The sequence below is a fragment of the Corynebacterium sp. LK10 genome (assembly GCF_008042455.1).
Lineage (GTDB): Bacteria > Actinomycetota > Actinomycetes > Mycobacteriales > Mycobacteriaceae > Corynebacterium > Corynebacterium jeikeium_D.
Genome location: NZ_NOVT01000021.1, coordinates 1 through 115,343, shown reverse-complemented (window position 1 = coordinate 115,343; position 115,343 = coordinate 1). Strand labels below are relative to the sequence as shown.

At 58.8% G+C, this 115,343-nt stretch carries 105 protein-coding genes (1 of these 105 running past the window's edge); 20 read left to right on the top strand and 85 right to left on the bottom strand.

Translation table 11 applies throughout. From position 1 onward, the window contains the following. The 4 genes in view from CHU70_RS09120 to dapB are tightly spaced (at most 58 nt apart) and all read right to left on the bottom strand, a layout consistent with a single transcriptional unit that may run on beyond the window. Positions 1-1,030: the 5' portion of a ribonuclease J gene (locus tag CHU70_RS09120; RefSeq protein WP_070595171.1), read on the bottom strand. Its footprint begins 1,052 nt before the window's first position; 1,030 of the gene's 2,082 nt are visible here — the first part of the coding sequence; its start codon is at positions 1,028-1,030; the stop codon falls past the left edge of the window. Continuing rightward, entirely contained in the window at positions 1,030-1,935 is a 906-nt protein-coding gene (gene dapA, locus CHU70_RS09115; protein ID WP_049170841.1) for a 4-hydroxy-tetrahydrodipicolinate synthase, read from the bottom strand. The genes CHU70_RS09120 and dapA overlap by 1 nt, the downstream gene beginning before the upstream one ends. A 58-nt stretch (positions 1,936-1,993) precedes the next feature. Further along, the gene (thyX, locus tag CHU70_RS09110; protein ID WP_049170838.1) at positions 1,994-2,746 is read right to left on the bottom strand and encodes an FAD-dependent thymidylate synthase; all 753 of its coding nucleotides are present in this window, start codon (positions 2,744-2,746) and stop codon (positions 1,994-1,996) included. Positions 2,747-2,766: 20 nt separating this feature from the next. Then, complete coding sequence (gene dapB / locus CHU70_RS09105) at positions 2,767-3,519, bottom strand: 4-hydroxy-tetrahydrodipicolinate reductase (RefSeq protein WP_049170836.1); 753 nt, start codon at positions 3,517-3,519, stop codon at positions 2,767-2,769. A 264-nt stretch (positions 3,520-3,783) separates the two neighbouring features. Between dapB and CHU70_RS09100 the strand changes: the two genes are divergently transcribed. Then, on the top strand, positions 3,784-5,172 hold the full coding sequence (locus tag CHU70_RS09100; RefSeq protein WP_224784239.1) for an MDR family MFS transporter: 1,389 nt from the start codon (positions 3,784-3,786) through the stop codon (positions 5,170-5,172). 30 nt (positions 5,173-5,202) lie between these two features. On the opposite strand, the gene galK is transcribed toward CHU70_RS09100, so the two are convergent. The 7 genes from galK to CHU70_RS09065 form a co-directional block, all read right to left on the bottom strand. Continuing rightward, positions 5,203-7,614 carry a galactokinase gene (gene galK, locus CHU70_RS11515; protein ID WP_147719063.1) on the bottom strand — a complete coding sequence of 804 codons (2,412 nt, stop codon included), beginning with the start codon at positions 7,612-7,614 and terminating at the stop codon, positions 5,203-5,205. Positions 7,615-7,623: 9 nt separating this feature from the next. Further along, positions 7,624-7,905, bottom strand: coding sequence for a hypothetical protein (locus CHU70_RS09090; protein ID WP_049170832.1), 282 nt, complete (start codon positions 7,903-7,905; stop codon positions 7,624-7,626). Between the two features lie 16 nt (positions 7,906-7,921). Further along, positions 7,922-9,583 carry a sodium:solute symporter family protein gene (locus CHU70_RS09085; RefSeq protein ID WP_172954607.1) on the bottom strand — a complete coding sequence of 554 codons (1,662 nt, stop codon included), beginning with the start codon at positions 9,581-9,583 and terminating at the stop codon, positions 7,922-7,924. 278 nt (positions 9,584-9,861) lie between these two features. Then, the gene (locus tag CHU70_RS09080) at positions 9,862-10,818 is read right to left on the bottom strand and encodes an aldose 1-epimerase family protein (protein ID WP_049170826.1); all 957 of its coding nucleotides are present in this window, start codon (positions 10,816-10,818) and stop codon (positions 9,862-9,864) included. A gap of 157 nt (positions 10,819-10,975) precedes the next feature. Then, on the bottom strand, positions 10,976-13,243 hold the full coding sequence (locus tag CHU70_RS09075; RefSeq protein ID WP_048733516.1) for a polyribonucleotide nucleotidyltransferase: 2,268 nt from the start codon (positions 13,241-13,243) through the stop codon (positions 10,976-10,978). A 510-nt stretch (positions 13,244-13,753) separates the two neighbouring features. Continuing rightward, on the bottom strand, positions 13,754-14,023 hold the full coding sequence (rpsO, locus tag CHU70_RS09070; protein WP_016422594.1) for a 30S ribosomal protein S15: 270 nt from the start codon (positions 14,021-14,023) through the stop codon (positions 13,754-13,756). A gap of 141 nt (positions 14,024-14,164) precedes the next feature. Continuing rightward, positions 14,165-15,160 carry a bifunctional riboflavin kinase/FAD synthetase gene (locus tag CHU70_RS09065; RefSeq protein ID WP_042388641.1) on the bottom strand — a complete coding sequence of 332 codons (996 nt, stop codon included), beginning with the start codon at positions 15,158-15,160 and terminating at the stop codon, positions 14,165-14,167. Positions 15,161-15,224: 64 nt separating this feature from the next. Between CHU70_RS09065 and truB the strand changes: the two genes are divergently transcribed. Further along, a complete protein-coding gene (gene truB, locus CHU70_RS09060; RefSeq protein ID WP_016422592.1) occupies positions 15,225-16,211 on the top strand; it encodes a tRNA pseudouridine(55) synthase TruB in 987 nt (328 codons plus the stop codon). A 16-nt stretch (positions 16,212-16,227) separates the two neighbouring features. Here the strand turns inward: truB and CHU70_RS09055 are convergent, their stop codons facing one another. From CHU70_RS09055 to rimP, 9 genes are all read right to left on the bottom strand, one after another. Beyond that, positions 16,228-16,941: a 4'-phosphopantetheinyl transferase gene (locus CHU70_RS09055; protein WP_049170823.1), complete on the bottom strand. Its 714-nt coding sequence runs from the start codon at positions 16,939-16,941 to the stop codon at positions 16,228-16,230. After that, entirely contained in the window at positions 16,920-18,296 is a 1,377-nt protein-coding gene (locus CHU70_RS09050) for an MATE family efflux transporter (RefSeq protein WP_147719064.1), read from the bottom strand. Before CHU70_RS09050 ends, CHU70_RS09055 begins: the two co-directional genes overlap by 22 nt. A gap of 4 nt (positions 18,297-18,300) precedes the next feature. Continuing rightward, on the bottom strand, positions 18,301-19,362 hold the full coding sequence (locus tag CHU70_RS09045) for a bifunctional oligoribonuclease/PAP phosphatase NrnA (protein WP_070549559.1): 1,062 nt from the start codon (positions 19,360-19,362) through the stop codon (positions 18,301-18,303). A gap of 42 nt (positions 19,363-19,404) precedes the next feature. Continuing rightward, positions 19,405-19,836: a 30S ribosome-binding factor RbfA gene (gene rbfA / locus CHU70_RS09040; RefSeq protein ID WP_016422588.1), complete on the bottom strand. Its 432-nt coding sequence runs from the start codon at positions 19,834-19,836 to the stop codon at positions 19,405-19,407. A 361-nt stretch (positions 19,837-20,197) separates the two neighbouring features. Next, positions 20,198-20,926, bottom strand: a complete 729-nt coding sequence (locus tag CHU70_RS09035) for a hypothetical protein (protein ID WP_048733528.1) — start codon at positions 20,924-20,926, stop codon at positions 20,198-20,200. Positions 20,927-20,946: 20 nt separating this feature from the next. Then, positions 20,947-23,847: a translation initiation factor IF-2 gene (gene infB, locus CHU70_RS09030; RefSeq protein WP_147739797.1), complete on the bottom strand. Its 2,901-nt coding sequence runs from the start codon at positions 23,845-23,847 to the stop codon at positions 20,947-20,949. Between the two features lie 129 nt (positions 23,848-23,976). Further along, a complete protein-coding gene (locus tag CHU70_RS09025) occupies positions 23,977-24,369 on the bottom strand; it encodes a YlxR family protein (RefSeq protein WP_016422585.1) in 393 nt (130 codons plus the stop codon). 171 nt (positions 24,370-24,540) lie between these two features. Then, entirely contained in the window at positions 24,541-25,527 is a 987-nt protein-coding gene (gene nusA / locus CHU70_RS09020; protein ID WP_147719066.1) for a transcription termination factor NusA, read from the bottom strand. Beyond that, positions 25,524-26,096, bottom strand: a complete 573-nt coding sequence (gene rimP / locus CHU70_RS09015) for a ribosome maturation factor RimP (protein WP_016422583.1) — start codon at positions 26,094-26,096, stop codon at positions 25,524-25,526. The genes nusA and rimP overlap by 4 nt, the downstream gene beginning before the upstream one ends. Positions 26,097-26,197: 101 nt before the next feature. Between rimP and CHU70_RS09010 the strand changes: the two genes are divergently transcribed. Further along, positions 26,198-27,163, top strand: coding sequence for a DUF4439 domain-containing protein (locus tag CHU70_RS09010; protein WP_049189652.1), 966 nt, complete (start codon positions 26,198-26,200; stop codon positions 27,161-27,163). Here the strand turns inward: CHU70_RS09010 and CHU70_RS09005 are convergent. Further along, complete coding sequence (locus tag CHU70_RS09005) at positions 27,160-28,932, bottom strand: proline--tRNA ligase (RefSeq protein WP_016422581.1); 1,773 nt, start codon at positions 28,930-28,932, stop codon at positions 27,160-27,162. The two genes, CHU70_RS09010 and CHU70_RS09005, sit on opposite strands and share 4 nt — an antisense overlap. 60 nt (positions 28,933-28,992) lie before the next feature. Here CHU70_RS09005 and CHU70_RS09000 point away from each other — a divergent pair, with 60 nt between their 5' ends. Then, positions 28,993-29,730: a YaaA family protein gene (locus CHU70_RS09000; protein WP_042389272.1), complete on the top strand. Its 738-nt coding sequence runs from the start codon at positions 28,993-28,995 to the stop codon at positions 29,728-29,730. Here the strand turns inward: CHU70_RS09000 and CHU70_RS08995 are convergent. The 7 genes from CHU70_RS08995 to mqo form a co-directional block, all read right to left on the bottom strand. Continuing rightward, on the bottom strand, positions 29,727-30,008 hold the full coding sequence (locus tag CHU70_RS08995; RefSeq protein WP_016422579.1) for a hypothetical protein: 282 nt from the start codon (positions 30,006-30,008) through the stop codon (positions 29,727-29,729). The two genes, CHU70_RS09000 and CHU70_RS08995, sit on opposite strands and share 4 nt — an antisense overlap. Then, positions 30,001-31,092, bottom strand: a complete 1,092-nt coding sequence (gene cobA, locus CHU70_RS08990; RefSeq protein ID WP_049170808.1) for a uroporphyrinogen-III C-methyltransferase — start codon at positions 31,090-31,092, stop codon at positions 30,001-30,003. Before cobA ends, CHU70_RS08995 begins: the two co-directional genes overlap by 8 nt. Before the next feature lie 10 nt (positions 31,093-31,102). Next, positions 31,103-32,479 (bottom strand): cobyrinate a,c-diamide synthase, encoded by a 1,377-nt coding sequence (locus tag CHU70_RS08985; protein ID WP_049189650.1) that lies wholly within the window; start codon positions 32,477-32,479, stop codon positions 31,103-31,105. Next, on the bottom strand, positions 32,473-33,093 hold the full coding sequence (gene cobO / locus CHU70_RS08980; RefSeq protein ID WP_042389270.1) for a cob(I)yrinic acid a,c-diamide adenosyltransferase: 621 nt from the start codon (positions 33,091-33,093) through the stop codon (positions 32,473-32,475). Before cobO ends, CHU70_RS08985 begins: the two co-directional genes overlap by 7 nt. Continuing rightward, entirely contained in the window at positions 33,074-33,751 is a 678-nt protein-coding gene (locus tag CHU70_RS08975; protein ID WP_224784241.1) for a VWA domain-containing protein, read from the bottom strand. The genes cobO and CHU70_RS08975 overlap by 20 nt, the downstream gene beginning before the upstream one ends. A 106-nt stretch (positions 33,752-33,857) precedes the next feature. Continuing rightward, complete coding sequence (locus CHU70_RS08970) at positions 33,858-35,009, bottom strand: ATP-binding protein (protein WP_048735587.1); 1,152 nt, start codon at positions 35,007-35,009, stop codon at positions 33,858-33,860. 93 nt (positions 35,010-35,102) lie between these two features. Then, complete coding sequence (gene mqo / locus CHU70_RS08965) at positions 35,103-36,599, bottom strand: malate dehydrogenase (quinone) (protein WP_049170803.1); 1,497 nt, start codon at positions 36,597-36,599, stop codon at positions 35,103-35,105. A gap of 163 nt (positions 36,600-36,762) precedes the next feature. Here mqo and CHU70_RS08960 point away from each other — a divergent pair, with 163 nt between their 5' ends. Further along, complete coding sequence (locus tag CHU70_RS08960) at positions 36,763-37,803, top strand: alpha/beta hydrolase (RefSeq protein WP_049170801.1); 1,041 nt, start codon at positions 36,763-36,765, stop codon at positions 37,801-37,803. An 82-nt stretch (positions 37,804-37,885) separates the two neighbouring features. After that, entirely contained in the window at positions 37,886-39,310 is a 1,425-nt protein-coding gene (gene mtr, locus CHU70_RS08955) for a mycothione reductase (protein ID WP_147719067.1), read from the top strand. Here mtr and CHU70_RS08950 read toward each other — a convergent pair. The 4 genes from CHU70_RS08950 to CHU70_RS08935 all read right to left on the bottom strand — a co-directional run bounded on the left by CHU70_RS08950 (position 39,307) and on the right by CHU70_RS08935 (position 44,893). Then, positions 39,307-40,770 carry a cobyric acid synthase gene (locus CHU70_RS08950; protein WP_070652944.1) on the bottom strand — a complete coding sequence of 488 codons (1,464 nt, stop codon included), beginning with the start codon at positions 40,768-40,770 and terminating at the stop codon, positions 39,307-39,309. The two genes, mtr and CHU70_RS08950, sit on opposite strands and share 4 nt — an antisense overlap. Before the next feature lie 3 nt (positions 40,771-40,773). Further along, positions 40,774-41,685: a type I methionyl aminopeptidase gene (map, locus tag CHU70_RS08945; RefSeq protein WP_049189666.1), complete on the bottom strand. Its 912-nt coding sequence runs from the start codon at positions 41,683-41,685 to the stop codon at positions 40,774-40,776. 68 nt (positions 41,686-41,753) lie between these two features. Then, complete coding sequence (locus tag CHU70_RS08940) at positions 41,754-43,601, bottom strand: penicillin-binding transpeptidase domain-containing protein (protein ID WP_147719068.1); 1,848 nt, start codon at positions 43,599-43,601, stop codon at positions 41,754-41,756. Between the two features lie 59 nt (positions 43,602-43,660). After that, positions 43,661-44,893 carry an RIP metalloprotease gene (locus CHU70_RS08935; RefSeq protein WP_070595125.1) on the bottom strand — a complete coding sequence of 411 codons (1,233 nt, stop codon included), beginning with the start codon at positions 44,891-44,893 and terminating at the stop codon, positions 43,661-43,663. Positions 44,894-45,108: 215 nt separating this feature from the next. Between CHU70_RS08935 and CHU70_RS08930 the strand changes: the two genes are divergently transcribed. Further along, complete coding sequence (locus tag CHU70_RS08930; protein WP_016422566.1) at positions 45,109-45,510, top strand: DUF2631 domain-containing protein; 402 nt, start codon at positions 45,109-45,111, stop codon at positions 45,508-45,510. A gap of 117 nt (positions 45,511-45,627) precedes the next feature. On the opposite strand, the gene rlmN is transcribed toward CHU70_RS08930, so the two are convergent. Next, entirely contained in the window at positions 45,628-46,725 is a 1,098-nt protein-coding gene (gene rlmN / locus CHU70_RS08925) for a 23S rRNA (adenine(2503)-C(2))-methyltransferase RlmN (RefSeq protein WP_049189669.1), read from the bottom strand. Between the two features lie 117 nt (positions 46,726-46,842). On the opposite strand from rlmN, the gene CHU70_RS08920 reads away from it, so the two are divergent. Then, positions 46,843-47,271, top strand: a complete 429-nt coding sequence (locus CHU70_RS08920; RefSeq protein WP_065421645.1) for a lipopolysaccharide assembly protein LapA domain-containing protein — start codon at positions 46,843-46,845, stop codon at positions 47,269-47,271. Positions 47,272-47,292: 21 nt separating this feature from the next. Here CHU70_RS08920 and CHU70_RS08915 read toward each other — a convergent pair whose 3' ends face one another. The 5 genes from CHU70_RS08915 to rpsB all read right to left on the bottom strand — a co-directional run bounded on the left by CHU70_RS08915 (position 47,293) and on the right by rpsB (position 51,491). Continuing rightward, entirely contained in the window at positions 47,293-48,198 is a 906-nt protein-coding gene (locus CHU70_RS08915) for a phosphatidate cytidylyltransferase (protein ID WP_049170784.1), read from the bottom strand. Positions 48,199-48,237: 39 nt separating this feature from the next. After that, positions 48,238-48,795, bottom strand: coding sequence for a ribosome recycling factor (gene frr / locus CHU70_RS08910; protein WP_038628675.1), 558 nt, complete (start codon positions 48,793-48,795; stop codon positions 48,238-48,240). An 83-nt stretch (positions 48,796-48,878) separates the two neighbouring features. Next, positions 48,879-49,604, bottom strand: a complete 726-nt coding sequence (pyrH, locus tag CHU70_RS08905; RefSeq protein WP_005509726.1) for a UMP kinase — start codon at positions 49,602-49,604, stop codon at positions 48,879-48,881. 182 nt (positions 49,605-49,786) lie between these two features. Continuing rightward, a complete protein-coding gene (tsf, locus tag CHU70_RS08900) occupies positions 49,787-50,614 on the bottom strand; it encodes a translation elongation factor Ts (RefSeq protein WP_048735543.1) in 828 nt (275 codons plus the stop codon). 55 nt (positions 50,615-50,669) lie between these two features. After that, positions 50,670-51,491 (bottom strand): 30S ribosomal protein S2, encoded by an 822-nt coding sequence (rpsB, locus tag CHU70_RS08895; protein ID WP_147719069.1) that lies wholly within the window; start codon positions 51,489-51,491, stop codon positions 50,670-50,672. 378 nt (positions 51,492-51,869) lie between these two features. On the opposite strand from rpsB, the gene CHU70_RS08890 reads away from it, so the two are divergent. Next, complete coding sequence (locus CHU70_RS08890; protein WP_070429359.1) at positions 51,870-52,391, top strand: murein hydrolase activator EnvC; 522 nt, start codon at positions 51,870-51,872, stop codon at positions 52,389-52,391. A gap of 14 nt (positions 52,392-52,405) precedes the next feature. Here CHU70_RS08890 and CHU70_RS08885 read toward each other — a convergent pair whose 3' ends face one another. The 9 genes from CHU70_RS08885 to CHU70_RS08845 form a co-directional block, all read right to left on the bottom strand. Then, positions 52,406-53,260, bottom strand: coding sequence for a tyrosine recombinase XerC (locus tag CHU70_RS08885; RefSeq protein ID WP_049170927.1), 855 nt, complete (start codon positions 53,258-53,260; stop codon positions 52,406-52,408). 291 nt (positions 53,261-53,551) lie between these two features. After that, on the bottom strand, positions 53,552-54,688 hold the full coding sequence (gene dprA, locus CHU70_RS08880; RefSeq protein ID WP_049189671.1) for a DNA-processing protein DprA: 1,137 nt from the start codon (positions 54,686-54,688) through the stop codon (positions 53,552-53,554). A gap of 29 nt (positions 54,689-54,717) precedes the next feature. After that, positions 54,718-56,250, bottom strand: a complete 1,533-nt coding sequence (locus CHU70_RS08875) for a YifB family Mg chelatase-like AAA ATPase (RefSeq protein WP_070595130.1) — start codon at positions 56,248-56,250, stop codon at positions 54,718-54,720. Beyond that, on the bottom strand, positions 56,251-56,673 hold the full coding sequence (locus CHU70_RS08870; RefSeq protein WP_049194021.1) for a YraN family protein: 423 nt from the start codon (positions 56,671-56,673) through the stop codon (positions 56,251-56,253). Positions 56,674-56,884: 211 nt separating this feature from the next. Next, the gene (locus CHU70_RS08865; protein WP_005509529.1) at positions 56,885-57,187 is read right to left on the bottom strand and encodes a DUF2469 domain-containing protein; all 303 of its coding nucleotides are present in this window, start codon (positions 57,185-57,187) and stop codon (positions 56,885-56,887) included. 54 nt (positions 57,188-57,241) lie between these two features. After that, positions 57,242-57,946 (bottom strand): ribonuclease HII, encoded by a 705-nt coding sequence (locus CHU70_RS08860; protein WP_224783775.1) that lies wholly within the window; start codon positions 57,944-57,946, stop codon positions 57,242-57,244. Then, positions 57,921-58,718, bottom strand: coding sequence for a signal peptidase I (gene lepB, locus CHU70_RS08855; protein WP_048735525.1), 798 nt, complete (start codon positions 58,716-58,718; stop codon positions 57,921-57,923). Before lepB ends, CHU70_RS08860 begins: the two co-directional genes overlap by 26 nt. 74 nt (positions 58,719-58,792) lie before the next feature. Next, positions 58,793-59,134, bottom strand: coding sequence for a 50S ribosomal protein L19 (gene rplS / locus CHU70_RS08850; protein WP_048761860.1), 342 nt, complete (start codon positions 59,132-59,134; stop codon positions 58,793-58,795). 139 nt (positions 59,135-59,273) lie between these two features. Next, positions 59,274-60,683 (bottom strand): HNH endonuclease signature motif containing protein, encoded by a 1,410-nt coding sequence (locus CHU70_RS08845; RefSeq protein ID WP_049170763.1) that lies wholly within the window; start codon positions 60,681-60,683, stop codon positions 59,274-59,276. A 340-nt stretch (positions 60,684-61,023) separates the two neighbouring features. Here CHU70_RS08845 and CHU70_RS08840 point away from each other — a divergent pair, with 340 nt between their 5' ends. Beyond that, complete coding sequence (locus tag CHU70_RS08840) at positions 61,024-62,007, top strand: DUF1648 domain-containing protein (protein WP_049171516.1); 984 nt, start codon at positions 61,024-61,026, stop codon at positions 62,005-62,007. 38 nt (positions 62,008-62,045) lie between these two features. Here the strand turns inward: CHU70_RS08840 and CHU70_RS08835 are convergent, their stop codons facing one another. Next, positions 62,046-64,361, bottom strand: a complete 2,316-nt coding sequence (locus CHU70_RS08835; RefSeq protein ID WP_187269953.1) for a Tex family protein — start codon at positions 64,359-64,361, stop codon at positions 62,046-62,048. Between the two features lie 82 nt (positions 64,362-64,443). On the opposite strand from CHU70_RS08835, the gene CHU70_RS08830 reads away from it, so the two are divergent. Next, positions 64,444-64,938 (top strand): DUF1877 family protein, encoded by a 495-nt coding sequence (locus CHU70_RS08830; protein WP_049171521.1) that lies wholly within the window; start codon positions 64,444-64,446, stop codon positions 64,936-64,938. Here CHU70_RS08830 and CHU70_RS08825 read toward each other — a convergent pair. From CHU70_RS08825 to rpsP, 4 genes are all read right to left on the bottom strand, one after another. Next, a complete protein-coding gene (locus CHU70_RS08825; protein WP_070439622.1) occupies positions 64,898-65,545 on the bottom strand; it encodes a phosphatase PAP2 family protein in 648 nt (215 codons plus the stop codon). The genes CHU70_RS08830 and CHU70_RS08825 overlap by 41 nt on opposite strands. Further along, positions 65,545-66,432, bottom strand: a complete 888-nt coding sequence (gene trmD, locus CHU70_RS08820; protein WP_049171525.1) for a tRNA (guanosine(37)-N1)-methyltransferase TrmD — start codon at positions 66,430-66,432, stop codon at positions 65,545-65,547. The genes CHU70_RS08825 and trmD overlap by 1 nt, the downstream gene beginning before the upstream one ends. Next, positions 66,429-66,923 (bottom strand): ribosome maturation factor RimM, encoded by a 495-nt coding sequence (gene rimM / locus CHU70_RS08815; protein ID WP_049171609.1) that lies wholly within the window; start codon positions 66,921-66,923, stop codon positions 66,429-66,431. Before rimM ends, trmD begins: the two co-directional genes overlap by 4 nt. A gap of 144 nt (positions 66,924-67,067) precedes the next feature. Beyond that, positions 67,068-67,550, bottom strand: a complete 483-nt coding sequence (gene rpsP / locus CHU70_RS08810; RefSeq protein WP_038628648.1) for a 30S ribosomal protein S16 — start codon at positions 67,548-67,550, stop codon at positions 67,068-67,070. Positions 67,551-67,848: 298 nt separating this feature from the next. Here rpsP and CHU70_RS08805 point away from each other — a divergent pair, with 298 nt between their 5' ends. Beyond that, complete coding sequence (locus CHU70_RS08805; protein WP_070595137.1) at positions 67,849-69,999, top strand: acyltransferase family protein; 2,151 nt, start codon at positions 67,849-67,851, stop codon at positions 69,997-69,999. Between the two features lie 16 nt (positions 70,000-70,015). On the opposite strand, the gene ffh is transcribed toward CHU70_RS08805, so the two are convergent. After that, positions 70,016-71,629, bottom strand: a complete 1,614-nt coding sequence (gene ffh, locus CHU70_RS08800) for a signal recognition particle protein (RefSeq protein WP_049189530.1) — start codon at positions 71,627-71,629, stop codon at positions 70,016-70,018. Between the two features lie 605 nt (positions 71,630-72,234). Between ffh and CHU70_RS11250 the strand changes: the two genes are divergently transcribed. Continuing rightward, complete coding sequence (locus tag CHU70_RS11250) at positions 72,235-73,185, top strand: hypothetical protein (RefSeq protein WP_049194017.1); 951 nt, start codon at positions 72,235-72,237, stop codon at positions 73,183-73,185. Between the two features lie 478 nt (positions 73,186-73,663). Beyond that, positions 73,664-74,413: a hypothetical protein gene (locus tag CHU70_RS08790; protein WP_048735495.1), complete on the top strand. Its 750-nt coding sequence runs from the start codon at positions 73,664-73,666 to the stop codon at positions 74,411-74,413. A gap of 167 nt (positions 74,414-74,580) precedes the next feature. On the opposite strand, the gene ftsY is transcribed toward CHU70_RS08790, so the two are convergent. From ftsY to CHU70_RS08710, 16 genes are all read right to left on the bottom strand, one after another. Then, complete coding sequence (ftsY, locus tag CHU70_RS08785; RefSeq protein ID WP_049171536.1) at positions 74,581-76,140, bottom strand: signal recognition particle-docking protein FtsY; 1,560 nt, start codon at positions 76,138-76,140, stop codon at positions 74,581-74,583. 47 nt (positions 76,141-76,187) lie between these two features. Then, the gene (smc, locus tag CHU70_RS08780; RefSeq protein ID WP_147739796.1) at positions 76,188-79,682 is read right to left on the bottom strand and encodes a chromosome segregation protein SMC; all 3,495 of its coding nucleotides are present in this window, start codon (positions 79,680-79,682) and stop codon (positions 76,188-76,190) included. An 88-nt stretch (positions 79,683-79,770) separates the two neighbouring features. Continuing rightward, on the bottom strand, positions 79,771-81,090 hold the full coding sequence (locus tag CHU70_RS08775) for an ammonium transporter (RefSeq protein ID WP_070439639.1): 1,320 nt from the start codon (positions 81,088-81,090) through the stop codon (positions 79,771-79,773). A 255-nt stretch (positions 81,091-81,345) separates the two neighbouring features. After that, a complete protein-coding gene (locus tag CHU70_RS08770; RefSeq protein WP_049171546.1) occupies positions 81,346-81,627 on the bottom strand; it encodes an acylphosphatase in 282 nt (93 codons plus the stop codon). After that, positions 81,617-83,077 carry a sodium:alanine symporter family protein gene (locus tag CHU70_RS08765; RefSeq protein ID WP_070595161.1) on the bottom strand — a complete coding sequence of 487 codons (1,461 nt, stop codon included), beginning with the start codon at positions 83,075-83,077 and terminating at the stop codon, positions 81,617-81,619. The genes CHU70_RS08770 and CHU70_RS08765 overlap by 11 nt, the downstream gene beginning before the upstream one ends. 18 nt (positions 83,078-83,095) lie before the next feature. Then, complete coding sequence (mutM, locus tag CHU70_RS08760) at positions 83,096-83,959, bottom strand: bifunctional DNA-formamidopyrimidine glycosylase/DNA-(apurinic or apyrimidinic site) lyase (RefSeq protein WP_070595145.1); 864 nt, start codon at positions 83,957-83,959, stop codon at positions 83,096-83,098. Then, complete coding sequence (gene rnc, locus CHU70_RS08755) at positions 83,959-84,687, bottom strand: ribonuclease III (protein WP_038628630.1); 729 nt, start codon at positions 84,685-84,687, stop codon at positions 83,959-83,961. The genes mutM and rnc overlap by 1 nt, the downstream gene beginning before the upstream one ends. A 42-nt stretch (positions 84,688-84,729) precedes the next feature. Beyond that, positions 84,730-85,290 (bottom strand): DUF177 domain-containing protein, encoded by a 561-nt coding sequence (locus CHU70_RS08750; protein WP_070595147.1) that lies wholly within the window; start codon positions 85,288-85,290, stop codon positions 84,730-84,732. A gap of 29 nt (positions 85,291-85,319) precedes the next feature. After that, positions 85,320-86,081 carry a DivIVA domain-containing protein gene (locus CHU70_RS08745; RefSeq protein ID WP_049171555.1) on the bottom strand — a complete coding sequence of 254 codons (762 nt, stop codon included), beginning with the start codon at positions 86,079-86,081 and terminating at the stop codon, positions 85,320-85,322. A gap of 10 nt (positions 86,082-86,091) precedes the next feature. Next, positions 86,092-86,565: a pantetheine-phosphate adenylyltransferase gene (gene coaD / locus CHU70_RS08740; RefSeq protein ID WP_049189535.1), complete on the bottom strand. Its 474-nt coding sequence runs from the start codon at positions 86,563-86,565 to the stop codon at positions 86,092-86,094. 45 nt (positions 86,566-86,610) lie between these two features. Beyond that, positions 86,611-87,177 carry a 16S rRNA (guanine(966)-N(2))-methyltransferase RsmD gene (gene rsmD, locus CHU70_RS08735; RefSeq protein WP_049189536.1) on the bottom strand — a complete coding sequence of 189 codons (567 nt, stop codon included), beginning with the start codon at positions 87,175-87,177 and terminating at the stop codon, positions 86,611-86,613. Beyond that, positions 87,178-87,450 (bottom strand): acetyl-CoA carboxylase biotin carboxyl carrier protein subunit, encoded by a 273-nt coding sequence (locus CHU70_RS08730; protein WP_049171558.1) that lies wholly within the window; start codon positions 87,448-87,450, stop codon positions 87,178-87,180. It lies immediately after the preceding gene. Positions 87,451-87,474: 24 nt separating this feature from the next. Beyond that, on the bottom strand, positions 87,475-89,625 hold the full coding sequence (locus tag CHU70_RS08725) for an ATP-dependent DNA helicase RecG (protein ID WP_049171560.1): 2,151 nt from the start codon (positions 89,623-89,625) through the stop codon (positions 87,475-87,477). A 4-nt stretch (positions 89,626-89,629) separates the two neighbouring features. Next, positions 89,630-91,156 carry a DAK2 domain-containing protein gene (locus tag CHU70_RS08720; RefSeq protein WP_147719071.1) on the bottom strand — a complete coding sequence of 509 codons (1,527 nt, stop codon included), beginning with the start codon at positions 91,154-91,156 and terminating at the stop codon, positions 89,630-89,632. A 6-nt stretch (positions 91,157-91,162) separates the two neighbouring features. Beyond that, positions 91,163-91,828, bottom strand: a complete 666-nt coding sequence (locus tag CHU70_RS08715; RefSeq protein WP_147719072.1) for a uracil-DNA glycosylase — start codon at positions 91,826-91,828, stop codon at positions 91,163-91,165. Positions 91,829-91,865: 37 nt separating this feature from the next. Then, positions 91,866-92,822 carry a thiamine-phosphate kinase gene (locus tag CHU70_RS08710; protein ID WP_049171566.1) on the bottom strand — a complete coding sequence of 319 codons (957 nt, stop codon included), beginning with the start codon at positions 92,820-92,822 and terminating at the stop codon, positions 91,866-91,868. A 111-nt stretch (positions 92,823-92,933) separates the two neighbouring features. Between CHU70_RS08710 and CHU70_RS08705 the strand changes: the two genes are divergently transcribed. After that, positions 92,934-93,914 (top strand): DUF3515 domain-containing protein, encoded by a 981-nt coding sequence (locus CHU70_RS08705; RefSeq protein WP_147719073.1) that lies wholly within the window; start codon positions 92,934-92,936, stop codon positions 93,912-93,914. Between the two features lie 10 nt (positions 93,915-93,924). Here CHU70_RS08705 and CHU70_RS08700 read toward each other — a convergent pair whose 3' ends face one another. Then, positions 93,925-95,028 carry a D-alanine--D-alanine ligase family protein gene (locus CHU70_RS08700; RefSeq protein WP_088611501.1) on the bottom strand — a complete coding sequence of 368 codons (1,104 nt, stop codon included), beginning with the start codon at positions 95,026-95,028 and terminating at the stop codon, positions 93,925-93,927. 35 nt (positions 95,029-95,063) lie between these two features. Then, a complete protein-coding gene (locus tag CHU70_RS08695; protein ID WP_147719074.1) occupies positions 95,064-96,062 on the bottom strand; it encodes an NAD(P)H-dependent glycerol-3-phosphate dehydrogenase in 999 nt (332 codons plus the stop codon). 112 nt (positions 96,063-96,174) lie between these two features. Between CHU70_RS08695 and CHU70_RS08690 the strand changes: the two genes are divergently transcribed. Next, positions 96,175-97,155 carry an NUDIX hydrolase gene (locus tag CHU70_RS08690; RefSeq protein WP_187269737.1) on the top strand — a complete coding sequence of 327 codons (981 nt, stop codon included), beginning with the start codon at positions 96,175-96,177 and terminating at the stop codon, positions 97,153-97,155. Positions 97,156-97,158: 3 nt separating this feature from the next. Here CHU70_RS08690 and CHU70_RS08685 read toward each other — a convergent pair whose 3' ends face one another. From CHU70_RS08685 to leuC, 4 genes are all read right to left on the bottom strand, one after another. After that, positions 97,159-99,627 (bottom strand): polynucleotide kinase-phosphatase, encoded by a 2,469-nt coding sequence (locus CHU70_RS08685; protein WP_147719075.1) that lies wholly within the window; start codon positions 99,625-99,627, stop codon positions 97,159-97,161. 2 nt (positions 99,628-99,629) lie between these two features. Next, positions 99,630-101,030, bottom strand: a complete 1,401-nt coding sequence (locus CHU70_RS08680; RefSeq protein ID WP_048735444.1) for a 3' terminal RNA ribose 2'-O-methyltransferase Hen1 — start codon at positions 101,028-101,030, stop codon at positions 99,630-99,632. Between the two features lie 48 nt (positions 101,031-101,078). Further along, positions 101,079-101,669 carry a 3-isopropylmalate dehydratase small subunit gene (gene leuD, locus CHU70_RS08675; RefSeq protein ID WP_049189541.1) on the bottom strand — a complete coding sequence of 197 codons (591 nt, stop codon included), beginning with the start codon at positions 101,667-101,669 and terminating at the stop codon, positions 101,079-101,081. A 62-nt stretch (positions 101,670-101,731) separates the two neighbouring features. Beyond that, complete coding sequence (leuC, locus tag CHU70_RS08670; RefSeq protein WP_147719076.1) at positions 101,732-103,159, bottom strand: 3-isopropylmalate dehydratase large subunit; 1,428 nt, start codon at positions 103,157-103,159, stop codon at positions 101,732-101,734. Positions 103,160-103,224: 65 nt separating this feature from the next. On the opposite strand from leuC, the gene CHU70_RS08665 reads away from it, so the two are divergent. After that, the gene (locus tag CHU70_RS08665) at positions 103,225-103,950 is read left to right on the top strand and encodes an IclR family transcriptional regulator (RefSeq protein ID WP_016422526.1); all 726 of its coding nucleotides are present in this window, start codon (positions 103,225-103,227) and stop codon (positions 103,948-103,950) included. Continuing rightward, complete coding sequence (locus tag CHU70_RS08660; protein ID WP_147719077.1) at positions 103,950-105,134, top strand: MFS transporter; 1,185 nt, start codon at positions 103,950-103,952, stop codon at positions 105,132-105,134. Before CHU70_RS08665 ends, CHU70_RS08660 begins: the two co-directional genes overlap by 1 nt. Here CHU70_RS08660 and CHU70_RS11410 read toward each other — a convergent pair. The 8 genes from CHU70_RS11410 to CHU70_RS08630 all read right to left on the bottom strand — a co-directional run bounded on the left by CHU70_RS11410 (position 105,131) and on the right by CHU70_RS08630 (position 111,793). Further along, on the bottom strand, positions 105,131-105,625 hold the full coding sequence (locus CHU70_RS11410) for an ABC transporter permease subunit (protein WP_242451389.1): 495 nt from the start codon (positions 105,623-105,625) through the stop codon (positions 105,131-105,133). The genes CHU70_RS08660 and CHU70_RS11410 overlap by 4 nt on opposite strands. A 109-nt stretch (positions 105,626-105,734) precedes the next feature. Next, complete coding sequence (locus tag CHU70_RS11405) at positions 105,735-106,823, bottom strand: ABC transporter permease (RefSeq protein ID WP_242451388.1); 1,089 nt, start codon at positions 106,821-106,823, stop codon at positions 105,735-105,737. Continuing rightward, positions 106,820-108,286 carry an ABC transporter substrate-binding protein gene (locus CHU70_RS08650; protein WP_147719078.1) on the bottom strand — a complete coding sequence of 489 codons (1,467 nt, stop codon included), beginning with the start codon at positions 108,284-108,286 and terminating at the stop codon, positions 106,820-106,822. Before CHU70_RS08650 ends, CHU70_RS11405 begins: the two co-directional genes overlap by 4 nt. Before the next feature lie 82 nt (positions 108,287-108,368). Further along, positions 108,369-109,577 carry an MFS transporter gene (locus CHU70_RS08645; protein ID WP_147719079.1) on the bottom strand — a complete coding sequence of 403 codons (1,209 nt, stop codon included), beginning with the start codon at positions 109,575-109,577 and terminating at the stop codon, positions 108,369-108,371. Beyond that, complete coding sequence (locus CHU70_RS08640) at positions 109,574-110,218, bottom strand: ABC transporter ATP-binding protein (protein ID WP_147719080.1); 645 nt, start codon at positions 110,216-110,218, stop codon at positions 109,574-109,576. Before CHU70_RS08640 ends, CHU70_RS08645 begins: the two co-directional genes overlap by 4 nt. Next, positions 110,215-110,565, bottom strand: coding sequence for an ATP-binding cassette domain-containing protein (locus CHU70_RS11400; RefSeq protein WP_242451387.1), 351 nt, complete (start codon positions 110,563-110,565; stop codon positions 110,215-110,217). Before CHU70_RS11400 ends, CHU70_RS08640 begins: the two co-directional genes overlap by 4 nt. 117 nt (positions 110,566-110,682) lie before the next feature. After that, positions 110,683-110,829 (bottom strand): hypothetical protein, encoded by a 147-nt coding sequence (locus CHU70_RS11395; RefSeq protein WP_242451386.1) that lies wholly within the window; start codon positions 110,827-110,829, stop codon positions 110,683-110,685. Between the two features lie 25 nt (positions 110,830-110,854). After that, complete coding sequence (locus CHU70_RS08630; RefSeq protein ID WP_242451385.1) at positions 110,855-111,793, bottom strand: TDT family transporter; 939 nt, start codon at positions 111,791-111,793, stop codon at positions 110,855-110,857. Between the two features lie 69 nt (positions 111,794-111,862). Here CHU70_RS08630 and CHU70_RS08625 point away from each other — a divergent pair, with 69 nt between their 5' ends. Further along, on the top strand, positions 111,863-112,765 hold the full coding sequence (locus CHU70_RS08625) for a LysR family transcriptional regulator (protein WP_147719082.1): 903 nt from the start codon (positions 111,863-111,865) through the stop codon (positions 112,763-112,765). Further along, positions 112,749-113,174, top strand: coding sequence for a carboxymuconolactone decarboxylase family protein (locus tag CHU70_RS08620; protein WP_016422516.1), 426 nt, complete (start codon positions 112,749-112,751; stop codon positions 113,172-113,174). Before CHU70_RS08625 ends, CHU70_RS08620 begins: the two co-directional genes overlap by 17 nt. On the opposite strand, the gene CHU70_RS08615 is transcribed toward CHU70_RS08620, so the two are convergent. Further along, positions 113,168-114,277, bottom strand: coding sequence for an acyltransferase (locus tag CHU70_RS08615; protein ID WP_147719083.1), 1,110 nt, complete (start codon positions 114,275-114,277; stop codon positions 113,168-113,170). The genes CHU70_RS08620 and CHU70_RS08615 overlap by 7 nt on opposite strands. 70 nt (positions 114,278-114,347) lie before the next feature. Beyond that, positions 114,348-115,304, bottom strand: coding sequence for a lactate/malate family dehydrogenase (locus tag CHU70_RS08610; RefSeq protein ID WP_070439677.1), 957 nt, complete (start codon positions 115,302-115,304; stop codon positions 114,348-114,350). Positions 115,305-115,343 lie beyond the last annotated feature (39 nt).

The window sequence follows — 115,343 nt, the reverse complement described above, 5'->3', positions numbered from 1 at the left end:
GCTTGGCATCCATAATCAGACGGCGCAGAGTTGGAGCCAGCTCCGCCTCGGATCCCGAGAAGCCCGGAATCGTAGCGTTGGTGGACTCACACAAGAAGAGGTCGATTCCCTCATCACCGTAGCGGCTCAGCGCCGGCAGGTCAGTCGGCTTTCCGTCCGGCGGGGTCTGATCCATCTTCACGTCACCGGTGTGGACGACCATGCCGGCTCCGGTCTTAATGACGATGCCAAGGCACTCCGGAATCGAGTGGTTGACATTGAAGAAACGCAGATCGAACGGGCCACGCTGAATGTGGCTGGTGTCGTTGACCTCGATGACCTTCGGGCGCTGACGGTGTTCCTGTGTCTTGGCCTGAATCAGTGCCAGGGTAAAGCGAGAAGCAATAATCGGGATGTCCGCGCGCTGCTTGAGCAACCAAGGGATAGCACCGATGTGGTCCTCGTGACCGTGGGTGACCACGAGAGCTTCCACGCGATCCCACTTGTCTTCCATGTAGGAGAAGTCAGGCAGGATCAGGTCAACACCCGGCTCATCCGAGCTCGGGAACAGCACGCCGCAGTCGACGATGATCAGGCGGTTCTTGTACTCCAACACGGTCATATTGCGACCGATTTCGGAAATACCGCCCAGTGCAACCACGCGCAGGCCGTCCTTGGGGGCCTTCGGCGGTGCAGGAAGACGCTGGGTCAAGTCCGCACCCTGCATCGACTGGACTACGTTACGACGGTTGCCACCGCGTCCGCCACGGCCACCCCTCGAACTATTTCCGCGATTACCTCCACGGCCACCGCGACCACCGCGGGAACCGCGGTTGGAAGAATTCGAGGAACCTTGGGACTTCTTAGCGTTACCGGAGTTCTTACGCTCACCGGAACGCTGCGAGGACTTCGAGCCGTTGGATTTAGCTCCACCCTTGTCGGAACCCTTGGATGCAGAGTTATTGGACTGCTCTGCTGCAGCCACGTCGGACTCGGAAGGCGGACCAGCCTTACGAGTTACCTTGCGGGCGCGATTGCGTCCTTCAGCCACTACAGAACACCTGCCTTCCGCATAGCTTCTTCAAGCACCTCAAGCTGCTGGTCATTTGCTGCAATTTGCGGCAAGCGTGGATCTCCTATCTCAATGCCCTGCAGACGCAGAGCGGATTTAGCAAAACTTACACCGCCAAGTGCAGCCTGAGCGGCAAACAGCGGAGTCATCTTCGCGTGGGCAGCCTGCGCACCAGCAAGGTCTCCCTTGTCAAAGCAAGAGCGCACCTCAGCCAGCAGCTGCGGGGCTGCATGTCCAATAACGGAAATAAACCCGGTGGCGCCAATAGACAGCCACGGAAGGTTCAGCACATCGTCACCGGAGTACCACGCCAAATCAGTATTAGCGATAATGCCGGCGGCAGCTCCCAAATCCCCCTTGGCGTCCTTAACAGCCTGGATTCTCGGGTGCTCCGCCAACCGGTAAATGGTATCAACTTCAATCGGAATAACCGAACGCGGTGGAATGTCATACAGACACACCGGCGCCTCGGTTGCGTCAGCCACTGCCGTAAAGTGACGGTACAGCCCCTCCTGGGACGGCTTGGAGTAATACGGCGTGACGACGAGCAGCGCATCCGCGCCCGCCTCCACAGAAGCCTTTGCCAGCTCGATGGACCCGGCCGTGTCATTGGTGCCGGCACCGGCCACGAGCTTAACCTCGTCACCCATCTCTGCACGGACAGCTCGGAGAAGCTCAAGCTTTTCCTCAACCGTCGTAGTAGGCGACTCGCCGGTAGTACCGGCCAGAATGAGTGCATCGCAGCCACCGTCTACAAGATGACCAGCGAGCTGCACACCCGCCTTGACATCGAGGTTTCCGTCCTTATCAAAAGGGGTCACCATAGCTACGGCGACGGTGCCGAAAATGTCAGCACCGCGAGTTGACGCAATTCCTGTGCTCATTGTTGACTACCTTTTCTTAAAAATCTCAATCGACTATATCTTCACACTGTACGTGCGATTACCCCTCGAAGGCGTAAGGACTCGACGCGACGACCGACCCATCCTTCAGAGTGTTAATCTCAAAATCCCCAAAAGCAACAGGAGCACAGCGCTGCAGCTCCCGCAGGCAAGCCACTGCCAACTCCCGAATTTCAGCATCGGCATGCTCAGTCGCACGCATCGAAATGAAGTGGCGCCAAGACCGGAAATTACCAGTAACCACGATTCGAGTTTCGGTGGCATTGGGCAAAACCGCCCGGGCTGCCTGGCGTGCCTGCTTTCGCCGCAAGATAGCGTTGGGCTCGTCGGCCCACTTCTCTTCCAGTGCGTCTAATAACTCACCATAGGCGAAACGGGACTGATCAACCGCGCTTTCGAAAACTCGCAACAGATCCGGGTCCTCCGCAATTGCGGGAGGAACCACAACATTGTTGGAACTGGCCGGCACAAACCGCTGCGACAACTGCGAAAAGGAAAAGTGGCGGTGCCGTGTGAGTTCATGTGCACACGAGCGCGACAGCCCACGAACATAGATGCTTGCACTTGCGTGTTCAAAAAGTGAGGTGTGGCCTACCTCAAGCACATGTCGCAGATATCCCCTATTCGTCGCCGTTCGTGGATTGGGCTTGTCCCACGTTTCATAACAAGCCCTGCCGGAGAACTCAATCAATGCTTCCCCACCATCGGCATCGGTATCAAAGTCGATGTCCTCCGGCGGGAAGAAGTTGGTCGCGGCGATTAGCTGCGCCTTGAGAGTGACATTTTCAGACATTTTCAGTTAACTCCCGGCCATTAAAGTCCCAGGAACGGCTCCAGTCCCACAGTCAGGCCCGGAAAATCCTCAATCTTGCGCACACCCAGCAGAACGCCTGGTACGAAGCTGGTGCGCGAGTAGGAGTCCTGCTTGATGGTGAGCGACTGCCCTTCTGCACCAAAGATAACGGTCTCGTGAGCCACCGAACCGGTCATACGGACTGCGTGCACCGGAATGCCCTCGACCTCAGCACCGCGAGCACCATCGAGAGTTTGCTCAGTGGCGTCCGGCTGCTCCCCCATGCCGGCTTCCTTGCGAGCACGAGCAATAGCCTCAGCAGTGTGGATAGCGGTGCCCGAGGGGGCATCCTTCTTAAAAGGGTGGTGCATTTCGATAACTTCAGCGGAATCGAAGTACGGAGCGGCTAGCTCCGCCATCTTCATCGTCAGTACCGCGGAGATTGCGAAGTTCGGTGCAATAAGAACATTGGCCTCACCGGCGGCGTCGTCAAGCCAGCGCTGCACCTGATCGAGGCGCTCCTTGGTAAAACCCGTAGTACCCACGACGGCGTTGATGCCATTCTTAATGCAGAACTCAAGATTGCCCATCACAGCGTCGGGCTGAGTAAAGTCAACAATGGTCTGCACACCAGCGGTGACAAGTTCATTCAGGTCATCGCCAGAGTCGAGACCCGCTGCCAGCTCCAAATCGTCGGCGGCTTCGACTGCCTCGCAGATGGTGGACCCTACCTTGCCCTTGGCGCCAAGTACGCCGACCTTGATATTGCTCACAGCTATTGTCCTTTCCCAACGGGTTTATCTTTCTCCCTTACCTTAGAATGTGTTGGCCAACTTGTGTGCCAATGCCCCCGTCCGCTTTGCCTTTTTGTCGACTTACGACGGGGTTTTTGTTGCGCTAAGATTCCATATCTTCGACAATTACCTATTTCTGTACCGATATATAGAAAGAGACTTCAATTGGTTTCTGAATCTGAAGATTCCGAACTCAGCCCAAGTTCGGAGGCACCACAGGCCGATGCGCCCAAAAGTGCTTATATGGCCATTTACGTGCTACTAGCTGCGGCATTCATGGCTATCTTGAACGAGACGGTCATGAGCGTCGCAATTCCCGTCGTCAAGGCGGACCTCGGAATCAGCGCAGCTACCGCAGGCTGGCTGACAACATCGTTCCTACTGACCATGGCAGTTGTCATTCCGGTCACTGGATTTCTCATTTCGGCAGTGCCGTTCCGCATTCTTTTCGCGGTCAGTCAAGGACTATTCGTCGTGGGCACTCTCATCGGTGCTTTCGCGCCAAACTTCGCGATCGTTCTGCTCGCACGCATTGTCCAAGCGTCCGGTACCGCAGTGCTGCTGCCGCTGCTGATGACCACGGTGCTCAACGTAGTACCGGAGCATGAGCGCGGGCGCATGATGGGACGAATGAGCGTGGTCATCGCTGTCGCGCCTGCTATCGGACCGACCATCTCCGGTCTCATTCTGGAGATTGCCAATAACAATTGGCATGCGCTTTTCGACACGATGTTGCCGCTCGGCCTAATTGTGCTGGTAGTGGGTGTCATTCTCGTTCCCAATATTGAGGAAAACTCCGCGAAGTCCATCGATATCCTCTCGGTGTTCCTCAGTGCCGGCGCATTCGGTCCGCTGGTGTACGCGCTGAGCCGCGTGGGCGCAGAGTTTTCGCTTATCGACGGAATCCTGTGCGCAGTCGGCATCGTGCTGTTGGTGTTCTTCATCATGCGCCAGCGCCGTTTGGCACCGCACAACCGAGCTCTGCTGGATCTTCGAACCTTCCGCACAAAGAGCTTTAGGCTGTCCACAATCATTCTGACCATTGGTTTCATGCTGATGTTCGGTGTGATCATCATTTTGCCGCTCTACCTCAATCTGCGAGGTGTCGACGTCAAGACTATTGGTTTGATTGTGATGCCTGGTCCACTGGTTATGGGTCTGATGGGACCGGCTGTCGGCCGGCTCTTTGACAGCTATGGTCCGCGCCCACTGGCAATTCCCGGCTCCATTGTCCTTGCCCTCGGTCTTTTCGGGCTCGGCTTCATCTCAGCATCGACTCCGCTATGGTGGATTGTCGCCTGCCACATCGTCCTTGAGATTGGCCTGGGGCTGCTGTTTACTCCGCTGTTCACATTCGGTCTTGGTGATCTTCCGAAGCGCCTCTACCCGGATGGCTCAGCAATCATGAACACGCTACAGCAGGTTGCCGGCGCTGTCGGTACCGCACTGTTTGTGGCGCTGTCAGCTGTTATTGCCACTGGCCTGTCCGGCACTGGTGCAGCAGCTCCTGCCGCCGACGACTTGATTCGTGGCTATAGCATTGCGATGTTTACCGCCGCGGGATTTGCCGTGGTGCTAATCTTCCTCACCACGCTGCTCAAGCCGCAGCGGAAGAAGATTGCATTACAGTAGCCCCCCCCAAGACCGGGGGGGGAATACCGCCTAAACTAGGCGGCTTGCTCCCGGCCCGGGATTTCCAACGAAAAACTCCGGTTCCGGCATTCCTCTGTCACGGAAGGCCGACGCAACTGCATTCGCTGCAGCACTGACACGGTCGTGTGGCAGCAGCGCAATGGCACTGCCGCCAAAGCCACCGCCAGTCATTCGGGCACCAAGCGCCCCCTGCTCAAGCGCTACGTTCACAGCAAGATCCAGCTCTGGACAGGAAACTTCGTAGTCATTCCTCAGCGAAAGATGGCTTGCCACCATCAACGTGCCAAAGGCCTCGAAGTCCCCCTCGGAAAGCTTTTCAATCGCCTGTGCCGTCCGGTCAATTTCGGTAACAACGTGACGTACTCGGCGCGCCACGGTATCAACCCATTGATCCCTATCTGCCTCAGCTGGGACGTTCTCCTTCGCCCAATTGATAGCAGCACCAACTGCATCATCCAGACCGCGGAAATCAGATACCCCAAGACCATTTGTCACGGCATCGATGATTCCGCGACGCGTCGCATACTGACCATCCGAGAGACTATGCCGAACGTTGGTGTTGATTACCAAAACCTCTAGGTCCTCGTCTGCGAAAGCAGCCTTTACAAGCTGGTCAGAACTCTTCGCAAAATCAATCACCAGTGCGTGGTTTTCCTTGCCCTTGATGGAAATACGCTGATCCAGACCGCCGGTAGAGGCACCAATGACCTCATTTTCTGCGCGGATAGCCGCCTCAACAATTCCCTGCTGCTCTTCATCGTTTGGTGCGCGCCCGTGGACGAGCTCAAAGGCTGCAACGCCGACAGAACACTCCAGAGCGGCGGAGCTGGAGAGCCCGGAACCGATCGGAACATCGGAGGAAATCGCAATGTCAAGGCTTGGACAATCCGCGGGCAACAGCCCTGCCTCACGCATAGCCCAGATAGTGCCAACTGCGTATCCCGTCCAATTTGCAGGAGAGTTCGGACCGACATCGGACATTGCGATAGCAACCGGCTTGTCACCGTCTGCGACGTCGTCCTTGTCCATCAAGTCCGAAACAACTCGCACTGTCCACGAGTCACCAGCAGCCTGGGCACCCACCGCTGCGAAAGTACTCTGTGCCAACGCGAATGGCAGACAGATACCACCGGCATAATCGACATGCTCGCCAATCAGGTTGACTCTGCCTGGGGCGCGGAAGACGCCCTGTGGTTCCGAACCGAAACTGCGGCGGAATTGCTCAGTTACGTCAGATACCGCCTGTTTATGGGAGCGAGTGGGAAGCCAGCGAGTCTGGCCAACTTCCCGGAAGCGGTCAGCGATTGCCTCCGGGGTCGTGTCCGAAATCCAGGCTCCTTGCCCGGACTCTGAACCCGCGAGGAACTTCATGCGTCCTGCAGAGCGCATCATGGAATAGAGCTGCAGGTGGAGGCGGCCAAACTGGTGATCCTCGCCTACCGGAGCTTGGTTCCATGCTGCGATGTACGGCGTTTTGTCGATGCCGGGGAAGAATCGGTCAATACGTCGCAGCAGGTCAAGATACATTGCTGTCAGTTCGTCCTTCTCCGCATCGGTCAGCTCCTGAAAACCACCGACAGCGCGGTTAGCCATAATCATGACTTCGACTGGCCACTTAGCTGCAGCTGGGACGAATGCGGTGAAGTACTCCCCTTCTGCGATGATCCGTCGACCTGAAGCCTTTTCGGCCTCCAGGACATCCTCAAAGAGGTCACGACCGGTGGTTTCGAAGTGGGCTTTCGCGCGTGAAACAATGGCTGCCGCACGTGGGGGCAGATACGGGTACGAGTAAATCTGCCCATGAGGATGCTGCAGCGTTACCCCAATTTCCTTGCCCCTGTTTTCAAAGGGGAACACCAACCTCACACCTTCGAGCTTGCTGAGTTCCGCAGTGCGGTGCGCCCACGCTTCAATAACGGTGCGAGCACGAGTAAAGGTCAGATCCCGGAAGGAGTCCGAAACATTCGGGGTAAAGCAGACAACCTCACACCGAGCCAAGGCCGGCTTCCGCGGGAAAATCTCGGCGCCGTCGACAGTTTGGGCAAAGTCATCCGGAACTTCCATGTGCATGGAAAGCGAAGGGAAGCGGTTTTCAAAAACCACCACGTCGTAGTCACTGGCAGGCACCTCTGTGGGAAGTTGTTCCGGCAGCGTCGGAGCTAGTGGGTTCTCACCAGCAGGAGGCATAAAGGTGCGGTTCATGCGGTGCGCCGCGTAGCAGTACCAATCACCTGTCAGCGGATCTTGGCGCAGCTCCGACTCCGTAATCGCCTGTGGCAAATCACGTTCGTCGGTTAACTTTCGAGTCTTTTTGCCCGAGACATAGTCCGGTTCATCGTCGAAGTAGATTAGCTCGCGACCGTCGGCAAGCGTAGTGCGCGTTACCGAAAAAGCGTGAGAAGGCTGGTCATCGGTTGTCATTTTTACTCCTTATGATTCTTCGACAACCGTTGGGCGCAGTTTTGCCCAGGCATAGAAAACGATTGCAAAGAGAAGCAGGGCTATGCCGCTGTACAGGTTATACATCGGCTCTTTGGCAACACTGGTCTCCGGGTTAACTCCAGGATCGAGGAACAGCCACGACAGCAGCAAAATGATGCCGTAAAGACCAAGCAGCGCCCCAATGACATTGCGAATGTCAAAGGCACCTGCTTTCTTATTACCGGTGCTGATAGTCGCTTCTACAGTTGAATTGTTGTGTGTCCGTGACATGATTTCTCACTAGCTCCTATGCGAAAACGATGTTAAGAACTACGGCCATCACCAGGCACAAAATACCCAGCGGAACAGTTCGCTGTAACAATGGCAGCTCTGCCTCAGCAGCGTCTGTGAAGTGAGCCTTCGGCGTGACGGACTTGACGAAGCCCACCAGCTCCTCATCGGGTTTCGGCGTTGTCATGAGCGAAACGACCACAGCCACCACAATATCGACGACGAATGCCACGGAGGCGGCAGCGAACGCAGTGCCTTGCCCCGGCAGCTCAAAGATGGTTGCGCTTGCCGACGTGAACTCGGAGATGTACCAGTACAAAATCGCAGCACCCGTTCCTGCGAGCAGAGACGTCCAACCTGCTGTCGGCGTCATGCGCTTCCAGAACATACCGATAAGGAAGGTAGCGAACAACGGTGCGTTGAAGAAGCCGAATAGCGTCTGCAGGTAGTCCATGACGTTGCCGAAATTATCGGCAATCAATGCGGTGAACACTGCGATGCCGGTCGCGCCAATGGTAGCGATACGACCAACCTTGAGGTAGTAATCATCTGCTCGATTTTTGACGACGTAGGTCTGCCAAATGTCGTAGCTAAAGACTGTGTTGAACGCGGAGATATTCGCCGCCATACCTGCCATAAAGGCTGCTAGTAGCCCTGCAATAGCGATGCCCAGCAGGCCGTTGGGAAGCAAATCTCTCATTAGGTACAGAATTGCGTCGTTAGGCTTGGCAGTCTGATCCATGATGGGTGCGACAGTCGCGCCGGCGATCATGCCCGGCAGCACCACGATGAACGGAATGAACATCTTTGGAAACGCGCCGATAATTGGAGTCTTGCGTGCGGCCGACAGCGAATCGGCTGCCATGGATCGCTGAACCTCCACGAAGTTCGTTGTCCAATAGCCAAAGGACAGCACGAATCCCAAACCGAATACCAATCCGATGACTGAAACTACCGGGTTGTCAAAACCAGAAATATCCGTGCCCGGCCAGGTGTGGAAGTGCGATTCAGTGGCAACTTTTTCCTTAAGCCCCGACCAGCCGCCGACGCTGTGCAGACCGATTAGAGTCAGTGGCATTAGAGCTGCGACAATCACGAAGAACTGAAGTACCTCGTTGTAAATCGCTGCGGACAGTCCGCCCAACGTGATGTAGGACAGCACAATGACTGCAGCGACGACCAATGTCAGCCACAGTGGCCAGCCGAGTAGCGCATTGACCACTTTGGCCAGCAGCAAAAGGTTGATACCCGCGATGAGCAGCTGCGCGACGGCGAATGAAATCGCGTTGACAAGGTGCGCTCCGGGACCAAAACGACGCAGCATGAATTCTGGTACTGAGCGAACCTTGGAGCCATAGTAAAAGGGCATCATGACAATGCCCAGGAACACCATGGCGGGAACCGCACCAATCCAGAAGTAGTGCATGGTCTGGAAACCGTATTCCACACCATTTGCGGACATACCGACGATTTCCACTGCGCCTAGGTTGGCTGAGACGAACGCCAACCCTGTCACCCAAGCCGGCAGTGAGCGCCCAGAGAGGAAGAAGTCAATGGAGCTGGACACTTTGGCTCGTGCAGCCCAGCCAATGCCTAGGACGAATAGGAAGTATAGGGCAACAATGGAGTAATCCACCCATGATGCCTCGAGCCGTAGGGCTGATTGCGCCACTATCACGACGGCCTCCTCACAATTAGGGAGTCAAAACGTATTCAGGAAATGCACGAATTGGGATTTCTTTTTCTCGGCACCTGGCTGGTGCACGCCCATCAAGGCCGTGAAAGTGGCTCGACCTACCCCGAAGTGTGGGGCCAGATAGCCACTATCCGGAACAAAAGGAAGACCTATTCTTTTACATTCGTCCCCAAGTGTATTTTCCATTCTTAATTCCAGGTGAATTAATTAAGAAGGTTTTAACCCGATTGAGGGGGCTGCACTCTTCTGCGCTGGGAAAACTATTTTCCGCCCGTTTCCGCGCGCAGTCCCATGGCAAGAGTTGTTGTCTCTCCAGCCTGAACTCGCAGCAAACCGGTACCGGAGCGTAGCGCATCCGGCGGACATGTCATTGGCTCCACCGCAATCGCATTCCCGTGCCCAGGAAATCCTTCTCGTCGTCCAGCGTCGGCAACATAGACCTGGAAGAAGCGGAATTCATCATCGGCCCAGAGCACAGCACCCTTGCCATTTGGTCCAACCAAATGTGCTTCACGACGGCACGGTGAGTGACTCCCCGCTGCCTCCGCGGCAGCAAAGAAGCAGTGATCCAGCCACAGTCCATCCAGGGATACCCCCTCTCGAAGGCTGGGAACCACTGTCTCCGCTGGCACCGCTGGGCCGGCGGGCAAGTTTCGAATTGGCTCCAGTGGCAGGTTGTTATCAACGGGCAACCGTAGTGTGCAACTGCCGAAGTCAGCGCCCAACGCGCTTAAATAGGGATGCCAGCCCAGACCAAACGGGCACTCCCTATCGCTGCGATTATGCACTGTGAACTCCGCCGATAGGCCATCTGCAGACGTGACTTGCCAGCGCACGGTCATACCGAGTTCCCAAGGCCAGCCCGGTTGCGGCTCAACTTCCACGCCCAAGGTGACGCTGCTGTCATCAGAATCGACCACAGACCAAACGCGATCTGCAACAAATCCGTGAATAGCATTCGCCCGGGACGGCTCCGAAATATCTAGTCGATGGACTTCCCCATCAAAGATGAATACTCCGTCAGCGACCCTGTTCGGCCACGGAGCCAGGAGCGTACCTGCGGACAACGGTGGATTGAACCCTTTGGGATAGTCAGTCAGCAGTGGCAGGCCACAGTACTCCAGTGATCTCGGTCCACCACCGAACTGGGAAATACTTGCGACATAGCCACCGGCCGCAATGTCGATGAATTCATGATCGTGCGCGACAAGTTGCATGCGCAAATTACCTTCCACGTGGGTTCGAAAATTAATCCCTTCGAAACCCGAGATTAACCCAAAACAAAAGCGCGGTTAGGTCAATTTGTGACCTAACCGCGCCATCGCTACACGCGTTGTTGGAGGCTACCTAAAGCACATCCTCCGTCGCCAAGCATTAATCGTCTTCGACCGGAACCAGCGAGATCTTGCCGCGGTTGTCGATATCAGCGATTTCGACCTGAATCTTGTCGCCGACATTGATGACATCCTCGACCTTCTCGATGCGCTTGTCGCCACCGAGCTTGGAGATGTGGATCAGACCGTCACGGCCCGGAGTCAGGGAGACAAAAGCACCGAAAGCGACAGTCTTCACGACAGTGCCCAGGTAGCGTTCGCCGACCTTCGGCAGCTGCGGGTTAGCAATGGCATTAATCTGCTCGATTGCAGCGTCCGCGGCCTTACCGGAAGTTGCCGAGACAAATACGGTGCCGTCGTCCTCGATAGAGATATCAGCACCGGTTTCCTCGGTGATGCCGTTGATGGTCTTGCCCTTCGGACCGATGAGCTCACCGATCTTCGAAGCCGGAACCTTAACGGTGGTGATCTTCGGAGCGAGACCACTCATCTCGTCCGGAGACTCGATGACCTCAGCCATGGTGGACAGGATGGCCAGACGTGCATCACGAGCCTGGGACAGAGCATCGGCCAGAACCTTCGACGGAATACCGTCGAGCTTGGTGTCCAGCTGCAGTGCGGTAATGAAGTCCGCAGTACCAGCGACCTTGAAGTCCATGTCACCGAATGCGTCTTCGGCACCGAGAATATCGGTCAGTGCGACGAAGCGGTTCTCACCGTCAACCTCGCCGGAAACCAGGCCCATGGCGATACCGGCAACCGGAGCCTTCAGCGGCACACCGGCGTTGTACAGCGACAGAGTCGAAGCACAGACCGAGCCCATGGAGGTCGAACCATTGGATCCAAGAGCCTCGGAGACCTGGCGAATGGTGTACGGGAATTCCTCGCGGGACGGCACGACCGGCAGCAGAGCGCGCTCAGCCAGTGCCCCGTGACCAATCTCGCGGCGCTTCGGAGAGCCAACACGACCGGTCTCGCCGGTGGAGTACGGCGGGAAGTTGTAGTGGTGGATGTAGCGCTTGGAGGTAACAGGAGTCAGCGAGTCAATCTGCTGCTCCATCTTCAGCATATCCAAAGTGGTGACACCCAGAATCTGGGTCTCGCCGCGCTCAAACAGCGAAGAGCCGTGGGCACGCGGAATCAGACCGACCTCAACGCCCAGGTCACGAATGTCGGTGACACCGCGACCATCGATGCGGAAGCCCTCAGCCAGAATCTTCTCACGGACAATCTGCTTCATCACTGCGTTGTATGCAGCGCGAATCTGCTTAGATGCAGCTTGCTCGTCGACATCATCGGATACGAAGCGCTCCAGCAGCTGCCCCTCGACGTCCTCCATGTACTCATTGGTGGCGTCATCTCGTTCCTGCTTACCCGGAATGGTGAGCAGCTTGGCCAGCTTCTTAGCGGACTTCTTCTCGACTGCGTTAAAAATCTCATCGCTGTATGCCGGGAACAGCGGGAACTCCTGCGTTTCCTTCGCTGCGCGCTCAGCCAGACCCTTCTGTGCCTCACACAGAACCTTGATGTGCGGCTTTGCTGCCTCGAGGCCAGCGGCGACGATGTCCTCGGTCGGCGCCGGTGCACCGTCAGCAATACGCTTGACGACGGTCTCCCCTGCTCCGGCCTCCACCATCATGATGGCGACATCTTCGACGTTCTTGCCGCGACGCTTGCGGGTGACGATACGGCCAGCGACGACCATCTCGAACAGAGCCTGCTCGTGCTGCTCCTCGGTCGGGAAAGCGACCCATGCACCCTCTGGGTGCTTGTCATCAGCAACGAGCGCGATGCGGACGCCACCGACAGCGCCGGAAACCGGCAGCCCGGAAAGCTGAGTTGCAGCTGACGCGCCGTTGATTGCGACAACGTCGTAACGGTCCTTCGGATCCCAGGACATGACGGTGACAACAACCTGTACCTCGTTGCGCAGGCCCTTGACGAAGGTCGGACGCAGCGGACGGTCAATCAGACGACATGCCAGGATGGCATCGGTAGACGGGCGGCCCTCACGGCGGAAGAACGAACCCGGAATCTTGCCCGCAGCGTACATACGCTCTTCAACGTCGACGGTCAGCGGGAAGAAATCAAAGCCCTCGCGGGGCTGGTTGGAAGCGGTGACGGTGGACAGGAGCATGGTCTCCTCGTCCAAGTAGGTGGTCACCGAACCATCGGCCTGACGAGCCAGCTGGCCCGTTTCAAAGCGAATGGTGCGGGTGCCGAAATCACCATTGTCGATGGTGGCAACGGCCTCGGTAATACCGAAATCCTCATCAAAGAAAAATTCAACAGCCTTGCTGTTGGCCATAGGTTTCTTACTCCTAGAAATAGCGGCGATCATCGATGTCGCCTGTAAAAGATCGTATGAACTTCGTTTGCGTCACGCATTCTACCAGCTAACGCGGAAAGTTCTCGTATTGGACGGATCGGAGATCTCTCACTGCATCTGGGTTCTTGCACCTACGCGGGGTTCTAGGAGTTTGCGGGGCGGGGGGCACTTATCGATGACTTTTCTTGACTCATCGATGGTTTACCGTGTCTTATCGACGAATTACCGTGTCTTATCGATGGTGCCCCGGCACTTATGCGCACGCTTTCGATCAGCCCCTCCACCTGTCGATGAGGTATTCACTTGTGGCCACGCTACAGCGCATCGATGAGTGAATACCACAACGACAAGTGATCAAAAAAAAAAGACCCGCCGTGAGCTTCCATCCAATGGAAACCCAAACGGCGAGTCTAAAAAGCTTAAAAGCCTTGAATTAACAGAGCAACTTACCCCAATGAAGCTCTGACAAACAGGACCTTAAGGAGAACCTTAGCGACGCAGACCCAGGCGCTCGATCAGCTTACGGTAGCGCTCAACGTCGTTGTCCTGCAGGTACTGCAGCAGGCCCTTGCGGCGACCGACCAGCAGCAGCAGACCACGACGGGAGTGGTGATCGTGCTTGTGGAACTTCAGGTGCTCGGTCAGCTGACGAATACGTGCGGTCAGCAGTGCAACCTGAGCCTCCGGGGAACCGGTGTCGGTCTCGTGCAGGCCGAACTCCTTGAGAATCTCAGCCTTTTCTGCAGTGTTCAAAGCCATGTAAATCTAACTCCTTGAATCAAATTATGGTCGTTTTTTCAGTCCACATTCTCGGCTTTCCCGGAACCAAACAGCGTCTGGCAACTGGTTCCTCGCAACTGCTTGTGGACCGCAGTCACAGCCGACGTTTTACTTTAACAGCTAATCGGTCTTAGCCAAAATGGCTTCGGTGTCTGCCACGTCCTGGTTCATCCGGTCAATGAGCTCCTCGACCGAGTCGAACTTCTCCATGCCGCGAATCCGGTCGACAAACTCAACCTGCCCAGCGGTGCCGTAGAGGTCCGCATGACGGTCAATCACGTAGGCCTCGACCGTTCGATCAGTGTCTCCAAAGGTCACATTAGTGCCCACCGACACGGCCGCTGGGTAGCGCACCCCAAACTCGATATCGCCCTTCGGGTCCGGCTCCGGGCGGGCTGCCGTCGGCTGAACCGTGAACCATGCCGCGTAGACACCATCAGCCGGGATTGCCAGGCCCTCAGCGAAGTCAATATTGGCGGTCGGAAAGCCCAGCTGCGCTCCTCCACGCCCCTGACCTGGAAGAACATCACCATCGACACGGTAGAAGTACCCGAGACACGAGGCGGCTGCGGACACCGCACCGTCGGCAAGCAAACCGCGAATACGTGTCGACGAAACACGTTCGGTCGAGTCCGCGGCAGTGACGTCGAGAAGGTCGACGATGGTGACGTCGACCCCACACTTACAGCCGTGCTCCGGCATAGTCTCGGCGGTACCTGCGGCCTTCTGCCCATAGGTGAAGTTCTGGCCAACGAAGACGGCCTGTGCATTCAGCTTGTCGCGGACAACGGTGCGTACAAAGTCTTCTGCGGGGATGCTGGAGAAGTTCTTGTCGAAAGGCACGACAAGCATGGCATCGATTCCCTCCGCTTCTGCCAGCTCGGCGCGACGGGACACGGTGGACAGTGCCGGCGGCACCTTATCCGGGGCAAACAGCGCTACGGGATTGGGATCGAAAGTCATCAACAGCGACTTCACGCCACGAGCGCGAGCGTCACTGACCGCAGCAGCTATCAGGCGCTTATGCCCAAGATGAATACCATCGAACACTCCGATGGTTACGACCGTGTCCCCCAGGTCTTCGGGTGCATTGTCCAAGCCATACCAAATCTCCACAAAGAGCCAGTGTAACTGGTCACCGTTTAACACACCGCATATAGCGCAACATAGGATTGCGTCTATGACCGACTTCGATCCGATTGCAGACTCCGGCATTGTTATCGTCGACAAGCCCCAAGGCTGGACAAGCCACGATGTAGTGGGCAAACTCCGTCGCATCTTCCGCACCAAGAAGGTCGGCCACTCCGGTACCCTCGACCCAATGGCCACCGGTGTGCTCGTCCTCGGCATCGGCCGCGGCACCCGTTTCCTGCCACATGTCCACGCCGACACGAAGTCCTACCAAGCCACCATTCGACTCGGCGCTGCCACGCTTACCGACGACGCCGAAGGCGAGTTGCTCTCCGAATCCTCGGCGGCATCGGTGACTGATGAAATGGTTCGAGCGGAAATTGCGAAGTTCACCGGCACAATCATGCAAAAACCCGCGGCGGTATCAGCGGTGAAGATTGACGGTGTCCGCGCCTACGAGCGCATCCGCCGTGGTGAGAAGGTCGATATCCCTGCGCGCCCAGTGACGATCACCCGCTATGAGGTTCTGGACATCCGCCACGACTCCGATCCTTCGCGCCCCGGGGAGTGCATCGATATCGACGTGGAGGTCGACTGCTCTGCCGGCACTTTCATCCGCGCCCTAGCTCGTGACTTGGGGGATGCACTGAGAGTCGGTGGTCATCTCACTGCTCTGCGGCGTACTGCCGCCGGCGTTTTCACTATTGATGAGGCGTTGACTATCGACGAGCTCACGGCGAAGGCCGAGCAGTTCGACACCGCCCATCCAGAAATTGCGGAGATGCGACGCCCAGTCCCGGAGCGCGCCGCTTCCTTGCTGCCGATGAGTCTGGACGAGGCCTGCCTGCGTTGCTTTGATACCCGCGAAATTACTGAACAGCAGGCGGCTGATTTGGCTCAGGGCAAGTGGCTGGAGCCGATCGGAAAACCTGGAGTCTATGCGGCGGTGTCACCAACGGGAAAGGTTCCGGCGCTGCTCACAGAATCTGGCAAACGGGCTAAGACGGTCTTCGTGGTGCGCCCGGCCACGCTGTGACTACCTCTCAAGGATTTTAAGACTGCTCGAGCCACACCGCGGTTGCAACGATGCCTGCACCGCGAGCCCAGAAGCCTTTTACTCCGCAGAAGGCGTCGGGAATCTCACGGTGAAACGTTAGCTGTAAAGGTCCGCCTGTGAGTCCTCGGGAAAAACCTCGCGCTGCTATCCGTTTCTTTCGCAGTTGGACGGAGACTTCGTCGAAGTCTAGCCACTGCCCGACTATCGGCTCCCAGAGTTTGTACATTGATTCCTTGGCGCTAAATTGCACCAGCGGGTCAAGGCGTGCTTCGTCAGTGCGCAAGACTGCCTCGATGATTCCTAACTCTAGAGTCTGCTCGACCTCGACATCGATGCCAATCCCCTGCAGCTGTTCAGCGCTCGCGGACACGGCTGCCACGGCCCCGTCGCAATGGCTAATTGACCCCACGACTCCTCGCGGCCACAGCGGCGCTCCGGTGGTCGACATGCCAATCCCATGTGGGGCAGGCTCTCCTAGCCGTTGCACCGCCTCATGCGCAGCGAGGCGCCCTCGGGTGAAATCACGGATTCGAACAGGTGCTGCACTATCAGACAGCCTCAACTCAGCGCTACGGAGCTGCTGCAATTCCGCATCACTAAACGGACGCTCGGCATTGGAGTCAATAACTAGCCGGCTACCGGCGGGCAAATGCCTGGCCAGATACTCCTGGACGTCGGCAAGCACACTCATGCGCTGATGCCGTACCATTTCTCTCCACGGAAACGGGTAGCGACAAAGATTAGTCGCAGAATCATGAAGGCCAAGAGACCGCACCACACGCCGGTCAGCCCCCAGCCAAATGCCTGCGCCAGCCAGACCGGTGGGAGGAATCCGCACAGGACCGCGCTAACGGTGGCGTTACGGAGGAAGGCTGCGTCGCCGGCGCCGAGCAACACGCCATCGAGCGCGAAGACGACACCGCCGATAGGAATCATTGCGACAAGAATCCACCATGGTCCGGCGGTGACTGCGTCAATCACGCCTGTTGCGTCGGTAAAAATGCGGACGATGCTGGCATTACCTACTGCGAAAACAGCCGCTAGGCCGAGGGCAATGACGCTTGACCAGACCGTCACGCGCTTGCCAGTCCAGCGGGCAACGGCCGTGGAGCTACCGCCCAACGCTGCACCGACGAGCGTCTGTGCAGCAATCGCTAGCGAGTCGAGCACCAACGAAATCAGATTCCACAGTTGCAGCATGACCTGGTGCCCACCGAGCGTGGTCGGCCCAACGCGGCCAGCAACCGCTGCGGCGGAGAGGAACGCTACCTGGAAGGACAAGGAGCGAACGATGAGATCGCGGCCGAGGACCAGCTGGCTTTTGATAATGGCGCCATTCGGGCGCATGGAAAGCTTGCGGCTAGAGCACTCTTTGAAAAGACTGCGGAGGAACAGTCCGCCGGTAATCAATTCGCCGAAGAGAACGGCCAGCGCAGAGCCCTCGAGACCGAAGGCGCGGACCAGCGGCACAATCACAATGGCGGCCGGAACAAGGCCTGAGAGCACAAATAGCAGCGGCGCGCGGGTGTTTTGGATACCGCGCAACCAACCATTTCCAGCCTGCGCAATCAACGTCAGCGGAATGGCGAAGGCAGCAACTCGCAACCACTGCCCGGCATCATGAGCGACCTCCGGATGAGGAGCTAACCAACCGGTAAATACTGGTGCCAACCCCACGATGATGGCAAAGAGGCTAAGGCCCACAAAGATGGCGACCCACGTCGCTTGCAGTCCCTCTTCAACCGCCTCGTCCACGTTGCCCCTGCCAAAGGCTCGCGCTGATCGGGCGGTCGTGCCGTAAGCCAAGAAAGTAAGCTGCGTAGTTACCACAGAAAAAACCGTCGAACCAGCGGCAAGCGCCGCAAGCTGAACAGCTCCAAGCCGACCGATGACAGCCGTATCCAGCAGCACATAGAGTGCGGGCGCGGCAAGAACACCCAACGCTGGCAGCGCAAGCGAAACGATTGCGCGAAGGCTGACATCTGACTTCGCACTGTGCCCGGTTCGCTCTATGTCAGTGTGCTCAATCTCAGTGTGCTCCTGAGTTTCTCGCGAGTCCGACAATCCCCTAGGCCTCGCTCGTGCCTCGGCGTGCCTGGACTGCGACATCGCTGGTGTCCAGGATGGCCTGCAGCAGCTCATCCTTGCTGCACTCCCGAGTCAGACCGGCGGCACGCTCGTGGCCACCGCCGCCAATTTCCAGGGCGACCTGGGAGACATCGACAAGCTCGCGAGAACGCAGCGAGACTGCCCACTGGCCTGGCTCATACTCCTTAAGTACAGCACAGACGTCGGCCGCATTAGTCGTACGAACAATGTCCACGACCGATTCAATCTCATCGTGGCCAACTTCGGCGGTCTGGTCGTGCTCAATGACGACGTGGATTAGGCCAGCGCCGTCGCCCCACTCGGGCACCAATGTCGCGGTGGAAAGCACCTTGCCCAGGAATGGAAGGTAGGCAAACGGATGTTCTTCCAGCAGCTGTGCACCAATCGTGCGCGGATTGAGCCCCTTATCCAGCAGGCGCGCCGCTGCAGTGTGCATGCGGGAATGGCCGAACTGGAACGATGCGGTGTCCGTCAACAGCCCTGCATAGAGAGCATGAGCCATCGGCGTGGTCAGCTTGATACCCCAGACACCAAAGAAGTCCAGGAGCACCATGGTCGAGGACTCTGCGCGTTCGTCAACCATGTTGACGGACCCAAAGCGAGTGTTGGTCGCGTGATGGTCAACATTGATAACGCGGTCGGAGGCCATCACGCGATCTTCCAGCGCACCGAGGCGCCCCGGGCTTGCGCAGTCGACAGTCACCCACGTGTCAATGTCTTCATCCAAGTCCGTGTACTCGACAAATCGCTCCCATCCGGGGATGGTCAGCAGCGACTTGGCTGGCAAATCGCTCTCACCGTAGCTGGCTACAGCCGAAATGCCACGCTGTACAAGTGCCATGACCATCGCAGATGCAGCACCAATCGCATCCGCATCGGGGTGAACATGGGCAATGACGCCGACCTTCTTGGCGTCGGCAAGCATATCCTGCATCTGCTGAATCGGCTTGGACATGCGGCGATTAATCGCCTGGGAAAGCTGGTGAGCTGCCTGCTCCTGAGCCTGCGGAGAAGTGGTCACGTGGGTGCCCCTTTCATCGATAGATGTGGCCGGTGGAGAGTTTTACTCCTCGTCGCGGTATGGGTTGGCATCGCCTGCGGGCTTTGCGTTTCTAGCCTGCTCAGCCAATTCCGCGTCGCGCGCGCGAGTCTTATCGAGCAGCTCCTCAAGGTGCGCGGAAATCTCCGGCACCGTGTCAACCTCAAAAGCCAGCGTCGGTGTGTAGCGCACACCGGTGCCACGACCGACCAGGGAACGCAGCTGCCCCTTCGCCTTTTCCAGCGCTGCTGCTGCCGACTCGTAGTCCGGTTCCTCGTCGAGCGTACGTCCGCGCACAGTGTAGAAAACTGTGGCGTCGTGCAAATCGCCGGTGACGCGGCAGTCGGTGATAGTCACAAACTCCAGCCGCCGGTCCTTAATCTCACGCTCAATTGCGCTGGCGACAATCTCCTGAATACGCTTGGACAGCCTGCGCGCGCGTGCTGGATCTGCCATTTTTGGCTACTCCCTATCTATCTCTACCTGTGCGTAACGATTCGTAGCTAGACCCCATTTAGCGTGGGGCCTGAAGTGCCCCTTCGCTGACAAAGACCCATCTGGGATCCGGCAAAACGGTTCAATACAAAGGACTGCTAATACTAACACGCAAAACACTACTCAACTTCGAACCGCATGTTTCGCGACTTCGCCCGCACCCGTTTACCGCGTGCAGTCAATTGCTTCGCCGCACGCTCGCCCTTTGTTATTAACCCATTAATCATCACGACAACACTGCCACCACCATCGATGTCATCGACGGCATGGGGAGTCGCTACTACGGAATTGCGCAGCTGAAACGCAGCCTACCCGTACGCTCTTAACGGCGCTCCACGAAGTTGTACATCGGTAACCCATTAACATGGGAGCAGTCAGGCAGTGAATCCATCACACTGTCCTGCAATGGTGTTTCTCCCTCGATGCCGAAAATCCATTTAACCGCAGCATTACCTAGCTCCAGCGGATGGAAAAGGTAACTTACCTCACCATTTTTATCCTTGGGCGCCACACTGCCATGGGTTTGTTCCCATTCAGCCACATCCGTCGGATGTAGTACCTCGACGTGTTCACCGTTAGCGAACGGTACCTCGAAATCCAACAGTCGTCCAGAGCTGAAAAACCGCTGCATGTCAAAATCATAGTCTTCGCAGCTTGCTTCTAATTCCCTGGTAGGAGTCTTATAGTGGCAGAAATCGACAACACTATTGATGCACAGTGACCAACTTTCGCGAGGATCGTTCGCCAACGCTGGGTCCTCAATAAGGTCGTATACGTCGTCGGTCCCGAAAAGCAGCGTTGGCCCAAACGCTACCGCGTGGAAGTACCAATTATGACCATCCTCAATGGTTTCTTCGGAATCAAAGGCGAATTTCCCTGGCCAAATCTTGTCCAATTGCGCAAGAGTCTCCTCTGCGCTCGCAGGAGGATAATTCAAAATATTCGTTCGCGGCAGTTCATCTGAGAGTGCAAAGAGATTAGTTTTGAAGCCCATAACGAACACGATACGCAAAAAGGCGCTCCCCGAAGGGAGCGCCTTATCAAAGTTCACGCAGTGTTTAGCTTACGTCGCTACGTGCGCGGAACCTCGACCATCTCGTAGACCTCGATAACGTCGTCCACCTGGATGTCCGGGTAGGACAGCACCATACCGCACTCGTAACCGGCTGCGACCTCGGTGGCATCGTCCTTCTCTCGCTTCAGCGACTCGATAGTCGCCGAATCCGTAATGACGTTGCCGTCACGAACCAGGCGAGCCTTCGCGTTGCGGCGGACCTTTCCGGACTCGACCATACAGCCGGCAATGAGGCCAACTGCGGAGGACTTGAAGATGGCGCGAATCTCTGCACGACCAATCTCCTTCTCCTCATAGACCGGCTTGAGCATGCCCTTCAGAGCAGCCTCGACATCCTCGATAGCACGGTAGATCACCGTGTAGTAGCGGATGTCAACGCCCTCAGCATTGGCAACCTCGGTGGCCTTGCCCTCGGAGCGAACGTTGAAGCCGATGATGACGGCGTCAGACGCAGCAGCCAGCGTGACGTTGGTCTGCGTGACAGCACCGACACCACGGTCGATGATGTTCAGAGCGACCTCGTCGTCGACCTCGATCTTGAGCAGGGCTTCTTCCAGTGCCTCGACGGTACCGGCGTTGTCGCCCTTCAGGATCAGGTTGAGGGTGTTGGTCTCCTTCAGAATCTCGTCCAGGTTCTCCAGGGAGACGCGCTTGCGACGACGTGCTTGCAGCGCATTACGACGACGTGCGTCGCGGCGGTCTGCAATCTGGCGGGCCGTACGATCCTCGTCAACAACCAGGAGGTTGTCACCAGCACCCGGTACGGAGGTCAGGCCGAGCACCTGAACCGGACGGGAAGGACCGGCCTCATCGACGTCGTTGCCGTACTCATCGACCATGCGGCGAACACGACCATATGCGTCACCGACAACGATGGAATCACCGACGCGCAACGTACCGCGCTGAACGATAACGGTTGCCACCGGACCACGGCCACGGTCAAGGTGAGCCTCAATGGCGACACCCTGAGCGTCCATATCCGGATTGGCGCGCAGATCCAGCGAAGCATCGGCAGTCAACAGCACTGCTTCGAGAAGCTGATCGATGTTGAGACCTTGCTTAGCGGAGATATCGACGAACATAGTGTCGCCGCCCCACTCTTCGTCAGTGAGACCGTATTCAGTCAGCTGACCACGAATCTTCTGCGGATCTGCAGTTTCCTTATCAATCTTGTTGACTGCAACGACAATCGGCACATCAGCGGCCTTGGCGTGGTTAATAGCCTCAACCGTCTGCGGCATGACGCCGTCATCAGCTGCAACAACCAGAATCGCGATATCGGTCGACTTGGCACCACGAGCACGCATGGCGGTAAACGCCTCGTGACCCGGGGTATCCAAGAAGGTAACCTTGCGCTTCTCACCGTCGAGCTCCACCGGCACCTGGTAGGCACCGATGTGCTGGGTAATACCACCGGACTCGTGGCCACCGACGTTGGCCTTACGAATCGTGTCCAACAGGCGCGTCTTACCGTGGTCGACGTGACCCATCACAGTTACCACTGGCGGGCGCTGCTCCAGGTCCTCATCGTCGCCCTCGTCCTCACCGAACTGGAGGTCGAAGGACTCGAGGAGCTCGCGGTCCTCATCCTCAGGCGAGACGACCTGGACCTTGTAATCCATCTCGTCGCCGAGCAGCTGCAGGGTCTCGTCGGAGACCGATGCAGTTGCCGTCACCATTTCGCCGAGGTTGAACAACGCCTGGACCAGCGATGCTGCATCGGCGTTAATCTTCTCAGCGAAGTCAGACAGGGATGCACCACGTGCGAGGCGAATGGTCGTGCCCTTACCGTTAGGCAGCTTAACGCCGCCCACCACGGATGGTGCCTGCATTGCCTCGTACTCGTTGCGCTTCTGACGCTTCGACTTACGTCCGCGACGCGGGGCGCCTCCTGGTCGCCCGAATGCACCTGCAGTTCCACCGCGACGTCCGCCGCGGCCACCGCGCGGTCCGCCACCCGGGCCACCCGGGCCGCGACCACGGCCGCCGAAGCCACCGCCACCGCCACCGCGGCTTGCCTTTGCAGGCATCTGCCCCGGGTTCGGGTGCGAAGGCATCATTGCCGGAGTCGGACGATTGCCGCTCGGCTTATTACCGCGGCCCTGTCCACCCTGCGGGCGAGGGCCACCCTGGCGTGCTCCCGGCTTCGGGCCCGGACGGCCGTTTCCGCCCTGCGGGCGAGGGCCACCCTGACGTGCTCCCGGCTTCGGGCCCGGACGGCCGTTTCCGCCCTGCGGACGCGGCATGTTGGACGGCCGCGGTGCCGGGCGGGAGGATCCGCCGGTCGAGAATGGGTTGTTCGCCACACGCGGTGCGCGTGCGCCTGGCTTCGGCCCCGGCTTCGGGCCAGCAGGCTTCGGCGGGCGTGGCATTTCCTGTCCCGGCTTCGGCGAACGGGACGGTGCAGCTGGCTTGGCACCCGGCTTTGCCGCCGCTGGTGCAGCAGGCTTAGCGCCTGGCTTAGCTGCTGGCTTGGCACCCGGCTTTGCTGCAGCTGGTGCAGCAGGCTTAGCGCCTGGCTTAGCTGCTGGCTTGGCACCCGGCTTTGCTGCAGCTGGTGCAGCAGGCTTAGCGCCTGGCTTAGCTGCTGGCTTGGCACCCGGCTTTGCCGCCGCTGGTGCAGCAGGCTTAGCGCCTGGCTTAGCTGCTGGCTTGGCACCCGACTTAGCAGCAGACTTAGCAGCAGCCTTGGTAGTTGGGGCCTGGGCAGACGCGTCAGCACCTGCGCCAGCATTCTTCTCTTCGTAGACCTTCTTCATCTTCCTGACGACGGGTGGTTCCACCGTCGAAGAAGCGGTCTTAACAAACTCGCCCTGAGCCTTCAGCTCGGCGAGTAGTTCTTTGCTGGTGACCCCGAGCTGCTTAGCGAGCTCATGGACACGTAGCTTTCCGGACACTGCTCTCCTCACTAGTGGGGGCCGAGCAGCGCCCGATGGCGGATTTGTCCGCGCACCGAGAGCGCCTGCAGGGCTCCCTCTTATCTATTGCCGTTCATCGCTGATGCTTCATCGTGTGCTCATCAGTGTTCAGGTCTTTCTGTTGTCATTTTTCCTGCCTCCCTGCTTAGCGACACGCACATCGTCAGCGGGGGCGAAACCCTCCGCCGCTTCGTAGTGCGTGGCGATAAACTGTTTAACCGGAAACGCATCTACCTGCGTAGATACCTTCAGTGCGCGGCCAAATGCACGGCGCTTGTCGGCGATCTCCCAAGCCTTTAGTGTTGGGGTGATCCAGGCACCTCGCCCCTGCATCCGACGATGCGGATCAGCAACGACGGCTACTGAGCCATCTGAACGGGTGGTGGCGACAATGCGTAGCAGCTCCGAGCAATTGTGGCGCTGCTTAGTTGCAATACAGGTACGTGTGGGTGCAGGCGTATGAGTTGTCGAATTCGGGTTTAGCACCCGCGAAGTCGTCATACTCCTGACGCACCCACCTTCCTGCTAAGAAATTCAGCGCGAAAATTCGCATAGGAAAATCACGCCTTGTCGTTTGGCCACCTCCCAGCATAACCCGAAAAGGCGGAAAAGTGCCAACCCCCTAGGCACTTTCCCGCCACTTTCGCAACCGCTGGGACGCTGACGTTGTGTCTACTCCGCGTCGGAGTGGATATCGATTCGCCAGCCGGTCAGACGAGCCGCCAGACGGGCATTCTGTCCCTCCTTGCCGATAGCAAGAGAGAGCTGGTAGTCGGGCACCACAACGTGTGCACGGCGCTCGTCCATGTCCAGAATCTTGACACTAACTACCTTGGCGGGCGCCAGCGAGTTAGCAACGAACTTCGCCGGATCCTCGTCGTAGTCGATGATGTCAATCTTCTCGCCCTTGAGCTCATTCATAATCGAGTTCACACGCTGACCGCGGGGCCCAATGCAGGCGCCCTTAGCGTTGAGGCCCTTGACCGTGGGGCGTACAGCAACCTTGGTGCGGTGACCGGCCTCGCGCGCAATGGAAATCAATTCCACTGCCCCATCGGCAACTTCCGGAACTTCAAGTTCGAAGAGCTTACGAATGAGCTCCGGATGCGTGCGTGACAGGTGAATCGCAACACCGCGCGGTGTCTTGTTCACACCGACGACGTAGCACTTGATGCGGTCACCGTGCTTGAGTTCCTCACCTGGCAGCTGCTCAGCCGGCATCAGAATACCGTCTCGGCCGTTGGCCTCCGAACCGATGTGGACGACGACAATGCCCTTTTCATTGGCATAGACATCGCGCTGGACCACGCCGGAAATGACCTGATTAGACAGGTCTGCGTATTCGTCGAGAACCTTATCGCTCTCCGCATCCCGCAGACGCGAAAGGATGGTCTGACGAACAGCGAATGCAGCGGTACGCTCGAAGTCCTCCGGAGTGTCGTCCCATTCGGAGATGAGATTGCCCTCGTCGTCTCGCTCCTGGGCAAAGACTATGACGTCACCGGTCTCACGGTCGATTTCGACGCGCGCATACTGTGCCGGTGCGGTGGTGTTACGGTAGCTTTCACGCAATGCTCGGGCGACCAGTCCCAGCATTTCGTCGACAGGAATACCCTTTTCCTTTTCCAAGGTTCGCAGGGCAGCTAGTTCAATCTTCACTTGTTATCCTCCAGCCTGGTCAAGGCATCGTCATAGTCTAGTCCCGCAAAATCCTTCTCGGCTGCGGGCGGATTAGAGAATTCAACTTGTACCACTGCACGGGCCACATTGGTTAATTGGACACGCTGGCCAACAGCCTTCAAACGTCCCTTTGGCCCCTTAGAGGTAACGAGAATGATGGATTCTTCATCCGGCGACAGCGCACCAATGCGGGCTGCAATCGCGGAACCGTCGGCAAGCGAAATCTCCGCAATACGACCACGGTTACGACGCCAGTGCCGAGGCTGGGTCAGCGGTGCGTCAATACCAGGAGTGGAAACTTCCAAGGTGTAGCCCTGAGCGCCGAAGTCCGCTTCACCACGTGCCTCCGCGGCATCCAGAGCCGAAGATACTTCATACGTGGCCTGTTCCAGAACATCGAGGTCAGGACGCTCATCTGCGTCAACTAACACAATGACCTGTGACTTTGCGCCGGCGCGAACGACCTTGACATCTTCCACATCCAGGCCGATTTGTGCGAGCGCCGGGCTCACAAACTGTTCAATTTTCTCGGGTGCGGGTATCGCCATAGTCGTAGAGTCTACAGGTCAAGTACTAGGAATTGCGCACCTGGGCGCTTTCCACATACCGCATTGACACAAAGTGCCGCCCGCCGTGGCACCATAGTGAGGTGATTGTTGAACCTCCCTCCCCCAGTTTTGCTTCCGCATCGCATCGCACTCGTACTCTCTCGCGCCGTGGCTTCCTCGCTGCTGCCCTCGCCGTGGGATCACTTCCTGCGCTTTCCGCGTGCTCGCATCTGGTGGCACCGCGCCCCGATTACGCCATTGAGGTTCTCCATGCGCTGGCGGCGCGCGATGCACAGTCGCTTAGCGACGCCAATCCTGACCTCGCAGCGGTGCGCTCCGCGCAGGTTACCGAACTGGATAAGGAAATCACACGCGCCTGCGGCACCCACAAGGACGGTAAACCTGTCGATGAATGTGGCTCGGACGTAGCAGTCCCAGGATCCCTGGTTACCGGTTCCGACGCGAAGCTACTGCTCACGGACTCGCGAAACAATCCCGTACTGACGAATGCCCTGGATTCACGCACTGCATTGCGGGAGGAGCACACTGCGCGCCTCGCCACGGCTGTCGATGGCGGTATCGTCCTCGCTCTGCGTGTTGCGGGCGCTGAGTGGGAGGAGCTTGTCCCATTGATTCCCAGTGACAGGGATGAAATCTCGGGTGCCGAAGAACAGATGACTAAGGCACTGCAAGCCGAATACATGATGATTTACGGTGTCGGCGTAGCCGCACCACGTGTCGGAGGCGATACCACTACTGCACTTTTGGCCCGTGGCGAGCGCCACCGAATTTTGCGCGATCGTGCCCGACTAATTTTGGAGGATTCCGACGTTGAGGTGCCGGAGAGCGCACCTGGCTATATGCCGGAAGGCGCTCCTTCGCCAGATACGGCACCCGTCGATTACATGATTGCATTGGAGCGCTATTGTGCCCAGGCGTGGGAAGACGTATTGCTCGCTGCTAATAACCCTCGGATGCGTATGTTCGCGCTGCAGGCAGCTGGCGTGGCTGCCGCCGGAGCGGCAGCGCTAGGTGGCAACAACTTGGAGCCGTTGCCCGGGCTCTAAGCCTTGCGAACCAGCTCCGCGACGTGAGCTGCAATGCCGTCAGCGGCGACCTCGTCGGTCTCGTTGGTCAGGCGGTTACGCAGCTCCACCTTGCCGTCCGCGTAGCCACGGCCAAAGATGACCACAAACGGCATACCCAGCAGCTCGGCGTCCTTGAACTTCACACCGGGGCTGACCTTCGGACGGTCGTCGAAAAGCACCTCAATGCCCTGCTGGCTGAGGTCTTCCGCCAGCTGTTCAGCGGCCTCAGCTGCTTCGGCGTTCTTGCCGGCCACAGCGATGTGAACCTTGTACGGTGCCGCGGCAACTGGCCACTTGAGGCCCTTTTCATCCAACTGCTGTTCCGCGAGGACAGCGACCAGGCGGGACACGCCAATGCCGTAGGACCCCATCGTCGGACGAGCACGCTTACCGTTGACATCGAGGATGTCGATTTCAAAGGCGTTGGTGTACTTGCGGCCCAACTGGAAAATGTGACCGATCTCGATTCCGCGCTCGATCTTTAGCGTGCCATGCCCCTCCGGAGCCGGGTCGCCGTCACGCACCTCTGCGACATCGCAAATACCATCAATCTGGAAGTCGCGACCAGCGACCACATCGACGATGTGCTTGCCTTCCTCGTTGGCTCCTGTAATCCAATTTGTGCCCTCCGCCACGCGGGGGTCAGCTAGGACCTTCACACCGCGATCGGCGAGCCCCTGCGGGCCGACGTAGCCCTTGATCAGGAAGTCATTGGCTGCGAAGTCCTTGTCCTCCAGCAAGCGCGCCTCACCCGGTTCAAATGCGACTTCAAGACGCTTTTCATCGACCTCACGGTCACCGGGAACCAGGATTGCGGTGAGCTGTTCCGGCAGGGCGTTGCCCTCCTTATCGACCTTCTTCGGGTCGACGGCGACGAGAACGCACTTCAAAGTATCGGCAGCAGTGACCTCGCGTCCGAGGTCCGCACCATTGGCCCAATCAACAAGTGCTGCGATTGTGGTGCAGTTCGGAGACTCGTAAACCTTCGCCTCCGGTTGTCCCTCAATCGGCTGCGGTTCAACTGCCGGAATCTTCACGGCTTCCACATTGGCGGCGTACTCACCGTCGGTGGAGACTACGAAGGAGTCTTCGCCACTTTCGCTAACAGCCAGGAACTCCTCGGAGGCCGAACCGCCCATAGCGCCGGAGGTGGCGTGGCAGATTTCGTACTTAATGCCCAGCCGGTCAAAAATTCGCTGGTAGGCACCGCGGTGCTGCTGATAAGAATTCTCCAGCCCCTCGTCGTCCATGTCGAAGGAATAAGAGTCCTTCATCACGAACTCGCGGCCACGCAGAATACCAGCGCGCGGGCGAGCCTCGTCGCGGTACTTGGTCTGAATCTGAAACAGCGTCGTCGGGAAATCCTTGTAGGAGCTGAAAAGATCCTTGACAGCCAGCGCGAACATCTCTTCGTGCGTCGGCCCCAGCAGGTAGTCCGCGCCCTTGCGATCCTTCAGACGGAACAGCTCGGGGCCGTATTCGGTCCACCGATTCGTCGCCTCGTACGGTTCACGCGGGAGCAGTGCAGGGAATGCCAGCTCCTGTGCGCCAATGCCTTCCATCTCCTCGCGCACAACCTTCTCTACGTTGCGCAGAACCTTCAAGCCCAGTGGCAGCCAGGAGTACACACCAGGGGCAGTTCGCCGGATGTAGCCGGCACGGACGAGCAGCTTGTGGCTAGGGACCTCGGCGTCAGCTGGATCCTCGCGCAGTGTGCGCAGGAACAGCTGGGACATTCGCGTAATCATGAATGCTGATTTTACCCGTCGATCATTCTTCGCAACATGCGGGGCATTACTATGGTGCCCATGCTCGTAGTCCTACCCCCCTCTGAAACCAAAGCCACTGGTGGCAGCCATCCCGCAGTAGACTTTTCCTCGCTGAGCTTCGGCTCCCTCAACCCCATCCGCGAGCGCATTGCAGCCGATCTCGTGGCGCTAAGTGCGAACAGGGAAGCCGCGATGGAAACACTGAAGCTGGGGCCACGGCTTGCTGACGAAGTCACAGCTAATGCCGCGCTCCTAGAGTCGCCGACCATGCCGGCTCTCGAGCGTTATACCGGGGTGCTCTACGACGCACTCTCCCCCAGCGATTTGCCGGAAACCGGCCGTGCTCGACTCGCCATCGGGTCAGCGCTCTTCGGTGTCATTGGCGGGGACGACCTCATCCCCCACTACCGTCTCTCTGGTACGGTCAAGCTCCCCTTCGCGGATCAGCCTGCCGACGCGGCTCCCACAATGAAGCGCCGTTGGGGTACCGCCATCACCGAGGCTCTCAATGATGTCGACTTCCTCATCGACCTTCGTTCCGGCACCTACGCCAATTTGGGCAAAGTCAAGAGCGCGACAACGATGACCGTGCTCACCGCCGAGGGCAAAATCGTCAGCCACTTCAACAAGCACTACAAGGGCCTATTTGCCCGCGCCATCGCCCTTTCCGACACGACACCGACCTCCCCCACAGAGGCCGTCGACATCGCACGCGCCGCAGGATACGACGTCTCGCTTGACGACGACACCCTCATCTTCCGCGTCCCGGAAAACTAAATGTCGTCGTTGTAGCGCTTTCGGCCTGCCACAATGGCGGCAATCAGAGCGATAATAGCGATGAAAATGCTGTCGTATCGCGATCCTTCTCCGCCGAGGAGAAGGAGTCGGAAGATGATCATGGTTCCGAGGTAGAACACCAGGAAGGTCGCAGCGCCCATCCAGATGGCGCTACGCAGCTGATCGTCGGCAAGCAGTCGGGTAACAAGCCCTGCCTTTTGCTGCTCTGGCTCACGCTTCCTCGACTTGTTGTTGCTCAACTTGTTGTTCTTACTCATCGCCCTCATCCAGACCGGCGACTTCACCGATGACGATAACCGCGGGCGGCTTGATTGCCTCTTCGACCATTTTCTCGCCAAGCTCGCCGAGTGTGCAGCGTAGCGACCTCTGATTCGGCAGCGTGCCGTCCTGGATGACCGCAGCCGGAGTCTTCGGGCTGCGGCCGGCCTTCATCAGAGCCTCGGCAATCTTTGGCCCGTTCTTAACTCCCATAATGATGGCAATAGTGCCGTGCATCCGGCCCAGCGCATCCCAATTGACCAGCGATTTCCTGTGCCCCGGTGGGACGTGACCGGACACAACAGTGAATTCATGGTTGACGCCACGCATAGTAACTGGGATGCCAATCGTCCCCGGTACCGCCAGTGCTGAAGTAATACCCGGCACAACGCGAACCGGTACCCCAGCCTTCTGCAGCTCCTGAAGCTCTTCAAAACCGCGGCCGAAGATGTACGGATCGCCACCCTTGAGCCGGACCACAAAGTAGCCCTCACGGGCACGATGAACTAGCAGTTCATTGATGCGCTCCTGAGCCATGGCGCGGCCGTAAGGAAGCTTGCCGGCATCAATAATCTCGACATCCGGCTCCAAGTCACCGAGCAGCGACAGTGGACCGAGGTGGTCTGCAACGACAACGTCGGCAAGCCGGAGCAAGCGACGCCCCTCAACGGTAATCAGACCGGGGTCGCCCGGGCCACCGCCTACGAGTGCGACCTGACCAGCGAGGTCCCCAGCGCGCGACGCGCGACGGCCGGTCAGCGCCACAGGAGTAAGCGGGCTGGAAGCCCCGGTTTCATCGTCGACGAGAATACCTCGGCGGTGTCCCTCTAGAGTCACCTCACGCAACAACGCCTCGTCACAGCAGACCATGAGAGCCTTGCCCCAGCTCATCGCCTCGGTAAAACCGGTGCGGGTCAAAGTAATACGGCCGTCTGCAGCCCAGGCCTCAATCGCAGTTGTTACTTCCCCACCTTCACACACAGTGACATCAGCGCCAGAGTCCAACAGCCGAGGAATCACGCGCTCTGCAGCCGTGGAACCGCCAATCACCAACACACCGTAGTCTTTGAGAAGCAAACTCATAGCTAACACTTTACCCGGCGCACGAAGCGACAAAGCGACTGACGTTCCCCGGCGCACCCGCCGGATGAACATGCAGGTAACCGGCATGAATCCGCCCAGACTCGGAAACGAAGCCGTCGCGAACTGTTTCGCCTTGATATCCACGCCAACCCCAGGCTGGTTGCCACCCGGCCGCAGCAGCGACACTTGCGGTGTCATCGGTGAGGGCTGTCTTGTGGAACTCGTGACCGCGCACGCGCGTTCCTACCGGGCACAGCGCAGAATCAGTCAGCGCCACAGCCTCCCGGTACCCCAGCTTCAACCGTGCCATGTGCGCTCGCCCCGGGATGATGCCACACATACGGCGCCCACCGAGATCTTCAAGCAGCCAGAGCAGCCCCGCGCATTCGCCGTGAATCAGCGCACCATCATCGGCAGCCTGACGTAGATCGCGGCGAATGTCATCACGAATAGATAGCGCGTCGGCATGCTCTTCCGGGAATCCACCGGGCACGATGTAGCCTTCGGCTTCCGGCAGTTCGTCAACCAATGGGTCAAAATCCACGACCTCGGCTCCAGCGGCCTGCAATAGCTCACGGTGCTCTGCATAGGTAAACGAGAACGCAGGACCCGCCGCGACCGCCACGCGCACGCGGCGATTAAGAGCCAGCGGTGCAACGAACTGTGCAGGGGCCCATGGTTCAGCTGGATAGGGCTGCCGGGCAAGCTGGATAATCCGGTCGATGTCGATGTAGGTTTCCACCAAGTTAGCCATCGATTCAATGACCGCTTCTAGCTGCTCACCCTGCTCGACTGCAGTGACCAGCCCCAAATGCCTGCTGGGCACCTCAATATCAGTCACTCGCGGAATAGCGCCGAGCACCTCGACCCCCATGGCCTCCACAGAACGGGTAATGATGTCCGCATGCCGCGGGCTGCCCACCTGATTAATAATCACGCCACTGACACGGACGTCAGTGCGAAGCGTGGAGAAACCGTGGACAACAGCCGCCGCCGACTGCGACATATGCCGGGCATCAATCACCAACACCACCGGAAGGCCCAACAGTGAGGCAATCTCAGCCGTCGAGCCCTCCACCGATAGCGGGTCGTCACCAATGCGGCCGTCGAAAAGCCCCATAACCCCTTCGACCACCGCAATATCGCTGTCGGCAGCTCCATGTGCGTAGAGCGGCCCAATCATCTCAGGCGCGCACATAAAGGAATCCAGATTGCGCCCGGGACGACCAGCGGCTACCCCGTGATAGCCAGGATCAATATAATCGGGTCCGACTTTGAAAGGTGCCACCGCGTGACGACGCGACAGTGCACGCATCAGCCCCGTGGAGATTGTCGTCTTTCCCGTGCCTGAAGCTGTCGCCGCGATGACAATTCCAGGCGCTACCACTCGATGCCCTTTTGTCCCTTACGTCCGACATCCATCGGGTGCTTAATCTTGGTCATCTCCGTCACCAGATCCGCGACCTCCACGAGCTTCGGATCCGCATCGCGGCCAGTCATCACCACATGCTGGCGGCCGGGACGGTTCCTCAATGTCTCCACCACATCGTCGACATCAATCCAACCCCACTTGATTGGGTAGGTGAACTCGTCGAGGACGTAGAAGTCGTGCACCTCATTTTCCAGGCGCCGTTTAATCTCCTGCCATCCCTCGGCAGCAGCTGCCGCATGGTCCTCCTCAGTGCCCTGCTTACGCGACCAAGACCAACCTTCGCCCATCTTGTGCCATTCGACCGGGCCGCCTTCCCCCGTGTCGTCGTGAAGCTCGCCCAACCGGCGCATGACAGCTTCCTCGCCAACCTTCCACTTTGCCGACTTTACAAACTGGAAGACACCGATATTCATCCCCTGATTCCACGCGCGCATCGCCATACCGAATGCCGCGGTGGACTTGCCCTTACCTGGGCCCGTATGCACCGCAGTAATCGGAATCATGCGACGCTGCCTGGTGGTCAGTCCATCGTTGGGAATTGATTTGGGGTCAAGCTTTCCTTGTGCCATGGTCTCGATGATAGGCATGGACCACGCCCGCCACGGCTTCGGCATTGAGTTCGGAGAGATTTATGCAGGTCGCACCCAATTCCACGCTGAGTTCCTGTGCCAGCCCCAGCCGCACGCGAGAGCGCTCACAGTCGATAACCACCGTCGCCGCCAACGCTTGACGACGGATCTTTGCGGCCACAGCCCTCGCCTGCTGCAGGCCATTTTTACCCGTTGCTCGGCCGTCGGAGAGCAAGACCATGATTGCGCGCCGTGTGGGCTCCCTATGGGCTTCCCGAACTACCACTTCGTGTGCCTTCAGCAATCCTTCGGCCAATGGAGTTCGGCCACCAGTGCGGACATCTGCGAGGCGACGTACTGCGGTGTCGATAGACTTCGTCGGCGGTAAAACTAATTCGGCGTTATTTCCGCGGAAAGTAACGACAGCGACTTTATCGCGGCTTTGGTAGGCATCACGCAGCAGCGATGTGACCGCGCCGGTGACGGCTGCCAGACGGTCGCGTGCTGCCATGGAACCCGAGGTGTCCACGACAAAGACGACCAGATTGGACTCAGTTCCCTGTCGAATAGCGCCGTGAACGTCCTCCGGTTCCAGGGGAATCATGGAGTCGCCCATGCGGGCGCCACGATTGGCCGCCGCCAGCACTGTCGCCGGCACGTGGAGACCATGGCCTCCCCGCTCGGCACCAATGGTGCTGCCCCGCGGGCCAATGGCCTTGGAACGCCGACCGGAATCCCCTTGGCCGACACCGTCAACGCTGATTTTACGAACGGCGAAAGGGGGCGCCTTCAGCGGCGCGACCTCCCTTCGATCCCGAGGAATTCGACTGTTGTGGCTCCTGAGGTTCGGAGTTGGAGTCGAACTGGGAGACCTGCTCAGCATCGGGCTCTGGATCCGACTCCGGACTCGACTCTGGCTGATTCTGGTCATCTCGGAACTGCTCCTCTGCATCCTGCAGAGCATCGTCGAGCTGTTCCTGGTCCAGTCCTGGTTCATCAAAGGGGTCACGGCGACGACGGTGCGGCAGTGCCATTTCCGCAGCTACCTTAATGTCTTCCGCAGTGATCTCAATTGGATTGCCGGGTGCCGGCTGCGCCGACTCGTCCCCGGCTACTCGCCAGGCAGCGTGAGCGCGGGCGGTACGTGCAATGACGATGTCGGCACGCATCCCGTCCACATCAAAAGCAGCGCACACAGTGGCAATTTGACCAAGAATGTTGGGGGTCAATTCGACGTCGTCAAGCAGTGCGCGCGCGCGATCGATGCGAGCGTGTAGCGCATCGTCGTCGGCGGCGAACCGCGTGACAAAGCTCTCCGGGTCGGCGTCAAAGTCGAGGCGGCGGGCGACGATTTCCGCGCGGACAGCCGGATCCTTGGATGCGGTGACGTCGATGGCGAGCCCAAAGCGGTCGAGAAGCTGGGGACGCAATTCGCCCTCTTCCGGGTTCATCGTGCCGACCAACACGAACCTGGAGGTTGCGGAGTGCGAGATACCATCGCGTTCAACAACCACGCGACCGGTGGCTGCGGCATCGAGCACGGAGTCAACGAGATGATCCGGCAGCAGGTTAATCTCGTCGACATAGAGAATGCCACCGTCAGCCGCGCTGAGTAGTCCCGGATTGAACTGTGCGTGTCCGGTAGTCAGGACGGTCTCCACATCGATGGAGCCTACGACTCGATCTTCCGTAGCGCCGAGTGGCAGGTTTACCAACGATCCGCTGAGAAATGGCGCCAACGCGCGGACCGTAGTGGTCTTGGCTGTGCCCTTCTCACCGCGGATGACGACACCACCAATCTCCGGGGATAGCGCGGTCAGAATCAACGCAAGCTGTAGTCGCTGCTGCCCGACGATCGCAGTAAAAGGAAAAGTGGGCTCTGTTTGTGCAGTGGTCGCTGACGTGATTTTTTCCATAAGCACAGTTCTACCCCACTGCGAACGGATGGCTCACAGCGGGGTAGAACAATGTTGGCTTAATTGAACTCTTTGAAGCTCTTCAGCGAGTTACTAGCGCTCCAGCTTCAGGGTCTTCTGGGAAGCCTCCCAGACCTCCTTGAACAGAGCCGGGTCATCAGCCAGGTGCGTACCGTAGGACGGGACGAGCTCCTTCAGCTTCGGAGCCCACTTGCCCATGTGACGGCCGAAGCAGCGCTCAATCAGGCTAATCATCACAGCCGGAGCGATGGAAGCGCCCGGGGATGCACCCATCAGGCCGGCAATGGTGCCGTCCCACGAGTTGATGACCGCGGTACCGAACTCGAGGGTACCGAAGACCGGAGCCTTCATCGGCTTAATGACCTGGACGCGCTGACCAGCGACGATCAGCTCCCAGTCCTCTGGGCGAGCGTTCGGGACGTACTCACGCAGGGACTCAATACGTGCGTCGAAGTCCTTCAGAACCTCAGTAATCAGGTACTTGGTCAGCCCCATCTCCTGGACACCAACACCCATCATGGACGGCAGGTTGGCCGGACGCAGAGACTTAATCAGGTCCAGGTTGTTACCGTTCTTGAGGAACTTCATGTTCCAACCGGCGTATGGGCCAAAGAGCAGGCCGCGCTTGCCGTCGATAACACGGGTGTCCAGGTGCGGAACGGACATCGGCGGCGTGCCGACGGAAGCCTTACCGTAGACCTTGGCGTCATGCTTAGCAATGACTTCCTCGTTGGTGCAGCGCAGCCACTGGCCGGAGACCGGGAAGCCACCGAAACCACGAATCTCGTTAATACGAGCCTTCTGCAGCAGCGGCAGTGCGTCACCGCCGGCACCGACGAATACGAAGTTGGCAACCAGGGTGCGAACGTCCTTGGTGTGCAGGTTCTTCACGGTGACGATCCACTTGGAACCGTCGCGCTTCAGACCGGTGACCTCGTGTCCGTAGCGAATCTCAGTACCCATATCGGACAGTGCGGCCAGGTACTGCTTGGTCAGTGCACCGAAGTTAACGTCCGTACCATTCGGGTTACGAATAGCGGAGACCGGCTTGGAGAAGTCACGGCCCTCGGACATCAGCGGAAGGTACTCAGCGAAACGGTCCGGATCTTCAATGAGCTCCTGACCGTGGAACAGCGGCTCCTTCTCAAGTGCCTCGTAGCGACGACGCATGAACGCCATCTGCTCCGGCCCCTGAGCGAAGGTGGTGTGATCAACTGGGTTGATGAATTCCTTCGGGTCAGTCAGGGTGCCGTTTTCAATCAGCGAGGTCCACAGCTGGCGGGAAACCTGGAACTGCTCATTAATGAGCTTAGCCTTGGTGACATCGACCTTGCCGTTCTTCTCCGGCGTGTAGTTCAGCTCGCACAGAGCAGAGTGGCCGGTACCAGCGTTGTTCCACGGGGAGGAAGACTCCTTGGCGGGCTGATCGAGACGCTCGAACAGAACCTGTGACCAGGATGGCTCGAGCTCCTTGAGCAGCACACCCAGCGTCGCACTCATTACACCTGCACCGATGAGGACGACGTCTACCTCGTCGCCACTGGAAGCAGGAAGCTTGTTATCAGCCATTTTGCTGTCAACATCCTTACTAACTTGATTAGTGATTCAAACTAGCGCTCGCTCACATGCGCGCACACAACTAAAGACGCAAAAGAGAGCTACCGTCTCAGTCCATAATCTATTGTGGCACACATTCCCACTACCCCCGGTAATCGGCGCTAGGCTTGACCCTGTGACTACCGATATTCCCGATTTCGTTACCCCCACCTTTAACCCCGATAACCTAGGCGAAGACTACAGCCAACATGTCATCGAACTCGGCCAGGATCCCGACGGTGAGGGATCCGTACACGCGGTATTGGTCCGCTACTGCCCCGACTCGTCGGCAAGCGACTTCCAAAAACGTCCGGCGGTTCTATGGATTCACGGGATGTCGGACTATTTCTTCCAGAAGCACGTGGCGGAGCGGTACCACGCCGAAGGCTACGCCTTTTACGCTATTGACCTGCGTAAGTGCGGGCGCGCACACCAACCGGGGCAGACTTGGCATGGCTGCAGCGATCTAACGAATTACTTCGAGGATCTCAACAGGGCACTCGCAGTGTTAGACCACGCCGGTCATACAACTGTCACTGTTAATGCGCACTCCACTGGTGGTCTCATTGCCGTGCTCTGGCTCGATTGGTTACGAAGCACAGGCGGCCATTGCCCGCAAGCACCCAATATTTCCGTCACAGCTGCCGTCTTGAACTCACCGTGGCTGACTCTGCACGTTTCCCGGGCAAAGGCTCCCGTGTACTCGCTGGTGACTCGCGTTATGTCGCGGATTCGCCCTAACAGTCTCATTCCGGTGCAGTCTGCGGGCGGCTATGGCAAATCCATTAGCGCCGACCACCAGGGACGCTGGGAGTACAACCGCACTTTCAAGCCGCTGGCTGGCCATGACAAGAACTGGCGTTGGCTCAATGCCATCATCGTCGGCCAGCAACGTGTCAGCCGCGGTATCGATACCGGCGTGCCGACGCTCGTTCTCCACTCGGACAACTACCTTCTCGGTTCCGACTACACACCGGAACTCAGCCGCGTTGACTCTGTCCTCAACACTGAGCAAATTGCCGATGCCACTGCCCACTTGGGACCGCAGGCTCGCAACGTCGCGATTCCGGGTGCTCTCCACGACGTGTATCTCTCCGCACCCGAAGCACTAGACCGCGCTTTTAATGAGACATTCCAGTTCCTTGCCACAGTCAATCCAGGAGACAGCTCAAAATAGGAGCACAGAATAGGAACTCGGAATAAATCAGCATTCAGTACGGTTGAACCAAACTAGTTTGACCAGAATGCTAGGAGTGCTTGTGACCACTGAGAATTCGCCTGAGACTACCCCACGCCACTACGACGTCATCATTATCGGAACCGGGTCCGGCAATTCCATTCCAGCCCCGGCCTACGACAATGTCCGTATCGCTCTGGTGGAGGAAGGACGTTTCGGCGGTACTTGCCTCAACGTTGGGTGTATTCCCACCAAGATGTTCGTTCTGGCCGCTGATGCCGCCCGCAACATCCGCGAGGCCAGCCGCCTGGGCGTGCACGGCACCTTCGGCTCCGTTGATCTCAAGCAAATCCAGGATCGCGTTTTTGCCCAGCGCGTCGACCAGATTGCCGACGGCGGCGAGGCATACCGCCGCGGGGACGAGACTCCCAATATCGATGTCTACGACCGCCACGCAACGTTCGTCGGCCCTCGCACTATTCGCACCGGCATCGGCGAGGAAACCGTCGACATCACAGCCGACAACATCATCATCGCTGCAGGCTCCCGCCCTCACGTTCCGGGCCTCATCGCAGACTCCGGGGTCGATTACTACACCAACGAGAACATCATGCGCGTCGACAAGCTTCCGCGCGAAATGATCGTCGTCGGCGGCGGCTACATCGCTAGCGAGTTCGCGCATGTCTTCGCATCCTTCGGCACGAAGGTGCACATGCTGGTGCGCTCCGATGTCATGCTGCGTGGCTCAGACGCCGCTATCTCCGAGCGCTTCCACGAGGTTGCCTCCCGCGACATTGACATCCGTATGAACACCTCCATCACTGAGCTCTCCCAGGAGGGCGAGATCGTCACGGTCACGCTTGACGACGGCACGGAGCTCGCAGCCGATGCCCTGCTCGTGGCAACCGGACGCATCCCCAACGGTGACCGTATGGACCTTGCAGCCGGTGGTGTGGCGATGCACGACGATGGTCGCATCAAGGTTGACCAGTACGGCCGCACCTCTGCCGAAGGTGTGTGGGCGCTGGGCGATGTCTCTAGCCCGTACCAGCTGAAGCATATTGCCAACCATGAGGCCAAGGTTGTCTTCCACAACGTGCTGAATCCGTCGGACCTGCGCGAATTTGACCACCGCTACATTCCGTCGGCAGTCTTCTCACATCCGCAGATTGGTCAGGTCGGTATGACCGAGGATGAAGCTCGCGCCTGGGCTGCGGAAAATGGCACGGACATTACCGTGAAGGTACAGAACTACGGCGATGTCGCCTACGGCTGGGCGCTGGAGGATCGCGATGGCTTTGCCAAGTTGATTGCGGACCGCGCCACCGGCCGCCTGCTGGGTGCGCACTTCATCGGCGAGCAGGCTGCCACTCTAGTGCAGCAGTGCATCCAGATGATGAGCTTCGAGATGGATGTGCGCGAAGTTGTCAAGGGCCAGCACTGGATTCACCCAGCACTGCCAGAGCTGATTGAAAACGCAATCCTGGGCCTGGAGTTCGATAACTAGCCCAGCTGTTCAATACCTGTGGCCTGGGCCAATGCGGGCCCAGCCAGGTACTCCTCGACTGCATCGGCCAACAGGTCGATCTGCCGCAGCCGTTCTTCGGCAAACGAAGTATTAGAGCTGACCTCAAAGCCGTCTCGACCGACGGCAACTGCGACTTCGCTCAGCAACTGACGGCGCGCCTGATCATTTTCCAGGTAGCCGTGGCGGTGCGTACCCATCACCATGCCACGCCGCGCCCCTTCTTCAGGCTCAGTGATAAAGGGCGCCTCGCTGCTTCGCACAACCTGTCCATTGTGGACTTCGTAAGAGCCATCCGGGTGGCTCACCAGCGTCTTCGTCCCCGCGAATTCAATGTCGGTATCGAACACTCCAAGCCCGTTCACTGTCCCGGCTACCGACTCCACCGAGTCAGTGATGGTGGTGCAGAGCATTTGGAACCCACCGCAGATGCCAATCAGCGGCAACCCCCGGGCAGCTCGGTTCTCCAGCACGTCGTCAAGCCCACGCTCGCGCAACCACTTGAGATCGGCGACCGTCGACTTCGTCCCGGGCAACACGACCAGGTCGGCGCGAGCAACGACCGACGGATCGACCGTCCACTGCACGTGTACCCCTGGTTCACAGGCAAGCGCTTCGATATCGGTGGCGTTGGACACGCGCGGCAAGCGAATGGCGGCCACGGACAACGTTTCCGTACCCAGCGGTGCGTTCGCCGGCCCTACCGACGCACCAGCGACTGTGCCGAGCGAATCCTCCGCATCGATCCACAGCCCCGGAATAAAAGACACTACGCCGAGTACGGGCACGCCGGTGTGCTCGCGCACCACGTCCAATCCCGGTGTCAACAGCGAAACATCGCCCCGGAACTTGTTGACGATAAAACCGGTAATCCGCGCGCGGTCTTCGGGGCTCAAAATTGCATGCGTGCCGACGAAATGTGCAAGCACCCCACCGCGGTCGATGTCGCCGGCGACCACAACCGGCAAATCAGCGAGCTCTGCCAAGCCCATGTTGGCGATGTCTGACTCTCGCAGATTGACCTCGGCAGGACTACCAGCGCCTTCGCACAAGACGACATCGAACTGCCCCCGCAGCTCTTCCAATGTCTCCGCGACTACCCCGCGCAACGCTTTTCGACGCGACCGGTACGTCAGAGCGCTCACATGCCCATCGGCTTTGCCCTTCACCACCACCTGACTAGTGTGGTCCGAGCCCGGCTTGAGAAGCACCGGGTTAAAGGAGACATCCGGCTCCAGCCCACAGGCGAGCGCCTGCAGAGCCTGCGCGCGCCCAATCTCGCCGCCGTCAAGCGTGACAGCGCAGTTGTTGGACATGTTCTGTGCTTTGAAGGGTGCGACCTTCACGCCGCGGCGCGCGAGCAGCCGACACATGCCGGCGACCAGAACCGACTTACCGGCATCTGAGGTGCAGCCGGCAATCAGAGCTGCAGGGGCCTGCACGGGTTAGGCCTCGGGCTTCCAACCAGTTTGGAACTGACCTGGCACGTTCTGCTCATCCGGCAGAGTGAGGATTTCATAGCCGTCGGAGGTCACCAGCACCGTGTGCTCGAACTGGGCGGTGAACTTGAAGTCATCATTCTGCACAGTCCAGCCATTATCCCAGATGTGGTACGGCAGCTCACCAAGGTTAATCATCGGCTCAACAGTCAAGGTCATGCCCGGCTCGAAAATGGTGTCCTGGCTCGGCTCATCGTAGTGGAGAACGATTAAACCATTGTGGAACGTGGTACCGACACCGTGACCGGTGAAGTCCCGAACGGTGTTGTATCCAAAACGCTTAGCGTAAGACTCGATTACGCGGCCGATGACATTAATCTCACGGCCCGGCTTGATGACCTTAATGCCGCGCATGGTGGCGTTGTAAGTGCGCTCCACTAGCTGGAGGTGCTCCTCCGAGACATTGCCCGCGAGGAAAGTCGCGTTGGTGTCACCGTGGACGCCGTTCTTGTATCCGGTGACGTCGACATTGACGATATCGCCGTCTTCAATAACCTGAGTGTCCGGAATACCGTGGCAGACAATCTCATTGAGAGACACACAGCACGACTTCTCGAAACCGCGGTACCCCAGCGTGGACGGGTAGGTGTCGTGATCCAACAGGTACTCGTGCACCACCCGGTCAATCTCATCCGTGGTCACGCCCGGAGTTACGGCCTTGCCGGCCTCCACCAACGCGTTGGCAGCAATGCGAGAGACCTCTCGCATATTTTCAATATCTTCCGGAGTCTGTACCAGCGGCTCGCCGACGCCTTCCTGAACCTCGTCCTTCCAGGCGTACTCCGGCCGTTCAATATGTGCCGGAACAGTGCGAATTGGCGTGGACTTTTGCTGAGTAAGTGGAGAACGCTGAGTCATGGAACATACTCTACCCCTACCCCCGGATTAGCCTTTCGGCCTGTGCCGGTTTCGAAGCCAGAAATGCTCTAGCCCTCGTCTCCTGAACCTTCATCCATATTGGCGAAGAAGGCATCGGTAATCGCCACCGCATGTTCGGATCCACCACCACCGACGATGAGCGTGGCGAAGGCCAAGTCATCTCGATAGCCAGTGAACCAAGCGTGCGAGCCGCCTCCATACTCGGCCTCACCGGTCTTGGCGTAGACCTCACCGCGTCCGGCAATGGCCGAACCGGTACCGGAGGTCACCACCGCCCGCATGAGTGAGCGAATCTCATTCAAAACCTCAGGTGGAAGTGGCTTCGATGTCTGCGACTGCCACGTTCCCGCGCTTGGCACGAGTGACGGCGTCGGAGTGCGCCCGGCCGCCACCGTCGCGGAAACCAGTGCCATGCCAAACGGGCTGGCCAAGTCATTGCCCTGTCCATAGCCCGCATCGATACGCTCGACTTCATCACTGCCGTCAGAAACGCTGCCGGTAATAGTGTCGAGGCCCGCGATGTGATAGTTGATGCCGATGCCGAAGTTCTTGGACTCCTCCTTGAACTGCCCTGGTTCCAATTTGTGAGAGATGTTGCCGAACGTGGTGTTGCAAGACCGCGCGAACGCATCGCTCAGCGAGGTATCCCCGACGCCACTTCCGTTGTAGTTGGTAACAATTCGCGGCCCGATCTCCATCGAACCTGGGCACGGCACAGTCGATCCCGCATTTAGCCCCTCGTGCTGCACACCTGCAGCAGCAGTGACAATCTTGTACGTCGATCCCGGCGGGAACTGTCCCATCAGCGCAAGGTCGCCGTCCTTATCCGCTTCCGCCGTCTGGGCTACCGCCAGAATCTTGCCCGTAGACGGCTGCACAGCCACCAGCATTGCCTTCGCATCTTGCCGCGTATCGACTGCCTTCTGCGCTGCGTCCTGCACCTTTTTACTAATCGATGCCTGCACCGCCGGGGCTACATCCGGAGACACCTCATAGAGCGTGCCGACGACTGCTCCGCCCTCGTTGGCCGCCACGATATTCCAGCCATCGGCACCGTGATCACCAGTGTCCACTAGCCTTTCCACACGGCTCATCAAATCAGGCGCAAACCCCGGGTCGGGTCGCACCATCGCTGCTTCATCGTTAACAGAAATTCCGTCAATGTCCGCGAGCTCATCCTTGACTCGCTGCGGCGTGGATGCCGGCAGCACAATCAGTGAAAAGTTACCCTTCCCACCAGCTGCCTGCTCCCCTATAGCGCGCGCGTCAAGCTTCGGACCATCTTCCGGCATTTCATTATTGATGACCGTCGCCGCCCGGTTAATCGACGACTGCACATTCTCCGCCCCATCACGATTGAGAATTACCCGGTGCACAGTCCCCGGCTCAAGCAAGGCCGCACCGTCCGAACCAACCACAGACGGACGTGGAGCTGCGATAGTGCGCAATTCTGGGTGCTGATTACGCCCCAGCTGTGGATGCAGGGATGCTGGCGACCAGCGCAACGCCCAATCCCGTTGCCCAGCCTCAGTCTTGGTCAGCGTGAAAGTGGTGTCATATCCCCAGCGTCGCTGATGCGGCAGCTGCCAATTCATGGTGACTTCGGCCGAGGACTGATTCGAGCTGGAATCGATACCCGCAATCTCATACTCAAGCCCCTCCGGCTGGAGTCCGGCAGTGGCCGCCTTCAGATCTCCTTCAGCGGAGTCCGGGTGATCAGTCAGTGCCGCCGCCTTAGCAACGTCCCCTCCCGCCAGCGCCCCCAGGAATTCCTCGAGCACCTCGCGCCCGGTGTCAGGCCGCGGCGTACACGCGGCGGATGACAACACCAGACCCGTGATTGCCACAGCCGAGATACTGCGAAGCAGGGGCTTGCGGCGCGAAGTTTGTTCCATGTGGGCTGACGTTAGCACCGCTTTGCTTTACGACGACGCTGGCACGCCGCAACCTGCTATCAGCGGTTCAGCACAATTGGATTGACCACGTCAGCGGCCATGACCAGAACGCCGAATACCAGCAAAACCGCGGTAAAGGCCATAGTAACTGGCATGAGTTTGGTGTAATCGGCAGGCCCAAGCGCTGGCTTACCGAATGCCTTGCGAATCACGTCTCGAATGCGTTCATAAATAACAACGGCGATGTGGCCACCGTCGAGTGGCGGCAACGGCACGAGGTTGAACACGGCCAGGAAGTAATTGAGGTTGGCCAGCAATAGGAAGAACGACGGCCACTGGTTCATCTCCACCAATTCACCGCCGGCACGCGAAGCGCCGACGACGCTCATTGGGCTGGCCGGGTCACGCTGAGCACCGAAGATGGACGCAACCACACCGGGAACCTTCTCCGGGATGGAGAGCAGCCCATTCCAAACCGCCCCAAAAAGACTGCCTGTGAAGCTGGCCGCACCACCGATGGCAGTCACTGCGTTGTACTCGTGGAGGATGGTCTCTGGGCGCTGGAAGGCGATACCAATTGCTGGCTGGTCGATGTCCTGCCCGTCGTTAGTCTTGCGCTTGACGACTTCCGGGGTGACCGTGACCGTCTGGGTGCTGCCATTGCGGTCGATGGTCATTTTGATGTCGCCACCTGCAGAGCTACCGATGAGAGACACAGCCTCGGGGTAGGACGTGATCTTGGTGCCATTGATCTTCTCAATCACATCTCCGGCACGTAGCCCTGCGCGCTCTGCAGGACCGGAACCAGTGCAGGGCTCCAGCGTGCCGTCGGCACGCTGTGCCGGCGAGACGCACTGCACCGCCTGAATGCGTGGCGCCATTTCCTTACCCATGTTGGGCAAACCCCACGTCACGGCAATGAAGTAAAGAATGATGAATCCAACGATGAGGTTCATTGCCACCCCACCGAGCATCACGATAATGCGCTGCCACCACGGCTTCTTGTACATGGCGTAGGGTTCTTCGGCAGGAGCGATGGGATCCATTGCTGTCATGCCTGCGATGTCGCAGAATCCGCCAAAGGGAATTGCCTTTATTCCATACTCGGTGTCATGCCCACCTGCCGCAGCGTGATGCCGCTTGAAGGAAAACAGCGTTGGGCCGAAGCCAATGAAGTATCGACGCACTCGCATTCCACACAGGCGAGCTGCGGTGAGATGGCCCCATTCGTGAAGGGCGATTGTCACCGCGATGCCGATTGCGAAGAGTAAAACTCCAAGAAGAAATGTCACGAGTGCTCACCCTACCCCCACTTTGGGCAAACGAGCACACCGGCGAACAGTTTCCGGCCGGGCTAAGTCCCAATTTCAGCAAGTTCTAAGGTATCCTTACACCCGATACTCAAGATTGTCTGAAAATGCGCTCAGTCGCTTTCAGCAAAACCGCAGATAGACTGAAGTGCATATAGAGTGCAATTCGCCGAAAGTGTTAACAGGAGGACTTTCAAGTGAGCAACCACGAGCCAAAGGAAGAAATTTACCGCGGCGTCAGCACCCTCGACGAGCCGTCGGCGAAGTGGGGCTGGCACGGCATTAGCAAGAGCGCTATGCAGAAGGCCGGCTGGATTTCCGTAATCTTCCTGCTGGGCATGACCATTGGTAACCACAAAGGCAACGTCGAGAACTGGTGGCTGGTCGTCATCGCCGCCCTGATTGCTATTGGCCTGCTGTTGCAATTGTTCGCCCCGCAGGGTTCTCAGGTTCGCACCGTTACCGGTCACAACAAGCCGGAAGGCCACATTGAGCCGGAGTGGGCACGCGACCAGGTTAACGGCACTGGCGTCTACGCTAACCTGACCGACTCTCAGCTGCGCTCCTGGAACCGCCTGCCGGAAGGCCAGAACCAGTAGAGTTAGCCACTTTTGCAGAAAGTCTGGCCTAACAGCTCTATAGCAACAGCTCTATAGCGCTACAGCGCACAAGAAAATCCGCACCGAATTCGGTGCGGATTTTTTGCTATTTGTCGGCTAAACCTCTTCGGCCGCCAGCTGACCACACGCTGCCGCAATCTCGTTGCCACGGGTATCGCGGACCGTGCACGGTACCCCCTGCGCCTGTACGCGGCGGACGAACTCCTCCTGCTGCTTCTTCGGAGAGGCGTCCCACTTCGACCCCGGAGTCGGGTTGAGCGGAATCAGGTTGACGTGGACACGTGAGCCCAGAGCATTGTGGAGCTTCTTACCCAACAAGTCTGCACGCCAATCCTGGTCGTTAATATCGCGAATCAAAGCGTACTCAATAGATACGCGACGGCCTGTCTTGTCTGCGTAGTAGCGAGCTGCATCAAGCACCTCAGCTACTGTAAAGCGATTGTTGATCGGTACCAGCTCATCGCGAAGCTCGTCATCCGGAGTGTGCAGAGACACCGCGAGGGTGACTGACAAGTCCTCGTCGGCAAGCCGTCGGATGTTCGGCGCGAAACCGACCGTAGAGACGGTGACATTGCGCATCGAGATGCCGAATCCCTCCGGCGACGGCCGCGTGATGCGATGGACGGCGGCGAGAACGCGATTGTAGTTCGCGAGCGGCTCACCCATGCCCATGAATACGATGTTGGTCAGGCGACCGCCCTCGGCTGCCATAGTGGCAGCGGCCTCACGAACTTGGTCGACAATCTCCGCGGTGGAGAGATTACGCTGCAGACCGCCCTGACCCGTCGCACAGAATGGGCATGCCATACCGCAACCGGCCTGTGAGGAAATACAGAGGGTCGCACGCCCCGGGTACTTCATCAGCACGGATTCCAGCAGCGTACCGTCACCTGCACGCCACAGCGTCTTACGGGTTTCGCCGTCGTCACAGGTGATGTGGCGAACGGGAGTCAACAAAGGTGGGAAGAGACTGTCTTTGACCTTTTGACGGTCTGCTTCCGGCAGATCAGTCATCGTCATAGGGTCAGCCTCAAGCCGACCGTAATAGTGCCGGGCAATCTGATCGGCGCGGAAGGCCGGCAGGCCCAGTTCCTTGACCGCAGCCTTCCGTTCCTCAACATCGAGGTCCGCAAAATGGGTCGCGGGCATGCCGCGACGTGGAGCTTTAAGAACGATTGGAAGTGAAGATGCCATGATGGCACCCATTTTCGCATGTAATAACGGTTTTGGCCTAATGAGCGACTAGGCAGCCGCAACTAAGTGGACCTTTACAAGTGGTACATACCTGCCAAAACGTGTTGAATGATAGGTATGACTAACGCTAATCAGCCGAATAACGACAGTCCGCTTTTCGACGATACTCCGTCGTACTCTCCAAATGATTCCGTGGCTCCTGCACCAGAGCAGGACAACCTTCCAGAGCCAGTCGTTGACGCGCCCGCAGAGAAGGACTCCACACCGGAGCCAGCGCCCGCTCCTGGCCGGCGCAAGGTGAAAAAGACTACCGCGGGCTCGATGTGGGTTGGCCTGGTCATCAGTGCAGTTTTGCTGATCGTATTGCTTGTATTCATTCTGCAGAATCAGCAGGAGACCACACTAAACCTGTTCGGCTGGGCCTGGAACTTCCCGGTCGGTGTCGGAATGCTGTTCGCTGCTATCCTCGGCGCCCTCATCACTGCGCTAATCGGTGGCTGGCGAATGTTTGATCTGCGCCGCCAGATTCGTAAGGGCGACAACTAAAGCCCGACTGAACCAGCCAAATTAAACCAGGCTGAAAAGCTGCAATATCAGCCACGTCATCGCGGCTGATGGCAGCATGCCATCCAGGCGGTCCATCAGACCGCCGTGGCCCGGCAATATCGAGGACATATCCTTAATCCCCAGATCGCGTTTGAACTGGGACTCCATCAGGTCACCAAGCGTGGCGGAGATAACCAAGGCAATGCCCAGCACGATGCCCTGCCACCACGGCGCGTGCAACATAAAGATTGCACAGAGCGCTCCAGTAATAGTGGCGAGTACGAGAGAGCCGCCGAACCCTTCCCAGGATTTTTTAGGGCTTACCTTTGGGGCCATCGGATGCTTTCCGAACATGACACCGGCGGCATAGCCTCCGACGTCATTGGAAATCACCCCGATCATGAAGGTCACAATGACCAGACGGGGATCGACTTCCCAGGGATTGTCCATGTGCACCAGCTGCACAGCTAGCGCCGCAAAGAACGGAATCCACATCACCACGAAAACTCCGACTGCGACATCCCGCAGCCAGTTCCGTGGTGCTTCAGCCATCCCGTGCAAAAACAGACGGGTGACTAGTAAAAGCATCAGGGTAACAGTCAGGCCCATGACCAGACCGTCAATCCCCCAGTAGGCGGACAGCCACACCATCAGCTGTCCGCCGAAAATCAGAACCGGGCGAGGGACCTGCCAATCGGACTCGCGGAGCCGCTCGCAGACCTCCCAGGTTGCAAGGCCAACCGCCGCGGCGACCAGAACGGTCCAGGCGAGCGCCCCCAGCAGCAAGCCGATGATGACGACTGCACCAAGTGCTACGCCCACCGTAATTGCAACCGGCAGGTTCCGACCTGCCGAGTTACGCGGCTTAATAAGCCGTAGCTCGTCTAGAACACGTTCCTTATTGGACGCTGGCTTCGACGTTGGCATTGGCGCCTCAAATCCCCTCTCCCGGTTGAATATGAAGGCCTAAACCTCCATCAGTTCCGCTTCCTTGCGCTCAACCAAGGAGTCCACCTGCTCGACGTAGTTCTTGGTGACCTGGTCCAGCTCCTTTTCGCCTGCCTGCACCTCGTCCTCGCCAGCGTCGCCGTCCTTCTGAATCTTCTTCAGAGTTTCCATGCCCTTACGACGGACATTGCGAATCGCAATCTTGGCGTCTTCACCCTTCGAACGTGCGACCTTGACCATCTCACGACGGCGCTCCTCGGTCAGCTGCGGGATAGTTACGCGCAGAACCTGGCCGTCATTAGTCGGGTTCACGCCCAGGTCGGAGTTGCGAATCGCGTTTTCGATGTCGCCCATAACGCTCAGCTCATACGGCTTAATTAGCAGCATGCGCGGCTCCGGAACCGAAATGGTAGCCATCTGGGTAATCGGAGTCGGAACACCGTAGTACTCCGCAATAACGCCATTGAACATCGCCGGGTTCGCACGACCAGTGCGAATGTGCGTCAGCTCCTCGCGGCAGTGCTCTACGGAGCTACCGTACTTTTCTTCACAGTCAAGCAGGACTTCATCAATCATTGTGTTTTTAACCTCGGGTTTCTACTCGGGTTCTAGATAGTTCTAGAGCGCTCTGTGGAAAGAACGTATTACGAACAAATTTATCAGCTGTGGACGAGAGTACCGATTTGCTCACCGGCTACCGCGCGCGCAATGTTTCCGTCGGTAAGCAGATTAAACACGAGAATCGGCATGTTGTTGTCCATGCACAGGGAGAAGGCGGTGGCATCAGCAACGCGCAGGTCCCGTTCCAGAACCTCACGGTGGGTGATGTCATCGAACAGCTCTGCGTCCGGCACCTCACGTGGGTCGGCCGAGTAGACACCGTCAACGGCCTTGGCCATCAGCAGCACCTCGCAGCCGATCTCCAGGGCACGCTGGGCCGCGGTGGTGTCGGTGGAGAAGTACGGCATACCCATACCTGCACCAAAGATGACCACGCGGCCCTTCTCCAGGTGGCGCTTAGCACGCAACGGCAGGTACGGCTCCGAGACCTGTGCCATGTTGATTGCAGTTTGAACGCGGCAGTCCACGCCCTCCTGCTCGAGGAAGTCCTGCAGAGCCAGGCAGTTCATGACCGTGCCCAGCATGCCCATGTAGTCAGAGCGTGCGCGGTCCATGCCGCGCTGCTGAAGCTGTGCGCCACGGAAGAAGTTACCTCCGCCAATGACGACACAGACCTCGACGCCCTTTCGGGAAACTTCCGCAATCTGTCGGGCAACGTTTTGCACCACGTCCGGGTCAACGCCAACCTTGCCGCCACCGAACATCTCACCACCGAGCTTGAGCATCACACGTTTGAAGCCATTGCGCTCGACAGATTCTGCCATGACCATGCACCTTTCTCACACCGTTTAAAAAGTCGCAGACGAGTCTACCCGGTCACGACAGCAAGGCACACTTGACGCTCCGCATTGTCTGCAACATGGCAGCAAAATGCCCCACCCGAAGCAATCGGATGGGGCATTCACACTAGCTAGCAGCTAGAGGTTAGAGCACAAATTACAGCGAATTAGTGCTGACCAACCTCGAAGCGGACGAAACCGGTCAGGGTAACGCCAGCCTCTTCCATGAGCTGCTTAACGGTCTTCTTGCTGTCAGCGACGGACGGCTGCTCCAGCAGAACAACGTCCTTGTAGAAGCCGTTCAGACGGCCCTCGACGATCTTGGCGATAGCCTGCTCCGGCTTGCCCTCTTCGCGAGTAATCTTCTCGTAGACAGCGCGCTCTGCCTCGACGCGGTCAGCCGGGACATCCTCGCGGGACAGGTACTGAGCCTTCAGAGCGGCAACCTGCATAGCTGCTGCGTGAGCAGTCTCTGCAGCGCCCTCTCCCTCACCGGTGTAAGCAACCAGAACACCGACAGCTGCCGGCAGGTCTGCTGCACGGCGGTGCAGGTAGACAGCGATGTTGTCGCCCTCGAGAGTAGCAGCGCGACGCAGCTCCAGCTTCTCACCGATCTTTGCGGAGAGCTCCTGGGTAGCCTCAGCTGCGGTCTGACCGTCGAGGTCAGCTGCTGCGAGCTCTTCCGGGGAGTTTGCCTTGACTGCTGCGGCAGCGTCGGCGACCTTGTTGGCGAAGTCGATGAACTCCTGGTTCTTGGCAACGAAGTCGGTCTCGGAGTTGACCTCGACCATGGTGTTACCAGAAACAGCAATCAGGCCCTCGGCAGCGGTGCGCTCTGCACGCTTGCCGACGTCCTTTGCGCCCTTAATGCGCAGGATCTCGACAGCCTTGTCGAAATCGCCGTCGGTCTCGACGAGTGCGTCCTTACAAGCCTTCATGCCGGAGCCGGTCAGCTCACGGAGCTTCTTGACGTCAGCAGCAGTGAAATTCGCCATGCTGGGCGTTCCTCCTTGTGGTGGTTAGAACTTGTGGTGGTTAGAAAGTTCAGCTTTACTCAGCGGATGCCGTCTCAGTTGCAGCGGAGCCCTCGGCGTCCATCTCTGCAGCCTGGTCGGTGTTCTCAGCGGCGGACTCGATCGGAGCGTCGCCTGCTGCTTCGCGAGCAGCGTTGGCCTCGCGCTCAGCGCGAGCCTTGCGGCCCTCTTCAACAGCGGTGGAGATGATGCGGGTCAGCACGGAAGCAGCGCGGATTGCGTCGTCGTTGCCCGGGATCGGGAAGTCAACGTCATCCGGGTCGCAGTTGGTGTCCAGGATGGCAACAACCGGAATGCCCAGCTTCTTAGCCTCGGCGACAGCGATGTGCTCCTTGTTGGTGTCAACAATCCACAGTGCGGACGGAACCTTGGACATGTCGCGAATGCCGCCCAGGGTGCGCTCCAGCTTGGTGCGCTCACGGGTCAGCATCAGGATTTCCTTCTTGCCGCGACCCTCGTAGCCGTTCTCAGCAGCGTCCATTGCCTGAAGCTCCTTCAGGCGAGCCAGGCGCTTGGAAACGGTGGCGAAGTTGGTCAGCATACCGCCGAGCCAGCGGTGGTTGACGTATGGCATGTCAACGCGCTCTGCCTCGTTCTGAACGGCTTCCTGAGCCTGCTTCTTGGTACCGACGAACAGGATGTTGCCACCGTGAGCGACAGTCTCCTTGACGAACTCGAAAGCCTCGTCGATGTAGGTCAGGGTCTGCTGCAGGTCGATGATGTAGATGCCATTGCGCTCGGTGAAGATGAAACGCTTCATCTTCGGGTTCCAACGACGGGTCTGGTGACCGAAGTGGACACCTGCATCGAGCAGTTCTCGCATGGATACAACAGCCATGTCATATTCAGGGAAGATCCTCACGTCCAGCCTGACTAGGGCTGCGGCTGCTTCCCTTCCTTTCTTATCCGATATAGGTGGTTACAGTTCACGCACAGGCTTTCCCTGTGCCCTAGCGCTCCCCCGCTGCCTCACACCCGACAGATATTCTTGCCGAGCACCCGTGAACCAGCCGGAATGGGTCGCGCGCGTAGTCTTTGTGCTAATGACCGCCCGATTAAGGCAGACACCGCGAGCGTCATCTTATCTGATACATCGCGCAGGTCGCAATATCTGACACGCCCTGCTATCCACAGGACAAAAAGTCATCCACAGCTAGAACCGTTTGCAATGCACTGCCGCTTGTCGACGGGTGTAGCGTCCGCCACACTATCGCGCATGACAACCAAGCAGAGTTTCAGGCGCTCGCTAATGCGCACATTAGCGCTATTCGTGCTCGCTGTCGCGCTAACAACACCCCCAAGCCCACCTGCAGCTACCGGCGAGCCAATATCCGCTATTACGCATACTTTCCCTGTGCACGGCAAAGTTCTACGCTTCTACACCCCACCGGAAAAACGCTGGCAGCCTGGACATCGCGGAGTAGACCTGAACGCCTCCCCGGGCCAGCCAATCCGCGCCTCAGCTCCCGGTGTGGTGCATTTCGCCGGTTCGATCGCCGGAATGACTTCCGTGTCAATCATGCACGCCGATGGCATCCGCACAACCTATCAGCCCATAGATACCGCGTTAGAAAAGGGAGACCACGTGGCCGCTGGCCAGGTGATTGGTCATCTTGTGGTCAACGCCAAACATCCCGAACCGGGCCTGCATTGGGGCGCACTGCGCGGCAAAGACTATCTCAACCCACTGGATTTGATACAGCGGAGACCAATCGTGCTCAAGCCTGTACGCAATTAAACAACCCTGCGCAATTAAGCGCGCGGATGTGCCCGCTTATGTACTTCACGGAGACGATCCGCTGAGACGTGGGTATAAATCTGCGTGGTCGCCAGACTCGAATGACCGAGCATCTCCTGCACCACACGCAAGTCAGCGCCACCTTCCACCATGGCCGTGGCCGCAGAATGTCGGAGAGCATGCGGTGAAACATCAGCCCATTTATGAATAACTCGGCGCGCCTGACGAGGATTCAATCTACCTCCACGCACACCGAGAAAAAGCGCATGTTCGGCCTGTGCGGAAGCATGAAAGCTTCCACGCACCTGGAGCCAGCCTTTGAGTGCCGCCTCCGCTGGTGCACCGAAGGGCACGATGCGCTGCTTGTTCCCCTTACCCACTACCGAGATGATGTGGCGGGAAAAGTCCACATCTGAGACGTCGGCCTTGCACAGCTCTTCTACACGCATCCCGGTGGCATACAACAGTTCCACAATGGCCAAGTCGCGAGCCGCAACTGCGCTGTCCTCGGATGAGACTTTCTCGATTGCCTCCTCAACCCTCTCCGGCGAGAGCACTTCCGGAAGATGCTGATGTTTCTTCGGCGTTGACAGCCGCAGCGACGGATCAGCATCGAGAATTTGCCGAGCTACGAGCCAACTACAGAACTGGCGAATGGACGTCGTTAAGCGAGCCAGCGATGACCGCGCAGCACCCTCCGCATGCTTCGCGCCGAGGTGCGCACGGATGACAGGGGTGGAGAGTTCACTGATGTGGTCCAGGCCGGCGAGGAGGGGGATGAGATCGGCTCGATAGGCACGGACGGTTGCGTCAGAGAGTCTGCGGGAATAAGTCAGCTCATCGAGAAAATCCATGAGCACGGCCTCAATATTGGCGGATAACCCGAGATCCAGCTCAGTCCTGTCGTCGTTATTGGTTGCGCGCTTCACGGTTCTGACCTTAGTAGATGCACACCGCGAGACCTCACCAGACAGCGGAAAAAGGCAGTGACTCCGACTTTCGCCAGAGCCACTGCCCTATTGCCTCACCCATGTCACAAGCCCGTTTCCGTAACAGTTACTTAGGCTTGCCTTGCCTATATTACTGAGCGTACAGAGAATTGCAATACCTAATTCAAGATTTTTTCGAGATTCTCTGCAGAAGGCTTTATTAGCGCCTCACTAACGCTTCTGTTCCTGGCGCAACCACCCACCCTCCACCCGACTGGTCAGCCCCTGTCCCTGCAGCTCCAGCAACAAATGTGTCGTAAGCGCCACGGCCAATCCCGCCTGCGCTGCGACTTCTCCCACCGGCGTTGGCTCCGCAGAATTCAGAGAGTCGTAGACAGCGAGCTCGTTTCGAGAAAGCTTCTGCACCGCCGACTTTTCCCACAACAATTCAAGCTGAGCATCCTCGTTCACTGTGCCAACTGACCGATACAGCGACCGCACATTATCGGCACTACACACCAGGACAGCCTCGCCACTGCGGATTAGGTCATGACAGCCAGAGGTAGTTTGCAGCGTCACCGGTCCCGGCACTGCTCCCAAGGGCTTGTTTAGCCTCACTGCCCAGTGCGCTGTGTTGCGCGCCCCTGAACGCCAGCCCGCCTCGACGATTGTGGTTGCTCGCGATAGGGCCGCTACCAGACGATTCCTAGTCAAAAACCGATGCCGCGCAGGTCGCACCCCCAGTGGATACTCCGTAATCAGCGCACCCCGCTCTGCAATCCCGTCGAAGAGTTCTGCATGCGCCCGCGGATAGTCAACCCCTACACCACCGGCTCCGACCACAACCGTAGTGCCGCCAGCGTCGAGCGCAGCTCGATGCGCCGCGGCATCAATACCCAACGCACCACCACTGATGACACTAACCCCCGCATTCGCGAACTGCCCCGCGAATTGGGCCGCCACCTGTGTCCCGTAGCTGCTGGCCATCCGCGTTCCGACAATCGCCACCGCTTCACTGACCACGTCCCGCAAGTCACGGCCACGCACCCACAGCGCAAGTGGTGGTGCATCGGCGCGGTCACGGACTTCGAGCGTCGTAAAGCAGGACAGCAGCTCCCCCGGCCACTCTGGGTGCCCCGGATAAATAAGACGCCACCCCATCGCTGCCGCCAGCTCCAAATCGTGGCCGCTCTGGTCAACGTCGGCCCGTGCCTGCGTCGTATTGAGCAGACCTTCCGGCAGCCCGGCGCGAGCCTTGATCCTCTCTGCTACCTCTACCGGCCCAAACTCCGTCACGAGCCGCACAATCTGCGGATGCGTCGCCTCTATCACACGATTCAGGTAAGCCCACGCGTGAATTTCGTCCATTTCTCCCCCTTGATAGTGGTTCGGTTGTATTAGCCGCCCTCGCGGTCATGCAGCTGGCAGGCACGTTGCACGTGCTCGAAGGTAAACGCGTCTACTCCCCCGAGGTCTGCGAGCGTCCACGCCACTGCGATTACTTTGTCCACTCCCCGCTGGGTAATCTCTCCGTTCCTCAACTGGAAGTCCAATAACGCCATCGCTTCTTCGTCTAAGCCCGCGTGACGACGGAGAAGCGAGCGTGGCACACTCGCGTTGGTGACGGCTGCTTCGTCGGCAAGCCCCAGGGCCTGCCACCTATGTCGGGCACGGTCACGTGCGGCCTGTACCCGATCGCGAACGGCCGCGGAGGGCTCATTGTGTGCTTTGTTTTTAATTCCCAGCTTGGCCCCGGCAGGACTGAGCGTGACGTTGAGATCCATGCGATCGCGTAGCGGGCCCGATAATGCGCGACCATGCTTGGCTCGCTCGGTACTAGAACAGGTGCATTCGCTGGCATACGCCGCCCCACACCGACAGGGATTGGTCGCCATGACTAGTTGTGTTCTCGCCGGAAAGGTCACTCGATGGTGCGTACGCAGGTGGACGACCACCCCGTTTTCCATCGGCATCCGCAACGCATCCAATACCGCCGGGCGCATGAGGGTGATTTCGTCCAAGAACAGCACCCCATGGTGGGCAAGGCTAATCGCGCCGGGCTTGGGCACAGCACCGCCGCCGACTAACGCTGCCACAGTCGCGCTGTGATGTGGAGCCACAAACGGCGGATGTTGAATAAGAGTGTCCGCAGTATCGAGCGCTCCGGCCACCGAATGCAGCGCGGTGACCTCCAGCTGCTGCCACTTCTGCAATGGCGGCAGAATTGTGGGCAAGCGCTCAGCGAGCATGGACTTCCCAGTTCCCGGAGAACCCTGCATGAACAGATTGTGCCCACCTGCTGCGGCTACCTCGAGGGCGAAGCGGGCCTCAGGTTGGCCATCGACATCGGCCAGGTCTACCGAGAAGGCTTGTTCGCTGGGGTCGTCGTTAAGCGCGGTCGTCAAACCTGAGCCGGTGAGTACCCAGCCCCATAGCTGTGTGAGGTCGGCTGCGGTGCAGACTGCGATGCCGTCGACGAGCGCGGCCTCGGCGGCGTTGGCGGCGGGGACGACAACCCAATGGGCACCTGCCTCGCGGGCGGCAAGGACCTGCGGCAGCACTCCACGCACCGGGCGAATGGAACCGTCGAGCCCAAGTTCGCCAATGAGAACCGTGTGGCGGAGACGACCTCGGGCCTCCATGTCATCGCTGGTTGCGATAAGGATGGCGCAGACGATGGCGAGGTCAAAGCTAGTGCCGTGCTTGCGGATATGCGCCGGCGACAGACTCACCACGACTTTTGTCTTCGGCCAGGGCAACTGCGAGTTAGCAACCGCCGTGCGCACGCGATGTTTGGCTTCTCCGACGGCGGCATCGCCGAGCCCACCGATATACATTCCCGGCAAGCCACGCCCAACATCGGCTTCCACCTGCACAATAGTTCCTTCAATGCCGCTGAGGCTGACTGCAAGAGCTGTACCGACAGTCATCTAGCAGTCCCACATGATTGCGTCGCTGATTGCGGGAATGTACGTAACTGCAACGACTGGAGGACCGGACGAAGGGCTGGACACTGTGACTTCTGCGCAGTCGATAACTACGGACTCTAACCAGTAGGTAGAACTCTCTGACAGCCACTGTCCCGCCGCCTTGCGCAAATGACGAAGCTTGGCTGCTGTGATGGACTCTCTGCCGTCCCCAAACTGACTACTTCGCGAGCTGCGCCGCGTTTTTACCTCCACAAAATGCAGCCTGCCGTCAACATCTTCAGCAATAAGATCGAGCTCATAGCGCCCCACCCGCTCATTCCGAGCAATAACTTCCCACCCCTGATCCTCCAACATCTCAGCAACGAAATCCTCCCCAAACGCGCCGAGCTGTCTTGTGGTTAGTTCTTCAAAGCTCTGTGTCATAGCCCCGGTCCCCCTGGTTCCCCGTTGAATTGTGCCTTGGCGGTTTACTGCCTAGACTTTTGCCGCCTTGGCGGTTCGGAAACACTCTTGCACAGCGGGCATGACAAAGGCCCTCCGATAAATGCTCAGAGGGCCCTAACTGTGGATAATTTTTCGACTGTGGATAACTGTTAGCAGCTAGCCATAACATGCGATGACAGGCGACGATAACCTACGGCAGTCGCAAGTCCGGCTTATCCAGTTCCTCGATATTGACATCCTTGAAAGTGATAACGCGCACGTAGCGGACAAACCGAGCCGGGCGATGGACATCCCACACCCACGCATCCGACATCCGCAGCTCGAAATAGACCTCGTTTTCGCTGTTGTGCGGAATCAGCTCCACAGCATTAGCAAGGTAGAACCTGCGCTCCGTCTCAACAACGTACGAAAACTGACTAACGACATCGCGGAACTCCTTGTACAGGGATAGTTCAACGTCGGCCTCGTAGTTTTCTAGATCTTCTGCGCTCACGACCGCGACGGCTCCTTCGAGTGTTTACATGTTGCTCTTTTTGTACATGTTGGTCTATTCGGGGTGCTCAAGATACTCCGCGTGTGCCAAGCGCACATTGCGGTATGACCACCGATGCTCCGGGGTTGCGCCATGGCGTGAAATCGCTTCCATATGCGATGACGTGCCGTAGCCCTTATGCCCCGCCAGACCATAGTCCGGATACTTCTCCGATAGGTCAACCATAATGCGGTCGCGGGTGACTTTGGCTAAGACACTCGCAGCAGCAATACATCGGCAAGCGGAATCACCACCAATCACGGGCAAATAGGGTGCCGTGAAGCCAGACACCTTGAGTGCGTCGGTAAGCACGTAGCCAGGACGCTGCCCCAACCCGGCTACCGCGCGGCGCATTCCAGTGACATTCGCGTCCTGGATGCCGAATTGGTCGATGTAGGACGCGGGAATCGTCGTCACGCAAAAAGAGGTGGCGAAGCGTTGGATGAGCGGAAAGAGCCGTTCACGTGCGGCCGGCGTGAGCTTTTTAGAATCGGTGAGCTTATCCAGCTCTGCGATAGGGCGTTCTGGAAGGCAGCAGGCGGCGATAACTATCGGGCCTGCACAGGCGCCGCGACCAGCCTCGTCGACCCCGGCTACAGGTCCAAAGCCGCGCTTTGCCAGCGCGACCTCTATCGTGCGCGACTGCTTCAGCCTCCGCAGTTTCGGCGCCGGCGGCGTGAGCAGACTGTGCTGACTAGTTGTGCTGGATGTCCGGATCATCGACGCCACCGATGCGGTTAAACGGCAGGATGATTGCCTGCACCTTGCCGACGACGTTATCCAGTGGCACAGTACCCTGCAGCTCGTCGCCCATGTGATAGCGAGAGTCCGCGGAGTTGGTGCGGTTATCACCCATGACCCACAGATGCCCCTCCGGCACTGTTACCGGCCCGAAGTACGGGCCACCACACTGCTCTGAGCCAAGATTATCCACCACCGGCTTGTCTGCTGGAGTTTTAATGAAATCCTGGTCTGTCATCTTGCCGTCAACCATGATGCCGGGATCTCCTGGGCGACACTGCACAGTCTGCCCACCCGTGGCAATCACACGCTTGACCAACGCATTTTCATCAGGGGCGACAAGGCCAATCCAGGAACCAACCGTCTGCAGCGAGTTTGCCACCGGGTTAGTAGAACGCTGTGACACGTAGTTACTATTCCAGGACTCCGGGCCATTAAAGACGACAACATCGCCGGGCTTGGGATCTGAGAACTGGTAGGAAACCTTATCCACCCAAATGCGGTCACCGGTGCACCCGACACATCCGTTGAGCGTCGGCTGCATCGACTCGGATGGAATCACGTAGACACGGCCGATAAAGGACTGCACACCAGCACTGATGAGCAGGGCAATCACGATAATGATTGGAATCTCGATGTACCACGGAGTGTGCTTTTCAGGCTCCTCGTCAAGTTTCCGGAAGCCTTTCAAGCCTTCAGTACGGTCTTCTTTTTGGCCGTCAGTCTGTTCGCGAGAATCGTCGTCGGTCATGGGAAAAGACTATACGCGATAGAAAAATCCCCACCGAGCTCAACACTCGATGGGGATTATTTTGCGCCAAAAGACTAGCGGCGCTCCTTGATGCGTGCAGCCTTACCGCGCAGGTTGCGCAGGTAGTACAGCTTCGCACGGCGAACGTCGCCCTTGAAGACAACGCGAATCTCGTCGATGTTCGGGGAGTGCACCGGGAAGGTACGCTCAACAGCGATACCGAAGGATACCTTGCGGACGGTGAAGGTCTCGCGGACGCCGCCGCCCTGACGACGGATAACGACGCCCTTGAAGACCTGAATACGCTCGGTCTTACCCTCGACAATCTTTACGTCGACCTCGACGGTGTCACCAGCGCGGAACTCCGGAATGTCGTCGCGCAGGTATGCTGCATCAACCTTGTCAAGAATGTTCATGGAAACTTATTCCTTTACTTTTTGCATAGACAGAGGACCCTGGCGGCGCTTTCCCACAGAGGGACGCTCGGCCGGTTCATGCCCGAAACAGGTAAAGCTGCCTATAAAGACAACCTGGAAATTATTACACACCCCCTGGTCAGAAACCAAACTCTTCCATGTTCGGCGGGTCTTGCGGGTCTTGGGGAGCTTCCGAGTCTTGGGGGTCTTGCGGGTTGGGAGTATCGGTGTCTTCTCCCCTGCGCGCTTCCTCGACCAGCTTCCGTGATTGCTCTATCAGCTCCTGGCGATACTCGTTATATTCTGCCAGCGCCTGCGTCATCCGCAGTCCCCGTTTGTCGAAAGTGTAGCGCCCGTGCCCGGCAAGCGGCCCGTCTTCCAGGCTCACCGCCTTTTTGCCCGTGCTTGACGACGTCCACAGTTCCACCCCATCCCGATCACGTGCAACATTCCACAGACCAGCTGTTTTCATGTTGTGGTGCCGGCGGCAGAGGCAGTGGAGGTTCGGCGTTTCTGTTGCCCCGCCCTCCTCTGGGTGCTCTTTGTCGTACGGCTCAATATGGTCAATGTCGCAGAGCTCCGCGGGTACATCACACCCCGGAAAGCGACACGTTCCGTCCCGACCTTTAACGAAGGCTCTCTGACTTTCGGTTGGGGCGTAGCCCTCCGCGGTTTCGTCGGCAAGCATACGAATATGCGTGACCTTATCAATCCACGCCTGCGTAGCTAACTGCGAGATCCAGCCAACGCCGCCAAGCCAGGCGGTGCGGGGACGCTCCTCTGTGGCAGGACAGTATAGGTTGAGTACGATTTTTGCCTCGGCGGTGCCGCGGATGAGGTGTGTCAAAGCTTCGACTCGAGTGCAGCCAGCTGAGCTGGAGATGGACTCGAGGGTGGTTTTGAATTCGAGAGCGCGGGTCTTTTCCAGCTCCATAAAAACTTCCGCGAAGTTGTCGCTCTCTTCAAAACCGATACTCTCTCCTACTATTTCGCGTTCTCCTGCAGGAAGCAGCGGATCGACATCACCCGGAAGGTTTTTGGGGCGAAGCTGAGGTTCAATTTCTTCGATAACCCGTTGCAGGAATTTATGTAGGCTGCGAACTCCCCGGAGTGCCTCGCCATGCTTTCGGGGAATGACAAAGCGGGCAATTTCTTCTTCAACAGCTGCACGCACCTCTGGATCGTGGAGCGGCGCTGTCGCGCGAGCAATGGTGATCAGATGCGCAAAGGGCAAATGAGCTCGAGCTTTAATAAAGGCACCCAGCCGGGGCATACGCGCTAACTGAATGCCGACCTCTACATACTCGAGCGCCTTACCGCGGGAAATACCCAACTCGGGTGCGATTTCAGCAATGTATGCATCCACATCAATCTCAAGCGACTTCGGCGTGCAACCGCAAGCTATACCCAGTTCCAGGCGATTGCGTTGGATACCCGCCACCGCCAACTGGTTCGTGGATGACTCGTGGAAAAACTGCGGCGCTTCAGGCAGCAGAGCCGCTTGGTAAACATCGGACGGTTGTTTGGCCGGACTATCTTTTTCAGACATTGTTCCCCCAAAGCCCCAACCCCGCTCAGTGTCGATAACCAGTGAATACCACTAGCCCAACGCCAAGAAGAGAAGCTCAAGCACTTTGTTCTTGATGCCTCCATTTTAGCACACCCATTCGATTGCGCAACCCCTTTAATAAAACTTTTTCGCTTGTACATTCGAGTGAATTGTTGAGCGTGTTATCAAATGTCACGAGGTGCATCTTCTGGCGAAACTCCGCGCACACTAAGACGGCACGCTACAACCGCTCGCTACAACGTCACGCTGATACAGCACTCCAATAACGACCGCTGCCGACCGTTGCTACAAAGCCCCCCCCAACTGCTAGATTGTCTCCATGCAGCAGATTCCACGCTTTGACCCCTGGATTGTTCGAGGAACAATCATCGCCCCGTGCGTTCTGGCGATTGCACAGCTTCTGTGGGTAATTGCCATTTCCGACCGACTACCGGAGCAGTTAGCAACGCATTGGAGCGGTAGCGGCACTCCCAACGGTTTCATGCCGCCAATTCAAAGCACATTGATTATGGCCATCATCGTCATCGCATGTGCGCAGATCGGTTGGCTCGGTGCAAAGACCAGCACGCCGCTTGTCGTGCGCAAGCCAATTGCAATAACCAACCTCGCCCTCTGCGGCTTCTTAATCGGCATTGAATTCGCGATTATCATCCCGCAGATCGGCACGACGGACCCTACGACCGCCCGAATCGGCTGGATCTATGCAATAGCCGGCGTCATCATCGGCCTAGTAGCGGCCCTGCTCGTGACGCGCCGCCTCAAGGACTACTCCTCGCTTACCGACGCCACGGTCACCGAGCCGACATCGCCACAGTTGCCCCATCGAGAAGGAGCCCCGACTCCCATCGATGTCAGTGTGGCCATCTCTAAGGGGGTCAAGGTCACCCTCGCAGTCTGGTGCGTGGTGTCTGTAGCGCTCGCAGTGTTCCTGCCAAGCCTCGGCATTGTTTTTCTGCTGTGCACGCCGCTATTCCTCATCGCATATGAAACCGGCATGACACTAGACACGGACCCGAAGACAGATTCCATTACCGTTTTTAACGGCTGTGGACCGCTGAAGATGAAACACCCCATTGAGCTTCGAACCATCAAATATGCGAAGCCGGCCACTTATAACTGGGCCGACGGTGGCGGTATTGGGCTTCGACTTGGCAATGATGGCCGCATCACCGTGGCGGCACGGTCAGGCGAGGCAGTCAAGATTGAGACCTCGGGGTCCGATTACACCATCGTCGTACCGGATGGAATGGCTGCGGCTGTCGCGGGTGAGATCAACAGCCGCATCGACGCTATGCGCCAATAGGCTATGCGCTAATAAATCAAGCGCTAACAGATCAGGAGCTAAAAGCCTGCCCTGCGCAGCGCGTCAGCCATGGAACCGCCGCCTCCACCGCGGTTGGCTCCACCGCGCTTCTTATTCTGGGAACCACGCTTTCGGCCGCCTCCACGGCCTTCTCCGCGACCGCCGTCACGCTTTGGCTTGGCATCCGAGGCGTCGTCGTCAAGCCTGAGCGATAGACCGATGCGGTTGCGTTCGACGTCAACGTCGAGAACCTTCACCTTGACCACCTCGCCCGAGCGGACGACCTCGTGCGGGTCGGAGACGAAACCGCGGGCCATGTTGGAGACGTGGACGAGGCCGTCCTGGTGGACTCCGACGTCGACGAAGGCGCCGAAGGCCACGACGTTGGTGACGGTGCCCTCGAGAATCATGCCGGGCTGAAGATCGGAGACCTTCTCCACGCCTTCCTTGAAGGTGGCGGTGACGAACTCGGGACGCGGATCGCGGCCGGGCTTGTCCAGCTCGGTCAAGATGTCCTGGACGGTGGGCAGGCCGATACCTGCGGACTCGTCGACGAAGTCTGCAGCACGCACCTTGGACAGGACACGGGAGTTGCCGATGAGCTCCTGGACACTAACGCCGGTCGAAGCGGCGATGGCATCGACGACGCGGTAGGACTCCGGGTGCACGGCGGAGGCATCCAGCGGGTTGTTAGCGCCGTGGATGCGAAGGAAGCCGGCGCACTGCTCGAAGGCCTTCGGGCCAAGACGCGGAACCTTCAGCAGCTCCTTGCGGGAGGTGAAAGCGCCGTTTTCGTCTCGGTAAGCGACGATGTTGTCCGCAACAGTCGAGGACACGCCAGCAACGCGACCGAGCAGCGGCGCAGAGGCGGTGTTGGCCTCCACGCCGACAGCGTTGACGGCATCCTCGACCACGGCATCGAGAGAGTGCTCGAGCTTGGTCTGGGAAACGTCGTGCTGGTACTGGCCGACACCGATGGACTTCGGATCGATTTTGACGAGCTCAGCAAGCGGGTCCTGCAGGCGGCGGGCAATCGATACGGCACCGCGGAGAGATACATCCATGTCCGGGAACTCAGCTGCTGCCAGGGACGATGCGGAGTAGACGGAAGCACCGGCCTCAGAAACCACCACAGGGGTCGGCTTCTTGCCACCGGCCTGAGCTATCAGGTCAGCGATTTCGCGGGCCAGGGTTTCGGTCTCGCGGGAAGCGGTGCCGTTGCCGATGGCCATGAGCTCCACGCGGTGCGTGGCGCAGAGAGTGGCCAGTTGCTCCTTGGCGCCGGACCAGTCATTGCGCGGCTGGTGCGGGTAGACGATGGCAGTGTCGAGCACCTTGCCAGTGGAGTCGACAACGGCGCACTTAACACCATTGCGGTATCCCGGGTCCAGGCCGAGAGTGGCGCGCTGGCCAGCCGGTGCGGCCAGCAGCAGGTCACGCAGGTTACGGGCGAAGACATCCACGGCTTCGGCCTCGGCGCGCTCCTTCAGTCGAGTGCGGGCATCGAGGGCAGCGGACACCTCCAACTTGGTGCGCCAACCGAAACGAACGGCCTGGTCAATCCACTTGGAGGTACCGCCGTCGGGAAGCTCAAAGGCCTCACGGATCATGTGCTCGTAGGTCTCATCCTCACCCGCATCGATGTTGAGCGTCAGGATGCCCTCGGCCTCACCGCGCAGCACGGCCAACACGCGGTGGCTAGGCATGGTGTCCAGAGGTTCGTTGTGCTCGAAGTAGTCACGGTACTTCGCACCCGCAGTCTCCTTGCCCTCCACCACGGCAGCGGCGGCGGAACCGGAGGACCACACCTGCTCACGGACAGAGCCAACCAAATCAGCATCGGTAGCGAAGCGATCGACCAAGATGGCACGGGCACCGGTCAGAGCGTCCTTCGCATCCTTACCAGCTGCCTCGCCGTACTTAGTGGCCAGAGTCTCGGGGTCCGCGGCTGGGTCGGCCAGCAGCTCCTCCACCAGCGGTTCGTACCCGGCCTCACGTGCAATATCGGCCTTGGTCTTGCGCTTCTTCTTGTACGGCAGGTAGAGATCCTCCAACCGCGCCTTAGTGTCGCAGGCGAGGATGGCGGCCTTGAGATCGTCGTTAAGCTTTCCCTGCTCTTCAATGGCGGCGAGAATCGTTTGCTTGCGCTCTTCTAGTTCGCGCAGGTAGACGACGCGTTCCTCGATGAAACGCAGCTGTGTGTCATCGAGCCCGCCGGTTACTTCCTTGCGATAGCGGGCGATGAAAGGCACGGTGTTGCCTTCGTCGAGAAGCTTGATAGCGGCGGCGACGGCACTTTCGGCAACGTCCGCACCAGTGGCGGCGAGTTCTCGGGCAATTACTGATGAAATCACCCGGGCAACTTTACTATCGTGGAAGTACCAATTGGCGAACGCCCCACAGAAGGCTCGCAGTAATCACCGGAAAAGGAGCCCCATGAAGCAGAAACTCTGTGCCGAATACCTGCGCATCTCCGACGAGGAGGCAGCGCGGTTAGTTGAGGTCGCAGCACCTGCGGCGACCAGCGACGGCGGCACGGCGGGGCTTGTTACCGACGGCGCGGAGAAGATTATCCTGCAGCACTTCGTCGACGTTCCGGACGAAGATGCCCTGGACATCGACACGGACTGGGAGTCCCTGCTGCGCACGTTGACCGGCAATCCCATCGACGGCCAGGCACTCGGCGACCCGCTGGCGGAGGCCATCCTCGGTGCCGACCGCGTCTGCCGCAAGCCGCTGTCCGCAGTCATCCGCGCCGATCGCGTCGGCGACGTGCACCAGACGCTGGCAAGCATCGATCTTGCCGCCCGCATCACGGACAATGGTTCGCTTATCGACGAAGCCACTGCGACACAGCGGTACCGCGAACTCGTGGCCTTCTACGAGGAGACTAAGGCAGCGCGTAGCGCCGTGCTCGTGGCCATCTCCTAAGAACTAGCAGCGCAACTGCTAAGCCGATAACTCCGGCGATGAGGCCGCCGATAACATCGGTGAGCCAGTGCGCCCCGACCCACACGCGCGACAGTGCCACAGCGCCGATAAGCGCGATGATGGCCAGGTCGAGCAGCTTGCGGGCTGTGCGGCGCAATACGGGGATGGCAAGCTGCATCGCGGCCATGCCACTGGAGGTAACCGCTGCCACATGTGCAGAAGGAAACGCCGCATCGTGCAGGTTGACCAGTGAGAACTCCTCTCCCGGTCGGTCGCGGTCCAAAAACCACTTCATGGCATAAGTCACCGCAATTGACGAACCGAATGACGCCGGCAATAGCAACGCCCACGCACGGAAGCGGAACCACAGGAGTGCCGCAGCAACAAGCGTGACCGGCGCGACGTAAATCGGCCGGATAATCTCGCTCAAGGCCAGCATCACACTATCGACGCGGCCATCCCGCGCCCCATGCAGGTCACTGACCCAACCCGCAAACGACTGATCCATACTCCCCGCCAGCTGCGTCTGAGTGAACCACGCCAGCGCCCCAAGGACAGCTAGCCAACCAATGACGTGCCGAGGTCGCGCAATTCGAACACGTGCCACTAGCAGTTCTCCTCGGTTACTTCCCCAATGACTCCCTGGATTATTTCCCGGTCACGGGCGCTGAGGTCGACGTCGGCAAGCAAATCGGGACGACGTTCGGCCGTGCGGATGAGCGATTGGTCGCGCCGCCAACGGTCCACCAGCGCGTGATTGCCGCTGAGGAGAACGTCCGGCACTGTCAGTCCACGCCACTCGCGCGGCTTGGTGTAGGACGGCCCTTCGAGCAGACCGTCAGAGAAAGAGTCCTCCTCGTGGCTTTTGCGATTGCCCAACACACCCGGGATCAACCGCACGACGGACTCCGCAATCACCAGCACCGCCACTTCCCCGCCGATCAGCACATAGTCCCCAATAGAGACCTCACGCACGCGGTAACGATTAGCGGCATCATCAATAACTCGCTGGTCGATGCCCTCGTAGCGCCCGCACGCGAACACAATGTGCTCCTCGTGTGAGAACTCCTGCGCCATCTGCTGCGTAAACGGCTCGCCCGCCGGGGTCGGGACGATCAGCAGGGGCTTCGCTGAATCTTCTTCGCTTAACGACGGCACTTCCGCTGCAGCATAGGAAGATTCCTCGACCAAGCCCAGTTTCTGATCATGGCGGACATTGTCCAAATGTGGCACCGCGGACGTGAGCGACTGCTCCGCTTTCAGCGTCGCCACCTCGTCGAGGGCGGGGCCCCAGACATCCGGCTTCATAACCATGCCGGGGCCACCGCCGTAGGGCGAGTCATCCACGGCTTGATGTACACCTGGCGCCCAGTCGCGCAGGTTGTGCACTCCGACACTCAAAATGCCCTGCTCAATTGCCTTGCCCAGCAGCGCATGACGCAGTGGCTCGAGGTACTCCGGGAAGATTGTGACTACATCGAGACGTAAGCTCACAGCTCCAACAGTCCTTCCGGCGGGGTGATGGTGACAGTAGAATTCTCAAGGTCAACTTCCGGAACGATGTCCTCTACCAGAGGGATGAGTACCTCCCGGGCCCCGTCGTCAAGCGTGACTTCAAGGAGACGATGAGCGGGCGCGCGGACGATAGAAGTGACCTCGCCTATATCGGTGCCGTTATGGACTACGCGCAGGCCTTCAAGTTCAAAGTCATAAAAGTCCTCGTCTTCGAAGACGGGCTCGGCATAAAACTTCATACCCCGATGACGCTCGGCCTCATTGCGGCCCGGAATCTCCTCGAAGCGAATCAGCAAACGCCCCTGGTGCGGGCGTGCCGTTTTCACAGTCAGCTGTTCCTCACGGCCGGCCTGTACACCCAACAGCGTGGCCCCGACTGCGAAACGCCCTTCCGGATCATCCGTTGTCGCATCGACGACGACTTCCCCGCGCACACCGTGGGGCTTGATCACTCGGCCAATAAGCACCATGTCAGCTACCGACACGCGCACACTCCCTCTCTTATAAAGGCTCTGTAAAACACCCCGCGTAAAGCAAAAAGGCGCCACCCAACACTTCGTCTTGAAGTATAAGGTAGCGCCCGGATTAGCTAAGCGGCGTACTCAGCGTCCTTATTACTCGGCGTCCTCGGAAGCCTCGGACTCAGCAGCCTCAGCCTCGGCAGCCTTTGCGGCCTCCTCAGCTTCCTTAGCAGCCTTAGCTGCTTCCTTGGCCTCGCGGCGCTTAGCGGTGATGGCCTCAGCGGACGGGCCATTGTTGGCCTCTTCCAGAGCCTTGTTGAACAGCTCGAGCTTGGTCGGCTTCGGCTCAGCAACCTTCAGAGTGCCCTCTGCACCCTCGAGACCCTTGAACTTCTGCCAGTCGCCGGTGACCTTCAGCAGAGCCAGAACCGGCTCGGTCGGCTGTGCACCGACGCCCAGCCAGTACTGAACGCGCTCGGAGTCAATCTTGATGATCGACGGCTCTTCCTTCGGCTGGTAGATGCCCAGGTTCTCAATGACCGCACCGTTGCGACGGGTACGAGCATCAGCAACGACGACGCGGTACTGAGCAGTACGAATCTTACCCAGGCGCTGCAGCTTAATCTTGACTGCCATGAGGAGTTCCTCTTTCTTCTATGTCACTGGACAATACTTATGCATCCGAGCTCACGAGTAATTACTAACGAAGTGCCTCGGACCGGTTTTGCCCTTGGGATATTTACACTGCGCGTGACCACCGGGCGGCCGTGGCCGGATCCGATGAATTCGCAGTCGTGCCTCAGCTGAGGATTCTCATTGAGACAACTCGAGGTATGTTACCAGCAGTTTTTGGAAATTAACAAAACTGCGCACTCGAAACGCTGCATACCCACTAAAGCTGAACGTCGTTGACAGTGCGGTAACGTAACATTCTATGAAAACCACCGGCACCCAATATAGGTATGACTTGGACGGACTACGGGGCATTTCGATTGCCCTCGTAGTCCTTTTCCATGTTTACGTCGGCCGCGTTTCCGGTGGTGTGGACGTATTCCTCTTGCTCTCCGGGTTTTTCTTCTTCGGCGCGCAGTACCGCAATGCCATCAATCCCCGGCAGTCCATCAATCCATGGTGGAGCATCTGGCGCACGCTGCGTCGCCTAATCCCGACACTAGTGCTGGTCCTCTTTGCGACAACCCTGTTTGTCATTTACTTCATTCCATCGCTTCGCACGATCGACATTGCCCAGCAACTCCGCGCCAGCCTGCTCTACTACCAAAATTATGAACTGGCACTCCAGGGCTCGGACTACGCAGCCGCAGAGAGCGAAACCTCCCCACTGCAGCACCTGTGGTCAATGTCGGTACAGGGCGAGTTTTATCTCGGCTCCATTTTGCTCATCTCCCTACTCGCCTGGATGACGCGCTCACCCCAGATTGTCGGCGCGGTTACCTCACCGGTGGAGGCGAAGCGCACCGACGCTACCGGCGGTAAACTCCGCCGAATCCTCACTCCGTTGCTGGCAGTTATCACTCTCGGCTCGATTGCCTATGCCTTCTATATGCACTCCGAGAACCAGGGGTGGAACTACTACTCCACTGTCAGCCGCCTCTGGGAACTCTGCCTCGGCGCACTACTCGGACTGATTCTTGTCCGGGGATCCATCCCCATGCCCAAGCCACTTCGAGTGCTGTTAGCCAGCATCGGCCTCGCACTGGTAGTCTCCACCGGTTTCATCTTCGACGGCGCCGCACAGTTCCCAGGCCCTTGGACCCTATGGCCCCTCGGTGGTGCTGCGCTGATTATTATCGCCGGCCCTGAGGCGGGCTGGATCTCCAAGTTCCTGGCCAGCCGCCCAATGCGCGAAGTAGGCCAGAGCGCCTACGCGCTCTACCTGTGGCACTGGCCTCTTCTCATCCTGGCCATAAACTACCTCAACCGCGATACTCCGGGGCTGAAGCTTGGCACCGCAGTGATCGTCGTTTCCTTTATTTTGGCCAAACTCACCAACAAGTATGTCGAGCTGCCGCTGGCTCAATCGACTCGCCGACCGACCCGGACTCAGCCCGTCGTCGGCGATGCAATCCACGCAATGAAGCATCGTCGCCCGGCTCGTCGTCTAGCGGCAGTCGGCACTGTTGTCGTCATTGCGTTGGTCGGCATGTCCAGCCTTGTCAACGTGCAACAGGTGCGCGTCGATCGCGCCTCCGCCACCAGCCTAGATCCAGAGGTCTATCCAGGTGCACTCGCGCTTACCGACGGGTACGAGGTCCCCAAGGCAGCCACAAAGCCGAATACCGATTTCATCACGGACCTTTGGCCGGAACCTGCCCTCGATGGCTGCCTTGCGACAGGCGGTGAGGACGTCGGATACTTCCCGCCGAATCGCCGTTGGCGCGATGAGACCCAGCCGTGTGTCTACGGTGATCCAGATGCTAGTGACTCGATTGTCATCGTCGGCGGCTCGCACATGGAACATTGGTTTGCCCCGATTGATGCCTACGGCAAAAACAACGGGTACCGAGTGGTGGTTCTTCTCCGACAAGGCTGTCCAGCGACCTTAGAACCGATCCACGGAGTCGGCGATATCTGCGTGGCCTGGACTTTCGAGGCTCTGCAGAAAATTGACGAGATTCAGCCAGAGATGGTTTTCACCACTTCAACCAGACCCCTGTTCCAGGCGGACCCACCGCAGCCCGGCGACTACACACCGGATGGTTACGTTTCGTTTTTCGCTGCTCTACAAGAACGCGGAATTGATTTCTTCGCCATCCGCGATAACCCATGGGCGCTACGGGAGGACTTGGACCAATTCTCCCCCAGCGTATGCGAAGAAGCGGAAGAAGACTGCACTATCCACCGCAAAACTGCCCTAAATGCAGAAAATCCCGCTGAGGAGATTCTTGCGAACTTCCCCAACGGGCACAGTCTAGATTTCTCCGACATCTTCTGCGGTCCGACCACCTGCCGTAAAGTTATTGGCAATATCTACGTCTACCGCGACAGCAATCACATCACCGATGAACTAGCGGCCACTTTCAGTCCTGAAATGGACCGCCAGATTCAGAAGGCTCTGCGGGACTAGCTACTTCTAGTCCCCGCTACTTCTTGCCCTGTCCGAAGTCGAGATTGTTGAGGTCAAAGTCCTCCATACCTTCTGGCAGCTGATTACCCATCTGCTTCTGCAGCTTCTGCAGTTCAGCCATGCTAGGCATACCCGGTATGCCCTGCATACCTGGCATTCCAGGCATACCGGGCATTCCGCCACCGCGCATTGCCTTCGGCGGCGTTGGACCACGGTTAGCGCCCTTGCGCTTATTCTTGCCCTTGCCCTTTCGACCACGCTTGGCCTTGCGGTTCGATGGGCGACCACCGCCCATACCAAATCGGCCGGCCATCTGCGCCATCATCTTCCGCGCCTCATTGAAACGCTCGATGAGCTGGTTAACCTCTGAAACGGACACACCGGAACCGTTGGCGATACGACGACGTCGTGAAGCATTCAGAATCTTCGGATTCTCGCGCTCTTCCGGAGTCATACCGCGGATAATCGCCTCGATGCGGTCAAGCTGCTTTTCGTCGACCATTTCCGCGGCCTTGGACATTTCCGCGCCGCCGGGGAGCATCTTGAGGATGTTGCCGATTGGGCCCATCTTGCGGACCATCATCATCTGCTCGAGGAAGTCCTCGAGAGTCAGCTCACCGGAACCAATCTTCTGGGCGGACTTGGCAGCCTGCTCATGATCGATTTCCTTGGAAGCGACCTCAACCAACGTCTTTAGGTCACCCATCCCCAGGATGCGGCTGGCCATACGGTCTGGGTGGAAGACGTCAAAGTCCTCCAACTTCTCGCCCGTGGAGGCGAACAGAATCGGCTTACCGGTGACCTCACGGATAGACAGTGCAGCGCCACCGCGCGCGTCGCCATCGAGCTTGGTCAGTACAACGCCGGTGAAGTCAACGCCGTCTCGGAAGGCCTTGGCGGTCTCTACCGCGTCCTGACCAATCATGGAGTCGATGACAAACAGAACTTCATGCGGGTTGATGGCATCGCGAATGTCGCGGGCCTGCTTCATCAGAACCTCATCGATACCCAGGCGACCTGCGGTATCGATAATCACCACATCGTGGCGATGCTGGCGAGCATAAGCGAGGCCACGGAACGCGGCGTCAACTGGATTGTCCTCGCTGGTGCCCATTTCATGGGTGGAATCGAGGCTGGTGCCCGGGAACGGTGCGAAGCACGGCACGCCTGCACGCTCAGCGACAATTTCCAGCTGCTGCACCGCGCCCGGACGCTGCAGGTCACAGGCGACGAGGACCGGGGTGTGCCCCTGATCCGTGAGGTACCTGGCCAATTTACCGGCCAAGGTGGTCTTACCAGCGCCCTGCAGACCGGCCAGCATGATAACCGTTGGTGGCTGCTTCGACATATTCAGCCGTCGAGTCTCGCCACCGAGGATGTTAATCAGTTCCTCATTGACGACCTCAATAATCTGGTTTGCCGGGTTGACAGTCTGGCTGCCAATAATTTCGTTAGCGCGTTCCTTGATGCGCTTGATGAAGGTACGGACAACCTCGAGGGAGACATCGGCTTCCAGAAGAGCCAGCCGAATCTCGCGGGCGGTGGCGTTAATATCCGCCTCAGTCAGGCGGCCCTTCCCGCCCAGCCCCCGCAGGGCACCCGTCAAACGATCGGAAAGAGACTCAAACAAGTTTCCAGCTCCCCTTTTGCCTTGTTTTTTCTTAACTGTTCTACCGTACCCGCTGGATACTCCATTTGGCACATATCTACAGCTTCGCCTATCGACAACGATTGCAGCCCACCCACCCTAAATGCCCCGATTCGGGTGTAACCAATAGGAAGTAAGAAATAGCAATAGGATGAAGCTCTTTTGTACTCAAGGACGTTAGATTACTGTTCGTTATTTTAATGTGACAATTAAACGAGCCTCCAGATATGAATGCCCTACTGCATAAAGAACGTTTATCCAACCCAGTTACCACCAGCTAGGTAACAGAAAGATAACGCCAGTGGCTAGCTTTTGCTAAGGCCACCCTTAGTAAGAACCTCCCCCGGAATGGTGTAAGCCAAATAGCAAACCGGCGGCATTGCAGCAGGTCAAAGCACGCCACTGCGCACCTGATGTTATTCCTATAACTACCTCCAATACCGTTCATATATCAACCAGTTTATGGTTAATCATGAACCTAGTTAACCGCAGTTGGCCTGGTTTTATTTTCCGCCGTGCACGATGAGGGATGAACGGCGAAATCATATTCATTGGTCTCTGACCGTTTGACTCCTTGAGAGGTTTTCATGAAGAAGTTCACCACGGCTATCGCCGCCGCTGCCTTCTCCGCCAGCATGATTGCAAGCGCAGGCACCGCTACTGCACAGATTCCGGACTCAATGCCGACCGAGTGCCCCGCCGGCCAGCACTTTGAGAACGTCGGAGGCACTTTCCAGTGCGTCGCAGACCAGCCTGAGCAGGATTCCACTGACGGAATTCCGGCCCCAATGCCGGACAAGTGCCCAGACGGCCAGCACTTTGAGAACGTCGGCGGAACCTTCCAGTGCGTCGCGGACCAGGAAGCTCCTAAGCCCGAAACACCGGGCGACAATGAGTCCCAGCCGGGCGACCCCGGAAACCCAGGCATTTCTGATAAGCAGTGCCCGGAGGGCGAGCACTTCGACATGAGCAAGCCAGTTCCAGGCAACCCGAATGTCTTCGGTGTCTGCGTCAAGGACGAGGCGAAGCCGGACACTGACAAGCCAGGCACGGACAAGCCGGACACCGAGAAGCCAGGCAAGGACGGCAAGGACGGTAAGCCGGGCAAGGACGGCAAGGACGGTAAGGACGGTAAGCCAGGCAAGGACGGTAAGCCGGGCAAGGATAGCAAGGACGGTAAGCCAGGCAAGGACGGTAAGCCGGGCAAGGACGGCAAGGATGTCAAGGTAAACGTTGACATCAAGATCTCTGCTGAGTGCAAGAACGAAAACAAGTGCACGAAGGAAGAGAAGAAGGCCAAGGAAAAGGCCGAGAAGAAGGCTTCCGAGTCCAAGAAGACGACCTCTTCCGAGAATGTAAAGAAGGTTTCGGACTCCAAGAAGTCTGAGCAGAATACCTCGGAGTCCAAGAAGGCTTCTTCGACTCAGAGCACTGGCCTGGCAGCCACCGGCGTTGACGCCACCACCCTGGGCGGAGCCGCTCTGGTTCTCCTTGTCGGCGGTGTCGCCGCTACCCGCATCGCCCGCAAGAACCGCTAAGAAGCTTGGGGTTCTACCCCGGTAACGAAACATAAAATGCTCCTGATGCCTATTTAGCATCGGGAGCATTTTTGTGCGCCATACCTCCGAAAAGTCATAGCTCCTATAGCCCGAAGCATAAAACCTCACAGGCACCGATTTTTTACCGAACCTCTACGCCCCATCCACCTTTCACCACCCGACACAATCAGGTACCACGCTTCGCTAGCGAAGACAGAAAAGCCCCCTACCGAGTCGACAGTGACTGGTTCTATAAACGCCCTACCCACAACGGGTGTACACACTCAGCGTTGTAAATATAAGTTCCCACTTCCCCTTACTGGGGTTTGGACAAGTCAACAATTTCTCTTTACCCCCCCCTTCCCAAACCCATACCACCAAAGACTGTAATTAGTTATTCGAATCAAAAGTGTGAACAGTGTTCCCCCTTAAGTCCTTTGATTGCAGGGCTTTCCTATAGACATTGTGAGGTTTCCAAATGAAGAAGCTCTCTTCGACCATGGTGGCCGCTGCCGCTTCAGCCGGCATGCTCATCGGCGTTGGCGCCGCCACCGCACAGATTCCTGACCCCGCCCCGTCGGAATGCCCCGCCGGTCAACATTTTGAAAATGTTGGCGGTACTTTCCAGTGTGTAGATGACGCTGCAAATCCGGATCCAGGAGGTTCATCGAACGATGGCATTCCACCGGGCGTTGAGGACACCCAGACCTGTCCCGACGGTTCCCCGCGTGACATGAGTAAGATTGACCCGGCAACCGGGGCTTACGGTGCTTGTGGCACTTCAGATGATTCCGGCCCAACTCCGGAGCCTGATGAAGATGCCCCAGAAAATGACGGAATTCCGCCGGGAGTTGATGACACCGCAACGTGCCCCGACGGTTCCCCGCGTGATATGAGCAAGATCGACCCGGCAACCGGAGTCTACGGCTACTGTCCGACCTCCGATGACGAAACTCCGGGCGACGATGAGAACCCAGGCGATGACGCTCCGGGCGACGATGAAAACCCAGGTGACGAACAGCCCGGGGAGGACGAGAATCCTGGGGAGGAAAATCCAGGCGACAAGCCCGACACCCCTAAGAATGACGGTAAGCAAACCGGGACCAAGAACACTGGGCTAGCAGTCACTGGTGTTCAGGCGACTGCCCTCGGCGGTGCCGCTCTTGCACTCTTGGTCGGTGGCGTGGCAGCTACCCGCCTCGCACGCAAGAATTCTAAGGATTCCTAGCACAACTCTCCGCTAGATTCCTAGCACCTCAACATTAAAGGCCCCGGAGCCCCGCGTATCCTCTACAGAAATCTACGCGGTGGCTCCGAGGCCTTTATTTTTGCCGGGGGCAACGGGCGACGCTGTACTCACCAATCGATGGAAAATTCACTCATCGATGTTAGTTACTATTTGCGGCCGCCGAGCAGTGCGTCTACGAAGCTCTCCGGCTCAAACGGCGCCAGGTGGTCAGCACCTTCACCAAGGCCAACCAACTTCACCGGCACACCGAGCTCGTTTTGCACCTGGAATACAATGCCGCCCTTCGCGGTACCGTCCAGCTTGGTCAGGGCAACGCCGGTGATGTCTACTACATCCCGGAACGTACGAGCTTGCAGTAGACCATTTTGGCCAACCGTCGCGTCCAAAACCAGGATGACTTCGTCAACCTGAGCCTTCTTCTCCACCACGCGCTTAATCTTGTCCAGTTGGTCCATCAGACCGACCTTGGTGTGCAGGCGGCCGGCGGTGTCGATGAGCACCACATCAGCGCCGGACTCGATACCGTGAGCAACTGCCTCAAATGCAATAGAAGCAGGATCGGCGCCTTCAGCGCCGCGAACGGTCTCCGCGCCAACGCGTCGCCCCCAGGTCTCCAGCTGGTCGGCTGCAGCAGCACGGAAGGTATCCGCTGCGCCGAGAACAACACGGTGGCCACCGGCGACCAGTACACGAGCCAGCTTGCCCGTCGTCGTGGTCTTACCTGTGCCGTTGACACCGACTACCAGAATCACTGCGGGCTTGCCCTCGTGCGGAAGTGCGCGGATGGAGCGGTCCATCTCAGGCTTGCACTCCTCAATCAACACCTCACGCAGCAGGGCGCGCACTTGCTCTTCCGTGCTCACCTTCTGGCTGGCAATACGCTCGCGCAGCTTATCGACGACACGCTGCGTCGCAGCCGCACCGAGGTCAGCCATAACCAGGATGTCTTCAACCTCTTCCCACGCGTCCTCATCAAGGTCACCCGCGCCCAAGATGCCGAGCACAGACTGGCCAATTGCATTCTGCGACCGTGACAGACGACCGCGCAGGCGGCCCAGACGTCCCTCAGCCGGGTCGATGGAGTCAATCTGCTGTTCTGCTTCTGGCTCTGGCGTCGGCTCCGGCGCAGCTTCCGGCTCCGGCTCTGGCGTCGGTTCTGGTTCGGGAGTCGGCTCCGGCTCCAGCTCCGGTTCAGGAGCAGGAACTACCTCTACCTCAGGCTCTGCTTCGGGCTCTGGTTGTGGTTCCGGCTCGGGCTCTGATTCCTCTTCCCCGGCCGTTGGCAAATCGATTGGGATTTCCCGCATTACGCGGTCATAATCCCCCTCCATTTCGGTGGGGTTATCCGGAATAACCAGTCGACCTTCTGGTTTCAGCAGTGAACCGTCCGGCTGATCGGCAGGTATATCAGCCTGCTTTTCCTCTGGCTCCGGGGCCTGCTTTTCAATCGGCTTTTCCGCCGGTTTCGGCATCGGTTTTTCAACCGGCTGCTTCTCGCGGGTATCAGTCCCACCACCGGCCGGAGCGAAGTTAAAACCACTAGTGGCCTGGTAATTTCCAGACTTCTCCTGCTGGGTGAGTTCCTTAGTATCTTCCTTCGCAAAGGAAATGCGCTGGTTCTTCCTGCGGACATAGCCCACAACAAAGAGCAGCGCGATAATAACGACAATCGCGACGACAAGGAGTATCCACTGAGTTGGAGTCATAACTCTCATTATGCAGTATCAACGACTCTTCCTCACTTACTCCGCGCTTACTCCGCTCCTGTCGACGGAGTTGCGGATGCCGGTGACATTCGCTGCGAGATTACTCGAGTCACACCATCGCCCCGCATGGTCACGCCGTAGAGCACATTCGCAACGTCCATTGTTGGCTTCTGGTGCGTAATGACAATCAGCTGACTGGTCGCGCGGAGTTCCTCGAGCAGCGCAATAAGGCGACGCAGGTTAACGTCGTCAAGCGCGGCTTCCACCTCGTCGAGTACGTAAAAGGGACTCGGGCGCGCGCGGAAAATAGCGACGAGCATTGCCAGCGCCGTCAGCGACTTCTCGCCGCCGGAGAGCAACGACAGCCGCTTAACCTTTTTGCCCGGCGGGCGGGCTTCAACCTCGATACCTGTCGTGAGCAGGTTGTCCGGCTCGGTGAGAACCAGTCGTCCGTCGCCGCCCGGGAAAAGCGTTTGAAAGACTGCGGGGAATTCTGCCTCGACATCGTTCCACGCGTCTGTGAAGAGCTGCAGGATCGTGGCATCGACTTCCTCGACAACAACGGTGAGGTCCTGGCGGGCCTTGAGGACATCATCGAGCTGCGTGGATAGGAAAGAGTAGCGCTCCTCCATCGCCTTATACTCCTCCAGCGCCAACGGGTTGACGCGGCCGAGCACACGCAGATCCTTCTCCGCCTGTTTGAGCTGCTTCGTCACGGCTGCGCGGTCGAAGTTCTCATCAGGAGCAAAGTCCGCGAGCAGGTCATCGACAGACAGCCCCAACTGGTCGACGATGCGCTCTGCAGCCTCGGTCACGCGGACCTGCGCCTGCGCACGGGCGATGTCGCCCTGGTGCGCGGAATCCGTTAGCTGTGCCAGCTCACGTTGCGCCGCATTTGCCTCCGTCCGGGCCGCTGATAGTGCCTGCGACACTGTCTTCTTCTGCGCCTCGGCATCGTCGCGATCGGCCTCTGCCCGCGCCAACGACACGTTGACCTTCGCATGCAAATCCTCAGCCAGCTCCGCGACAACTTCTGCCAATTCGCGCTGGGCAACCTTCGCCATCTGCGCCTGCTCATGGCGGGCCTTCGCTACGCGCTCCGATGCAGCCTGGCGACGGAGCCGCTCGGCCTTGCCTCGTACACTCGACAGTCGCTCCTCTGCCGTACGCAGCGACAGACGCGCCTCTGTTTCCATGGCGCGCACAGCCGTCAGCGCCTCCGAGGCACGGTCACGTTCGCTTGTCGACGGTTCCCCCTCCTCGGGGTCACGGTCAACGCGAGCTAAGCGGTCTGCGACCACCGCCAACTCCTTCTGGAGCTTCGTTACTCGGTCCGCGGCTTCGGCTCCGCGCTGCTCAGCGCGTTCGGCATCATGCACCACGCCGGACAGCTGCGCTGTGGCCCGAGTTCGGGCATCCGTGAGGACCTTCATACGACTCTGGTGTTCACGCAGCGCAGCACGGGCGGCCGCCGCGTCCGTGCGGCGGTCCTCTTCTTCGGCCTGTGCACCGGAGAGCACACCACCGAGGTCACTCAAACGCACCTGTGCTTCTGCTAGTTCTTCGCGAGTCTTAGCAATGTCGGCGGCGATTTCCACACCTGATGCAGTGCCACCAGCACCGCCAGCTACCCAACCAGAGCCACGCAGCACACCATCGCGGTCAACAACGCGCAGTCGAGTATCCTGGGTCACCAGCTCACGGGCGACGTGCTCGTCGTCGCAGGCCACGACGTCAACGAGCAGAGAGGTCAACGAACCCGAAAGCTCCGCGGGCACTGTCACATGATCGAGCAGCCAGGATGCCTGTGCGGGCAGAGTGATGTCCAAGCGCCAAGAGTCGGATGCATCCGCAGAATTGATAACAACGGCACTGCCCTTGCCCGTGGCCACAAGCTCGTCGATAAGCGAATCTCCACTGCCCTCGCTGACCAGTGCTTCGGCGGCCGCGCCGAGGGCGGCAGTGAGCGCTTTTTCCCAGCCAGCGTCGACATCGATGACTTCAGAGAGAACGCCGAGTTCGTGTTTTTCACGTAGCCACGCGGTGCCGTCGTTGGCAGCGGCGGTGCGGGCGGTCTCCAGAGCTTCGATGCGGGCGGACAGACCTGAGACGCTGCGCTCGAGGTCGCGCTCGTCAGCGCGGAGTTCTTTCAACCGTGTAGAGGCCAGCTCTGCTTCCCGGTTGGCCTGTTCATAAGCACTCTGCAGCTCGGGACCTTCGAATTCTGCCTCGGCTAGCTCCTGCGCGGCGTTTTCCACAGCTTCGGTGGCATCGGCACGGCGTTCGTCGGCCTCATTGGTTTGCTCGGCAAGGCGTGCAGCTTCGGCCTCGGCGGCTTCCAAGCGGGTGCGCAGAGATTCTTCTGCGGAAATGAGACGAACCACGCCTTCGCGACGGTCGGCGATTGCGCGAACGGCCGCGAGGTGCTCCGCTTCGGCTTCGCGGAAAGTCTCCTCGGCATCGAAGAGCGTTTCGCGGATTTCCTCCAGTTTTTCGCGGGCCTCTGCCTCAGCCTCAGCGAGCGTGGCTTCTTCGGTGGCGGCGTCGTCGGCACGCTGCTCCAGGAAGTCCGGGTCTGGGCCTACCCACGGAGCGACGGAGTGGTCGGCCGCGCGATCGGCGGCGATGCGGGCCGTCGCTTGAATACGCTCACCGAGTGCGGAGAGACGAAACCACAAATCACGGGCAGCATCGGCAGCTGGAGTGATGTCCTCCAGTTCGGCTTCGAGTTCTGCAGTGCGCTCAGCGGCAATCTCGGCTCGCTCCGTGGCGGCCTCCACCTTTTCCTCAATGAGCTTGGCTTGACCAGCAATGTCATTGAGGCTGTCCTGCAAATCCACGAAGTCCGCGGCAGCCAAACGCAACTTGGCGTCGCGCAGGTCTGCCTGCACAGTCTGGGCGCGAGAGGCGGCCTCAGCCTGACGCTTCAGCGGTTTGAGCTGACGGGCAAGCTCACCTGTCAGATCCTGCAGACGGTCGAGATTGGCCTGCATCGACTGGAGTTTGCGCTGCGCTTTCTCCTTGCGGCGGCGGTGCTTGAGCACACCCGCTGCTTCTTCGATAAACGCACGACGCTCCTCTGGCCGCGACTCCAGAATCTGCGAAAGCCGACCCTGGCCGACGATGATGTGCATCTCGCGGCCAATGCCGGTGTCGCTGAGGAGCTCTTGGACATCCATGAGGCGGACGCGAGAACCGTTGATTTCGTACTCACTTGCGCCGTCGCGGTACATGCGACGCGTGACAGAGACTTCCTTATATTGAATGGGAAGTGCCCCATCGGAATTGTCGATGGTAAGAGTGACCTCCGCGCGCCCCAAAGGCTTTCGCCCGGAGGTTCCCGCGAAGATGACATCTTCCATTTTGCCGCCACGGAGGGTCTTGGCGGAATGCTCACCCATAACCCACGCGAGGGCATCGACGACATTCGACTTACCAGATCCATTCGGGCCGACAACTGCGCAGATGCCGGGCTCGAATTTCATCGTCGTCGCCGAAGCGAAGGATTTAAAGCCCTTCAGAGTCAGCGATTTCAAATACATGGGGCAATATCTTACCCGTAGTTACGGTTTGGAGCTGAATTACCCCAAGCACGCACCCTGTTACACAAGATTGTTTACACAGCGTTGTTTACACCACTGCCTGCTTAGTTGACGCGTAGGCCGACTCACCGTGCTGAGCGACGTCGATACCAGAATGCTCCTGCTCGCCGTGGATACGCCAACCGACGGTTGCCTTCAGGACTCGGGCAATGATGTACGTCAGCACGCCTGAGAACACCGCTGCGACGACAGCAATAATGACCTGGATGGCAAACAACTTCAGGCCGTCGATGCCACCGCCGGTAAGCAGTCCGCGATCATTAGCCAGCAGGCCAACACCAATCGTTCCCCACATAGCTGCAACCAGATGCAGACCAACCACATCCAGGGTGTCATCGAAGTTGAATTTGTACTTCAAGCCCACTCCCCAGCAACCCAGCGCACCGCCGATATAGCCCAGAATGATTGAGGTCACTGGGTTCATATCTCCTGCGGCCGGAGTAATAGTCACAAGCCCTGCGATGACACCCGAAGCGGCGCCCAGCGAGGTGGGATGCCCATCACGAATACGCTCGAGTGAAATCCAGCCGAGCATCCCCACGCACGCTGCCACCGTCGTATTCAGCCATGCCAGACCAGCGACACCGTCGGCCGCAAATGCCGAACCGCCGTTGAAGCCGAACCAGCCGAACCACAGCAGTGCAGCACCCAGCATGACGAGTGGCAGATTGTGCGGGCGATGCTGGCTGCCATCGATGGACTTGCGCTTACCGACGATAATCGCCAGCACCAAAGCGGCAGTACCAGCAGCAATGTGCACAACCGTACCGCCAGCGAAGTCAATTGGAGCGATCAATGCTTCACCGTCAGCGGTACCGAACAGCTTTGCCGACAGCCCCTCTGCCGAGTGGCTCAGCAGGCCACCGCCCCAGACCATGAAGGCCATTGGGAAGTACACCAGCGTCGTCCAGAAGCCGACGAAAATCAACCAGGTGGAGAACTTCACGCGTTCGGCCAGCGCCCCAGAGATCAGCGCTACAGAAATCGAGCAGAACGTGAGCTGGAACCCAATGTCGATGATGTTTGGGTAACCGTTCGCACTCGCAATGTAGTTGCCGTCGCCATCCGTGATTGAGTTACGCAGACCGAAGAACTCGAATGGGTTGGCAAAAACACCACCGATCGACTGCGATCCGTAGGACATCGACCAGCCCCACAGCACGTAAATGGCACCGACAACGCCGACAGCACCAAAGCTCATCATCATCATCATGTTGAGCACCGACTTCTGTCGCGACATGCCGCCATAGAACAGCGCGAGCGCCGGTGTCATCAGCAAAACCAACGAAGCCGAAATCAGCATCCACGCTGAGTTTCCAGACTGTGCAATTACTTCTTCAGGCGTCATATGTGCCTCCCCTGCCTGTCAGTAGGTAGTTATTAACTTAATCCACTCGCCTTTCGTATTTACGTATTCTTTTTCCCGGTTGCGTAGGTTTTTAGCGCTCTGAGACCTCTACAACGCACCAATCGACTACCTCAAGACACGAAAAATCCCCCGCCAACTGCGCAAAAACAATGACATAGAGCGAGGGATAGAACGTATTCGAATTTTTCGGATTCCTACACCGACATGGGGGGGAGGAAGGCAGTTGGCACCCGCTTAACGACGGTCAAACGTGCTCAATGCACCCTTCGGTTCCTGCCATAACGGCACCACTGCCGTCACATCGCCCGGAGTATTCGGCCCCTCAAGCCAAGCGAGCAAACTCTCACAGTCTGCCCGTGGCCCTTCAGCAACAACTAACACCCGACCATCCGGGTAGTTCTGGGCGTAACCAACCAACCCCAACTCCAGAGCCGTCGCGCGGGTGTACCAGCGAAAACCAACACCTTGAACACGACCGTGTACCCACGCGGTGAGGCGGACGTCGTTAAGCAACATCGGACTCACGCACTGTCATCGGGTCGGAACCGTCCCAGCACTCAATCTTGTCGTGGCCGCGGACGTTAGGCAGATCATCGCGGTGGAATACCGGATTAAGCCCCTTGGACTTCTGCTCGGAGTAATTCTTTAGTAGGGCGACAGCTACGCCGCCCAGCGGCAGAATGGCGATGATATTGATGGTGGCCATGAGTGCGGAGAAAGTATCTGCAAGCGACCAGACGAGCGGCACGGAACCGACAGCTCCGCCAATCACGCACAGGATGACCAGGACACGCACGGTGTTCAGGACAGCCTTGCTCTTTGACAGGAACGGGATATTCGCCTCGGCGTAGTAGTAGTTACCCACCAGCGAGGAGAACGCGAGGAAGAAGATGATAACCGTGACCGCGTGGATGGCCCACGTACCCACCTGCGCCGACAGCGCAGCCTGAGTTAACGCGGTGCCCTCCGCATCGCCGCCGAAGGTCGGATCGGACAACAGGATGATAACTGCGGTGATAGTACAGACGACCCAGGTGTCGAAGTAGACGCCCATCGTCTGGATGAGGCCCTGTTTGACCGGGTGCGACACCGACGCCGTAGCCGCCGCATTTGGTGTGGAACCCATACCGGCCTCGTTGGAGAACAGACCACGGCGAATACCCTGCATCATGGCGGTACCGACAGCGGCACCAGCGATCTCACGGATACCGAAGGCGTGCTCGAAGATGAGCTTGATCATGCCCGGCACTTCAGTGATATTGAGAGCCAGCACAATCAGACCGAGGATGATGTAGGCCACGGCCATGATCGGTACGACAATTTGCGTCACCGCCGAAATGCGCTGCACACCACCGAAGATGATGACGCCGGCCAAGATTGCCAGCACAATGCCGACGCAGAATTTAAAGATCGGCGTTCCCTGACCAGTCGACTCAGCCACAGCCGCCGTGATTGAGTTGGACTGCACCGCATTGAACACAAAACCGTAGGTCACCGTGATAGCGATGACGAAGAGCGACGCCATCCAGCGCCAGTTCTCTCCCAGCCCCTTGGTGATGTAGTACGCGGGCCCTCCTCGGTAAGAGTCCTTATCCCGCACCTTGTACAGCTGTGCCAGCGTAGACTCCACGAAGCTGGTTGCGCCACCAATCGCGGCGAGCAGCCACATCCAAAACACCGCGCCAGGGCCACCGGTGGTGATCGCCACCGCCACACCTGCGACGTTTCCGGTACCCACGCGTGAGGCTGCCGAAATTGTAAAGGCCTTAAAGGCCGAGATGCCCTTGACGCCCTCAGAAATATCAGAGGGCTTTTCAGTGATGGCCCTGAACATCTCCGGGATGTACCGGATCTGCACCATGATGGTCCGCCAACAGAAGTACAAACCTGTACCAATCAGCAGAACAATCATGAGCAGCCAGTACTTGTCATTCCAAGCATTTACCCAGTCGGTTGCTTGCTCCATGAAACTCATAAGGAAATTCTAGCGCTGACAGGTGGGACACAGATAACTCGATCTATTCCCAAATGGCAGACGGACAATTGCGCGCCCACACCTCGGGCACGGCTCCCCCGCTTGTCCATAGGCGTTCAAGCTCCGCTCAAAATAGCCGCTTTCGCCGTTGACATGCACATATAACGCATCGAAGCTCGTGCCGCCGGCCGCTAGCGCCCGTTCGAGCACGGATTGTCCCTCGCGCAAAAGCTTCGCTAAACGACGGACCGAAAGGTCACACGCCGGCACGCGACCATCGACCTTCGCCGCCCAAAGCATTTCGTCGGCATAGATGTTGCCGATACCCGACACAATGTTCTGGTTGAGCAATACGGCCTTGATCGGTGAACGCGACTTCATCATGCGGTGTGCAAGTGCAACCACATCGACGGTGGGCTCCAATAGATCGGGCGCGATCTTGGCTGCGGGTTCCGGAACCACGCGTCCATGGGATTCGACCATTTCACAGGCCCAGACCCAACCAAAGGTGCGCTGATCGTTGAAGTTGATTAGGTGCCGAGCGCCGTCCGGCAGGGCGATGTCGAAAGCGGCTCGGGTGTGACGGCCAGGCAGCGTATCGGGAGTGTACGGAGCTTCCACGCGCAATTGGCCGCTCATGCCCAGGTGGATGGCGATTGCGGAGTCGTCGTCAAGCGTGAGCCACATGAACTTGCCACGACGATCCGTAGCGACAACCGTCCGCCCGCGCGTACGACCGGTAAACTCTGCGGCACCACCGGGTTGGCGCCGCACGGCACGAGCGTTGTAGACGAAGGAATCGTCGATGCGGCCACCGACGACGTAAGTGTCGAGACCGCGGCGTACGGACTCGACTTCAGGAAGCTCGGGCATTATGCCAGTGCAGTATGTGCCTGATGCGCGGCGTGCATCTCGGCTTCCTTCTTCGTGGCGCCGGTACCGCTGCCCTTAACCACGCCGTCAACCAGCACGTCGACGTAGAAAGTTAGGTCATGGTCGGGGCCGGTGGTGCGCACAGTGTACTCGGCAGCCGGTAGTTGCTTGGCCGCCAGGCGCTCCTGCAACAGCGTCTTCCAGTCCCGACCGCGAGACTCCGTCGGGGCATCGTCAATCATCTGGTTGAACAGGCGAAGCACGGTCTCGCGGGCAACCTCAAAGCCATGCTGCAGGTATATGGCACCCAGCAGCGCCTCGGTGGTGTCAGCGAGAATCGAGTGCTTATCCGCGCCACCGGTGGCCTTCTCACCGCGACCGAGGAGAATGTGCTCCCCCAACCCGATACTGCGGGCCAGGTCAGCCAGCGCGTACATGTTCACGACACCTGCGCGCATCTTGGAAATATCCTGCTCAGCACGGTCCGGGAAGCGACGGTAGAGTTCTTCAGCAACGCACATGCCCAGCACGGCGTCGCCCAGGAACTCTAGACGCTCGTTATTGGTCAGCATGCCATTTTCATTTGCGAAACTGCGGTGGGTCAGAGCGAGCTTCAGGGACTCCTCTGGTAGTTCAACACCGAGTTTTTCCAGCAGCGGGGCGTGATCGACGGCCTCAAAGGCCGCCTTTCTAGCGGCTTCACCGGTTAGCCGACGCTTGCGGCTCATCCGTTATATCTCCTTTAAAGTCTTCGTCTAAGTCGTCGTCGATTACTTATCGTCCCCGAGCGAGCCAAACTTTTCCGCCAGGCCAGCCCAACGCGGATCAATGCGCTCCTCTTCACCCGAGATGCCGTCTGGCTCCGGCACTTCTGAGTCCGACTCAGCACAGCTGGAATCGAAATCCAGACAGGTCGGATTGAAGGGCAGATTCAAGCCCGCCTCATCGATGACGGCTTGAGTGATATCCACCGTATTGTCGACGATCTGGCCAACTTCGTCCTCAAGGTCTTCTTCCTCGGCATCGTCGCCTGTGATGAAGTCCTCGTTGTTGGAAAAGACAGCCGAAATGTGGAAGCTGAGCTCCGGATTCAGCGGGGCTAGGCAGCGGACACACTCGCCGGTGGCCTTGGCAGTCACAGTCGCGTCAACCATGACACCACTGCCGAGGTTCGTGACAATGCCGTCAACGACAACCTCCTCGCCAGCGGCGATGCCAATCATCTCGACACCAACGCGGACGGGGCTATCGCCTACCTTGCGGAACTGCTCGGGCATGCCGCCCTGCAGACATGTCGAAACGTCCAGAACAAATGGGGATGAGTCAGTCATGATAGACCTCAGTCTACCCCGAAGATGCGCTAACGCTCGTACCGGCGGCGTTCCTGCCCCTCGGAGAAGGAAGACGGCGCGCTCTGTGCCCCTGCACCACCGCCGACGGCACCGGCCCCCGAACGCAGTACCGAGCGATTGCGACCGACATTACGCAGGGTCTCCTGGAGAGTCTGTTCAAACTCGGCGAGCTTGGAATCAACGTAGCGGTCACACTCTTCACGGAGGCGAGAGGAATCCGCGTGTGCGTCGGAAAGCAGACGATTCGCCTCGTCGTTGGCTTCGCGGACGACCGTTGACTCAGCGACCAGGCGAGCCTGCTCCTCGCGGCCTTCCGCAACGGAACGCTCGTAGGATTCGTTACCAGCGTGAATCAGGCGATCGGACTCGGCAGAAGCACGATCCACAATGCTGTCGTACTCGTGCTGAGCATCCTCGCGGAGGCGACGGGCGTCGTCCTCAGCGGCCGCGACGGTGCCAGCTGCGTGGGCATTGGCATCCTCGACGGTGTGGTTAGCGCGGGCCTCGGCCTCGTCGACAATGCGATGGGCTTCTTCATCCGCAGTCGAAATGGTGTTGTTCGCCCGGGCTTCAGCATCGTTGATAATCTCATCCCGCTGGTCCAAGACATCCTGCGCGTCATCGAGCTCAGCCGGGAAAGCATCCCTCAGCTCATCGAGCAACTCGAGAACACGCTGACGCGGAACCATACAATTGGCCGACAGTGGCACGCCGTGTGCCTCTTCTAGGATCTGGACCAGTTCATCAAGAGATTCGAAGACGCGAAACATGACTTACATGCTACTTCAGTCGGCGCTGCAGGGCGTGCAAGACAGGCTCAGGAACTAGCCCTTCCACCGAACCGCCGTAGCGAACAACTTCCTTCATCAGTGTCGACGACACATGACCGTACTTCGGATCAGCTTCCACAAAGAGAGTCTCAATGCCCGTCATGCGCCGATTCATCTGCGCCATGGGAGCCTCGTACTCGTAGTCCGCCGCCGAGCGCAGCCCCTTGACCAGGCAGGAGATGCCCTGCGCGGAGGTGTAGTCAACCAACAGCTTCGACCAGGAGTCCACCTGCACATTGTCCAAGTGCTGCGTGCACTGCCGAATGAGGTCCATGCGCTCTTCGACATTGAACATGCCCTGCTTATTCGGGTTGTGGGTAACCAGCACGGTCACCTGATCGAATTGGCGCGCGGCTCGCTCAATCACATCGAGGTGACCAGAGGTCATGGGATCGTAGGAACCGGGGCAGCATGCGTGAGTCATAGAGGTCAAACCACCTTTGGCCGTCGTAAAGCGTAAAGAAGAACGTTAAGCGTTGTAGATAGCGGTGTCGAAGCGCGCCAAACCGTGAATGCGACGCTTCAGCTTCTGCTGGAGCTGTTCGTAGCCCTCGGGCCACTGCGTCTCCTCGTCATCGCGGTGACGCTCCACAGTCACGACCGCGCCCGGCGCGAGGAAGCTACGCAGCGCCTCGAGCATCTCTGTAACGGCCTCCCCCACCAACTCATAGGGCGGATCCGCGATGACGCGGTCAAAAGGCTCGCCCGGCGCGCCCGCAAGGTACGACGACACTTTCATCGGAGACAGGGCCACATCGGGATGCCCCACGGTGCGAATGTTCTTTTCAATAGCGGCAATGGCGTTCGGATCGTTTTCCACCAACACGACGGAACGCGCGCCGCGAGAAGCCGCTTCCAAACCGAGCGCACCCGAGCCAGCAAACAGGTCGAGAACGCGAGTTCCCTCTAGCCCAAAGCGTGTGGACCAGGAGGAAAAGATGGCTTCCTTCGCGCGGTCACTAGTTGGCCGAGTGGTCTCTCCCTTAGGCGCGACTAGCCTACGACCGCGTGCCTCACCTGCAATAATGCGGGTCATCTACTTCCCTTCGTGCGATGTGTTCTCGTTGCCGTTGTGCTGTGCCGTGGCGCTGTGAGTTGCTGGCGTGATTCTTGCCAGCAGCTGACCGCCTTCGACATCCACAAATTGATCTGCCGCCACCTCCGCGACCGTGCCCGGGCAGGGCGCTAAAACCGGCGCTTCTAGCTTGACGGCCTCCACGACCGCAATAACCTGACCGGTCGTCACCGAGTCTTTCTCGGCGACCTCCCAGCGGACTACTCCTGCAAAAGGTGCACAGACATCTACCATGCCCAACAGTCTACTTTGGTCTTACTAGGAGCGGTCCAAGTAGTTCGACTGCTCTTCATCGATATCGGAGATAAGCTCTCCCACAAGCCTCTCATCAACATCGAGAAGAGCCATGGCATCATGTCGGGTGCGCTCGATGATTTCGCCGTCGGTGGTGAGGTCCACCAGGCCGAGGCCGGTTGCCAGTCCCGATTGGTCATCGCCGAGCAGATCGCCGAAACTACGCGTGGCCAGGTCCAGCTCCGCCAGTTGAATGCCGTCGGTGGTGGCGGCAATGCGGTCCAGCCGGGTGCGCTCCGGTGTCTGCGAATGCGTGTGTGTACATAGGAAGCACAGGCCACCACGGTCACCACGGCCGACACGACCGCGCAGCTGGTGAATCTGCGAGATACCGTAGCTCTCGGCGCGGCGAATCATCATGATCGTGGCCTCTGGTACATCCACGCCGACTTCGATAACTGTGGTGGACACCAGCACATCCAGCTGTCCTGTGGCAAAGGCCTGCATCACGCGGTCTTTGTCCTCCGGTGCCATATTGCCGTGCAACTGACTGATACGTACACCGGGCAGTTTTTTCCTCGCTCGGTCGAACACCGCCTCCACGGACTCGTCGAGGAACTGTTCCTCATCGCGGGTAATGCGGGGACAGACAATGAAGGCGCGGTTGCCCTTGGCCACTTCTTCCCCAATCCGCTCCCAGGTTCGTGCCTCCCAGCGCGGCTTTTCCAGCGTCGGTACGACAAAAGATTGGATCTCCTGACGTCCCCGTGGCAATTCCGTCAACTGCGAAACTGCGAGGTCGCCAAAAATGGTCATCGCTACCGTGCGCGGAATCGGGGTTGCCGACATCACCAACAGATGCGGTGTCATTCCACCCCGTCCCCTGCTTCGCAGCTGATCGCGCTGGCGCACACCAAAGCGGTGCTGCTCATCGACGACCACCAGCCCGAGATCGAAGAACTCCACGCCCTCACTGAGCAGGGCATGCGTGCCGACGACAATGTCAGCCTCCCCGTTGACTGCCTCCAACAGGGTTGCCCGGCGCTCCTTCGTCGACATCGATCCCGTCAACAGTCGTACAGTCACTGCTACTCCGGCTTGCTCCAGCATCGCTGTCAGCGATCGGTAGTGCTGTTGGGCCAGGACTTCCGTCGGCGCCAGCATCGCGCACTGCCTGCTGGAATCGACTGCTTGCAGCATTCCCAGCAGGGCCACCACGGTTTTACCCGAGCCAACTTCACCTGCTAGCAGGCGGTTCATCGGGTTAGACCTCGCTATATCCTGCGCGATATCGGCTGCGACCGCGACCTGACCGTCGGTAAGCGAAAACGGCAACCCCCGGCGTAGCTCGTCGCGAAGTCCCCCGGCGACTTCCATGCAGGCCGGAGCGGTGAGACTCGCTTGAGTACGCTTGCGTGCACCAACGGCGAGCTGGAGCTCAAGCGCTTCGTCGTACTTCAGTCGGGCAAGCGCGATGTCGGGGCCCGCGATGGAGGGAAAGTGTGCGCCACGCAGTGCGGAGTCGAAATCGGTAAGTCCCTCCGGCGTGGCGGGCAATGGGTCTGGCTGCAGCGGTAACCATTCGAGGATGCGCTGCATGTACAGAGCCAGGTGAATACCCGCTACTCCTTTACGGCCACGGTAAATGGGCAGATAGGGGCGCGTGAGCAGCCGCTGCATCTCCGCAATCCCCTTGGCTGTCTTCGTCAGTGTGGCCAGCTTGCCAGTGGCTGCGCCTACTGAACCGTCGGCTTTGAGCACCATGCAATCAACATTTTTCAGCTGTAGCTCATTGCGGAACTCGCTGAGCGTGCCAACAATGAGTAGACGCACACCGGGGTGCAGCATATTGCGCAGCCATTCGGCACCGAAAATCGCGGCCGGAAGAATGCGCACGCCGTCGCTGACATAGATTTTCAGTGGCTTGCGTCGGTCGGCGAAGGCGGGCGCTGGCGAAATGCTGTGCACCTCCACGACTGTGGTGATGGTGTCGCCAATGTCGGAAAATGACACATCTAAGCTCTTACCCTGCGCCACGTAGCGCTTCGGGAAATTCGTCAGCGCATCCGAGACGGTCTCCATACCAAAAGCCGTATGCAGCTTTTTTGCAGTCTTTGGCCCCACCACGATATTCAGGGGCGTGCGCGCATAATCCGAGCCGAGCCATCCGAGCATCGCGCTACTCGATTCCTACCTGCACCAGCTCATCGATGCCGGTCGCATCATAGGCTACGACCTCCACAGGCTTGTCCAGCCGCGCCCGCACTTGCGCTATGTCCACGCCCTCAGCTCCGCGCCCGAGCAGCAGAGTCACTAGTTCCCCGCCGCCAGCCAACAGGTCTGAGATGGTCTCTGTGAGCGCGTCAGTCAGGGGCTTATCGACGTCCGCAGCGACTACAGCCGTTCGCGTGCCATTGGCAGCCTCTCCCATCGCATACGCAGCAACCGCCAGCGGCAGCTCAGCCGAATGCACGGCCAAGGCAGCAAGGCCAGCCGGAATGGAGTCTGTGGACACTACCGCGAGAGTCGGATTAGCCGCAGCAGCAGCGAATTCGATATCCGCCAATTCCTGGTCGCTGACCAGCCCATTTGGCAGCAGGATAACCTCGTCCGCGCCCCTCATGGCAGTCAGTGCCTTGGTGACCACATTGTCAGCGAACTCCTGGTCGGCGATGGCTGCGCGATCTGTGGGAGTGGATGTGGGAGTCGGAGCGGGGGTCGGGCTGATAGCAATCGCCCCAGAGGAGGTGATGAGATCATTCAGCGGACCATCCGGCACTACCGCAATGAGGATGCGAGTGGAGTCAGGTGTTGTCTCCGGCTCATCGAGCACCTCGATACGGATGCGTTCCGGACGACCGAAGTCGAGTGCCGCCTCAATAACTGCGCCCGGCTCCACTGTGTGGATATGCACCATGTACTGCGTGGTCTCCGCATTACCAGCATCACCTGCGATGATGAGCGAATTGCCCAGCGAGTTCAACCGCTCTCGCAGCGCTTCCACCGCCTGGGTATCCGCCAAGGAAATCAGGTACATGACCTCCATCTCAACGGTGGCTACGTGTGGCGCGTCGACATGCAAATCGACCGGTGCGGCTGCGCGGCCGCTGACTTCGTCGGCAAGCGCGTCGAGCAGAATGACCAACCCCGCGCCGCCGGCGTCGACCACGCCCGCCTGCTGCAGTGCCGGGAGCTGGCTAGGGGTTTTCGCCAGCGCATCGCGAGCGGCATCCGCGATCGTGTCGGCGAGCTCCTCAATCGAGTCGCCCTCAAATTCCTCCGCGGCAATCGCGGCGTGCCGCAGGACTGTCAGAATCGTGCCCTCCACTGGATTGGCAATCGCCTGGGAAACATGTTGCACAGCTAGCTTTAGCGAGTGTTGTACCGACTCAACGCCAATGCCACTACCGGAGGCAGCCTCAGCCACCGCGCGAAAAACCTGCGAGAGCACAGTGCCCGAATTACCGCGGGCACCGCGCACTGCACCGGCAGCTAGGGCCGCGGTGACTGCGCGAACATCGGAAGCGTCAGCCTTTTGCGCTTCCTCATAGGCCGAACTCAACGTCGCGAGCATATTCGACCCGGTATCGGAATCCGGTACTGGGAAGACATTGAGACTGTTGATCTCATCGCGGCGGGATTGAAGCGCGTCAATCCCCCGGGCAACCCAGCCGACGATGGCGGCAGAACCAATCTGCAAAGACATGAATTCCTATTCTAGCGTCCAGTCGATAGGGGTAGCTCCCTGACGAATCAGCGACTCATTGGCCCGGCTGAACGGACGCGACCCGAAGAACCCACGGGATGCCGACAGCGGTGACGGGTGCGGCGAACAGATGCAGTCCACGCCCGGGAGCCAACGCTGCAAACTCTGCGCGTCGCGTCCCCACAGAATGGCCACGAGAGGCTGATCACGGGCGACCAATGCTTTGATGGCATGCTCCGTGATTGCCTCCCAGCCCTTACCGCGGTGCGAGGCAGCAGCACCCGGACGTACGGTCAACACACGGTTGAACAGAGCTACGCCCTGCCTACTCCACGGAGTGAGGTCACCGTTGGAGGGAGTCGGGAGCCCCAGGTCGGAGGAATACTCCTTAAAAATATTCGCCAACGACCGCGGTACCGGCTTCACATCCGGCTGGACCGAGAAGCTAAGCCCCATCGCATGCCCCGGGGTCGGGTACGGGTCCTGACCGATAATGAGCACCTTGACCTCATCGAATGGATAAGTAAAGGCGCGCAGCACATCGGTGCCCGCGGGCAGGTAACCGTAGCCGGCCGCGTTCTCCTCGCGCAGGAACTGCCCCATCCGGTGGATGTCATCGGCCACTGACTCCAGCGCCTTCTGCCACCCTTCTTCGACCGGCAACGGATCCATGTCATGCAGCCTTTCTTCTCAAAACCTCTTCGAACTCTTAAAAGGAAACCCAACCGGCATCGCGGGCAGGAGGTTTGCCGTCGATAAGCACCGAATCGAACTTTTCCTTCGACACCGTGCCGATAGCGCGGAACCCCGTCGGAGGCTCCCCCGGCGTCGAACCGATCAGTGTGTGGTCCTCCCCGCCGGTGAGCACCCACTCCCACGGGTCGATGCCCAGGTATTCACCAGCGGCAATCTGCAACTCATCGGGCGCAATAGCACTGCTGTCAACTTCCAAAGTAACCCTGGAGGCCTGCGCAATAGCGCGGAGATCCACCACCAGTCCATCGGAATTGTCCGTCAGTGAACGCACACCTGTGGCTCGCGCCGTGGCACCCCTGCGATATTCAAATTCGGGCGTACAGTGTGCTGCCACCAGCTGCGCAAACTCACTCGGAACCTTTGCCGGGCTTCCGCAGTGCTGCAGCAGCGCAAGGCCCGCAGCAGAGTAGCCGATGCGTCCCGACGCAATCACCGTATCCCCCGCGCGTGCCGCTGAGCGCAGCAGCGGCCGCCCAAGCCCACCGAGTTCGCCCATCGCACTGATGGAAATCACCAGAGAATCTCCGCTGACCATGTCACCACCGACGAGCTCCGCCGGACATTGCTTGCCTTCCTGCCACAACCCCTCGGCGATACCGGTGACCACACTCACCGGAGTATGCAACGGTGCTGAGATGGCGAAAAGCATGGCCGTTGGACGCGCACCCATCGATTCGATATCGGCGAAGTTCTGTACTGCGGCCTTAGCTCCAACTTGCTGAGGTGTCGACCAGTCCAGGCGGAAATGGCGCCCTTCCACCAACATGTCGGTGGAAGTGACAAAACGGGCGTTGGGGGTTGTCTGTGTCAAGACGGCGGCATCGTCGCCATTGCGTGCCGACGGGGCGATAGCCCGGATGGCCTCAATGACCCCAAACTCGCCAATATCGCCAATGGTCAATTCAGTCACAGTGTCGAGTCACATTCCTAATAGTCGATGGTTAACCGTTAATAGCGGAACCCGTCTCGGTATTGCCCCCAACCAATTGGAGTTGGTACCGGACAACGTAGAATCAGGCCCATGGTAGACGCACCCCCATCGGGAGAAACAGTTCAGTCCAAGGGTAGCCGGACACGCGCGGGCATCGCACTCGCTATCGCCATTATCTCTATCCTCGGCATCATTTTTGCCGCAAAGATTTACCAGGATAATCAGGCGACAAAGCCAGTCGCGATTTCCAACCCGGAGCTCCCCGCCAATGACTCGCCCGAGTGTGCGGAACTGCTCGACCGACTGCCAGATCGCGCCGCAGGTCTGGTTCGCGCCGACATTGCAGAGCCGGCTCCAGAAGGCGCCGCTGTGTACCGAAACTTGGAACAAGACCGCATCACGCTGCGCTGTGGCGCGAACGTACCTAGCCAGTACAACGAGCTGGCTAAGACCGAAGAGGTCAAGGGCATTTCGTGGCTGCGTGTTGTCGACAGTACCGACGAGTCTTTGGCGACTTGGTTCACCGTCGGGCGCGAACCGGTTGTTGCGATTACCGCCGAAGGAAATGCAGAGGCGGAGGATGCCCTGAGTGACCTCGCCGAGGCGCTGCGCCCGGACTCCGAGTACAAGAACAAGCCGGAGCGCGGCGGCGTCCCGCTGGCAGAATTGGCAGCTCCGGAAGCTGATAAGCGCTGCAGCGGCTTGGAGGCTGCCCTCCCCCGCGAGCTTGGCAACCGTCACCTTCTGAGCGCAGAGGAAATGCCGGCTGACATGCCGAAGGACATGGTCATTTGGGGCGGCACCCCAGCCGATCCGGTGGTGCTGCGCTGTGGTGTCGACGAGCCGGCTGGCTATAGCACCACCACGCAGCAGCTGACGCAGGTTGGCGACATTGTCTGGTTCAACGAACCAACGCTCTCCTCCGGTACCTCCGCCACCTGGTACGCCATGGGCCGGGAGCGCTTCGTCGCCGTTGAAATGCCGATGTCGGAGGCCAGCTCACTGATGCCGGTGCTCTCCTCGGTCATCGCTGACAACCTGGAGAACATCTCGCCGAGCGAAGAAAAGTAAGAACCAACTTCTATCGACGAGCTACCAGCGCCCGCTCAATCAGGGCGCTGAGCAGCTCCTCGTAGGCAACACCGGAAGCCGCAAACATCTGCGGGTACATCGAAATCGGGGTAAAGCCCGGCATGGTGTTGACCTCATTGATAATCGGGCCATTATCCGTGACAAAGAAGTCCACGCGAGTCAGCCCATCAGAGCCCAGTGCCCTGAACGCCCGACGAGCATCCGTGTCCAGTGCCTTCAAAACATCCTCCGGCAGCTCAGCCGGGATCTGCGCCGAGACGACATCATCCAAGTACTTGGTCTCAAAACCGTAGAAGCCCTCGTCAGAGTCCTCCGTGCCACGCAGCAACGACGGAACTGATACCTGCAGGCTGCCGTCAGCGCGCTGCAGCACACCAATCTCCACTTCGGCGCCGTCTACACCGGCCTCTACAATGACCTTCCAGTCGTGCTCTCGGGCCAGCTCTACCGCCGCATCCAGATTCGCCCAATCATCGACGCGGGAGATACCAATCGACGATCCACCACGGGCAGGTTTAACGAACACCGGCAGGCCAAGGGTCTCCTTGTCCTCGTCGGAAAGCGACTCGCCGACATGCAAAACAACCTGCTTGCCAATAGGAAGCCCCGCTGCCTGCAAGAGATTCTTCGTGCGTTCCTTATCCATTCCCGCAGCGGAAGCGAGCACGCCCGGGCCGACATAAGCAATGCCGGAAAGCTCAAAGAGCCCCTGAATCGTGCCGTCCTCGCCGTGCGGACCGTGGAGGACCGGGAAGATAACGTCGACGGTGTCGAAAACCTCGCCGGCGCGATCACCGGTGACGAAGCGGAATTCACCGCGGCGTGACGGCGAGGCGCTCAGCGCAACCTCCTCGCCCGGGATGACCTCAGGCATCGTACGCCCCTGCGTGCGCAGCGTATCCGTCTCACGCGTGCCGACGGTCCAGACACCATCCTTGGTAATACCAATGGGAACCACTCGGAAGCGGTCTTCATCCAGGTGATCCATAATTGCGCCGGCCGAGACACAGGAAACACTGTGTTCAGGGCTTGCGCCGCCGTAGATGACGGCGACGGAAATGCGATCTGCAGACGAGCTATTCGACGAAGTCATGGTGACTAAGTTTAGCCCCGACCTCGTTTAAGTGGTTACTCCGACTTGCGGCTGCGCCCCATCAGCTTGCGAATTGTCTCATCGACCTTCGCGCCTTCGTGGCAGACGGCGTAAACGGCCTCAGTAATTGGCATTTCCACGCCATTGCGACGAGCGAGGTCACGGACCGAGATTGAAGAAATCACACCCTCAGCCACCTGACCGCGCGTAGCGTGCTGCGCCTGCTCCATCGTGTCACCGCGACCGAGACGATCGCCGAAGGTACGGTTACGCGACAGCGGCGAGGAACAAGTGGCCACCAAGTCACCGAGGCCCGCCAATCCCGCGAAAGTCTTATCTTCTGCACCAACCGCGTCGCCCAGACGCGTGATTTCCGCCAAGCCACGGGTGATAATGGTTGCCAGCGTGTTCTCACCCAATCCTTGACCAGCGGCCATACCGCAGGCCAACGCAATGACGTTCTTGCAGGCACCGCCGATTTCGCAGCCGATCACATCGGTGTTGGTGTACGGGCGGAAGTAATTAGTGGCAACTGCCGCCTGAATCATCTTGGCGTTGTTCTCATCGGCGCAAGCAATCACCGTTGCCGCTGGCTGCTCCATCGCAACTTCGCGGGCGAGGTTCGGGCCGGACAGCACCGCAATACGCTCTGCTGGCAGGTCTGTGACCTCCGCAATGACCTCACTCATGCGCAGATGTGTCTCGCGCTCCACACCCTTGGCCAGGCTGAGCAGAATCGTCTCCGGCCCGATGAAGTCCTTCCAGACCTTGAGGTTGTCACGCAGAGTCTGCGAGGGCATGCCCAGCACCACCACATCCGCGCCCTTCAGCGCGGCCTCTGCATCCGAGGTGGCTTCGATGTTGCGCGGCAGCCCCAGACCAGGCAGGTAGTCGTGGTTTTCGCGGCTGATCTGAATACGCTGTGCCTGCTCCGCACGTCGCGACCACAGCCGTACAGGATTGCCCGCATCAGCAAAAACCTTGGCGAGCGTCGTGCCCCACGAGCCCGCACCCATCACTGAAACCTGCACCATCGCCGCGACCTTCCTCCGTTAGTCTCTAATCTCCAACAAGTCTAGCGAGACGTTCTCACACTGCGATACTAAACTAGGTCGGCGACAAAGGATTGAAAGGGAATTCACGATGATGCACGAAGAGGACAAGGACCTCAAGGGCGATACCTCCGTGACCGGTCGCCTGCGCCAGATTCCAACGAAGCCAGGTCAGGATGTCACCAAGCCGACCTTCGCGGCCGGCGCGGTTCTATGGCGCGGCGATGTCCACAACCCTGAAATCTGCGTGATTCACCGTCCCTCCTACGACGACTGGTCGCTGCCGAAAGGCAAGCTCGACGCCGGCGAGAACCTCATTGCCACCGCCGTCCGCGAAATCTGGGAAGAGACCGGTTACCGCGTCCGTCTGGGCAAGCTCGTCGGCAACGTCTCTTACCCTGTCGCCGGACGCACGAAGCTGGTCTGGTACTGGACCGCTGAGGTTCTCGACGGCGAATTCGAGCAGAACTCCGAGGTCAACGAGCTTCGCTGGGTCTCCTGGGACGAAGCCGAGGAGCTACTGTCCTACGATCTCGACCGTGACGTGCTGGTCAAGGCCCGCAAGCGCATGAACAAGGAACCGGACACCCGTCTCATTCTGGTTCGCCATGGGCGCGCGCACCGTCGCACCAACTGGAACGGCAATGATGCACTGCGGCCACTGGATAAGAAGGGACGTCGTCAAGCGGAACTGCTCGTCTCTGCCCTGGAAGGCTTCCGCCCCGAGCGGGTCTACTCCGCCGAGCCCGTGCGTTGCCAGGACACCGTCGCGCCACTCGCCGCAGAGCTGGGCATGCAGGTCACAGTCGACGAACGGCTTGGCGACGAGCACTGGATTGCCAACCAGGTTGAGTCCAAGAAGGCATTCGAAGACATTGTCGCGCTAGGCGGAGTCAGCGTCATCTGCTCTCAGGGCATCACCATCCCAGACCTGCTTGCCGCCTGGTCCGCTGAGGGCACCCTTCCCTTCGACGAGGAGATCCTGTGCAAGAAGGGCTCTGCCTGGGTGCTGGGATTCAACGACGGTGTAATGACCACGGCTGATTACTACGCCTCGGCGCTGCCGGTGAAGTAGGTCCTACAACCTCGGATCCATCGGCTCTGACTCCAGCGCCAACACGCCGAAGACAGGGACGTGGATTCGATGCAGAGGCTCGCCCGCCGCTAGACGTTCCAGCGACTCAATGCCGAGGGCATACTCGCGCAGCGCTGAGGACTGCTTGTGCTGCAGATTTCGCCGCTTCAACTGCTCTTGACGCTGCGGGTGCAGGTAGTCATGCCCATAGATCATGCGCAGATACTCCCGCCCCCGCACCTTCATACCGGGCTGCACCTGGCGGTCCACTGCCGCGTTTTCCATTGGCTTGACGACGGCCCCCTCCCCGCCCGACTCTGTCAGTTGCAACCACCACTGCGATGCGGCCTCCACCTGTTCCGGGTCACTGGGGTCGAGGACGAAGCAGCGCGTCTGCCGGTAGATCTGACTGTCAGCTGCTACCAGCTGGTTCGCGATATCCAAGTGCCATGAGTGCGGCTTGTAGTGCCAGGTGGCATCCTCACTTGCCAGCACTTGGAAGGGTGCGAACTGAATCTTGTTGTCGCTGTCGACATAGCGGTTGTAAGCAGCGCGGAACTTCTCGAGCTCGTCCAGAGTCTGTTCTGGAGCGGGACCGCCGACCTCTATTCTCCTGCCGGTAGCTGCCTGCAGAGCGGCCGCGAGCTGTCTGGCAGCACCAATACCGGCGGCAGCAGTGGGTGCATAGATGTCGTCGATAAGCCCTTGCGCCTTGAGATTCCAAGGCAATACTTCGCCGTCGAGCAGGACCCAGTCGCCGAATTGGTCGAAAAGCCCGGCGCGCTCTGCGGCCTTGGTCATTTCGTCGAGTGCTGGATTCTTACCGTCGAAGAAGGCGCGTCCGGTACGGGTATATGCGTAGGTGCTAGCACCGAAACGGGTCTTTGCTCCTGGCCGAATCAGGCAGAGCACAGCTCGGGAACCCATGTGCTTTTCCTGACAAATGACCTGGTCAGTGTGTTCAGCGTAGTAGCGGAATGCCTCCTCCGGGTGTTCCAGGAAGCCTTCCCGCTGTGAGGTCGGCGCCGGTGACATGGTTGGTGGCAGGTAAGGAATTCTCTCCGGCGCGAGCGTGAAACGGCTGATGGTTTCCAGCGCTGCAGCCGCGCGGCCACTATCAATGCGGATGCGTCCATGGCGCCCAGTCTGGATACCATCGACGTCTAACACGTCAGTGATACGCAGCTCGGACTCCGGTCGGTTGGTGGTCTTGCGGGATGGGGCCTCCCACCACGTCTGCTTTGCATCGACCTGCACGTTCTCTAGTTCGGGATAGCGCAGTGCAGAGAGCTTACCGCCGAATACGCAACCGGTGTCGATGCACATGGTGTTATTGACCCAGCGCAGACGGTCCGCTTCCATGTGGCCATAGACAACACGGGCGGCACCGCGGTAGTCCGCCGCCCAATCCAGACGTTCTGGCAGGCCATTTTCATCGAGCTTGCCAGTAGTCGCACCGTAGAGCGCGAACTCGCGGACTTTTCCAGAGGCCCTGCCATGGAGGTGCTCAGGCAGTCCCGCGTGGGCTACGACCAGGGCTCCGTCATCAAGCACGTAGTGCACAGGCAGGTGGTCGATGAAGTCGCGGACGTCTTTCCGGAACTCCTCACTTTCGCCTGCGAGCTGAGTGAGCGTTTCGGCCAGCCCGTGGCCCGTGGTGACGTTGTGGCCGTCGAGGGCGCGCACCAACTTAGAGTCGTGGTTTCCGGGCACGCAGAGAGCATTGCCGTCCGAGACCATCCCCATGACCAGCTTCAAGACGGCTGGGCTATTGGGGCCGCGGTCAACGAGGTCACCAACGAAAATGGTCTTGCGGCCATCTGGGTGATGAGCATTGCTGCCATCCGCCGAGAGCTCGTAGCCGAGCTTCTCCAGCAGTGCGGTCAGCTCGTCGAAGCAACCGTGGACATCGCCGATGATGTCGAAAGGGCCGTGGAGATCGCTGCGATCGACCTTCAGCGGCACACGTTCAATGGTGACGTTGTCGATTTCCTCCGCGGAATTCAAGATGAAAACGTTGTGAATCTTCTCGCGCTTCAGGTGCTTGAGCCCTCGGCGCAGGTCACGGTGCTGGCGCTCCAACACCTCTACTCCGAAGTTGCGGTCAGTGCGCTGCCTGTGCCGCTCCTTCACCTCCGCCAACGGAAGATTCAAAACGATAGCAGCACTGAGCGCATGGTGTCTGCGCGCCAGCTTCACGAGCCGGGCGCGGTCCTGCGGTTTCACATTCGTCGCATCGACCACGGTGAGTAAGCCTGCTTCCAGCCGCTTGCCGACGATCGTCTCCAGCAGCTCAAAAGCAGGCGCCGTCGCCGCCTGGTCATTCGGATCGTTGGAAACAATGCCGCGACAGGTATCCGAGGAAACGACCTCAAATGGACCAAAGTGTCGTGCCGCAAAGGTCGACTTTCCAGCACCGGAGACACCGACCAGCATGACCAAGCTGAGGTTAGGAAGTGAGATGGTACTCATAATTAGCTCTCCTCTGCTCCGGTGAAGTCGTAGGAAAAGACCGCCATTTCTGTCGGTTGTCCATAGGTTTCGTGCACGTCCCCAATACCGTCGAAGTCCACCAGATAACCGAACTTCTCAGCCACGCCCTTCGCCCACTGTCGAAACTCCACGCGACTAAACTCGAAACGGTGATCCAGGTGTCGGAACTGCCCGGGCGCTAGGTTTGGATAGCACGCGTTATAGTCGCTGTTCGGCGTGGTGACGATGACGTACTGTGGCCGGGCTGCTCCAAAGACGTTGTTCTCCAACGCGGGCAGTCGGTCGGCATCAACATGCTCGATGACCTCCATCAGGATCGCCACGTCCATGTTCGCGATGCGCTCATCGGCATAGGTAACCGAGGATTGGAAAAGCTCAACCCGCGCGGCTTGGCGCTCCGGCATACGATCTAGGTTCAGCGCCTTGTGCGCCTTACGAAGCTCCCCCACAGAAACATCGGTACCAACGATCTGCGCGATTCGCGGATTCTCCAGCATCGGCCCCAGCAACACGCCGGAACCACAGCCGATGTCCACAACGCTGCGCGGGCGCAGGCTAAATACCTCACGCAGGACCCGCTCTTGACGCTGTCGATTTAGTGGGTTGGCTGGCTGGTCACCGCTGAACAGTTCGATTGCACCGGCTTCCCCGGCTTCCCCAGCAAGCTTCACGACGGCCTCGTTGACCAGGCCTTTTTGATCCGCAAGGTAGCGCCCCAGGATTCTCTCCCGCTGTGGGTGCTCCGGTAGCCAGTCCTGCGCACGCGCGGCGAGCTTGTCGATTTCCCGGTCATCGACCCAATAGTGTTTCCCACCGTCGAGGACAGGAAGCAGAATATACAGGTGATTGAGCAAATCGCGGACGGTTGCTCTACCCGAAAGCGTTACCGTCGGTGAGAACTTCTGCCCGGCAACATTGTTCGAAAAATCGCAGGCAACGTTCCACCCCAGCGGCTCGAACAGAGCGCGAATCTCTTCCTCGGTGCCGGGTACCGCGGCGACCGTCGCGGTGAGGTCGCTTGGCACTTCGTCGTAAGGCGAGGGCTTCTCCATGACCATCGCTGTGGAGAAGACGGACTTCAGCGCCACTGTCATAATCGATGACGCGGCCCATTGCCGGTCATTGATGTAGCCGGTCAGATTGAACGTATCAGCGCGGTACTGCTTGAGTTTCAGCAGCTCGTCGCGGTCAATATCAACCCAGAGAACTGCCGTGCATTCGGCATCGGTAGCCGTGGGGAAAAAGACTCTGGCAACACCGAACTTTAACTCGGACTCATGCACGCGATCGGGATGCTTTCGCAAAATAAATCCCAAATCGCGTGCTGATTCAGCAGGCGAAGATTCACCGAGCCGAGAGTGTTTAGTGATTGCCAGATACATACGGCAAGTCTAACGCCTACCGCGGATTGGACTAGAGCATTTTTTGACCTACAGCGTCTTCGGCTTGTGGGCCGGACGACTCTCCTCGTAGGCCACAATGTCCGCTTCGTTGCGCAGGGTCAGGGAGACGTCGTCAAGCCCTTCCATCAGACGCCAGCGGGTGTAGTCGTCGACCTCGAACGGGAAGACCTGCTCACCTGCCTCGACGGTGCGGGTCTCCAGGTTGACGGTGAGCTCCATGCCAGGGTTAGCCTCCAGCAGCTTCCACAGCAGCTCGACATCGGACTGCTGCATCTGTGCGGCGAGCAGCCCCGCCTTGCCGGCATTGCCACGGAAGATATCGGCGAAGCGGGAGGAGATGACGACGCGGAAACCGTAGTCCATCAGGGCCCACACGGCGTGCTCACGGGAAGAACCGGTACCGAAGTCCGGCCCTGCTACGAGGACGGAGCCCTTTGCGTATTCCGGACGGTTGAGCACGAAGTCGGATTCGTTATTGCGCCAGTTGCTGAACAGGCCATCCTCGAATCCGGTGCGGGTGACGCGCTTTAGGTAGACGGCCGGGATGATCTGGTCAGTGTCGACGTTGGATCGCTGCAGGGGAACGCCGACGCCGGTGTGAGTATCAAACTTTTCCATGGTGAAAGATCCTTAGAAGTTCTGCTTGGGTCTGTCGTACAAAGATCGGCAGTGAGAGTCAGTTAGAGATCAGCCGGTGCTGCGAAGTGACCGGCGACGGCAGTGGCTGCGGCGACAGCCGGGCTGACCAGGTGGGTACGACCACCCTTGCCCTGGCGGCCTTCGAAGTTGCGGTTGGAGGTCGAAGCGCAACGCTGGCCCGGGGTCAGCTGATCCGGGTTCATGCCCAGGCACATGGAGCAGCCCGGCATACGCCATTCGGCGCCTGCCTCTTCAAAGATCTTGCCCAGTCCCTCTTCTTCAGCCTGCGCACGAACCTTTGCGGAGCCCGGCACGATGAGCATCTGGACGCCGTCGGCAACCTTGCGGTCCTTCAGCACGTCGGCGACGGCGCGCATGTCCTCGATGCGGCCGTTGGTGCAGGAACCGACGAAGACCACGTCGACCTTGACGTCGCGCATCGGGGTGCCCGGTTTCAGATCCATGTACTCCAGCGCGCGCTCGGCGGCGATGCGGTCGGAGTCCTCTGCGATAAACTCCGGATCCGGCACGGTCTCCCCCAGCGGCACGCCCTGGCCAGGGTTGGTACCCCAGGTAACGAATGGAGTCAGCGCGGAACCGTCGATTTCAACGACCTTGTCGAACTCTGCGTCCTTGTCAGTAACCAGGGACTTCCAGTATTCGACAGCCTCGTTCCACTGCTCGCCCTGCGGCGCGTGCGGGCGGCCCTTCAGGTATTCGAAGGTGGTCTCGTCCGGAGCAATCATGCCGGCGCGGGCACCGGCTTCGATGGACATGTTGCAGATGGTCATGCGGGCTTCCATCGACAGCTTCTCGATGGCCTCGCCGCGGTACTCAATAACGTGGCCCTGGCCGCCACCGGTGCCAATCTTGGCGATAATCGCCAGAATCAAATCCTTGGCGGTAACACCATCCTGCAGTTCGCCGGTGACATTGACCGCCATGGTCTTGAAAGGCTTCAGCGGCAGAGTCTGGGTAGCCAGAACGTGCTCAACCTCCGAGGTACCGATACCGAAGGCCATGGCGCCGAAAGCACCATGGGTTGCGGTATGTGAGTCACCACAGACGACGGTGGTGCCCGGCTGAGTCAGGCCCAGCTGTGGGCCGACGACGTGCACGATACCCTGCTCGCGGTCGCCCATCGGATGCAGGCGGATACCGAACTCCTCGGCGTTCTTGCGCAGTGTGGCAATCTGGGTACGAGAGGTCGGTTCCTCAATCAGATTGATTTTGCCGCCGGCGACAGTGGTCGGAACGTTGTGGTCCTCGGTTGCGATGGTCAAATCCGGGCGGCGTACCTTGCGCCCTGCCAGACGGAGGCCATCAAAAGCCTGCGGCGAGGTAACCTCGTGGACGAGGTGCAGATCGATATAAATCAGATCTGGTTCGCCGTTGTCGCCTTGCTTGACTACGTGGTCATGCCAGACTTTCTCGGCCAGAGTCTTCGGGCTGGTGTCCGTGGTGCGCATAGTGGGTGAGCCGCCTTCCGGATATATCTCTTTTATCTCAAGGAATGAGATGTTAATATCATGGCATGGGACAGATTAGCACATCCGAGACGCCAGCTCTAAGTGGCATTAAGGTTCTCGACCGTTCGGTACTCATTCTCAAGTCTGTTGCAGAAACTCCACGCACCCTCGCCGAGCTCTGCGACGACACCGGCCTGCCCCGCGCCACCGCCCATCGGCTGGCCACGGCGTTGGAAGTACACCGCCTTGTCACCCGCACTCCGGACGGCCGCTGGACGACGGGCCCCGGCCTCACCGAGATCACGCCTGTCACAACCGACCTGCTTGCCGACGCCGCAGCGCACATCCTGCCGAAGCTAGTAGAGGTAACCGGAGAGTCCGTGCAGCTCTACCGTCTCACCGGCGACACCCGCACCTGCATTGCCTCCATGGAGCCCGCCACCGGGCTGCGCAACACCGTGCCGGTTGGCTCTCGTATGCCGCTGACCGCCGGCTCCGCCGCACGTGTTCTGCTGGCTTTTGGCCCGGCCAATCTCGCTGAGCGCATGCTGCCCGACGCCGACTTCAACGAACAGGACCTCGACGACTGCCGACGTCTCGGCTGGTCTGAGTCCATGGGCGAGCGCGACCCCGCACTCGCCTCTGTTTCCGCCCCGGTTTTCGACGGCAACCACCGCATGATTGCAGTCCTGTCCGTCTCTGGCCCCGTGGAGCGCATGACTCCGTCGCCCTATGAATGCTGGGGCGCAAAGGTTCTCGCCGCCGCTGAGGAGATGAGCTCCCGACTGTAATGCCCGCTTACCGTCACCTTGTCCTACTTCTGTCCATGTTCGCGGCGGTCGGTTCGTCCGTCGTTCACATGGGTGTGCCTTTTCTCATCCCATCCCTGCAGGAAAACGGTTTAAGCCTCTCCGCCGCCGGTCTCGTCGCAGCAATGCCGGCGGCCGGTATTGTTTTCACACTCATCGCCTGGGGCTGGTTTGTCGACCGCTACGGCGAACGCGCAGCTCTGTTCGCAGGCTTGACTTCTACCGCCTTGACGACGGGGCTTGCGGCGCTGGCTTCGTCGTCAAGCCCGGCCCTGCTCGGGGCTGCGCTCTTCCTCGCTGGATGTGCGGCGGCGAGCGTGAATTCTGCATCCGGCCGCGTGGTGTCGGGCTGGTATCCGCCGCATCAACGCGGTACTGCGATGGGCATTCGCCAAATGGCTCAGCCCCTTGGCGCTGCACTATCAGCGGTAACCCTGCACCCTCTCGCGCAGAACTACAGCATCGGTGTCGCACTCGCGATGCCCGCAATTCTGTGCGCTGTGCTGGCGTTGCTTGTGCTGGTTGGAGTAAAGAATCCCCCGCGCCCTGATGCCTCGAACCCCACCGTCACGGCCAGCCCTTACCGCGACGGCAAATACCTTGTGCGCATCCATATCGCCTCGGCGCTGCTGTCCTGGCCGCAGTCGATGATGGGCGCCTACATTCTGGTGTGGCTGTTGTCCGTGGGTTATGCCGATAGCACGGCGGGCACGGTTGTGATGGTCGCACAGCTGCTCGGTGCCGGATCGCGAGCACTGATGGGTGTGGTCTCCGACCGCGTTCGGTCCCGCATCCGCCCCTACCGCTGGGTCTCGGGTGCGACTTTTATCCTGGCTGTCGCAATGATGATTGCCAGCTGGGCTGATTGGCGCACACTTGGCACTGTGCTGGTCTGCGCACTGGCCGTTGCCGTGGTCAGCCCGAATGGTCTTGCCTTCACCGCAGTTGCTGAATACGCAGGCCCCTTCTGGTCCGGACGCGCTATGGGTACGCAGAACACGTTCCAGAACATTATCTACGCTGCAACGCCTCCGGTTTCGGGTGCGATTGTGGCCGCTGCGGGTTTCCCCGCACTGTTTGCCGTCACGGCTCTGTTCCCCGCCGCCGCGCTGGGTATTGCGCCACGAGAAGACCAGAACCGCCACGGGCGGGTAGAGCTGGGCTAATCAGCCTGCCGCTTGCCGACGAATCGGTCGGTAGCAATGGTTGCGGCAACACCGAGGCTGGCTAGTCCAATCATCGGCCCCCACGCTAACCACGGCGCCCGCTCGAGATATTGCGTGGATTCGTTGAGGATTACGCCCCAATCTGGACTGCCAACACCTGCGCCTACGCCGAGGAAGCCGAGAGCTGCAAGGGCGATAGCATTATGGGCAATCCTGGTCACGGCATGGCGAGCTACTGCTGGAATGGTCATGGGAAGAACATGCAGCTTCAAAAGGTGCCAACGGCTGGCCCCCATGGTTTGCGCAAATCGGTAGTGCCCGGATGCAGCGGCTTCGTTAGCGACTTCGACGCAATGTGCAGCCAGTGGAATCCACCCGACCAAAAACACCGCTATCGCAGCTGTCAGCATCGAGCGGCCCAAGACTCCAGCCAGAATAAGTCCCAGCAATATTGCGGGTACCGCATTCATGGCATCTCCGAAGAACTGCACTGATGCCCCTAGATGCCCAATCACAAGGGCGATGAGTGCGCACACTACGGTCACCAGGATTGCAGTTCCGATAGTGGCACCGATACCGTCGGCAAGCCGCGCCCAAATGTCACGACCAAGCTGATCGGTACCCAGTGGGTGTTGCCAGGACGGTGAAATGAAGCGTTTCGCAGAGTCGATGTCCGCGCTGCGGGGAATTCCCAGCGCAATTAGCACGATAGGAATAATCGACAGGATGAGACTCCAGAAACGTCCACCCCCCTGTAGGCCGGCCAACAGTGGCGATGCTTCCTCGCAGCTTCCGCGCATACTGCCCCCGTATTGCCTGAGCCACGAGTCCACAGATTATGCCAATCCCCAACACCACAGTCACCGCAGCTTGCAGAACGGGAATATCGCCCGCAGTAGCAGCCGCAACCACGTTCCGCCCAAAACCCGGCAAATGAAAGGTGACCTCAATTGCTGCGGTGGCCGATAACGTGCCCGCAAAGAACAGCGTCAACTGTGACAGTGTCGGCAGCAGGCTACGCCAAGTGACAAATCGAACAATTGTTGATTTTGGAACGCCATTGGTGCGCCATGACTCTACCCAGGGTTCTGACAACGCAGTATCAGCTGAAATCAGCAACACACGCCCATAGAGCCCCGCGGCGGGCAGGCCAATTGCCAGCACTGGCAGCACCATATGCGCAGGTGATGCCCAACCGCCTACCGGAAACATGCGCTGTTCAACAGCCAACCACCACAGCAGTAAAACCGCCACCACAAAGTTTGGCAGTGCGGCGAGAACCGCTAGCACGCTCGGTGTCCATTTTCCGGCTCGCAATCCTGCAATCCGTGGAAGTACGAGCGCCAGCGCAACGACGACGCACAACGCCATGGAAGCCACAGTCAATGCGAACGTAATACCGAAGCCGTTCACGGCCTGAGCGAAAGCATCTTGTCCGGTTACCCACGAGGTACCAAAGTCACCGTGAAGAATATTTGTCGTCCACTGCTGGAGCGACTCCCACGGCGTTGTCGGCAGGCCATATTCTCTGCGGACAGCTTCAATAAGCTCCGGTGTTATCTCCCGTTCCCGCTCACGTGCACGCAGAACGGCGTATGCGGGTTCCCGTCCTGTCAACCACGGCAACAGGGCCGTGAGGACGAGAAGTCCCACAACTGAGGCAACTACCGCGAAAGCTTTCCGAATCACTTAGCCGTCTTCTCTGTAATCAGGTGGCGCTCCATCGGATCGAGTGCGATACCACGAACATTCTTCGCACCGATTAGCGATTTTTCATGAGACAGCGGAACTACTGCACCATCTGCAACAATTTCCGCGCCGATTCGAGCTGCTGCCGACAGGCGCTCCTCATCGTCGCCAAGCTCAGCGGCCTTCTCAATATCAACATCTATGGTCTGGTTACACAGCTGCGAGAGGTTATAAGAGCTCTCACAGGTGAAGTCGGATTGTAGGAAGCTGATCGGGTCAGCCGCACCGAGCATGTAATTGCGGGAACCGACGATAACATCAAAGTTCCCCTCGAGCATGTCTGCTTCCAAAGAGTTGTAGTCGGCTACCGTGATGTCGACTGTGAATCCCATCTTGCGCAGCTGATCCGCAACAAGATTGGCAACTTCGGGCAGCTCCGCACGGGAATCCCACGTAGCCAAGCGGATTTCCTTCCCCTTGCCATTCGGCCCCGGCTTCACAGTGGTCTCAGGAGTTGCTGCCGCCCACGAGGCTGAACGATTAAAAATCGACCCCTTCGGATTCACCGCTTGAGCTTCAAAAATGTCCCTAACCACCGGTTCAGGATCGATTGCAGCGGCTACTTCCTTACGCAGTTCGGCATCGGCAAACACGCCTTTTGCGGTATTAAAATGCAGGAGATTGACACGAGGTAAATCCACCTTAGATACGTCCACGTCATCGAGGCCTCCCAGCGATGAGATTGGCAACCCCTTGACCAGGTCTTGCTCATCTGCGCGCAGTGCATTCGTACGAGCTGTGGAATCCCCAATGAAAGACAATGTCAGAGTCTCAGTTTCCGGCTTACCGTTTCGGTAGTCGGCGAATGCACGTGCGGATACGGTACCGTCTGGGTTCTTCGTCTCGAGTTCAAACGGACCTGTACCATGCCCAAAGGGGTCAGGTGCGTCCCCTTCAAATGCTGCGGGTGAGAGAATCATAGTTCCCGGATCGGCAAAGCGCTTCACCAAAATTGGATCATCTTTATCCGAAGTGACAGTAACCTCTCGGTCTCCTGTGGCCGTAGCCTGAAGTTGGTTCTTGCCGAGCCCCTTTGGCCTCGTCGGCGCATCAATGGCATGCGTGAGTGAGTTGGCAACAGCCTGTGCATCGACTGGCGTTCCATCGTGGAAAGTCAGTCCATCCGGCAGAGTAAATACAACGGTGCGGGCATCCTTCACTTCCCACTTTTCTGTCAGTTCGGGCTTAACGGTGCCCTCGTCATCAATCGCCACAAGCATTTCCGTGGCACCTGCGCGGGTCGACAGTACTGCGTCATCGGAGTATGGCGAGAACTCTGCGACCGGTTCGAATTGCAGGGCTACCCGCAGCGCATCCGCATCACCGCTGCCCTGCGCAAAGCAGGAGGCCAATCCGAACGGCAGTGCCGCAGTGGCCAGAATTAGTCCAATTTTTCGATTCATAGAGTTACTTCTCTTTCGTAAGTGTCGAGTTTTTTGGGGAGGGATCTAGTTGGCTGACGCTCTCTAGCGCATTTGATGTTGGCTAGTGCTGCTGTCTCAGTTTGGTTAGCCCCACAGCCGATATCAGCAATAAAACGGTCATGATTGCCCACGGTGCTGCTGCCAACAACTGTGGGGTCTCGGCCCAATCCAAGGTGGCGCCAACCACAATCGACCCCACTAAAACGGCGAGTCCACCGAAGCTGTTGAGAAAACCGTATGCAGAACCGAGGTCCTTGTTTCCGGTTAGTTTTCCGACGAGGTCTTTGGCTATCGGAACTGCAATCATCATTCCGAGATGCATCACTAGCAGCATTGTCACTGCCGGGGCTAAGGCCCACCATCCCTCCATGTGGATAGGCGCGCAGACCGCAATGATGGCGAAAGCAAAGGCCATCAGGCCAAAACCGCCACCAATGGCAACCCCTAAAGACAGTTTTTCTGCCCATTTAGTCACGGTGGTTTGCAGCCCGATAACGAATACCGCTGAGATGACAAAAAACCAGCTCAGATACTCATCGCTACCTGTGGCACGACGCAGTTCTACAGGAAGAGCCAAATACTGCTGGTTATAGGCGAGCAAATAGGTCGAGTAGAACACCGCAAACACAATGAACGCTCGATTGCGAAGGATTCGCCCCCACGCGGCAGTCATACTGCCACCAGCTGAATGCACGCCTTCCCATCTCCGCGCTAACAGCAGATGCATCACAAAGATGCCGGTAAAGATGGCTGCACCGGCAAAGGAAACAGCTGAAAAACCGATTGGGATCAACAGCGCACCAATCACAGGGCCAGTGAGCGAGCCCAAACGGGAATAGCTTTCGTCAAGAGCAAAGAGTCGTGCCCGTGTACACACTCCTTGTTTCTCGAGTTCGGCACCCCCACCGGCCAGCAAGGATTCAACTGCAGGCGAGAACAGTGCGGCCGCAAAGCCAATAAGGACAACGCCAACAAACATCATTGGCACGGAGGTTGCCAGTCCAGTTACCAGGAAACCTACAACGCGAAGCGCAACTCCAACGAGCAACACTTTGATTGCCCCGAAACTATCGGCAAGTCCGCCGCCGAGGAAGAACATTCCCTGTTGGCTAAAGGTTCGTACACCAAGTACCAGCCCCACCACGGCACCGCTGGCCCCTAAGTTGTTCGAGAGCTCCACGGCAATAAACGGGACAACGAGGTAAAAACCGATGTTGAAAAGAAGCTGCGTAATCAACAGTGCTTGAATCTTTTTGGGCAATTGCTTCACGACGCTAGCTCCTCTGCAGCCGACAGGAGCTCAACAACTTCAGGAATATCGGTTTTATCTAGCTCTCCAACCGGGCCGCTATAGACCGCTTCCCCTGCTGACATGACGATTATGTGATTACACAGTCGCAACAAGCTGTTTATGTCATGAGACACCAGCAGTACCGTCGCTTCAGTACCGAGGAGGACCTCCTCCAACATGGAAGCGGTATCCCGGTCCAGAGCGGAAAACGCCTCATCGGCAATGATCAGTTCCGGTTTGCCAATGAGCGCACGTGCAATTGCCATTCGCTGGCGCTGACCGCCAGAGAGCTCGTGGGGTCGTCGATATGCAAATTCCGGGTCGAGCCCCAGAGATTCCAGCATCGCTCGAACATCCCCAGTTGCGAACTCACAAATGCTGTCGATTACCGGCCGATGTGGCAATAGCGTGGCATCTGGGTTCTGCGGAATATAGCCAATTGGCCCCTGTGCCATCGTGACTGTGCCGCTGTCAGGGCACAACTGGCCTGTCAGGAGACTGATTAGGCTACTCTTGCCCGCTCCCGATCTCCCCATGATGCCAACCACGCTTCCCTGCGGAATCGTGAGAGTGACATCGAGGAGCCTGCCTTTGCAAGTAACTCCATCGATACTGGTCATGCGCAGACTCGCTCTTCCACAGTGCCACTTTCCAAATAGAGGATTCGTGTAGCGATCTTTCGTGCTACTCCCTCGTCGTGGGTGGCAATAACAATGGCTGTTTGCGTGCGCTCATGTAGCTTCCGCAGAGCGTCTACTACGTCAAGAGTCGCAATCGGGTCCAGCGAGGAAGTAGGTTCGTCGGCAAGCAGCAGCGAAGGCGACGGTTTTGTCGCCAGCGCCGCCGCAATTGCGACACGCTGACGCTGACCTCCGGAGAGCTCCATGGGATAGCGATGAGCCTGTTCTCGGGAGATACCGCAGGCCTCGAGCGCATCGAAACCACTGTCGTGCGCGAGAATTCGCACTTGCCGATCGCAGCGCACAAGAGGATTAAGGCACGCCAAAGTGTCTTGCATAATAAAGCTGGTCCGCAGACCTTGTTGACTTAATGTGCGAAGAAACGACGTCTTTCCCGATCCTGACTACCCCATCACCGCGACAATGTCCTTCGGGAAGATATCAAGTTTGTCGATGTGGAGTACGTTCTGTTCGCCAGCTGATACATCGACATCACGCAAGCGCACTATCGCGGAATCGCCCATTCTCTCCTTCTTGCCAATCAGTTTCATTAAGGGGAGTTTAACACGTTGAACTCTAAACCTGTGCAGCCTGCTCTCGCATCCACCAACCAAATCGAGCCACGCACGCTACCCAGTGCACAGCCAATAAACACAGCAGTCCGGCACTAACGGCGTACAGCCACTGCGCGCCGATAGTGCCACCCAGGTTGTGCGTACCAAGACTCAGAGTGCCCACGGGGAAGGTTGCACCCCACCAACCAGGGCTGTATCCCGCCCAACGGATTACGGCGCGGGTGAATCGTCGTAAAGCAATGGCGACGAGGAAGACACCGACAATGAGCACGGTGGAACCGTAAGCGACAGCGAAGGTTCGGTTGAAAAGCAGCTGGGCAGCGGCCGTGGACTGACCGACCAATCCGAGCGGAATCCAGGCAGTACCGGCGATGGAATCGGGGATACGCATGGTGCCGGAGAACAGCGCGACGTAGCAACGTACGAAAACCGGCAGAACTGTAATCAGCGCCATACAGAAGAGTATTTGTGCGCAGACCTGATAGAACGTGCCGTAGCCAACGCTCAGCTGCGCGCCGCTTGTCGCCGCCACCATCGGGGCGACCAGTGCAAGGCCCCACTGAAAAGTCGGCTCGCCTTCGAATCCTCGCAGTTGACGAAGACTGACGTAGATTGCCAGCGGCGCGCCAATCCACCAGGACGCCAGCTGCCACACAGAATCGTTAAACAACGAGCTTGCGGCGCTCCCGAGAGACATAATGCCCATCGCGAACATGCCCCACGGCGCCTGCAACTTCGAGTGAAAAGCCGGGTTTCGAAATCGCAACCAACCGACCACTATGAAACCGAGAATGCCAACTGCCACGACGAGAAGCAGTTCCGGAACCACCGGCACGTCATGAATGTGCGCAAGCGTGGCGAAGATGGAGGTGCCCATCAGCGATCCTGCCCACGCAGGCCCGGCGGGCGCAAGCACATCACTGCGAGGAGAGTTGGTCATGCCCATACCGTATTTGTTCTTGCTGCAGTCACCGCTATCACGAAACTCTGTGAGGGGTACCATTGATGCATGTACCCCTCCGCTGTGGCCGAACTCGAAGCACTTTTCACCGTCGCCCGTGCGGGGTCGATCTCGAAGGCCGCGCGTGAGCTCGGCACCAACCAGCAGACCATGTCCGCACGCATCGCACGGGCGGAAAGAGCGCTGGGAATCACAGTCTTCGAACGCTCCCCTTACGGCGTCTCCCCTACAGAAAAAGGGCAAGTGCTTATCGACGCTCTCCCAGACCTCCTCGCCGCCTGCCACAAGTTTTCGGGCATTGCCGCCAGCTTGCGTTCCGACAATGTTCCCCGCCACCTCACCCTTGCGGTGTCCAACACTGTCGCTGAGCTCTACTACCCCGGCTGGGCCGCAGAGTTCCACCGGCAACATCCCGCAGTCAAACTTTCGATGGTGCAGGCAAACTCCCGTGAGGTGCGGCAACTAGTAGCCGACAGTGCGGTGGACTTCGGCCTGGTAGAGGGCGAGGCTGGTCGGCACGACCTCGAAGAACGAATCATCGGCACCGACGAACTGGTCCTCGCCGTGCCGACTGGGCATTTGTGGGCTGAGCGGGCCGAGATATCCGCCGAGGAACTGCGCGCGACGCCACTCGTTATTCGCGAACCGGGTTCCGGTAGCCGACAGGTGGTGGAAGATGCACTGGGCACTCTCACCGAACCCGCCGGAGAATTTGGCTCCCTTTCAGCACAGCGCGCTGGAATGATTGCGCTGGCAGCGCCAACAATCATCGCCCGCGGCGCAATTCGCGATCAGGTAACGCTCGGGCGCATCGTCATCGTCCCCACCGACACCGTTTTTACTCGCAACCTCAGCGTGGTTATGCGTCGTGGCAGTAAAGCTAGTGGGGACATTTCGGAATTTATCCGCATTTCTAGTCCTATACTTAGCAAGCATGAGCAATCCCAATGATGACCTCTTTTCCTCCGACCGCTACGATGCCGGTATCCAAATCCGTCGCGAGGTAATGGGCGACGAATTCGTCGATGCCGCCCTCTCTCGCAACGCCGGCTCCGACGGAGAGACCCTGCAGAAGCACATCACCGCCACAGTCTGGGGTTCTGTCTGGAGCCGCGAAGGACTGGCCAAGCGTGATCGATCCCTGCTCAACATTGGAATGCTCGTGGCCCTGCGAGCCACCGAGGAACTGCGCGGCCACATCAAGGGCGCTCTCGCCAACGGTCTGACCCGCACCGAAATCACCGAAGCCATCGTCCACGCGTCTGGTTACTGTGGCGCACCGGCCGCACTGTCCGCGATGAAGGTCGCGCAGGAAGTGCTCGTCGCTGAGCTCGGCCCGCTTGACGACGACGATCAGTAGGCAGCCCACGGGCTATCAGGCCCTGGCCTCCGCGTTAGTACATCAGTGATGCGGCGCAGCAGCCACGACAATGGCAGGGCGATGGCAGTGGTGACAATTGCCACTGCCAACATCGAGCCCTGGAAGGTCTGATAACCCATCAAGCTCATTACCCAGTCCATGACCAACACGTGGACGAGGAAGAACTCGTAGGAGACCTCCCCCAACCACATCAAGGCTGGATGACGAAGCCACCTTACCTCCGTGCCCAGCGCAATCGGGGCCACGAATGCGCCTGCGGACAAGCCATACAGCGTGGTCTTCCACAAAGCCTGGTCAACATCATCTGGCACCAAGGTAGCCGGCCCCACATGCGTAGTAGTGGATAGAACGAACAGCACCAGAGCTATCAACCAGCTGGCGGCCAGATTAACGCGCCATCCGACCTTTCGACCGTAGGCCAGCAGCATACCGATGGCGAACCAGTCGAAATACGCCATCGGCCACAGCCGTGCCACCACCGGCAGCAGGTTTTCCTGGTGCGATAGCACAGTCCAGACCGGGCCAATGAGGCCAAAACCAATAATGATGGCCAACGTTGGACCAGGCCGTAGCCGCCCCTTTGTGATCGTCCAGATGCCAAGCCCCACCAGCGGCAATACCAAGTAGAAGCCGACTTCCACCACCATCGACCACATCTGCGGCAAGCCCGGGTGAATCCAGCCGAATTGGGGCGTCTGGGTAAACGACATCGTGCGCAACCAGCCCTGTAGCCCTCCACCAGATGGTGGTGGGTCGTCTGCGGTGTGAATGAGAAAGGCCGCAGTGACCACAATCCAGTAGGCCGGCAGGACTCTCTTCGCACGGCTGGTGAAATACTTCCGCAAGTCCGGTCGGTTCGCGGGGACGTCGTCAGGCGAACCGAGCCAGCGCCCTGTGAGCAGAACCGCACTGAGCACGAAGAAGATGGTGACGCCAATTTCGAATCGACCGTTGAGGCGCCCCCACCAATCGCCGGTGTAATTGCCCGTCCAAAACGCGGCATGCGTGAGCAGGACGCCGAACGCGCCGATGGCTCGGATGCTGGTCAGCTCCGGAACGTAGGTGGACTTGGCCGAATTCATGGCAATATTTTAGGAGCGCAAAGTACTTCCCCGTGTTATTTCGGCAAAAGTGGAATCTACATAATTTCTTCTACATGTTCTCGACGGTGCTCAAGATGTACTGAGCAGATTCACGCAGTCGCTCCAGCTCCCAGCTGTTTAGCTGTGGCGGCATACGACGAATGATTCCACCTCGGCCGATCACCGCTGGCATCGACAGCGAGACATCCGTCAACCCGTATTCACCATCCAAGCGTGTACACACCGGGTGGACGCTGTTTTGATCCAGCATCACCGCGCGGGCAATTTCCAAAGCGGAGCGTGCAACACCGGCATTAGTCCAGCCCTTGGCATTGAGAACATCGTAAGCTGCCCCGACTACGGCATCTTGAATTTCTTGCGGTGAAGGCAACTGCGTGCCATGCCATTTTTCCAGTTCTGTCCACCTCACACCTTGCACGTTCAGCGTGGACAAAATTGGGACGGCCGTAAGCCCGTGCTCACCCATCATGTAGCCAGTAACTGACTTCGGGTCGATACCGAGCTGTTTGGCAACTACCCACCGCAGTCGGGCCGAATCTAGCATCGTGCCGGTGCCAAAGAGCTTTTCCGCGGGGTAATCGAACTCGGTATGTGCCAAGTGCACCACCGCATCGAGCGGATTAGTAATAAATAGGACAATCGCATCGTGCGTATGCTTCACGATTCCCGGCATGACATCGCGAACCACTTCCCCGCTGAGCTTGGCTAATCCGGCACGGTCCGGACGGGAATCCGGGTCGTCCGGATCAGGGAGAATGGACGCACCAGCAGCGACGATAATCATATCCGCGTCGGCACAATCGCTGTAGTCGCCAGCATGCACATTGACATAGTCCGTGCCGGGAACACCAGTGGACTGGGATTGGTCCAGAGCCTCGCCATGCGCGACGCCTGGTGCTGTGTCAATTGTGGCAATCTCAGCGAACAGCCCGGATTCCATGGCATATGTCAGGACATACGAACCGACGTGACCGAGACCAATACAAACGAGCTTTGAATGTTTCATAGTTTCGATACTAGGACTGTGGAAATCCAGTGCCGCGGT

Coding starts and splice junctions, on each gene's coding strand:
- tsf (WP_048735543.1), bottom strand. CDS start 50,614: ATGGCGAATTTCACTGCTGCTGACGTCAAGAAGCTCCGTGAGCTGACC.
- CHU70_RS08620 (WP_016422516.1), top strand. CDS start 112,749: ATGAGCAATCCCAATGATGACCTCTTTTCCTCCGACCGCTACGATGCC.
- CHU70_RS09090 (WP_049170832.1), bottom strand. CDS start 7,905: ATGTCACGGACACACAACAATTCAACTGTAGAAGCGACTATCAGCACC.
- CHU70_RS08860 (WP_224783775.1), bottom strand. CDS start 57,946: ATGATCCGGACATCCAGCACAACTAGTCAGCACAGTCTGCTCACGCCG.
- CHU70_RS08830 (WP_049171521.1), top strand. CDS start 64,444: ATGAAGCAGAAACTCTGTGCCGAATACCTGCGCATCTCCGACGAGGAG.
- CHU70_RS08840 (WP_049171516.1), top strand. CDS start 61,024: ATGCAGCAGATTCCACGCTTTGACCCCTGGATTGTTCGAGGAACAATC.
- rlmN (WP_049189669.1), bottom strand. CDS start 46,725: ATGGCATCTTCACTTCCAATCGTTCTTAAAGCTCCACGTCGCGGCATG.
- CHU70_RS11395 (WP_242451386.1), bottom strand. CDS start 110,829: ATGAAACTGATTGGCAAGAAGGAGAGAATGGGCGATTCCGCGATAGTG.
- CHU70_RS08890 (WP_070429359.1), top strand. CDS start 51,870: ATGACAACCAAGCAGAGTTTCAGGCGCTCGCTAATGCGCACATTAGCG.
- CHU70_RS08875 (WP_070595130.1), bottom strand. CDS start 56,250: ATGACTGTCGGTACAGCTCTTGCAGTCAGCCTCAGCGGCATTGAAGGA.
- CHU70_RS09005 (WP_016422581.1), bottom strand. CDS start 28,932: ATGATTACGCGAATGTCCCAGCTGTTCCTGCGCACACTGCGCGAGGAT.
- rpsB (WP_147719069.1), bottom strand. CDS start 51,491: ATGGCTGTTGTATCCATGCGAGAACTGCTCGATGCAGGTGTCCACTTC.
- rimM (WP_049171609.1), bottom strand. CDS start 66,923: ATGGTGCTTATTGGCCGAGTGATCAAGCCCCACGGTGTGCGCGGGGAA.
- mqo (WP_049170803.1), bottom strand. CDS start 36,599: ATGGCTGATAACAAGCTTCCTGCTTCCAGTGGCGACGAGGTAGACGTC.
- lepB (WP_048735525.1), bottom strand. CDS start 58,718: ATGACCGACGACGATTCTCGCGAACAGACTGACGGCCAAAAAGAAGAC.
- CHU70_RS08610 (WP_070439677.1), bottom strand. CDS start 115,304: ATGAAACATTCAAAGCTCGTTTGTATTGGTCTCGGTCACGTCGGTTCG.
- CHU70_RS08690 (WP_187269737.1), top strand. CDS start 96,175: ATGCACGAAGAGGACAAGGACCTCAAGGGCGATACCTCCGTGACCGGT.
- CHU70_RS08770 (WP_049171546.1), bottom strand. CDS start 81,627: ATGTTGCTTAACGACGTCCGCCTCACCGCGTGGGTACACGGTCGTGTT.
- CHU70_RS09080 (WP_049170826.1), bottom strand. CDS start 10,818: ATGCAACTTGTCGCGCACGATCATGAATTCATCGACATTGCGGCCGGT.
- CHU70_RS08730 (WP_049171558.1), bottom strand. CDS start 87,450: ATGGTAGATGTCTGTGCACCTTTTGCAGGAGTAGTCCGCTGGGAGGTC.
- ftsY (WP_049171536.1), bottom strand. CDS start 76,140: ATGACTCCAACTCAGTGGATACTCCTTGTCGTCGCGATTGTCGTTATT.
- CHU70_RS08695 (WP_147719074.1), bottom strand. CDS start 96,062: ATGGTGCAGGTTTCAGTGATGGGTGCGGGCTCGTGGGGCACGACGCTC.
- CHU70_RS08715 (WP_147719072.1), bottom strand. CDS start 91,828: ATGGATCCGTTGCCGGTCGAAGAAGGGTGGCAGAAGGCGCTGGAGTCA.
- coaD (WP_049189535.1), bottom strand. CDS start 86,565: ATGACTCACGCATGCTGCCCCGGTTCCTACGATCCCATGACCTCTGGT.
- frr (WP_038628675.1), bottom strand. CDS start 48,795: ATGATTGATGAAGTCCTGCTTGACTGTGAAGAAAAGTACGGTAGCTCC.
- dapA (WP_049170841.1), bottom strand. CDS start 1,935: ATGAGCACAGGAATTGCGTCAACTCGCGGTGCTGACATTTTCGGCACC.
- cobA (WP_049170808.1), bottom strand. CDS start 31,092: ATGAGTTTGCTTCTCAAAGACTACGGTGTGTTGGTGATTGGCGGTTCC.
- CHU70_RS09025 (WP_016422585.1), bottom strand. CDS start 24,369: ATGACGACTTCGCGGGTGCTAAACCCGAATTCGACAACTCATACGCCT.
- CHU70_RS08995 (WP_016422579.1), bottom strand. CDS start 30,008: ATGAGTAAGAACAACAAGTTGAGCAACAACAAGTCGAGGAAGCGTGAG.
- CHU70_RS09000 (WP_042389272.1), top strand. CDS start 28,993: ATGCTCGTAGTCCTACCCCCCTCTGAAACCAAAGCCACTGGTGGCAGC.
- CHU70_RS08775 (WP_070439639.1), bottom strand. CDS start 81,090: ATGACGCCTGAAGAAGTAATTGCACAGTCTGGAAACTCAGCGTGGATG.
- CHU70_RS08680 (WP_048735444.1), bottom strand. CDS start 101,030: ATGTATCTGGCAATCACTAAACACTCTCGGCTCGGTGAATCTTCGCCT.
- CHU70_RS08650 (WP_147719078.1), bottom strand. CDS start 108,286: ATGAATCGAAAAATTGGACTAATTCTGGCCACTGCGGCACTGCCGTTC.
- CHU70_RS08625 (WP_147719082.1), top strand. CDS start 111,863: ATGTACCCCTCCGCTGTGGCCGAACTCGAAGCACTTTTCACCGTCGCC.
- CHU70_RS08640 (WP_147719080.1), bottom strand. CDS start 110,218: ATGACCAGTATCGATGGAGTTACTTGCAAAGGCAGGCTCCTCGATGTC.
- CHU70_RS08725 (WP_049171560.1), bottom strand. CDS start 89,625: ATGCTCGGATGGCTCGGCTCGGATTATGCGCGCACGCCCCTGAATATC.
- CHU70_RS09100 (WP_224784239.1), top strand. CDS start 3,784: ATGGCCATTTACGTGCTACTAGCTGCGGCATTCATGGCTATCTTGAAC.
- truB (WP_016422592.1), top strand. CDS start 15,225: ATGACCGACTTCGATCCGATTGCAGACTCCGGCATTGTTATCGTCGAC.
- CHU70_RS08920 (WP_065421645.1), top strand. CDS start 46,843: ATGACTAACGCTAATCAGCCGAATAACGACAGTCCGCTTTTCGACGAT.
- CHU70_RS08720 (WP_147719071.1), bottom strand. CDS start 91,156: ATGTCTTTGCAGATTGGTTCTGCCGCCATCGTCGGCTGGGTTGCCCGG.
- CHU70_RS08845 (WP_049170763.1), bottom strand. CDS start 60,683: ATGTCTGAAAAAGATAGTCCGGCCAAACAACCGTCCGATGTTTACCAA.
- rpsO (WP_016422594.1), bottom strand. CDS start 14,023: ATGGCTTTGAACACTGCAGAAAAGGCTGAGATTCTCAAGGAGTTCGGC.
- CHU70_RS08940 (WP_147719068.1), bottom strand. CDS start 43,601: ATGGAACAAACTTCGCGCCGCAAGCCCCTGCTTCGCAGTATCTCGGCT.
- CHU70_RS08870 (WP_049194021.1), bottom strand. CDS start 56,673: ATGACACAGAGCTTTGAAGAACTAACCACAAGACAGCTCGGCGCGTTT.
- thyX (WP_049170838.1), bottom strand. CDS start 2,746: ATGTCTGAAAATGTCACTCTCAAGGCGCAGCTAATCGCCGCGACCAAC.
- cobO (WP_042389270.1), bottom strand. CDS start 33,093: ATGGCACAAGGAAAGCTTGACCCCAAATCAATTCCCAACGATGGACTG.
- CHU70_RS09055 (WP_049170823.1), bottom strand. CDS start 16,941: ATGGTACGGCATCAGCGCATGAGTGTGCTTGCCGACGTCCAGGAGTAT.
- map (WP_049189666.1), bottom strand. CDS start 41,685: ATGACTCAGCGTTCTCCACTTACTCAGCAAAAGTCCACGCCAATTCGC.
- CHU70_RS08705 (WP_147719073.1), top strand. CDS start 92,934: ATGGTAGACGCACCCCCATCGGGAGAAACAGTTCAGTCCAAGGGTAGC.
- CHU70_RS09075 (WP_048733516.1), bottom strand. CDS start 13,243: ATGGCCAACAGCAAGGCTGTTGAATTTTTCTTTGATGAGGATTTCGGT.
- CHU70_RS08700 (WP_088611501.1), bottom strand. CDS start 95,028: ATGACTTCGTCGAATAGCTCGTCTGCAGATCGCATTTCCGTCGCCGTC.
- CHU70_RS08660 (WP_147719077.1), top strand. CDS start 103,950: ATGCCCGCTTACCGTCACCTTGTCCTACTTCTGTCCATGTTCGCGGCG.
- CHU70_RS08805 (WP_070595137.1), top strand. CDS start 67,849: ATGAAAACCACCGGCACCCAATATAGGTATGACTTGGACGGACTACGG.
- dprA (WP_049189671.1), bottom strand. CDS start 54,688: ATGGACGAAATTCACGCGTGGGCTTACCTGAATCGTGTGATAGAGGCG.
- rimP (WP_016422583.1), bottom strand. CDS start 26,096: ATGGCGATACCCGCACCCGAGAAAATTGAACAGTTTGTGAGCCCGGCG.
- CHU70_RS08970 (WP_048735587.1), bottom strand. CDS start 35,009: ATGGAAAAAATCACGTCAGCGACCACTGCACAAACAGAGCCCACTTTT.
- CHU70_RS08745 (WP_049171555.1), bottom strand. CDS start 86,081: ATGTTTCGCGTCTTCGAATCTCTTGATGAACTGGTCCAGATCCTAGAA.
- CHU70_RS08790 (WP_048735495.1), top strand. CDS start 73,664: ATGAAGAAGCTCTCTTCGACCATGGTGGCCGCTGCCGCTTCAGCCGGC.
- CHU70_RS08685 (WP_147719075.1), bottom strand. CDS start 99,627: ATGAGTACCATCTCACTTCCTAACCTCAGCTTGGTCATGCTGGTCGGT.
- CHU70_RS11250 (WP_049194017.1), top strand. CDS start 72,235: ATGAAGAAGTTCACCACGGCTATCGCCGCCGCTGCCTTCTCCGCCAGC.
- rplS (WP_048761860.1), bottom strand. CDS start 59,134: ATGAACATTCTTGACAAGGTTGATGCAGCATACCTGCGCGACGACATT.
- pyrH (WP_005509726.1), bottom strand. CDS start 49,604: ATGGCAGAATCTGTCGAGCGCAATGGCTTCAAACGTGTGATGCTCAAG.
- rpsP (WP_038628648.1), bottom strand. CDS start 67,550: ATGGCAGTCAAGATTAAGCTGCAGCGCCTGGGTAAGATTCGTACTGCT.
- CHU70_RS08750 (WP_070595147.1), bottom strand. CDS start 85,290: ATGACTGACTCATCCCCATTTGTTCTGGACGTTTCGACATGTCTGCAG.
- CHU70_RS08915 (WP_049170784.1), bottom strand. CDS start 48,198: ATGCCAACGTCGAAGCCAGCGTCCAATAAGGAACGTGTTCTAGACGAG.
- galK (WP_147719063.1), bottom strand. CDS start 7,614: ATGACAACCGATGACCAGCCTTCTCACGCTTTTTCGGTAACGCGCACT.
- smc (WP_147739796.1), bottom strand. CDS start 79,682: ATGTATTTGAAATCGCTGACTCTGAAGGGCTTTAAATCCTTCGCTTCG.
- rnc (WP_038628630.1), bottom strand. CDS start 84,687: ATGAGCCGCAAGCGTCGGCTAACCGGTGAAGCCGCTAGAAAGGCGGCC.
- rsmD (WP_049189536.1), bottom strand. CDS start 87,177: ATGACCCGCATTATTGCAGGTGAGGCACGCGGTCGTAGGCTAGTCGCG.
- CHU70_RS08630 (WP_242451385.1), bottom strand. CDS start 111,793: ATGACCAACTCTCCTCGCAGTGATGTGCTTGCGCCCGCCGGGCCTGCG.
- rbfA (WP_016422588.1), bottom strand. CDS start 19,836: ATGGCAGATCCAGCACGCGCGCGCAGGCTGTCCAAGCGTATTCAGGAG.
- mutM (WP_070595145.1), bottom strand. CDS start 83,959: ATGCCCGAGCTTCCTGAAGTCGAGTCCGTACGCCGCGGTCTCGACACT.
- CHU70_RS08615 (WP_147719083.1), bottom strand. CDS start 114,277: ATGAATTCGGCCAAGTCCACCTACGTTCCGGAGCTGACCAGCATCCGA.
- leuD (WP_049189541.1), bottom strand. CDS start 101,669: ATGGAAAAGTTTGATACTCACACCGGCGTCGGCGTTCCCCTGCAGCGA.
- CHU70_RS08665 (WP_016422526.1), top strand. CDS start 103,225: ATGGGACAGATTAGCACATCCGAGACGCCAGCTCTAAGTGGCATTAAG.
- leuC (WP_147719076.1), bottom strand. CDS start 103,159: ATGCGCACCACGGACACCAGCCCGAAGACTCTGGCCGAGAAAGTCTGG.
- CHU70_RS08765 (WP_070595161.1), bottom strand. CDS start 83,077: ATGGAGCAAGCAACCGACTGGGTAAATGCTTGGAATGACAAGTACTGG.